At 71.5% G+C, this 96,732-nt stretch carries 95 protein-coding genes, 5 tRNA genes and 1 riboswitch; of the genes, 72 read left to right on the forward strand and 28 right to left on the reverse strand.

Going from position 1 to position 96,732, the window contains the following annotated elements:
• Positions 1-123, forward strand: a 123-nt coding sequence (locus ACIF8S_RS29750; protein WP_400003379.1) for a carboxyl transferase domain-containing protein, incomplete at its 5' end; no start/stop codon positions are given.
• Between the two features lie 15 nt (positions 124-138).
• Positions 139-330 carry an acyl-CoA carboxylase subunit epsilon gene (locus ACIF8S_RS29755; protein ID WP_400003253.1) on the forward strand — a complete coding sequence of 64 codons (192 nt, stop codon included), beginning with the start codon at positions 139-141 and terminating at the stop codon, positions 328-330.
• A 356-nt stretch (positions 331-686) separates the two neighbouring features.
• Here ACIF8S_RS29755 and ACIF8S_RS29760 read toward each other — a convergent pair whose 3' ends face one another.
• From ACIF8S_RS29760 to ACIF8S_RS29795, 8 genes are all read right to left on the reverse strand, one after another.
• A complete protein-coding gene (locus tag ACIF8S_RS29760; protein WP_030216560.1) occupies positions 687-1,268 on the reverse strand; it encodes an ATP/GTP-binding protein in 582 nt (193 codons plus the stop codon).
• On the reverse strand, positions 1,249-1,821 hold the full coding sequence (locus tag ACIF8S_RS29765; protein ID WP_024888674.1) for a DUF742 domain-containing protein: 573 nt from the start codon (positions 1,819-1,821) through the stop codon (positions 1,249-1,251). The genes ACIF8S_RS29760 and ACIF8S_RS29765 overlap by 20 nt, the downstream gene beginning before the upstream one ends.
• Positions 1,822-1,915: 94 nt before the next feature.
• Positions 1,916-2,329, reverse strand: a complete 414-nt coding sequence (locus ACIF8S_RS29770) for a roadblock/LC7 domain-containing protein (protein WP_004983065.1) — start codon at positions 2,327-2,329, stop codon at positions 1,916-1,918.
• A 10-nt stretch (positions 2,330-2,339) separates the two neighbouring features.
• Positions 2,340-5,621: a nitrate- and nitrite sensing domain-containing protein gene (locus ACIF8S_RS29775; RefSeq protein WP_400003255.1), complete on the reverse strand. Its 3,282-nt coding sequence runs from the start codon at positions 5,619-5,621 to the stop codon at positions 2,340-2,342.
• A gap of 376 nt (positions 5,622-5,997) precedes the next feature.
• Entirely contained in the window at positions 5,998-6,588 is a 591-nt protein-coding gene (locus tag ACIF8S_RS29780; protein ID WP_145829948.1) for an ATP/GTP-binding protein, read from the reverse strand.
• Complete coding sequence (locus ACIF8S_RS29785) at positions 6,569-6,964, reverse strand: DUF742 domain-containing protein (RefSeq protein ID WP_004924977.1); 396 nt, start codon at positions 6,962-6,964, stop codon at positions 6,569-6,571. The genes ACIF8S_RS29780 and ACIF8S_RS29785 overlap by 20 nt, the downstream gene beginning before the upstream one ends.
• A 111-nt stretch (positions 6,965-7,075) precedes the next feature.
• Positions 7,076-7,489: a roadblock/LC7 domain-containing protein gene (locus ACIF8S_RS29790; RefSeq protein ID WP_004983056.1), complete on the reverse strand. Its 414-nt coding sequence runs from the start codon at positions 7,487-7,489 to the stop codon at positions 7,076-7,078.
• Positions 7,490-7,498: 9 nt separating this feature from the next.
• Positions 7,499-11,272, reverse strand: coding sequence for a nitrate- and nitrite sensing domain-containing protein (locus ACIF8S_RS29795; protein WP_400003258.1), 3,774 nt, complete (start codon positions 11,270-11,272; stop codon positions 7,499-7,501).
• A gap of 604 nt (positions 11,273-11,876) precedes the next feature.
• Here ACIF8S_RS29795 and ACIF8S_RS29800 point away from each other — a divergent pair.
• The 9 genes from ACIF8S_RS29800 to ACIF8S_RS29840 all read left to right on the forward strand — a co-directional run bounded on the left by ACIF8S_RS29800 (position 11,877) and on the right by ACIF8S_RS29840 (position 15,923).
• Positions 11,877-12,065, forward strand: a complete 189-nt coding sequence (locus tag ACIF8S_RS29800) for a hypothetical protein (protein ID WP_400003399.1) — start codon at positions 11,877-11,879, stop codon at positions 12,063-12,065.
• A gap of 173 nt (positions 12,066-12,238) precedes the next feature.
• A complete protein-coding gene (locus tag ACIF8S_RS29805) occupies positions 12,239-13,015 on the forward strand; it encodes a fumarylacetoacetate hydrolase family protein (RefSeq protein WP_349791934.1) in 777 nt (258 codons plus the stop codon).
• Positions 13,008-14,492: a glutamate--tRNA ligase gene (gltX, locus tag ACIF8S_RS29810; RefSeq protein ID WP_400003260.1), complete on the forward strand. Its 1,485-nt coding sequence runs from the start codon at positions 13,008-13,010 to the stop codon at positions 14,490-14,492. Before ACIF8S_RS29805 ends, gltX begins: the two co-directional genes overlap by 8 nt.
• 96 nt (positions 14,493-14,588) lie before the next feature.
• Positions 14,589-15,320, forward strand: a complete 732-nt coding sequence (locus tag ACIF8S_RS29815) for an HAD family hydrolase (protein ID WP_400003380.1) — start codon at positions 14,589-14,591, stop codon at positions 15,318-15,320.
• Positions 15,321-15,411: 91 nt separating this feature from the next.
• Positions 15,412-15,483, forward strand: a tRNA-Gln gene (locus ACIF8S_RS29820).
• A 39-nt stretch (positions 15,484-15,522) separates the two neighbouring features.
• A tRNA-Glu gene (locus tag ACIF8S_RS29825) sits at positions 15,523-15,595 on the forward strand.
• A gap of 62 nt (positions 15,596-15,657) precedes the next feature.
• A tRNA-Glu gene (locus tag ACIF8S_RS29830) sits at positions 15,658-15,730 on the forward strand.
• Between the two features lie 21 nt (positions 15,731-15,751).
• Positions 15,752-15,823, forward strand: a tRNA-Gln gene (locus ACIF8S_RS29835).
• A gap of 27 nt (positions 15,824-15,850) precedes the next feature.
• A tRNA-Glu gene (locus tag ACIF8S_RS29840) sits at positions 15,851-15,923 on the forward strand.
• A gap of 47 nt (positions 15,924-15,970) precedes the next feature.
• On the opposite strand, the gene ACIF8S_RS29845 is transcribed toward ACIF8S_RS29840, so the two are convergent.
• Entirely contained in the window at positions 15,971-16,615 is a 645-nt protein-coding gene (locus ACIF8S_RS29845; RefSeq protein WP_400003262.1) for a MerR family transcriptional regulator, read from the reverse strand.
• Between the two features lie 87 nt (positions 16,616-16,702).
• Between ACIF8S_RS29845 and ACIF8S_RS29850 the strand changes: the two genes are divergently transcribed.
• A complete protein-coding gene (locus ACIF8S_RS29850) occupies positions 16,703-17,263 on the forward strand; it encodes a DUF4188 domain-containing protein (protein ID WP_400003382.1) in 561 nt (186 codons plus the stop codon).
• Between the two features lie 69 nt (positions 17,264-17,332).
• Here ACIF8S_RS29850 and ndgR read toward each other — a convergent pair whose 3' ends face one another.
• On the reverse strand, positions 17,333-18,046 hold the full coding sequence (ndgR, locus tag ACIF8S_RS29855; RefSeq protein WP_004924944.1) for an IclR family transcriptional regulator NdgR: 714 nt from the start codon (positions 18,044-18,046) through the stop codon (positions 17,333-17,335).
• A 193-nt stretch (positions 18,047-18,239) separates the two neighbouring features.
• On the opposite strand from ndgR, the gene leuC reads away from it, so the two are divergent.
• The 4 genes from leuC (at position 18,240) to ACIF8S_RS29875 (ending at position 21,539) form a co-directional block, all read left to right on the forward strand.
• Positions 18,240-19,670, forward strand: coding sequence for a 3-isopropylmalate dehydratase large subunit (gene leuC / locus ACIF8S_RS29860; RefSeq protein ID WP_400003264.1), 1,431 nt, complete (start codon positions 18,240-18,242; stop codon positions 19,668-19,670).
• 6 nt (positions 19,671-19,676) lie between these two features.
• Positions 19,677-20,270 carry a 3-isopropylmalate dehydratase small subunit gene (leuD, locus tag ACIF8S_RS29865; protein WP_400003266.1) on the forward strand — a complete coding sequence of 198 codons (594 nt, stop codon included), beginning with the start codon at positions 19,677-19,679 and terminating at the stop codon, positions 20,268-20,270.
• A gap of 278 nt (positions 20,271-20,548) precedes the next feature.
• The gene (locus ACIF8S_RS29870; protein WP_400003268.1) at positions 20,549-20,779 is read left to right on the forward strand and encodes a hypothetical protein; all 231 of its coding nucleotides are present in this window, start codon (positions 20,549-20,551) and stop codon (positions 20,777-20,779) included.
• 136 nt (positions 20,780-20,915) lie between these two features.
• A complete protein-coding gene (locus ACIF8S_RS29875; RefSeq protein WP_400003270.1) occupies positions 20,916-21,539 on the forward strand; it encodes an HU family DNA-binding protein in 624 nt (207 codons plus the stop codon).
• Between the two features lie 99 nt (positions 21,540-21,638).
• On the opposite strand, the gene ACIF8S_RS29880 is transcribed toward ACIF8S_RS29875, so the two are convergent.
• Together ACIF8S_RS29880 and cofC are read right to left on the reverse strand one after the other, a co-directional pair.
• Complete coding sequence (locus tag ACIF8S_RS29880) at positions 21,639-21,842, reverse strand: hypothetical protein (RefSeq protein WP_400003271.1); 204 nt, start codon at positions 21,840-21,842, stop codon at positions 21,639-21,641.
• A 9-nt stretch (positions 21,843-21,851) separates the two neighbouring features.
• Entirely contained in the window at positions 21,852-22,490 is a 639-nt protein-coding gene (gene cofC / locus ACIF8S_RS29885) for a 2-phospho-L-lactate guanylyltransferase (RefSeq protein ID WP_400003273.1), read from the reverse strand.
• A gap of 174 nt (positions 22,491-22,664) precedes the next feature.
• Between cofC and ACIF8S_RS29890 the strand changes: the two genes are divergently transcribed.
• From ACIF8S_RS29890 to ACIF8S_RS29900, 3 genes are all read left to right on the forward strand, one after another.
• Positions 22,665-23,480, forward strand: coding sequence for a lysophospholipid acyltransferase family protein (locus ACIF8S_RS29890; protein ID WP_400003275.1), 816 nt, complete (start codon positions 22,665-22,667; stop codon positions 23,478-23,480).
• Complete coding sequence (locus ACIF8S_RS29895; protein WP_400003277.1) at positions 23,477-24,487, forward strand: NAD(P)H-dependent glycerol-3-phosphate dehydrogenase; 1,011 nt, start codon at positions 23,477-23,479, stop codon at positions 24,485-24,487. The genes ACIF8S_RS29890 and ACIF8S_RS29895 overlap by 4 nt, the downstream gene beginning before the upstream one ends.
• A gap of 115 nt (positions 24,488-24,602) precedes the next feature.
• Positions 24,603-25,760: a D-alanine--D-alanine ligase family protein gene (locus ACIF8S_RS29900; RefSeq protein WP_400003278.1), complete on the forward strand. Its 1,158-nt coding sequence runs from the start codon at positions 24,603-24,605 to the stop codon at positions 25,758-25,760.
• A 16-nt stretch (positions 25,761-25,776) separates the two neighbouring features.
• Here the strand turns inward: ACIF8S_RS29900 and ACIF8S_RS29905 are convergent, their stop codons facing one another.
• Positions 25,777-26,277, reverse strand: a complete 501-nt coding sequence (locus ACIF8S_RS29905; RefSeq protein WP_349791916.1) for a DUF3515 domain-containing protein — start codon at positions 26,275-26,277, stop codon at positions 25,777-25,779.
• A 20-nt stretch (positions 26,278-26,297) separates the two neighbouring features.
• Positions 26,298-26,531 carry an Lrp/AsnC family transcriptional regulator gene (locus ACIF8S_RS29910; RefSeq protein ID WP_004983019.1) on the reverse strand — a complete coding sequence of 78 codons (234 nt, stop codon included), beginning with the start codon at positions 26,529-26,531 and terminating at the stop codon, positions 26,298-26,300.
• Positions 26,532-26,737: 206 nt separating this feature from the next.
• On the opposite strand from ACIF8S_RS29910, the gene ACIF8S_RS29915 reads away from it, so the two are divergent.
• Positions 26,738-27,703: a thiamine-phosphate kinase gene (locus ACIF8S_RS29915; RefSeq protein WP_024887931.1), complete on the forward strand. Its 966-nt coding sequence runs from the start codon at positions 26,738-26,740 to the stop codon at positions 27,701-27,703.
• Positions 27,700-28,503 carry a bifunctional hydroxymethylpyrimidine kinase/phosphomethylpyrimidine kinase gene (gene thiD / locus ACIF8S_RS29920; RefSeq protein WP_400003280.1) on the forward strand — a complete coding sequence of 268 codons (804 nt, stop codon included), beginning with the start codon at positions 27,700-27,702 and terminating at the stop codon, positions 28,501-28,503. The genes ACIF8S_RS29915 and thiD overlap by 4 nt, the downstream gene beginning before the upstream one ends.
• A 417-nt stretch (positions 28,504-28,920) precedes the next feature.
• Here thiD and rpmB read toward each other — a convergent pair whose 3' ends face one another.
• Positions 28,921-29,106: a 50S ribosomal protein L28 gene (gene rpmB / locus ACIF8S_RS29925; RefSeq protein ID WP_003993230.1), complete on the reverse strand. Its 186-nt coding sequence runs from the start codon at positions 29,104-29,106 to the stop codon at positions 28,921-28,923.
• A gap of 269 nt (positions 29,107-29,375) precedes the next feature.
• Here rpmB and ACIF8S_RS29930 point away from each other — a divergent pair, with 269 nt between their 5' ends.
• From ACIF8S_RS29930 to mutM, 9 genes are all read left to right on the forward strand, one after another.
• Positions 29,376-31,094 (forward strand): DAK2 domain-containing protein, encoded by a 1,719-nt coding sequence (locus tag ACIF8S_RS29930; protein ID WP_400003281.1) that lies wholly within the window; start codon positions 29,376-29,378, stop codon positions 31,092-31,094.
• Between the two features lie 86 nt (positions 31,095-31,180).
• Positions 31,181-33,382: an ATP-dependent DNA helicase RecG gene (recG, locus tag ACIF8S_RS29935; protein ID WP_400003283.1), complete on the forward strand. Its 2,202-nt coding sequence runs from the start codon at positions 31,181-31,183 to the stop codon at positions 33,380-33,382.
• Positions 33,383-33,446: 64 nt separating this feature from the next.
• On the forward strand, positions 33,447-34,034 hold the full coding sequence (gene rsmD, locus ACIF8S_RS29940; RefSeq protein WP_400003285.1) for a 16S rRNA (guanine(966)-N(2))-methyltransferase RsmD: 588 nt from the start codon (positions 33,447-33,449) through the stop codon (positions 34,032-34,034).
• 26 nt (positions 34,035-34,060) lie between these two features.
• Positions 34,061-34,540: a pantetheine-phosphate adenylyltransferase gene (gene coaD / locus ACIF8S_RS29945; RefSeq protein WP_400003384.1), complete on the forward strand. Its 480-nt coding sequence runs from the start codon at positions 34,061-34,063 to the stop codon at positions 34,538-34,540.
• 113 nt (positions 34,541-34,653) lie between these two features.
• A complete protein-coding gene (locus ACIF8S_RS29950; RefSeq protein WP_400003287.1) occupies positions 34,654-35,757 on the forward strand; it encodes an ATP synthase F0 subunit B in 1,104 nt (367 codons plus the stop codon).
• Between the two features lie 130 nt (positions 35,758-35,887).
• The gene (locus ACIF8S_RS29955; protein ID WP_400003289.1) at positions 35,888-36,532 is read left to right on the forward strand and encodes a YceD family protein; all 645 of its coding nucleotides are present in this window, start codon (positions 35,888-35,890) and stop codon (positions 36,530-36,532) included.
• A 2-nt stretch (positions 36,533-36,534) separates the two neighbouring features.
• Positions 36,535-36,708: a 50S ribosomal protein L32 gene (rpmF, locus tag ACIF8S_RS29960; protein ID WP_003951102.1), complete on the forward strand. Its 174-nt coding sequence runs from the start codon at positions 36,535-36,537 to the stop codon at positions 36,706-36,708.
• 19 nt (positions 36,709-36,727) lie between these two features.
• Positions 36,728-37,546, forward strand: a complete 819-nt coding sequence (gene rnc / locus ACIF8S_RS29965; protein ID WP_400003385.1) for a ribonuclease III — start codon at positions 36,728-36,730, stop codon at positions 37,544-37,546.
• An 86-nt stretch (positions 37,547-37,632) separates the two neighbouring features.
• Positions 37,633-38,517, forward strand: a complete 885-nt coding sequence (gene mutM / locus ACIF8S_RS29970) for a bifunctional DNA-formamidopyrimidine glycosylase/DNA-(apurinic or apyrimidinic site) lyase (RefSeq protein ID WP_400003291.1) — start codon at positions 37,633-37,635, stop codon at positions 38,515-38,517.
• Here the strand turns inward: mutM and ACIF8S_RS29975 are convergent.
• Together ACIF8S_RS29975 and ACIF8S_RS29980 are read right to left on the reverse strand one after the other, a co-directional pair.
• Positions 38,490-38,891 (reverse strand): winged helix-turn-helix transcriptional regulator, encoded by a 402-nt coding sequence (locus tag ACIF8S_RS29975; protein WP_400003293.1) that lies wholly within the window; start codon positions 38,889-38,891, stop codon positions 38,490-38,492. The two genes, mutM and ACIF8S_RS29975, sit on opposite strands and share 28 nt — an antisense overlap.
• Before the next feature lie 259 nt (positions 38,892-39,150).
• Positions 39,151-40,506 (reverse strand): CAP domain-containing protein, encoded by a 1,356-nt coding sequence (locus ACIF8S_RS29980; RefSeq protein WP_400003294.1) that lies wholly within the window; start codon positions 40,504-40,506, stop codon positions 39,151-39,153.
• Between the two features lie 175 nt (positions 40,507-40,681).
• Here ACIF8S_RS29980 and ACIF8S_RS29985 point away from each other — a divergent pair, with 175 nt between their 5' ends.
• The 5 genes from ACIF8S_RS29985 to ftsY all read left to right on the forward strand — a co-directional run bounded on the left by ACIF8S_RS29985 (position 40,682) and on the right by ftsY (position 48,697).
• Positions 40,682-40,963 (forward strand): acylphosphatase, encoded by a 282-nt coding sequence (locus ACIF8S_RS29985; protein WP_349791891.1) that lies wholly within the window; start codon positions 40,682-40,684, stop codon positions 40,961-40,963.
• A 378-nt stretch (positions 40,964-41,341) separates the two neighbouring features.
• On the forward strand, positions 41,342-41,545 hold the full coding sequence (locus ACIF8S_RS29990; protein ID WP_006130460.1) for a hypothetical protein: 204 nt from the start codon (positions 41,342-41,344) through the stop codon (positions 41,543-41,545).
• A gap of 297 nt (positions 41,546-41,842) precedes the next feature.
• Positions 41,843-45,454, forward strand: a complete 3,612-nt coding sequence (gene smc / locus ACIF8S_RS29995; protein WP_400003297.1) for a chromosome segregation protein SMC — start codon at positions 41,843-41,845, stop codon at positions 45,452-45,454.
• 215 nt (positions 45,455-45,669) lie between these two features.
• Positions 45,670-47,088 (forward strand): sugar porter family MFS transporter, encoded by a 1,419-nt coding sequence (locus tag ACIF8S_RS30000; RefSeq protein WP_400003299.1) that lies wholly within the window; start codon positions 45,670-45,672, stop codon positions 47,086-47,088.
• A gap of 406 nt (positions 47,089-47,494) precedes the next feature.
• A complete protein-coding gene (gene ftsY, locus ACIF8S_RS30005) occupies positions 47,495-48,697 on the forward strand; it encodes a signal recognition particle-docking protein FtsY (protein ID WP_400003387.1) in 1,203 nt (400 codons plus the stop codon).
• A gap of 92 nt (positions 48,698-48,789) precedes the next feature.
• Here ftsY and ACIF8S_RS30010 read toward each other — a convergent pair whose 3' ends face one another.
• On the reverse strand, positions 48,790-49,455 hold the full coding sequence (locus ACIF8S_RS30010) for a bifunctional DNA primase/polymerase (RefSeq protein WP_400003301.1): 666 nt from the start codon (positions 49,453-49,455) through the stop codon (positions 48,790-48,792).
• Between the two features lie 447 nt (positions 49,456-49,902).
• On the opposite strand from ACIF8S_RS30010, the gene ACIF8S_RS30015 reads away from it, so the two are divergent.
• From ACIF8S_RS30015 to ffh, 5 genes are all read left to right on the forward strand, one after another.
• Positions 49,903-51,399, forward strand: coding sequence for a hypothetical protein (locus ACIF8S_RS30015; RefSeq protein ID WP_400003302.1), 1,497 nt, complete (start codon positions 49,903-49,905; stop codon positions 51,397-51,399).
• A gap of 346 nt (positions 51,400-51,745) precedes the next feature.
• Complete coding sequence (locus ACIF8S_RS30020; RefSeq protein ID WP_400003304.1) at positions 51,746-53,086, forward strand: ammonium transporter; 1,341 nt, start codon at positions 51,746-51,748, stop codon at positions 53,084-53,086.
• Positions 53,083-53,421 (forward strand): P-II family nitrogen regulator, encoded by a 339-nt coding sequence (locus ACIF8S_RS30025; RefSeq protein WP_024887951.1) that lies wholly within the window; start codon positions 53,083-53,085, stop codon positions 53,419-53,421. Before ACIF8S_RS30020 ends, ACIF8S_RS30025 begins: the two co-directional genes overlap by 4 nt.
• 29 nt (positions 53,422-53,450) lie before the next feature.
• Positions 53,451-55,946 carry a [protein-PII] uridylyltransferase gene (locus tag ACIF8S_RS30030; protein WP_400003306.1) on the forward strand — a complete coding sequence of 832 codons (2,496 nt, stop codon included), beginning with the start codon at positions 53,451-53,453 and terminating at the stop codon, positions 55,944-55,946.
• Between the two features lie 159 nt (positions 55,947-56,105).
• On the forward strand, positions 56,106-57,656 hold the full coding sequence (gene ffh / locus ACIF8S_RS30035) for a signal recognition particle protein (protein ID WP_349791879.1): 1,551 nt from the start codon (positions 56,106-56,108) through the stop codon (positions 57,654-57,656).
• Positions 57,657-57,745: 89 nt separating this feature from the next.
• Here ffh and ACIF8S_RS30040 read toward each other — a convergent pair whose 3' ends face one another.
• Positions 57,746-58,600 (reverse strand): methyltransferase domain-containing protein, encoded by an 855-nt coding sequence (locus ACIF8S_RS30040; RefSeq protein ID WP_400003308.1) that lies wholly within the window; start codon positions 58,598-58,600, stop codon positions 57,746-57,748.
• Between the two features lie 588 nt (positions 58,601-59,188).
• Here ACIF8S_RS30040 and ACIF8S_RS30045 point away from each other — a divergent pair.
• The 17 genes from ACIF8S_RS30045 to ACIF8S_RS30125 all read left to right on the forward strand — a co-directional run bounded on the left by ACIF8S_RS30045 (position 59,189) and on the right by ACIF8S_RS30125 (position 72,420).
• The gene (locus tag ACIF8S_RS30045; protein WP_163086623.1) at positions 59,189-59,785 is read left to right on the forward strand and encodes a hypothetical protein; all 597 of its coding nucleotides are present in this window, start codon (positions 59,189-59,191) and stop codon (positions 59,783-59,785) included.
• 281 nt (positions 59,786-60,066) lie between these two features.
• Positions 60,067-60,486 carry a 30S ribosomal protein S16 gene (rpsP, locus tag ACIF8S_RS30050; protein WP_024887956.1) on the forward strand — a complete coding sequence of 140 codons (420 nt, stop codon included), beginning with the start codon at positions 60,067-60,069 and terminating at the stop codon, positions 60,484-60,486.
• Positions 60,487-60,488: 2 nt separating this feature from the next.
• Entirely contained in the window at positions 60,489-60,728 is a 240-nt protein-coding gene (locus ACIF8S_RS30055; RefSeq protein WP_005479813.1) for an RNA-binding protein, read from the forward strand.
• A gap of 83 nt (positions 60,729-60,811) precedes the next feature.
• Positions 60,812-61,372, forward strand: coding sequence for a ribosome maturation factor RimM (gene rimM, locus ACIF8S_RS30060; protein WP_145829906.1), 561 nt, complete (start codon positions 60,812-60,814; stop codon positions 61,370-61,372).
• Complete coding sequence (gene trmD / locus ACIF8S_RS30065; RefSeq protein ID WP_400003310.1) at positions 61,372-62,205, forward strand: tRNA (guanosine(37)-N1)-methyltransferase TrmD; 834 nt, start codon at positions 61,372-61,374, stop codon at positions 62,203-62,205. Before rimM ends, trmD begins: the two co-directional genes overlap by 1 nt.
• 129 nt (positions 62,206-62,334) lie before the next feature.
• Positions 62,335-62,685, forward strand: coding sequence for a 50S ribosomal protein L19 (gene rplS, locus ACIF8S_RS30070; protein ID WP_006130445.1), 351 nt, complete (start codon positions 62,335-62,337; stop codon positions 62,683-62,685).
• A 45-nt stretch (positions 62,686-62,730) separates the two neighbouring features.
• Complete coding sequence (gene lepB / locus ACIF8S_RS30075; RefSeq protein ID WP_400003312.1) at positions 62,731-63,459, forward strand: signal peptidase I; 729 nt, start codon at positions 62,731-62,733, stop codon at positions 63,457-63,459.
• Positions 63,452-64,552: a signal peptidase I gene (lepB, locus tag ACIF8S_RS30080; protein WP_400003314.1), complete on the forward strand. Its 1,101-nt coding sequence runs from the start codon at positions 63,452-63,454 to the stop codon at positions 64,550-64,552. Before lepB (ACIF8S_RS30075) ends, lepB (ACIF8S_RS30080) begins: the two co-directional genes overlap by 8 nt.
• Positions 64,440-65,426 carry a signal peptidase I gene (gene lepB, locus ACIF8S_RS30085; RefSeq protein ID WP_400003315.1) on the forward strand — a complete coding sequence of 329 codons (987 nt, stop codon included), beginning with the start codon at positions 64,440-64,442 and terminating at the stop codon, positions 65,424-65,426. Before lepB (ACIF8S_RS30080) ends, lepB (ACIF8S_RS30085) begins: the two co-directional genes overlap by 113 nt.
• A 33-nt stretch (positions 65,427-65,459) precedes the next feature.
• Entirely contained in the window at positions 65,460-66,239 is a 780-nt protein-coding gene (gene lepB, locus ACIF8S_RS30090) for a signal peptidase I (RefSeq protein WP_400003316.1), read from the forward strand.
• Entirely contained in the window at positions 66,229-66,756 is a 528-nt protein-coding gene (locus tag ACIF8S_RS30095) for an NUDIX hydrolase (RefSeq protein ID WP_400003318.1), read from the forward strand. The genes lepB (ACIF8S_RS30090) and ACIF8S_RS30095 overlap by 11 nt, the downstream gene beginning before the upstream one ends.
• A 53-nt stretch (positions 66,757-66,809) precedes the next feature.
• Entirely contained in the window at positions 66,810-67,118 is a 309-nt protein-coding gene (locus tag ACIF8S_RS30100) for a DUF2469 domain-containing protein (protein ID WP_003993268.1), read from the forward strand.
• Positions 67,119-67,555: 437 nt separating this feature from the next.
• Positions 67,556-67,879 (forward strand): YraN family protein, encoded by a 324-nt coding sequence (locus ACIF8S_RS30105; protein WP_400003389.1) that lies wholly within the window; start codon positions 67,556-67,558, stop codon positions 67,877-67,879.
• Between the two features lies 1 nt (position 67,880).
• A complete protein-coding gene (locus ACIF8S_RS30110) occupies positions 67,881-69,503 on the forward strand; it encodes a YifB family Mg chelatase-like AAA ATPase (RefSeq protein ID WP_400003319.1) in 1,623 nt (540 codons plus the stop codon).
• Positions 69,500-70,657, forward strand: coding sequence for a DNA-processing protein DprA (gene dprA, locus ACIF8S_RS30115; protein ID WP_400003321.1), 1,158 nt, complete (start codon positions 69,500-69,502; stop codon positions 70,655-70,657). The genes ACIF8S_RS30110 and dprA overlap by 4 nt, the downstream gene beginning before the upstream one ends.
• A gap of 275 nt (positions 70,658-70,932) precedes the next feature.
• Positions 70,933-71,772, forward strand: coding sequence for an RNA polymerase sigma factor WhiG (gene whiG / locus ACIF8S_RS30120; RefSeq protein WP_400003323.1), 840 nt, complete (start codon positions 70,933-70,935; stop codon positions 71,770-71,772).
• A gap of 90 nt (positions 71,773-71,862) precedes the next feature.
• Positions 71,863-72,420, forward strand: coding sequence for a TetR/AcrR family transcriptional regulator (locus tag ACIF8S_RS30125; protein WP_400003391.1), 558 nt, complete (start codon positions 71,863-71,865; stop codon positions 72,418-72,420).
• Between the two features lie 39 nt (positions 72,421-72,459).
• Here ACIF8S_RS30125 and ACIF8S_RS30130 read toward each other — a convergent pair whose 3' ends face one another.
• Positions 72,460-72,921, reverse strand: coding sequence for a M23 family metallopeptidase (locus ACIF8S_RS30130; RefSeq protein ID WP_400003325.1), 462 nt, complete (start codon positions 72,919-72,921; stop codon positions 72,460-72,462).
• 728 nt (positions 72,922-73,649) lie between these two features.
• Here ACIF8S_RS30130 and rpsB point away from each other — a divergent pair.
• The 11 genes from rpsB (at position 73,650) to ACIF8S_RS30185 (ending at position 84,690) form a co-directional block, all read left to right on the forward strand.
• Positions 73,650-74,540: a 30S ribosomal protein S2 gene (gene rpsB / locus ACIF8S_RS30135; protein WP_349791853.1), complete on the forward strand. Its 891-nt coding sequence runs from the start codon at positions 73,650-73,652 to the stop codon at positions 74,538-74,540.
• A 154-nt stretch (positions 74,541-74,694) separates the two neighbouring features.
• Positions 74,695-75,531 (forward strand): translation elongation factor Ts, encoded by an 837-nt coding sequence (gene tsf, locus ACIF8S_RS30140; RefSeq protein ID WP_024887970.1) that lies wholly within the window; start codon positions 74,695-74,697, stop codon positions 75,529-75,531.
• Positions 75,532-75,722: 191 nt separating this feature from the next.
• Positions 75,723-76,481, forward strand: coding sequence for a UMP kinase (gene pyrH, locus ACIF8S_RS30145; RefSeq protein WP_349791850.1), 759 nt, complete (start codon positions 75,723-75,725; stop codon positions 76,479-76,481).
• Positions 76,482-76,601: 120 nt separating this feature from the next.
• Positions 76,602-77,159, forward strand: a complete 558-nt coding sequence (frr, locus tag ACIF8S_RS30150; protein ID WP_024887972.1) for a ribosome recycling factor — start codon at positions 76,602-76,604, stop codon at positions 77,157-77,159.
• On the forward strand, positions 77,159-78,283 hold the full coding sequence (locus ACIF8S_RS30155; protein WP_400003327.1) for a phosphatidate cytidylyltransferase: 1,125 nt from the start codon (positions 77,159-77,161) through the stop codon (positions 78,281-78,283). The genes frr and ACIF8S_RS30155 overlap by 1 nt, the downstream gene beginning before the upstream one ends.
• A 135-nt stretch (positions 78,284-78,418) precedes the next feature.
• The gene (locus ACIF8S_RS30160; RefSeq protein ID WP_400003329.1) at positions 78,419-78,610 is read left to right on the forward strand and encodes a hypothetical protein; all 192 of its coding nucleotides are present in this window, start codon (positions 78,419-78,421) and stop codon (positions 78,608-78,610) included.
• A 198-nt stretch (positions 78,611-78,808) separates the two neighbouring features.
• Positions 78,809-79,915, forward strand: coding sequence for a 23S rRNA (adenine(2503)-C(2))-methyltransferase RlmN (gene rlmN, locus ACIF8S_RS30165; protein WP_349791846.1), 1,107 nt, complete (start codon positions 78,809-78,811; stop codon positions 79,913-79,915).
• Positions 79,916-79,939: 24 nt separating this feature from the next.
• A riboswitch (TPP riboswitch) is annotated at positions 79,940-80,045 on the forward strand.
• A gap of 80 nt (positions 80,046-80,125) precedes the next feature.
• On the forward strand, positions 80,126-81,208 hold the full coding sequence (locus tag ACIF8S_RS30170) for a thiamine ABC transporter substrate binding subunit (protein WP_400003331.1): 1,083 nt from the start codon (positions 80,126-80,128) through the stop codon (positions 81,206-81,208).
• Positions 81,205-82,860 (forward strand): ABC transporter permease, encoded by a 1,656-nt coding sequence (locus tag ACIF8S_RS30175; RefSeq protein WP_400003333.1) that lies wholly within the window; start codon positions 81,205-81,207, stop codon positions 82,858-82,860. Before ACIF8S_RS30170 ends, ACIF8S_RS30175 begins: the two co-directional genes overlap by 4 nt.
• The gene (locus ACIF8S_RS30180) at positions 82,861-83,880 is read left to right on the forward strand and encodes an ABC transporter ATP-binding protein (RefSeq protein WP_400003334.1); all 1,020 of its coding nucleotides are present in this window, start codon (positions 82,861-82,863) and stop codon (positions 83,878-83,880) included. It begins immediately after the preceding gene.
• 24 nt (positions 83,881-83,904) lie between these two features.
• Positions 83,905-84,690, forward strand: coding sequence for a maleylpyruvate isomerase family mycothiol-dependent enzyme (locus ACIF8S_RS30185; protein ID WP_400003336.1), 786 nt, complete (start codon positions 83,905-83,907; stop codon positions 84,688-84,690).
• 65 nt (positions 84,691-84,755) lie between these two features.
• Here ACIF8S_RS30185 and ACIF8S_RS30190 read toward each other — a convergent pair whose 3' ends face one another.
• The 6 genes from ACIF8S_RS30190 to ACIF8S_RS30215 form a co-directional block, all read right to left on the reverse strand.
• A complete protein-coding gene (locus ACIF8S_RS30190; RefSeq protein ID WP_400003338.1) occupies positions 84,756-85,454 on the reverse strand; it encodes an LAETG motif-containing sortase-dependent surface protein in 699 nt (232 codons plus the stop codon).
• Positions 85,455-85,808: 354 nt separating this feature from the next.
• Positions 85,809-86,216 (reverse strand): VOC family protein, encoded by a 408-nt coding sequence (locus ACIF8S_RS30195; protein ID WP_349791837.1) that lies wholly within the window; start codon positions 86,214-86,216, stop codon positions 85,809-85,811.
• A gap of 98 nt (positions 86,217-86,314) precedes the next feature.
• Positions 86,315-87,631 carry a hypothetical protein gene (locus ACIF8S_RS30200; RefSeq protein WP_400003340.1) on the reverse strand — a complete coding sequence of 439 codons (1,317 nt, stop codon included), beginning with the start codon at positions 87,629-87,631 and terminating at the stop codon, positions 86,315-86,317.
• Complete coding sequence (locus tag ACIF8S_RS30205) at positions 87,613-88,362, reverse strand: ABC transporter ATP-binding protein (RefSeq protein WP_145829884.1); 750 nt, start codon at positions 88,360-88,362, stop codon at positions 87,613-87,615. The genes ACIF8S_RS30200 and ACIF8S_RS30205 overlap by 19 nt, the downstream gene beginning before the upstream one ends.
• A gap of 242 nt (positions 88,363-88,604) precedes the next feature.
• Positions 88,605-89,978 (reverse strand): aspartate aminotransferase family protein, encoded by a 1,374-nt coding sequence (locus tag ACIF8S_RS30210; RefSeq protein WP_400003342.1) that lies wholly within the window; start codon positions 89,976-89,978, stop codon positions 88,605-88,607.
• Positions 89,979-89,980: 2 nt separating this feature from the next.
• On the reverse strand, positions 89,981-90,499 hold the full coding sequence (locus ACIF8S_RS30215; RefSeq protein ID WP_400003344.1) for an Lrp/AsnC family transcriptional regulator: 519 nt from the start codon (positions 90,497-90,499) through the stop codon (positions 89,981-89,983).
• Between the two features lie 203 nt (positions 90,500-90,702).
• On the opposite strand from ACIF8S_RS30215, the gene ACIF8S_RS30220 reads away from it, so the two are divergent.
• The 3 genes from ACIF8S_RS30220 (at position 90,703) to ACIF8S_RS30230 (ending at position 93,340) form a co-directional block, all read left to right on the forward strand.
• The gene (locus ACIF8S_RS30220; protein WP_400003345.1) at positions 90,703-92,142 is read left to right on the forward strand and encodes a gamma-aminobutyraldehyde dehydrogenase; all 1,440 of its coding nucleotides are present in this window, start codon (positions 90,703-90,705) and stop codon (positions 92,140-92,142) included.
• Between the two features lie 109 nt (positions 92,143-92,251).
• Positions 92,252-92,785, forward strand: a complete 534-nt coding sequence (locus ACIF8S_RS30225; RefSeq protein WP_400003347.1) for a hypothetical protein — start codon at positions 92,252-92,254, stop codon at positions 92,783-92,785.
• A gap of 24 nt (positions 92,786-92,809) precedes the next feature.
• Positions 92,810-93,340, forward strand: a complete 531-nt coding sequence (locus tag ACIF8S_RS30230; RefSeq protein ID WP_400003393.1) for an HXXEE domain-containing protein — start codon at positions 92,810-92,812, stop codon at positions 93,338-93,340.
• Here the strand turns inward: ACIF8S_RS30230 and ACIF8S_RS30235 are convergent.
• Positions 93,335-94,027, reverse strand: a complete 693-nt coding sequence (locus ACIF8S_RS30235; protein WP_400003349.1) for a glycerophosphodiester phosphodiesterase — start codon at positions 94,025-94,027, stop codon at positions 93,335-93,337. The genes ACIF8S_RS30230 and ACIF8S_RS30235 overlap by 6 nt on opposite strands.
• Positions 94,028-94,046: 19 nt before the next feature.
• Positions 94,047-95,171 (reverse strand): adenosine deaminase, encoded by a 1,125-nt coding sequence (locus ACIF8S_RS30240; protein WP_400003394.1) that lies wholly within the window; start codon positions 95,169-95,171, stop codon positions 94,047-94,049.
• A 536-nt stretch (positions 95,172-95,707) separates the two neighbouring features.
• Between ACIF8S_RS30240 and ACIF8S_RS30245 the strand changes: the two genes are divergently transcribed.
• Positions 95,708-96,235, forward strand: a complete 528-nt coding sequence (locus tag ACIF8S_RS30245) for a DUF4190 domain-containing protein (RefSeq protein WP_400003351.1) — start codon at positions 95,708-95,710, stop codon at positions 96,233-96,235.
• Positions 96,236-96,732: the final 497 nt, after the last annotated feature.

Below are 96,732 nucleotides of genomic sequence, written 5' to 3' on the forward strand. Positions count from 1 at the left end.
GGTCTGGTCGACGACGTGATCGACCCGGCCGAGACCCGCGAGGTGCTGATCCGTTCGCTGGCGATGCTGCAGACCAAGCACGCCGACCTGCCGTCGCGCAAGCACGGCAACCCGCCCCAGTAACTGGGAGAACAGACGATGACGACACCTGACATCCGCGTCGAGAAGGGGCACGCCGAGCCGGAGGAGGTCGCCGCGATCGCGGCGATCCTCATGGCCCGTGCGGTCACCCCGCCGCCGGCCGAGCCGGCCCACCGGGGCCGGCCCCGGGCGGGCTGGCGCCGCCTGGAACGCGAACCAGGCTTCCGAGCCCCCCACAGCTGGCGCTAGCCAGAAGGGCCCCTCCCCACCCGGGAGGGGCCCTTCTGCAACCCCCAAAGGGGCGCGGGGAACTGCGCGACCAGCCCCATGCGACCCGCACCCGGCGTGCGAGAGGTCCCGGCACCCCGGTGGCCGCAAGGCCCGCCGCGCGACCCGGCGCTGCGAGGCACCGCCTGCGCCCACCCGTGCCGCCTCACCGGCACGACTGCCCGCAGGCGGGGCGCCCCAAAGGGGCGCGGGGAACTGCGCGACCAGCCCCATGCGACCCGCACCCGGCATACAACAGTCCCCGGCACCCCGGACGACCGCACGCAACAGCCCCCCGCGGCAGCGCGCCGTGGGGGGCTGGTGTGAGTGGGGGAGGGCTAGCGCAGGCGGGCCATCAGGGCGTGCTCCACGAGCGTGATCAGCGCGGACTTCGCATCGGCCCGATGCCGCGCGTCCGTCGTGATGATCGGGGTGTCAGGCCCGATCTGCAGCGCCTCCCGCACCTCGTCCGGCTGGTACGGCTGCTGTCCGTCGAAGCCGTTGAGAGCGATGACGAACGGCAGACCGGAGTTCTCGAAGTAGTCGACCGCCGGGAAGCAGTCGGCCAGACGCCGCGTGTCGACCAGCACGATCGCGCCGATGGCGCCGCGGACGAGGTCGTCCCACATGAACCAGAAACGGTCCTGGCCGGGTGTACCGAAGAGGTACAGGATCAGGTCCTGGTCCAGGGTGATGCGGCCGAAGTCCATGGCCACCGTGGTGGTGGTCTTGTCCCCGGTGTGGGTGAGGTCGTCGATGCCTGCCGAAGCAGACGTCATGACGGCCTCCGTGCGCAGCGGGTTGATCTCCGAAACGGCCCCGACGAACGTGGTCTTGCCCACGCCGAAGCCACCCGCCACCACGATCTTCGCCGAGGTGGTGGAGCGGGAAGGACCGCCGCTAGAGCTTGCGAAGTCCACTGAGCACCCTTTCGAGCAGTGTCACGTCTGGCTGGCCGCCGGCGCTCTCGTCGCCGCCGGGCTGATGGATGGCGACCAGTCCCGCCTCCGCCAAGTCGGCGACGAGGATCCTGGCCACGCCGAGAGGGATGGTCAGCAGGGCCGAGATCTCGGCCACCGACTTGATTTCCCGGCAGAGGTTGCAGATCCGCTGATGCTCGGGCAGCTGGCCCTGCATCTGGTGCGGCTGCGCGGTGGTGTGCACCAGCGCCTCGATGGCGAGCTGGTACCGCGGCCTGGTACGACCGCCCGTCATGGCGTACGGGCGCACCAGGGGATTGTTCGACGCCCCGGCGGGCGTCGGCTCGGGTGCCCGGCGCTGCGGCTGCACGGGCTGGATGCGCGGAGCCTGCGGCTGGTCGTACGGCGAAGGGCCGGGGCCCTGTGGCGCGTACGGCTGCCGGTGCTGTGGCGCGGAGGGGTAACCGTACCGGTTCTGGGAACCGTCGTTCTGACCCTGGGCAGGGCCGTACGACCAGTTACCCGCTGATGAACCGTCTGGGGGTGTTGCCACTTTCTCCTCCTCCGACTGTGCCTGGCACCCGTCACTGTGGAGCCGCGTCCCGAAACCTTACGGCCCCGGGACGCCATCACGCACCGTCCGCTTGTCAGTTGAGAAGGCTCCCCTGGAGCTCCGCTCGAAGGTCCGGCGTGAGGACCGTACCCGCTCGGTCGACCAGAAGGGCCATCTCGTAACCAATGAGACCGATGTCCGCCTCGGGATGTGCGAGAACGGCGAGGGACGAACCGTCGGAAATGGACATGATGAAGAGGAATCCCCGCTCCATCTCCACAACCGTCTGGTTCACGCTGCCGCCCTCGAAGATGCGGGAGGCGCCTGCCGTCAGAGACGTCAGACCGGAGGCGACGGCCGCGAGCTGATCGGCGCGGTCGCGGGGAAAGCCTTCGGACATCGCCAGAAGGAGTCCGTCGGCGGAGACCACCACCGTGTGGGACACCCCCGGGGTGTTGTCCACGAAGTTGGTGATCAACCAGTTCAGGTTCTGTGCCGCCTGGCTCATCGGGCTCACACTAACGCTCCTGGTTGTAGGTGCTGTCAGGACCGAAGCCCTGGCCGTTCGTTTCACTGCCTGCCGTGCGGCCCCGTTGGACACCGCGCCGCAGGTTGCTCAGCCTGCCCCGGACGTCCTCCGGGGCGCGGGAGACCTGCGGGCCTCCCTGGGGGGTGGTTTCGGCGGCTCCCTGGACCAGGTTGGCCTTCGGGACCCTCCGCGGCAGACCGGAGGAGGTCACTCCGCCTGCCTTGGGCTTCCGGAGCTGCGAGGCCTGCTGCCAGCGCTCGTCGTTCGCCGAGCGCCAGCCGCTGTCGCCGTTGCTCTCCGGGGTGGTGGCCGGCGGCTCCTGGTTCCCCTGGCCCGCGCCGCCCGGACCGCCCGCGCCGCTCGCGGTGGACCCGCGACGCGGAAGTCCGGCGTCGGTCAGCTCGTGGGCCTCGGAAGGAGCCGGTCCCGGACGGTCGAAGCCTACGCCGTCCTGCTCACGTACGTCAGCGGCCTGCGCGGATTCACCCTCCGGGGTCTGAGCAGGGTACTGGTCCGGGTAGCCGTTGCGGTAGCCGTCGTTCTGCGGCCAGTCGTCGTTCTGACGCCGGTCGCCGAAGCCCTGGAAGGAGCCGGTGGCGTCCGCGGGTGCCTGACCGCCCCGGTCCGGCTCGGCGTACGTGCCGTTCTGGTAGCCGCCGTTCGACGGGAAACCGTCGTTCTGCGGCAGGCCGCCGTTCGGCGCGTAGTAACCCTCGCCGTACGTCTGCTGCTGCTGTTCGCCGTACCCGGCCTGCTGTCCGTCGCCGTACGCCTGCTGGTCGTACCCGGCGCTCTGCTGGTCCTGGTAGCCGTTGTCGTAGCCCTGGCCGTCGTAGCCCTGGCCCTCGTCGTAACCCTGTGGGGCGGCGAACTCGTCCTGGTAGCCGGACGTCTCGGCGTCCTGCTGCTCGTTGCCGGCGGTCAACTCCCCCTGCTCCGGCTGCGGCTGTGACTCGAGGGCAGCCCGGCGCTCCTCGCGCATCAGGGAACGGCCGACCGGGTCCAGGTCGCGGATGTCGTCCGGGACCTCCGCGTAACGGCTGTCGTCGAAACCCAGCTCCGCGGCGGTGCGCATCGGCTCTTGGCCGAAGTTCTCACCGGGGTAGTTCTGCTCCGGAATGATCTGCGAGACGGTGAACTCGTCGCGGTCCACCGCCTGCTCGCCGCCACCACCGTGGGTGATCGCGTCCGGCAGCATGACCAGCGAGGTGGTCCCGGCCTGCTCGCCCGAGGGGCGCAGCTGGACGCGGATGCCGTGCCGGTCCGACAGCCGGCCGACCACGAACAGGCCCATGCGCTGCGAGATCGCGGCGTCCACGGTCGGCGGGTTGGCCAGCTTGTGGTTGATGTCCGCGAAGTCCTCGGCGGTGAGGCCGATGCCCTTGTCGTGGATCTCGATCATCACGCGGCCGTCGGGCAGACGGGTCGCGGTGACGCGCACCTTGGTCTGCGGCGAGGAGAACGTCGTGGCGTTCTCCAGGAGCTCGGCGAGCAGGTGCACGAGGTCGGTGACCGCGCGGCCGTGGATCTCGGCGTCCGGGACGCCGGACAGCTCGATGCGCTCGTACTGCTCCACCTCGGAGGAGGCGGCGCGCAGCACGTCGACCAGCGGGACCGGCTGGTCCCAGCGGCGGCCCGGCTCCTCGCCGGCGAGGACCAGGAGGTTCTCGCCGTTGCGGCGCATACGGGTCGCGAGGTGGTCCAGCCGGAAGAGGTTCTCCAGCTGGTCCGGGTCGGCCTCGTTGTTCTCCAGGTCGGTGATCAGGGTCAGCTGGCCCTCGATCAGCGACTGGTTGCGGCGCGACAGGTTGGTGAAGATCGCGTTGATGTTGCCCCGCAGCAGGGCCTGCTCGGCGGCGAGCCGGACGGCTTCGCGGTGGACCTGGTCGAAGGCGCGGGCGACCTCGCCGATCTCGTCCGTGGAGGTGATCGGGATCGGCGCGACCCTGGTGTCCACCCGGCCCGGGTCGGTACGGGAGAGCTGGTCGACCAGCATCGGCAGGCGCTGCTCGGCGATGCCGAAGGCGGCGTTGCGCAGCTGGCGCATGGACTTGCTCATCTGGCGGGCCACCATGCCGGCCAGGATGAACGCGGCGAGCAGCGCGAGCACGACAGCGGCGCCGGTGATGAGCGCGTCCCGCTGCGCGTCGTCGGCGATCCGCGAAGCCTCACTCACCGCGGCGTCGGCCAGACCCGATTCGATCTCGCGGTAGCCGTCGAACCTGAGGGTGTTCACCGCCCACCAGTTCTCGGGGGTGATGCCCTTCTCGGCGAGGTCGGCGCGCGCGGACTCGTCCGTGGTGGACAGGCGGCCGATCTCGGAGATCATCGTCTCCGGCTTGGCGGGCGGCGGGACGTAGTCCGGGTCCCGCTGGGCGGCGTCCTTGGACATCGCGACGCCTTCGGCCTGGAGGCGCGCGGTGACCTCCTCCAGCTTGGCGTTGTCCGCCTCGGTGCCGCCGCCCTTGTACTCGTCGAGAGCGATGTTCTCGAGGTAGGCGTACGACAGGAAGGCCACGCGCTGGCTGGCGAGCTGGCTGTCGGTCGGGCCCGGCTTCACCAGGAGGTGCATGCCGATGGAGCGCTCCAGCGACAGCGCGGACTTGGTCAGCGAGATCGCGTAGACCGTACGGCCGTAGCTGGTGACGTTGCCGGCGCCGAGGCTGAGTTCGTTGGCGAACTCCATCAGGGGGTGGGCGACGACGACGTAGCCCTCCTCCGTCTCCACGCCCTTGAGCTTGGAGGTGTAGGCGGCGGCACGCAGGTCGGCCAGCTTGGGTTCGGCATCGCGGAAGAGCTTGAGGCGGCGCTCCAGGCCGGGCTTGGCCGGCATGCTCTGCACGGCCTCGTCGAAGGCGTCGGCGGCCCGGTCGGTCGCGGCCCGCACCTTGGTGACGTCCGCGTCGTCCTGGCCCTTGCCGGTCAGCAGCGGCACCGCGCTGACGTCGCGCTCGTTGTAGAGGGCGTTGGCGTAGGTCAGGGACGCCTGCACCAGACGTGCGGTGTTCTCGGCGTCCTGGGCCTCGTTCCAGGTGTCGATCGAGCTCTTCACCTGGAAGCCGCCCATGACCAGGCCGACCAGCACGGGTATGAGCAGGATCGCGTTGAGCTTGGTGGTCACCCGCCAGTTCCGCGGGGACATGCGTCCCCCGCTCGACGCGGGCGCGGCCTTCGGCTCAGGACCGGGCACGGGGGCGGGCGCCGCTGTGCGCGGCGGCGGCGTGAAGTTGCCCCGGGCCGACGGCTCGGGACTGTTCTTGCTTCGCCTCACTCGACCAACAACCTCTCGGCGGTCGGCACCTTCGTCGTGCCGCAATGTCTCAGAGCCCGGCATGCCATCGACTACTGAGTACGTCTTTGACCCATGGGCAGTTCAGGCATTCCAGCATGCCGACCAGCGCTCTTCCAAACATGGAAAGGCGACGGTTCCGAGTGAGGTAAGCCCCAGATAAAACGGTCATAAAGAGCGAGCACCGCCAAATGACGGGGCCTCCATGCGCACAGCGGTACCGCGCGAACGCGTCGCGTGTCGGCCTCACCCGATTCCTCTGCCGAAACGTTATGAACACCGGGGCCGGCGGTGTCAAAGGACACAGCCGGCACCGGTACATCTACGACAACCGCAGTATGTCGCCTTCCGCGGGGCTCTACCTGAGTCGCGCCATGAGGGCGTGTTCGACCAGGGTGATCAGCGCACTCTTGGCGTCCGCGCGGTGGCGGGCGTCCGTGGTGATGATCGGGGCGTCCGGTCCGATCTGCAGCGCCTCGCGCACTTCCTCCGGCTGGTACGGCTGCTGTCCGTCGAAGCCGTTGAGGGCGACGACGAACGGCAGTCCGCTGTTCTCGAAGTAGTCGACCGCGGGGAAGCAGTCGGCGAGGCGGCGGGTGTCGACGAGGACGACGGCGCCGATGGCGCCGCGGACGAGGTCGTCCCACATGAACCAGAAGCGGTCCTGGCCGGGTGTACCGAAGAGGTACAGGATCAGGTCCTGGTCCAGGGTGATGCGGCCGAAGTCCATGGCCACCGTGGTGGTGGTCTTGTCCCCGGTGTGGGTGAGGTCGTCGATGCCTGCCGAAGCAGACGTCATGACGGCCTCCGTGCGCAGCGGGTTGATCTCCGAAACGGCCCCGACGAACGTGGTCTTGCCCACGCCGAAGCCACCCGCCACCACGATCTTCGCCGAGGTGGTGGAGCGGCTTTCGGAGACCGCCCCGCCGCTAGAGCTTGCGAAGTCCACTGAGCACCCTTTCGAGCAGTGTCACGTCCGGGGCGCCGGTCGTCTCGTCGCCGCCCGGCTGATGCACGGCGACGAGACCCGCCTCCGCCAAGTCGGCCACCAGGATCCGGGCGACACCCAGTGGCATGTTGAGCAGCGCCGATACCTCGGCGACCGACTTCACCTCACGGCACAGATGGCAGATGCGCTGGTGCTCGGGAAGGAGCCCCATGAGCGCTGCCGGATCGGCCGTCGTACTGATCAGAGCCTCGATGGCCAGTTGGTAGCGCGGCCTGGTCCGGCCGCCGGTCATCGCATACGGACGAACCAGCGGCTGGTCGCCCTCGTCCTCGTACGGCTCCGCGTACGGATCATGAGAGGCGGTGGGCGGGGTCATGAATCCTCCGGGCGGGACAGCAAGCGGTCAGTCAAGCCGTCTGAAGGGGCCGGTGGGGGGAATTGTGGCGGCCGGACGGTGATTTGGTGAGACGGGTGGTGCCGGGGCCGTTCAGTGGAGCAGACTTCCCTGTAGCTCGGCGCGCAGGTCCGGGGTGAGGACCGCCCCCGCGCGGTCGACCAGGAGCGCCATCTCGTAGCCGACGAGGCCGATGTCGCACTCGGGGTGCGCGAGCACCGCGAGGGACGAGCCGTCGGAGACGGACATGAGGAAGAGGAATCCCCGCTCCATCTCGACGACCGTCTGAGCGACGTTGCCGCCCTCGAAGATCCGCGAGGCGCCGGCCGTCAGGGAGGTCAGCCCCGAGGCGACGGCCGCGAGCTGGTCCGCGCGGTCGCGCGGGAAGCCCTCGGAAAGCGCCAGGAGGAGACCGTCGGCGGACACGACGACGGTGTGGGACACCCCAGGGGTGTTGTCCACGAAGTTGGTGATCAACCAGTTGAGGTTCTGTGCCGCCTGGCTCATCGGGCTCAACTAACGCTCCTGCTGGTGAGTGGGGTGCGGGAAGCTGCCGGTCTGTGAGGTCCCGGCCTGACGACCCTGTGCGATACCCCGACGGAGATTGGTCAGCCGGCCGCGCACGTCATCGGGGGCGCGCGAGACCTGAGGACCGCTCTGGTGGGACTGCTGCTGAGCTGTGCCCGGGACGAGGTTCGCCTTGGGCACCCGGCGCGGCAGGCCGGAGGTGGTGACGCCGCCCGCGGCCGGCTTGCGGACGCGTTCGGCCTGCTTGACGAGCTCGTCGTTGGGCGAGCTGCGCCAGGCGGCGTTGGACCGCTGCGGGCCGGTCGGGCCCTGCGGCTGCTGAGGGGACTGCTGGGGCTGCTGCAGGTGCTGTTGGTGCTGCTGTGGGGGCTGGTGGTGCTGGGGCGCCGCCGGAGCCGCGCCGCCCGCCTGTTCCTGGGCGCCGCCCTGGCCGCCCCGGAACCAGTTGGTCTCCAGCGTGTCGTACAACGGCGTACGGCCGTCGCCCGGGCCGGTCGCCGGCGGCAGGGCCCAGGCGTCGGACGCCTGGCGCTGCTCCTCGGGGCGCTGCTGCGGGGCCTGCGGGGCCTGCGGGGCCTGCGGGCGCGGGGCGCCGAAACCGCCGTCGGGCCGGCCGTTCGTCCCCGGGCGCTCGAACTGGCCCGTGGAGGACGGGTCACCGGCGTTGCCGCGGTCCGGCAGGGCGTACTGGCCGGTCGAGCCGTTGTCCTGGCCCGGAGCCTGGTACTGGCCGGCGGCACCGTTGTCGTAGCCCTGCACGGCGGGGAACTGACCCGTGGCGGACGGGTTCTGGGCGCCGGGACGGCCCTGCTGGCCGCCACCGAAGATGTCACCGCGGACGAACTGGCCCGTGGCGTGGGCGCCGTTCGGGCCCGGCTGGGCGTACTGGCCCGGGTTCTGGCCGTTCGCCGGACCGTGCGCGGGAGCCGGGGGGTTGTGCTGCTGCTCGTCGAACCGGGGGATCTCCGCCGTCGCGCCGGGACCCTGGTGGTCGTCGAAGCGAGGCATCGAGGCGGTGCGGGAGACGTCCGGCTCCTCGTGGCCGCGCGGGGCGTCCATCGAGGCGCGCGGCACCGGCGGCTGGGCGTTCTCGTCGCTCCAGCTGGGCACGCGCTGCTGCTGGTCACCGCCGGGCAGTTCCGGACGGGCACCGCCGCGCGGCGGGAGCTGGGGACGACGGCCGCGCTCGGCGGGGGCGTTGCCCCGTTGCGGGGGCACCTGGCCCCGGGCGCCGCCGAAGGCGTCCTGGCCCTGGTTACCGCCCTGGCCCGAGGCCTGCGGGGCACCGGGACCCTGGGCGCCGAAGGCACCCGCGCCGGCCGGCGCGGGACGTCCCTGCGGCGGGGCGGAGGGAGCGCCCTGGTCGAACAGCGAGGGCGTCTGGTTGCCCGGACCCTGCGGTCCCCGGGCACCGGGCCGGCCTCCGCCGTCCCGCCCCGGCAGCGCGGCCCGCGGGCCCTGTCCGGATCCGAGGCGGCCGCCGGGCGCACCGGCGCCGAGGGCACCGCCGCCGGACTGACCGGCTCCGGCGGAGCGCCGGGCCGCGGCGGCACCGGCGGCGGCCTGCGCGGCGGCCGGACCGCCGGCGCCGGGCTGACCGGGCTTGCCCTGAGGCTTCTTGCCGCCCTGGGCGACGTCGACGGGCAGCATGACCAGCGCGGTCGTACCACCGGAGTCGGACGGGCGGAGCTGGATGCGGATGCCGTGGCGCTGGGACAGCCGGCCGACCACGAACAGACCCATGCGGCGGGAGACGGAGACGTCCACGGTGGGCGGCGAGGCGAGCCGCTCGTTGATCGCCGCGAGGTCCTCGGGGGAGAGGCCGATACCGGTGTCGTGGATCTCGATCAGCACCCGGCCGTCGGGCAGGGCGTGACCGGTGACCTTGACCTTGGTCTGCGGGGAGGAGAACGAGGTCGCGTTCTCCAGCAGCTCGGCGAGCAGGTGCACGAGGTCGTTGACGACCCGGCCGGCCACTTCGGTGCTCGGCACCGCGGCCAGCTCGATGCGCTCGTACTGCTCCACCTCGGACGCGGCGGCACGGAGCACGTCGACCAGCGGGACCGGACGGGTCCACCGGCGGCCGGGCTCCTCACCCGCGAGGACGAGGAGGTTCTCACCGTTACGGCGCATACGCGTGGCGAGGTGGTCCAGCTTGAACAGCGAGGACAGCTGGTCCGGGTCGGCCTCGCGGGACTCCAGCTCGGAGATCAGCGACAGCTGACGCTGGATGAGACCCTGCGACCGGCGCGAGAGGTTGGTGAACATCGCGTTGACGTTGCCCCGCAGCAGGGCCTGCTCGGCGGCGAGGCGGACCGCCTCGCGGTGCACGTCGTCGAACGCCGCGGCCACACGGCCGATCTCGTCCCGGGAGTGCACACCGACCGACTCCACGGACGTGTCGACGTCCTGCGGGTCGGACTCGGAGAGCTGCTTGACCAGGTCGGGCAGGCGTTCCTGGGCGACCCGGGTGGCGGTGTCCTCCAGGCGGCGCAGCGAGCGGATCATGGAGCGGGCCACGACGAAGGCGCCGACCAGGGACACACCGAGCACGATGAGGATCAGGGCACCGGAGACGATCGCGTCGCGCTCGGTGGCGCTGCGCAGCTCACGGGCCTTCTGCTCCATGTCCTCGAGCAGCTGGTGCTCGATGTTCTTCATCTGCTGGATCTTGGTGGAGCTGTCGTCCAGCCAGTCACGGTAGGAGCGCGCGCCGACCGACGCGAGGCCGTACTGCGAGGCCAGCGCGCGGCCTGCGTACTCGTCGGTCGACTTGATCGTGGGGTTGCCCTCTTCGATGGGCAGCAGCAGCTCGGCGGCCAGTTCCTCGCCGTAGATGCTCTTGAAGCTGCGGAGCTCGGACTTCTGGCTCGTCAGGGCCGATTCCGCGTACAGCCGGTCGTTCTCGTTCAGCTTGCCCTTGGTGGTGTTGCTGGCGGGCAGCGCCGCGGCGAGGACGGCGCGCTGGACCGACGCGTACTCCTTGGCGGAGGAGAAGGACGCCAGGGCACGCGTGCGCTGGATCATGTCGGGGTTGCTGGTCGCCTCCGCCATGTCCTGCGAGAGGTCGATCAGGTTCTCGATCAGGCGGTGGTAGCCCTCGACGGTCTGGGTCGAGTTGTTCTCCGTCTTGAAGGCCGTGTTGCGGATCTTCTCGAGCTCGCCGAGGTCACCGGCGATCTGCACCAGGTTGTCGCGGACGCCCTTGAGGTTGCCGTCCTTGCTCGCGGCGTCGATCTCCTCGGAGCTGTCGAGGAAGTTCGACTTGGCGCGGTCGGTCTTCTCCCGGTAGCCCTTGACCGAGAAGTCCGTGCCCTTGCCGCCGTGCGCGAGCGGACCGGCCGACTGGTCGCGCTCCTCCTGGAGCGCGTGCGCCAGTTCGGTGGCCTGCTTGGTCATGTCCGTCAGCAGCTTCATGTTGTCGAGCTGCTGGATGTCGTCCATCGACTGCTGGATACGCAGCGCGCCGAGCGAGGTGGCCGCGACCACCGGCAGCGCGAGCAGCGACACCAGACGGGTCGAGATGCGCCAGTTGCGCAGGGCTATTCGCGAACCCGGGCCGGTCGACTCGGCGGGGGCGGCCGGCGGAGTCGGCGGTGCGGGCGGCGCGCCCGCGCCGGGGCGCTCGCCGCCGTTGCCGGGCGTGGTCGAACCCTGGCTCTGGGCGTGCTGGGGCGAGGAGCTGACGGCCTTGGGGCCAGTCCCGCCCTGCGGCTCCGGCTCCGCCGAAGCGCTGCCATCCCTCTTGAAACGTCCCTGCACTAGCGTCGCAACCTCTGAACCAGGCGCCCCTCCGCGTGAACGGCGAGGCACGGTGTCGGCGTCATAGGGGCGCCCTGAATACGCCCCCGTGGTGGTCGTGATGATCCGGCGCCGGTCCCCCATCTCGCCGCCACTCGGCGCGTGGTCGCGCCCCCTGTGCGCCGGCTCGATCCCTGCGGCGGTCCGTGAGATTCCAGCACAGTGCAGGATCTCCAACAAGGCCCGTGGGCTTACCCGTGACATACGTGACACCCGGTGAGTGACGGATCACCGGGGGTAGAAAAGGATCTTGTCCATATCGGGCGAAACGGCGCGGATCGGCGGGGCGGTGCGGGTGTCCCAGTCGGCATGATCAGGAGCGGAATGGTCGCTTCAGGGGGTCAATGTCCGATTCCGGTCAGCCCGGGACGGGTCCGCATTGCCTGAATTGTTCCTCACTTCGTGAGGAAACTCACATCGAGATCACGGGATCCGCACCCGGGTCGCCGGGAATTCAATGTTTAGCCTGACGCTTTACAGGGATGGCAGAACTGACAACCCGCACCCGCGCGAGATCCTCCGGACCCCGCCGGGCGCCCGTGCACAGGACAGGGTCAAGTAAACAGTGAAGACGACGACGATGTTCCACAAGATCGCCAACCCGCGGCGCACGACGCTGGCGCACCTCGGCGGTGCCGACGAACTGCAGACGCCGGAACAGCGGGAGCATTCCGTCGAACTCCCCACCCAGACTGCCAACCCCAAGCGCACCGTCCTCATGGAGATCCCGGTCGCGGCCGACGCCGCGCACTGACACCGGTCCATACGCGCGACGGCCGCGAAACGCTCAACGCGCACCGCGCGACCACGAGGGGCGCCCCACCACGGACGGTGGGGCGCCCCTCGTCGGTGCGTCGGGCCGGGACCCCTGCGCGTTAGCCTGGAGCGTCAGACTCCAGCCGCTTCAGTCAAGGGGACCAGCATCCCGTGCGCATCGCCAGATTCTCCATCGACGGGAACGTCGCCTTCGGCGCGGTCGAGGGCGAGAAGCAGGACGAGCTCGTCCTGGACATCATCAAGGGCATCCCGTTCGCGGACTTCGAGCTCTCCGGCACCAAGGTCCCGGTGAGCAAGGTCAGGCTGCTGCCCCCGGTGCTCCCGAACAAGGTGGTGGCCTTCGGCCGCAACTACGCCGAGCACGCGAAGGAGATGGGCAACGAGGTGCCCGACGCCCCCTTCGCCTTCTTCAAGCCCGCCACCTCGGTCATCGGCCCCGGCGACGAGATCCAGTACCCCTCCTTCTCCCAGGACGTGCACCACGAGGCCGAGCTCGCCGTGGTCATCGGCCGGCTGTGCCGCGAGGTCCCGCGCGAGCGCGTCAAGGACGTGATCTTCGGCTACACCTGCGCCAACGACATCACCGCGCGCGACGTCCAGAAGCGTGAGAAGCAGTGGGCCCGGGCCAAGGGCTTCGACACCTCCTGCCCGCTCGGCCCCTGGGTGGAGACCGAACTGGACCCGAACGACCTGACGATCCAGCTCACGGTCAACGGCGGCCAGCGCCAGCTCGGCCGCACCAGCGAGATGATCCACTCCATCGAGGACCTGATCGTCAACATCTCCGAGGCCATGACGCTGCTCCCGGGCGACGTCATCCTCACGGGCACCCCGGCTGGGGTCGGCCCCCTGCACGTCGGCGACGAGGTCGCCGTCACCATCGAAGGCATCGGCACTCTCACCAACAAGGTTGTCAAGCGTGGCTAGCGCATCCGGCTCCTCCGTACGCGTCCGTTTCTGCCCGTCGCCCACCGGTAACCCCCACGTGGGCCTGGTCCGCACCGCCCTGTTCAACTGGGCGTTCGCCAAGCACCACGGCGGCACCCTGGTCTTCCGCATCGAGGACACCGACGCGGCCCGCGACTCCGAGGAGTCCTACAACCAGCTGCTCGACTCCATGCGCTGGCTGGGCTTCGACTGGGACGAGGGCCCCGAGGTCGGCGGCCCGCATGCGCCGTACCGCCAGTCGCAGCGGATGGACATCTACCAGGACGTCGCGGCCAAGCTCCTCGACGCCGGCCACGCCTACCACTGCTACTGCTCCCAGGAGGAGCTGGACACCCGCCGCGAGGCCGCCCGCGCCGCCGGCAAGCCGTCCGGCTATGACGGCCACTGCCGCGAGCTCGCGCCCGCGCAGGTCGAGGAGTACAAGGCGCAGGGCCGCGAGCCGATCGTCCGCTTCCGGATGCCCGACGAGCCGATCACCTTCACCGACCTGGTCCGCGGCGAGATCACCTACCAGCCGGAGAACGTCCCGGACTACGGCATCGTGCGCGCCAACGGCGCCCCGCTGTACACCCTGGTCAACCCGGTCGACGACGCCCTGATGGAGATCACCCACGTCCTGCGCGGCGAGGACCTGCTCTCCTCCACCCCGCGCCAGATCGCCCTGTACCGGGCGCTGATCGAGCTGGGCGTCGCCAAGGAGATCCCCGCCTTCGGCCACCTCCCGTACGTGATGGGCGAGGGCAACAAGAAGCTCTCCAAGCGCGACCCGCAGTCCTCGCTCAACCTCTACCGCGAGCGCGGCTTCCTGCCCGAGGGCCTGCTCAACTACCTCTCGCTGCTGGGCTGGTCGCTCTCCGCCGACCAGGACGTCTTCTCGGTCGAGGAGATGGTCGCGGCCTTCGACGTCAGCGACGTCAACCCCAACCCGGCGCGCTTCGACCTGAAGAAGTGCGAGGCGATCAACGCCGACCACATCCGCATGCTCGACGTGAAGGACTTCACCGAGCGCTGCGCCCCGTGGCTGAAGGCCCCGTTCGCGCCCTGGGCGCCCGAGGCCTTCGACGAGGCCAAGTGGCAGGCGATCGCCCCGCACGCGCAGACGCGCCTCAAGGTCCTCTCCGAGATCACGGACAACGTCGACTTCCTGTTCCTGTCCGAGCCGGTCTCCGACGAGGCGTCCTGGAACAAGGCGATGAAGGAGGGCTCCGACGCCCTGCTGCGCACCGCGCGGGAGAAGCTGGAGGCCGCCGACTGGACCTCCGCCGAGTCGCTGAAGGAGGCCGTCCTGGCCGCCGGTGAGGCCCACGGCCTCAAGCTCGGCAAGGCCCAGGCCCCGGTCCGCGTCGCGGTCACCGGCCGCACCGTCGGCCTGCCTCTCTTCGAGTCCCTCGAGGTCCTGGGCAAGGAGACGACGCTGGCCCGCATCGACGCGGCCCTGGTGAAGCTCGCCGGCTGAGGGCCGTCCGCCGCCGAGGGGCGGCGCCCGGATGCGTACGGGCGCCGCCCCTCGCCGTTGCCGGGTACCGTCGGTGCCATGGACATCGTCGGTGCCATGGACATCCGAGCGGTCGTCTGGGACGTCGACGACACGCTGTTCGACTACACCTCCGCGGACCGGGAGGGCATGCGCGCCCATCTGGTGACCGAGGGGCTGCTCGCGGGACACGGGTCCGTGGAGGAGGCGCTGGCGCGCTGGCGTGAGATCACCGATCAGCAGTGGGCGCGGTTCGCCGCCGGCGAGGTGGACTTCGAGACCCAGCGGCGCGACCGCACCCGGGCGTTCCTGGGGCGCGAGCTGACCGACGCCGAGGCGGACGCCTGGTTCGACCGCTACCTGGTCCACTACGAGTCCGCCTGGAGCCTCTTCCCGGACGTGCTGCCCGTGCTGGACGCCCTCGCGGAGAGCCACCGGCACGCCGTGCTCTCCAACTCCAGCCTGCACGTGCAGGACCGCAAGCTGCGCGTGCTCGGGGTGCACGACCGCTTCGAGGCCGTCCTGTGCGCCGCCGAGCTGGGCGTCTCCAAGCCGGAGCCCGCCGCCTTCCTGGCCGCCTGCGAGGCGCTCGCGCTGCCCCCGCGGCACGTCGCGTACGTCGGGGACCACCCGGAGATCGACGGCCGGGGTGCCGCCGAGGCCGGGCTGCTGTCGGTGTGGATCGACCGCGCCGACGCCCACGCGACGGTGGAACCGCCCGTGGGTCCGCGGCGGATCGCCTCCCTCTCCGAACTCCCGTCGCTGCTGCGCGCCGATACTCGTTTTGGAGCCCCGTCCACCTTCAGGTAATGTTCTTCCTGCGCCGCGGGGAGCGGGCCGGAAGGCCGGAGCCCCGAAGCGCAGAACTAGAACAAGATCCCCTCAGGGGCTTGCGTTCCAGTGGCCTATGGTGTAATTGGCAGCACGACTGATTCTGGTTCAGTTAGTCTTGGTTCGAGTCCAGGTAGGCCAGCTCGCAGAGCTCATCTGCACCCGCGGATCTCATCCGCAAGCCCCCGTTGTGTAGCGGCCTAGCACGCTGCCCTCTCAAGGCAGTAGCGCCGGTTCGAATCCGGTCGGGGGTACAGATCCTTCCCGCGAGGACAGTCAGGGTAGCTCCCGCTGACCTCGACGCAGGATCGCTAGGGCCCCCGTTGTGTAGCGGCCTAGCACGCCGCCCTCTCAAGGCGGTAGCGCCGGTTCGAATCCGGTCGGGGGTACTGACTGGTCTAAACCATCATTGGTCTATGGTGTAATTGGCAGCACGACTGATTCTGGTTCAGTTAGTCTTGGTTCGAGTCCAGGTAGACCAGCAGGATCTGCGGAAACGCATGATCCACGCCCCCGTTGTGTAGCGGCCTAGCACGCCGCCCTCTCAAGGCGGTAGCGCCGGTTCGAATCCGGTCGGGGGTACACCGGCGAAAGCCCTCCACCTCGGTGGGGGGCTTTCGTGCTGTCGGTCACTCGATGCCGTACCGCCGGGCCGACTCCTCCTCCTGCGCCAGCCGGTGCAGGGCGCTCAGCACCGGCTCGAACAGCACTGCCGAGGCCACGGCCACCTCCACCTGTTCCTTGAGCGTGTCGTACGTCTCCATGAAGTCGAGCTGCCGGGACGCCACCTGGTGCATCTGCCGCGCGTACGGCTCCATCAGTTCCGCGTCCCACGGGTAACCGAGCCGCCGCAGGGTGGCCACCGCCACCACCAGCGAGCGGTGCACGGGGGAGAGGGAGGCCATCTCCCGCGAGGTCTCCCAGCCCAGCGACTCCAGCAGACGGTCCACCTCGGCGCGGGCCGCCACCACGTCCGGGTCCTCCTCGTCCGGCTCCGGGTCCTGCGGCAGCGCCCACAGCGCCGCTCCCAGCCGGATCGTGCGGCCGAGGGATTCGTCGTCGACGTGGCTCAGCACCTCGCGGGCCTTGGCGACCGGGACACCTCCCACCTGGATCAGGGCGCGCACCAGCCGCAGCCGGCGCAGGTGCTCCTCGTCGTACTCCGCCGTGGTCGCGTTGACGCGGCGGCCGGACGGCAGCAGTCCTTCCCGCAGGTAGTACTTGATCGTCGCGGTGGACACACCGCTGCGTTCGCTCAGTTCAGCCAGCCGCACCTCTTGCGCCTTTCTTGGGATAGCGAGACTATCCAAGTGCTCCCCTGGGAGCACGTCCAGCCCACCCTACGGATGCGGGAGTACGTCATGGGGCGCAGGTTCGCCGTTGCCGAGCGCACGACCGCGGGGGCCGAGGGGGACGTCGTCGTCCTGCTGATCGGCATGCGGATCAACCACTTCTGGGCGGTGCACCACTGGCTGCCCGTACTCCTCTCCATGCCGCGCATGCTGCGCGAGCTCGGCAGCAGCCCGGGCAGCGGGCTGCTGAAGTACCTCCTGCTCACGGCCTCGCCGCGGACGTACTACGTCGTCCAGTACTGGGAGTCCAAGGAGAAGCTCTACGCCTACGCGCACGCCCCGGGCACGGTCCACCACAGCGCGTGGGCGTTCATCAACCGCAAGGAGCGGGCGGGGAAGGTGCGCGGGCACGTCGGGCTGTGGCACGAGACGTACGTGGTGCCGCAGGGCAACTACGAGTCGATCTACGCCGACATGCCGGCGTTCGGACTCGCCGCCGCGCACGGGCAGGTGCCGCTGGAGAAGCGCGGCCGGCGCGCCAAGGACCGGTTCGCCTACCGGCCCGAGAAGCCGGCGACGGCGGAACGGCCGGAAAGGACGGCGCCGTCGGTGACGGCCGACGGCGCGTGAGACGGGGGAGGGTCCGCCGCGGCGTTGAGGCGGACCCGTTCCCGGAGGACGTGATGGACGGGGGGAGCGTCAGGAGCGCCGCAGCGCCTCGGAGAGGCGGCCGGCGGCGTCGATGACGGCCTGGGCGTGCATCCGGCCCGGGTGGCGCGTCAGGCGCTCGATGGGGCCGGAGACCGACACGGCGGCCACCACGCGGTTCGACGGACCGCGCACCGGCGCCGAGACGGACGCCACGCCCGGCTCGCGCTCGCCGATCGACTGGGCCCAGCCGCGGCGCCGTACGCCGGAGAGGGCCGTGGCCGTGAACCGGGCGCCCTGCAGGCCGCGGTGCAGCCGCTCGGGCTCCTCCCAGGCCATGAGGATCTGCGCCGACGAACCGGCCTTCATCGTGAGCGTGGAACCCACCGGGACCGTGTCCCGCAGTCCGGACAGGCGCTCCGCCGCGGCGACGCAGATGCGCATGTCGCCCTGCCGGCGGTAGAGCTGGGCGCTCTCGCCCGTCACGTCGCGCAGGTGGGTCAGCACCGGGCCGGCCGTCGCCAGCAGCCGGTCCTCGCCCGCGGCCGCGGCCAGTTCGGCGAGCCGTGGGCCGAGAATGAAACGCCCCTGCATGTCACGCGCCACCATGCGGTGGTGCTCCAGCGCCACGGCCAGGCGGTGGGCCGTGGGTCGTGCCAGTCCGGTGGCACCGACCAGTCCCGCGAGGGTGGCCGGGCCGGACTCCAGAGCGCTCAGGACGAGTGCTGCCTTGTCCAGAACGCCGACGCCGCTACTGTTGTCCATGCAACGATACTTGCGTCTCACTCTGTGAAACGCAAGTTCAATTTTCCGTGGAACCCGCCACTCTTGAAGCACGAAGCAACGCGGCCCGTGGACCACCGGGCCTGACGGCGGACGCCCGGTGACAGGGGCGCGGGCGCCGTCTCACAGATCTCTAGTTGGGCCGGAGAGCTGCATGCCGGCCGGAGGGAAAGCGATGGGTAGGACACTCGCGGAGAAGGTCTGGGACGACCACGTCGTCCGGCGCGCCGAGGGCGAGCCCGACCTCCTCTTCATCGATCTGCACCTGCTGCACGAGGTGACCAGCCCCCAGGCCTTCGACGGCCTCCGTAAGAACGGCCGCCAGGTGCGCCGTCTCGACCTCACCATCGCGACCGAGGACCACAACACCCCCACCCTCGACATCGACAAGCCCATCGCCGACCCGGTCTCCCGGGTCCAGCTGGAGACGCTGCGCAAGAACTGCGCGGAGTTCGGCGTCCGGCTGCACCCGCTGGGCGACGTCGAGCAGGGCGTCGTGCACGTCGTCGGCCCGCAGCTGGGTCTGACCCAGCCCGGCATGACCGTGGTCTGCGGCGACTCGCACACCTCCACGCACGGCGCCTTCGGCGGACTGGCCTTCGGCATCGGAACCTCCCAGGTCGAGCACGTCCTGGCCACCCAGACGCTGCCGATGGCCCGCCCCAAGACCATGGCGATCACGGTCAACGGCGAGCTGCCCGAGGGCGTCACGGCCAAGGACCTGATCCTCGCGATCATCGCGAAGATCGGCACCGGCGGCGGCCAGGGCTACGTCCTGGAGTACCGCGGCGAGGCCGTCGAGAAGCTCTCGATGGAGGCCCGCATGACCATCTGCAACATGTCGATCGAGGCCGGCGCCCGCGCGGGCATGATCGCTCCCGACGAGACGACGTTCGCCTACCTCGAGGGCCGCCCGCACGCCCCCAAGGGCGAGGACTGGGACGCCGCCGTCGCCTACTGGAAGACGCTGAGGTCCGACGACGACGCCGAGTTCGACGCCGAGGTCGTCATCGAGGCCTCCGAACTGTCGCCGTTCGTCACCTGGGGCACCAACCCCGGCCAGGGCGCCCCGCTTTCCGCGTCGGTCCCCGACCCCGCCTCGTACGAGGACGCCTCGGAGCGGTTCGCCGCCGAAAAGGCGCTGGAGTACATGGGGTTGGAGGCCGGCCAGACGCTGCGCTCCATCAGCGTGGACACCGTCTTCGTAGGTTCCTGCACCAACGGCCGCATCGAGGACCTGCGCGCCGCCGCGGACGTCATCAAGGGCCGCAAAGTCGCCGACGGTGTACGGATGCTGGTCGTCCCCGGCTCCGCGCGGGTCGGTCTGCAGGCCGTCTCCGAAGGCCTGGACGTGGTCTTCAAGGAGGCCGGCGCCGAGTGGCGGCACGCGGGCTGCTCGATGTGCCTGGGCATGAACCCCGACCAGCTCGCCCCCGGTGAGCGCTCCGCCTCCACCTCCAACCGCAACTTCGAGGGGCGGCAGGGCAAGGGCGGCCGTACGCACCTGGTGTCCCCGCAGGTCGCCGCCGCCACCGCGGTGCTCGGGCACCTGGCCTCCCCGGCCGACCTCGCCGCCGCCGACGACCGCACGCCCGCTGGAGTCTGATCAGTCATGGAAGCATTCACCACCCACACCGGCCGGGCCGTCCCGCTGCGCCGCAGCAACGTCGACACCGACCAGATCATTCCGGCCCACTGGCTCAAGAAGGTGACCCGGGACGGCTTCGAGGACGGGCTGTTCGAGGCCTGGCGCAAGGACCCGGAGTTCGTCCTCAACCGCCCCGAGCGCGCGGGCGCCACGGTGCTGGTCGCCGGGCCCGACTTCGGCACCGGCTCGTCCCGCGAGCACGCCGTCTGGGCGCTGCAGAACTACGGCTTCAAGGCCGTGATCTCCTCCCGCTTCGCCGACATCTTCCGCGGCAACTCGCTGAAGAACGGCCTGCTGACGGTGGTCCTCGACCAGAAGACCGTGGACGCGCTGTGGGAGCTCACCGAGTCCGACCCGGCCACGGAGATCACCGTCGACCTCGAGGCGCGTGAGGTGCGCGCCGAGGGCGTCACCGCCCCCTTCGAGCTGGACGAGAACTCCCGCTGGCGGCTGCTGAACGGGCTCGACGACATCTCCATCACGCTGCGGAACGAGGCGGACATCGCCGCGTACGAGGCGAAGCGCCCGTCGTTCAAGCCGCGGACGCTCACCGCCTGACCCCGTGCGCGGCCGAAGTCCTCGCCTTCACGTCGACTTTCGGCCACCGGATCACCCCTCCCGTACCCCCGATCGGACCGATCGGGGGTACGGCCGTCTCCGCACCCGTTCGGCTCCGCGCGTCCTCTTGAGTGCCGTCAACTTGCCAAGTTAAGAAGGTTGTTGCCCGGGTACACGTGTCACGCGCCCGTGCATCCCGGGTGTGTACGGAAAGCCGTCCGGCGTGGCAGTTGCCCCCTGCGCAGGCGACAACTCGCCCCAGATGGCACAATCTGTGCATGGAACACGACGGCCAACTCCAGCTCTATACGGCGGTCGCGGTCCAGCTCAAGGAAGCGCACTCGAGGGTGCGCGCACTGCAAGTCCCGGAGGGCGTACGGATGGCGCTGACCCGGAAGCTGCTGGTCATTACGGCCGCGGCCAAACACGATCTCGCCGATGCGGCAAGGCGTCTGGAGCGGTTCACGGCGGACCTCGACGAGGGTCGAATCCCCGAAGAGGAACGCTGAACCAGCCGGGACAACCGAGTCCGTTGCGGCACAAGGGTGATTAGCCCGTTTCGTGTTTGATTTGCGGTATATATCTGCCTAACGTGCGAAAAAGCTTGAACACATACGTTCTGGCGATGTCTCCGAAGGGGAAGACGTGAACAAGGCGCAGCTCGTAGAAGCGATTGCCGACAAGGTGGGCGGCCGCCAGCAGGCCGCCGACGCCGTCGACCACGTACTGGACGCCATCGTCCGCGCGGTCGTCTCGGGGGAGCGGGTCTCGGTCACCGGCTTCGGTTCGTTCGAGAAGGTCGACCGTCCGGCCCGCTACGCCCGCAACCCCCAGACGGGCGAGCGGGTTCGGGTCAAGAAGACCTCCGTCCCCCGCTTCCGCGCGGGCCAGGGCTTCAAGGACCTGGTCAGCGGCTCGAAGAAGCTGCCGCGCGGCGGTGAGGTCTCCGTCAAGAAGGCGCCCAAGGGCAGCCTGACCGGCGGCGCTTCGGCGACGGTGAAGAAGGCCGCCGCGAAGAAGACCACGGCCAAGAAGGCCGCCACCGCGAAGAAGACCGCCGCGAAGAAGACCACCACCAAGACGGCCGCCGCCAAGACCACGGCGAAGAAGGCCCCCGCCAAGACGACGGCGACGGCCAAGACCGCCACGGCGAAGAAGACCACGGCGAAGAGCGCCCCGGCGAAGAAGGCGACGGCCAAGAAGGCCCCCGCCAAGAAGTCGACCGCGCGCAAGACCACCGCCAAGAAGACCACGGCCCGCAAGAAGTAGCGGGCGTCTCGTCCCCTTCGAGCCGAGCGGTACTCACGTGTCGGGCCGGACTCCTCCGGGAGCCCGGCCCGCGGTGTGTCCGGGGCCGCCCCGTGAGTCTCAGAACGTCTGCAGTGTCACCAGCGTGATCCGGCGGGACTCGCCCTCGCCCTCCGTCTCCAGCCGCACCCGCTGCCCCGGACGCAGCAGCCTCAGCCCGCCCGCGTCGAACGCGGCGGCGTCGAACGGCACCGGGGTGCCGTCGTCCAGGAGCACCTGACCGCTGCGGCTGTCGGGGTCGTAGGTGTACGTGGTGGCCTGCATGCCGGAAGCCTACTGCTGCCCGGCGGGCAACCGCGCGGCGACCGCGGCCGTGTGAGGACCGACGCCCAGCGCCAGCGCGGCCCGCAGATCGGCGCCGGTGTCCACGTCCTGCCGTACGGAATTGACGGCGTCGAGGGTGAGTTCCACCGCGCCGGACGCCCGGTGACGGGCACGGGAATCCGTACCGAAGAACGGACGCAATTCACGGCCCCGGCTCGCGGCGAGCAACGTGGTACCGCGTTCCGCGGAATCCGGGAGAAAGGAACGGGGGAATTCCGCCGCCGCGTCCAGGACCCGGGCCAGTTCGGCCGGGCGCAGCGCCGGCAGGTCGGCGTTCAGGGCCGCCACCGAGCCGGCCCGGTGGGCGGCGCCCACCGCCGCCGCGGCATGGGCCAGCGCCTCGTTGAGCCCGGCGCGCGGCTGGTCGGGGACCGTCCCGGCGCCCAGCGCGGCCAGCTCACGGGCGGCCAAGGCGTCGTTGGTGACGACCACCACATCCCGTACGGCGGCGCACTCCAGCGCGGCCGCCACCGTGTCCTGCGCGAAGGCGAGCGCCAGTCCCGGACGCAGACCGTCGTCCGCGGTGTCCGCCAGCCTGCTCTTGGCCTGCGGCAGGGGCTTCAGGGGTACCACCAAGGTCCACTGCACGAGTGTTGCGTCCCTCTCTTGTCACGGCCATTGTCACCCGGGGCGGCCGGGGGCCGGGGGACCGGGCGTACGGTGTTCTCGACAGACCGGCGGCCCGGGGCGACACTTGTGCGGCCCGCCGGGCCTGAGGGGGCCGGGACCTGGGCCTGACGTCCGTAAGAGGAAGGTGTACTCGTGCCGCGCCGCAGAATCGGCTTCTGGTACCGCTTCGCCGCGGTGATCTGCAAACCGCCGCTGGTGGTACTGCTCAAGCGGGACTGGCGCGGAATGGAGAACATTCCGGCCGAGGGTGGATTTATCACCGCGGTGAACCACAATTCACACATCGATCCTCTGGCCTACGCGCACTTCCAGTACAACACCGGCCGTGTTCCGCGATTCCTCGCGAAGAGTGGCCTTTTCAGCAAGGGATTCGTCGGCGCCGCGATGCGCGGCACCGGGCAGATCCCCGTGTACCGCGAGAGCACGGACGCGCTGAGCGCCTTCCGGGCCGCGATCGACGCCGTGGAGCGCGGCGAGTGCGTCGCCTTCTACCCCGAGGGCACCCTCACCCGGGACCCGGACGGCTGGCCGATGACCGGCAAGACCGGTGCCGCGCGCGTGGCGCTGCAGACCAAGTGCCCGGTGATCCCCGTCGCCCAGTGGGGCGCCAACGAACTGCTGCCGCCGTACGCCAAGAAGCCGCGCCTGTTCCCGCGCAAGACCAGCAAGGTGCTGGCCGGCCCGCCGGTGGACCTCGAGCGCTTCTACGACCGGGAGATGACCCCGGAACTCCTCAAGGAGGCGACCGGCGTGATCATGGCCGCCGTCACCCGCCAGCTGGAGCACCTCCGCGGCGAGAAGGCCCCCGAGACGCCCTACGACCCGCGCGAGGAACGGCTGGAGCAGCGGCGCAGGACGCACCGGCAGCAGCGGCAGGACCGCACGCCCCGGCAGGACCGCACCCGGGACGACCGGGCCGTCGTACGTGAGGAAGGGCTGGGCACGTGAGCAAGCCGGTCAAGGCGGCCGTCTTCGGCACCGGATCGTGGGGGACGGCCTTCGGCATGGTCCTCGCCGACGCGGGCTGCGACGTCGTGCTGTGGGGGCGGCGCCCCGAACTCGCCGAGGCGGTCAACTCCACCCGCACCAACCCCGACTACCTGCCCGGGGTCGAACTCCCCGAGAACCTGCGGGCCACCTCGGACGCCGCCGAGGCCGCGCGCGGCGCCGACTTCACCGTCCTCGCGGTGCCGTCGCAGACGCTGCGCGGCAACCTCGCCCAGTGGACCGATCTGCTCGCGCCCCGCACGGTGCTGGTGTCCCTGATGAAGGGCGTCGAACTCGGCTCCGCGATGCGGATGAGCGAGGTGATCGACGACGTCGCCAAGGTCGGCCGTGAGCGGATCGCCGTGGTCACCGGACCCAACCTGGCCCGGGAGATCGCCGCCCGGATGCCGGCCGCCGCCGTGGTCGCCTGCACCGACGAAGAGGTCGCCCGGCGGCTCCAGACCGCCTGCCACACCCCGTACTTCCGGCCGTACACCAACACCGACGTCATCGGCTGCGAGCTGGGCGGTGCGGTGAAGAACGTGATCGGTCTGGCCGTCGGCATCGCGGACGGCATGGGGCTCGGCGACAACACCAAGGGCTCGCTCATCACCCGCGGCCTCGCCGAGACCACCCGGCTCGGCGTCGCGCTCGGCGCGGACCCGCTGACCTTCTCCGGACTCGCGGGCCTGGGCGACCTGGTGGCCACCTGCTCCTCGCCGCTGTCCCGCAACCACACCTTCGGCACCAACCTCGGCAAGGGGCTGACCCTGCAGGAGACCATCGCGGTCACCAAGCAGACCGCCGAGGGCGTCAAGTCCTGCGAGTCGGTGCTGGACCTGGCCCGCCGGCACGACGTGGACATGCCGCTCACCGAGACGGTCGTCGGGATCGTGCACGAGGGCAAGCCCCCGCAGGTGGCTCTCAAGGAGCTGATGTCGCGCAGCGCGAAGCCCGAACGACGCTGAGCGACGGCCGGGCGGCGGCCGGGCGGCGACTGGGCAGTGGCCCCCTCCGTTCGGCCCACGTACGGCGTTGCGGGCGCTGTGTCCCGGCCCTGCCAACGGGTACGCTCGTCGCGATATGAGCACCGAGAACCTCCCCCAGAGCCCCGACTCGCCGTCGCGCAAGCCGCGTGTGGCCGTCGTGTTCGGCGGGCGCAGCTCCGAGCACGGGATCTCCGTGGTCACCGCCGGCGCCGTCCTCAAGGCCATCGACCGGACCAAGTACGACGTCCTGCCGATCGGCATCACCCAGGACGGCCGGTGGGCGCTCACCGCCGACGAACCGGACCGCATGGCGATCACCGAGCGCCGCACGCCCAGCGTCGACCAGCTGGCCGAGTCCGCGGAGGGCGCGGTGGTGCTCCCCGTCGACCCCGCCGACCGGGAAGTCGTGTACAGCGAACCGGGATCGGTGCCCAAGGCACTCGGTGAGGTCGACGTGGTCTTCCCCGTGCTGCACGGCCCCTACGGGGAGGACGGCACCCTGCAGGGTCTGCTCGAACTCTCCGGCATCCCCTACGTGGGCTCCGGTGTGCTCTCCTCGGCCGTCGGCCAGGACAAGGAGTACATGAAGCGGGTGTTCACCTCCTTCGGGCTGAAGGTCGGCCCGTACCTGGTGATCCGGCCGCGCGAGTGGGCGCAGGACGAGCCGGCGGCCCGCAGGCGGATCGTCGAGTTCGCCGGTGAGCACGGCTGGCCGCTGTTCGTGAAGCCGGCCCGCGCCGGTTCGTCCATCGGCATCACCAAGGTCGAGGACCTCGGCGGCCTGGACGACGCCGTCGCCGAGGCCCAGCGGCACGACCCGAAGATCCTCGTCGAGGCGACGCTGCGCGGGCGCGAGATCGAGTGCGGCGTGCTGGAGTTCGAGGACGGGCCGCGCGCCTCGCTGCCCGCCGAGATCCCGCCGCCGGACACGCACGCGTACTACGACTTCGAGGCCAAGTACATCGACTCCACGCCCGGCGTGGTGCCCGCGCCGCTGACCGACGAGGAGACGGCCGAGGTGCGCCGGCTCGCGGTCGAAGCGTTCGACGCGGCGTCCTGCGAGGGTCTGGTCCGCGCGGACTTCTTCCTCACCGAGGACGGCGAGTTCGTGATCAACGAGATCAACACCATGCCCGGCTTCACGCCCATCTCGATGTACCCGCAGATGTGGCAGGCGACCGGCGTGAGCTACCAGGAGCTCGTCGACCTCCTCATCGAGGCGGCGCTGCGCCGCTCCACCGGGCTGCGCTGAGCGCGACCCGCACGCGTCAGGAGGCGATCCCCTCGGGGATCGCCTTCTTCACGGCCGGGGCCAGATCGATCAGCACGCCCGTGCTGTCGCGCCCGTCGGACACCCTGACCTCGACATACGCCTCGCGGTTGGCGGTGGTGAAGCGGTAGACGCCGTCGTCCCGCTTCTCCATCAGCCAGTCGACGCCGTTCACGCCGCCCGGCACCGCGTCGGCGTCCTGTCCGTTGGCCACCTTGGGATCGGCCATCTTCGGGGGCCGCTCCACACCGCACCGCAGTATGATCGCCACGCCGCCCCAGCCCGCGGTCAGTTCGGACGCGGGTTCGGGATCGTCGCGACTCTCACCGTCCACCGTCGCCGGCAGGACCTCGTCCAGGTTCTGACACAGCTCGGTGACCTTCGCGTCCGGGCTGGGAACCGCCGTGGACGCGCTGTCGTCTGCTGAGGAGCAGCCCGCGGCGGTGATCAGCACCGCGAGCGCGGAGCAAACGGCGTGCCGGTGACGGAAGGAGTTCACCGACACAGGGTAGACGGGGGCTACAGATGGACGACCGGGCAGGTCAGGGTGCGGGTGATGCCGTCCACCTGCTGGACCTTGGCCACCACCATGCGGCCCAGGTCGTCGACGGTGTCGGCCTGGGCGCGCACGATGACGTCATAGGGACCCGTCACGTCCTCGGCCTGGACGACTCCAGGGATCTTGCCGATCAGATCGGCGACGGTCGACGCCTTGCCGACCTCCGTCTGGATCAGGATGTACGCCTGTACCACGGAACCTCCAGGGCGGCCACGAGGATCATGTGGGGAAAAGGAACGCCACGGTATCGCGTCGCCGCTCGTCGCGGGGAGACCTGCGGGAACCGGGGCTTGCGCGCCGGGGTACAGGCACGGGAGAAGTTGACGGTCAGTTCGACCGTAGCGAGGACTCGGACGACCCGCGACCGGGCACGGACAGTGATAGAAGGGGCGAAAGGGAAATGAAGGGCACTGTTGGTGAGCTAGGGGAGTTCGGGCTCATCAGGGAGCTCACCTCCCGTCTCACCACCACCCCGGCGGTCCGGGTCGGCCCCGGCGACGACGCCGCGGTGGTCTCCGCACCCGACCGCAGGGTCGTGGCCAGCACCGACGTCCTGGTCGAGGGCCGTCATTTCCGCCGCGACTGGTCCACGGCCTACGACGTCGGCCGCAAGGCCGCCGCCCAGAACCTCGCCGACATCGCCGCCATGGGCGCCGTGCCGACCGCCCTGCTGCTCGGCCTGGTCGTGCCCGCCGAACTGCCGGTGACCTGGCCCAGCGAACTGATGGACGGACTGCGCGACGAGTGCCAGGTGGCCGGCGCCGCGGTCGTCGGCGGGGACGTCGTGCGGGGCGACACCATCACGGTGTCCATCACCGCGCTCGGCGACCTGCGCAACCAGGAACCGGTCACGCGCGGCGGGGCGCAGCCCGGCGACATCGTCGCCGTCACCGGCTGGCTCGGCTGGTCCGCGGCCGGGCACGCGGTGCTCTCCCGCGGCTTCCGCTCCCCGCGCGCCTTCGTCGAGGCCCACCGGCGTCCCGAGCCGCCGTACCACGCGGGCCCGGCCGCCGCCGGTCTGGGCGCGACCGCCATGTGCGACGTCAGCGACGGCCTGATCGCCGACCTCGGGCACATCGCCGAGGCCAGCAAGGTCCGCATCGACATCCGCTCCGGCGCGATCGACATCCCCTCGCAGATGAACGACATCGGGCAGGCCGTCGGTGTCGACCCCATGCAGTGGGTGCTGACCGGCGGCGAGGACCACGCGATCGTGGCGACCTTCCCGCCGGACGTGAAGCTCCCCGCCCGCTGGAAGGTCATCGGTGAGGTGCTCAACCCGTCCGCGCTGCCGCAGGTCACGGTGGACGGGGCGCCCTGGACCAGCCAGGGCGGCTGGGACCACTTCGGGGACATCGAGTCATGAGCGCCCCGCCCCGGGTGCTGACGGTGGCCGGCTCCGACTCCGGCGGGGGAGCCGGCATTCAGGCCGACCTGAAGACGATGCTGGCGCTCGGCGTGCACGGGATGAGCGTGCTCACCGCGGTGACCGCGCAGAACTCCCTGGGCGTGCAGGGCGCCTGGGAGCTCCCCGTGGAGGCGGTGCGGGCCCAGTACCGCAGCGTGGTCGACGACATCGGGGTGCAGGCGGTCAAGACCGGCATGCTGGCCTCGGCCGAACTCGTGGAGGCCGTCGCCGACTTGCTCGCCGGCACCGACGCGCCGGCCGTGGTCGACCCGGTGGGGGTCTCCAAGCACGGCGACGCGCTGCTGGCGGCGTCCGCGCTGGACTCCGTCCGCACGAAGCTGCTGCCGGTGGCGCTCGTGGCCACCCCGAACCTGGACGAGGTGGGGCAACTCACGGGCGTGCGGGTGGGCTCGGAGCGGGACATGCGGCGGGCCGCCGCCGCGATGCTGGAGTTCGGGCCGCGCTGGGTGGTGATCAAGGGCGGCCATCTGTCCGGTGACGCGGTGGATCTGCTCACCGACGGGTCCGAGGAACACTGGCTGCGCGCCCCCAGGCACGACAACCGCCACACCCACGGCACGGGCTGCACGCTGGCGTCGGCGATCGCCTCGTACCTGGCCAAGGGCCACACGGTCCCCGAGGCGGTCACGGCGGCGAAGACCTACGTCACCGGAGCACTGACCTCGGGCTTCGCCCTGGGCGGAGGGATAGGCCCGGTGCACCACGGGTGGGCACTGCGCGGGGACGACGCGGGGTAGTCACACGAGGGCCTGTCCGCTACGGACCCGGGCGTTCGCATGCCGTGCCGTTGTGGTCCGGGGCACTCGGGCCGCCGAGCATGAGCGGGGCCGACAGCGGTCGCGGCGAGGTGAGCGCGCGCGGGGCGCGGGGCAGCCGCCCGAAGGGCCCTGCCGGCCACCGGCCCACGCGTCCGCCCGCCGTGCGGGGGCCGTTCCGCTGTGGCCGACGGCACTCCGGTCGGATTCCGGGCGGAGCCGACAGGTACCTCGCCGTCGGCCTTCGGCGCGCTCACCGCGAACCGGTGCTCGATCCCGCCGTCGGTCGGCCGGCCGTCAGGTCGCCGCGCCGCCGCGCACAGCAAAAAGCCGGTCCACCCCGAGGCGGACCGGCTGGTTGCGGCGATACCGGCTGTGGCCGCGCGCTCAGCGAATGCGTCAGCGCGAGACCTTGCCGGCCTTGATGCACGAGGTGCAGGCGTTCACGCGCTTCGGCGTCCCGCCGACCACGGTACGCACACGCTGGATGTTCGGGTTCCAGCGGCGGGACGTACGGCGGTGCGAGTGCGAGATGTTGTTGCCGAAGCCCGGCCCCTTGCCGCAGACGTCGCAGTTGGCAGCCACGGGTCACTCCAAAGACTTCAGATGCACTTACGGTTGATCCCGGCAGGCCGGGATCCAGATCCAGGACTCGAGGAGTCCGGCGGATCTGAGTGGCGTTGCCAGGGTGGGAGACGCCCGATCGGATCGGGCAACCGGAGCAGCATACAACGGCTGCACCCGTAGAACGAAACTAGCATGCCAGCTCACGGGCCCGCCTGCGGCCCTCTTCCGGTGGGCAGGGGCCCACGGTCTACGCTGCGTGCCACGTCCAGCAGCTCAAGGAGGCGCAGGTGCCGCAGGTGCCGCAGACATTCTTCGATGCTCTCGCGGTGCGTGCCTGGTGCGGTCTCGCGCTCGACGCGCTGGGACGGGCCCGGGAGGAGATCGACGCGATCAACGTCTATCCCGTGGCGGACGGCGACACCGGGACCAATCTCTATCTGACGCTGGAGTCGGCCGCGACGGCCGTGGAGGCGGTGTTCGCCGGTCACGAGGCCGGTGGGGGAGCGGAGCCCGGCCCGGCCATGGCCGACGCGGTACGGGCCATGGCGCACGGCGCGCTGATCGGCGCCCGCGGGAACTCCGGCACGATCCTCGCCCAGCTGCTGCGCGGGATGGCCCAGGTGCTGGCCTCCGACGACGCCCCGGCGCACGCCGACGGTCCCGGCCTGGGCCGCGCCCTGCGGCACGCGGCCGACTCCGCCCGGCAGGCGGTGGCGCACCCGGTCGAGGGCACGGTCCTCACCGTCGCGTCGGCCGCCGCCGACGCCGCCGCGACCGCGGCCGGCGCGGCGGACCGCGACTGCGGAGAGGTGGCCCGCGCCGCCTACGAGGGCGCCCGCGCGGCACTGGCCGAGACCCCGGACCGGCTGGACGTCCTGCGACGCGCGGGCGTCGTCGACGCGGGCGGACGCGGACTGGTGACGGTGCTCGCGGCGCTGGTGGAGACGCTCACCGGCCGGACGCCCCGCACGACCGCCGGACGCGCCGCCGTCCCCGGACCGCACGCGCGCGTGGAGCCCGGCGAGGCGGCCCACGGCACGTCCGCCCCCTGCGAGGACGGCGACACCGGAGCGCGCGACGGGAGCCCCGCCTTCGAGGTGATCTACCTGCTGGAGGCCGAGGACGCGGCCGTCGCGCGCCTGCGGAAACGGCTCGACGCCCTCGGCGACTCCCTCGTCGTGGTCGGCGGCGACGGCCTGTGGAACGTCCATGTGCACGTCGACGACGCCGGCGCCGCCGTGGAGGCGGGCGTCGAGGCGGGACGGCCGTACCGCATCCGGATCACCCACTTCGGCGCCGGGGACGCGCACGCCCCCCATGCCGAGCGGACACGGGGGGAGCGCGTCCAGCGGGCCGTCGTCGCCGTGGTGCCCGGCGAGGGCCTGGCCGGGCTGTACGCGGAGGCCGGCGCCACCGCCGTACTGGCACGGCCGGGCGAGCCGCCCGCGAGCGGGGAGCTCGTCCAGGCCGTACGGCGCGCCCACGCGCGCGAGGTGGTGCTGCTGCCCAACGACGCCGACCTGCGCCACACCGCCGCCGCGGCGGCCGAGCAGGTGCGGGGCGAGGGGATCCGGGTGGCCCTCATCCCCACCCGTTCCGCGGTCCAGGGCATAGCGGCGCTGGCGGTGCACGAGCCGGAGCGCCGCTTCGACGAGGACGTGGTCGCGATGACCTCGGCGGCCGGCGCCACCCGCTACGCCGAGGTCACCGTCGCCGAACGGCAGTCCTGGACCATGGCGGGCATCTGCCAGGCCGGCGACGTCCTCGGTCTGGTCGACGGTGACGTGGCCGTCATCGGCCAGGACCTCACGGCCACCGCCGAAGCGGTCCTGGACCGCATGCTGGCGGCGGGCGGGGAACTGGTCACCCTGGTGCTCGGCGACGGCGCCCCCGAGTCGGTCGCCGAACGCCTGGAGGCCCGCGTCCGCGAGGGATACCTGGCCGTCGACACGGTCGTCTACCACGGCGGCAGGCAGGGCGCCGTCCTCCTCATCGGGGTCGAGTGACGGCCGAGCGACCCGGGGGCCGCCGCCCGACGCGCCACCGGCGCCGGTGACCCGCGGTCCACGCTCTGTCAGTGCGGTGGTGTCCAATGGATGCCGTGCCCGCACTGGACGAACCACTGAAGAAAGTGCTCGGCCCCGCCACCGCCAAGGTGATGGCCGAGCACCTCGGCCTGCACACCGTCGGCGACCTCCTGCACCACTACCCGCGCCGGTACGAGGAGCGGGGCCAGCTCACGCACCTCGCCGACCTCCCCATGGACGAGCACGTCACCGTGGTCGCGCAGGTCGCCGACGCCCGGCTGCACACCTTCGCCTCCAGCCGCGCCCCGCGCGGCAAGGGGCAGCGCCTGGAGGTGACGATCACCGACGGCAGCGGCCGGCTGCAACTGGTCTTCTTCGGCGCCGGTGTCCACAAGCCGCACAAGGAACTCCTGCCGGGCACCCGCGCGATGTTCGCCGGTAAGGTCTCCGTCTTCAACCGCCGCCTCCAACTTGCCCACCCAGCCTACGAGTTGCTGCGCGGGGACGCCGAGGAGACGGTGGAGACCTGGGCGGGCGCGCTCATCCCGATCTACCCCGCCACCGCCAAGCTGGAGTCCTGGAAGATCGGCAAGGCACTGCAGACGGTGCTGCCCAGCGCCCAGGAGGCCGCCGACCCGCTGCCCGAGTCGCTGCGCGAGGGCCGCGGCCTGGTCCCGCTGCCCGAGGCGCTGCTGAAGATCCACCGCCCGCACACCAAGGCCGACATCGAGGACGCCCGCGCCCGCCTCAAGTGGGACGAGGCGTTCGTCCTCCAGGTCGCCCTCGCCCGCCGCAGGTACGCCGACGCCCAGCTCCCCGCCGTACCCCGCCGCCCACGGCCGGACGGAATCCTCGCCGCCTTCGACGACCGGCTGCCCTTCACCCTCACCGAGGGCCAGCGCAAGGTCTCCGAGGAGATCTTCGCCGACCTCGCCACCGACCACCCCATGCACCGCCTGCTCCAGGGCGAGGTCGGCTCCGGCAAGACCCTGGTCGCCCTGCGTGCCATGCTCGCCGTCGTCGACGCGGGCGGCCAGGCGGCGATGCTCGCGCCCACCGAGGTGCTCGCCCAGCAGCACCACCGCTCGATCACCGAGATGATGGGGGAGCTGGCCGAGGGCGGCATGCTCGGCGGCGCGGAGAGCGCCACCAAGGTGGCCCTGCTCACCGGCTCCATGGGGGCCGCCGCGCGCCGCCACGCCCTGCTCGACCTGGCCACCGGCGAGGCCGGCGTCGTCATCGGCACGCACGCGCTGATCGAGGACAAGGTGCAGTTCCACGACCTCGGACTGGTGGTCGTCGACGAGCAGCACCGCTTCGGCGTCGAGCAGCGCGACGCCCTGCGCGGCAAGGGCAAGCAGCCGCCGCACCTGCTGGTCATGACCGCCACCCCCATCCCGCGCACGGTCGCCATGACCGTCTTCGGCGATCTGGAGACCTCCGTCCTGGACCAGCTCCCGGCCGGGCGTTCCCCCATCGCCAGCCATGTCGTCCCGGCCGCCGACAAGCCGCACTTCCTCGCCCGCGCGTGGGAGCGGGTGCGCGAGGAGGTGGGGAAGGGCCACCAGGCCTACGTGGTCTGCCCCCGCATCGGTGACGAGGAGGACGGGGCCAAGGCGAAGAAGAGGACGCCGGAGGACGAGGCCGAGAAGCGGCCCCCGCTCGCCGTCCTGGACATCGCGGAGCAGCTCGCTCGGGGCCCGCTGGCCGGACTGCGCGTCGAGGTCCTGCACGGCAGGATGCAGCCCGACGACAAGGACGCCGTGATGCGCCGGTTCGCCGCGGGCGAGGCCGACGTGCTGGTGGCCACCACCGTCATCGAGGTAGGCGTCAACGTACCGAACGCCACCGTGATGGTGATCATGGACGCCGACCGCTTCGGCGTCTCCCAGCTGCACCAGCTGCGCGGCCGCGTCGGCCGCGGCTCGGCCCCCGGCCTGTGCCTGCTGGTGAGCGAGATGCCCGAGGCGAGCGCCGCCCGCCAGCGGCTGAACGCCGTCGCCTCCACCCTCGACGGCTTCGAGCTCTCGCGCGTCGACCTCGAACAGCGCCGCGAGGGCGACGTGCTGGGCCAGGCCCAGTCCGGCACCCGGTCCAGCCTGCGCATGCTCGCCGTCATCGAGGACGAGGAGGTCATCGCCGAGGCCCGCGAGGAGGCCACCAGGGTCGTCGCCGCCGACCCGGACCTGGAGCGCCTGCCCGCCCTGCGCACGGCCCTGGACGCGCTGCTGGACGAGGAGCGGGAGCAGTACCTGGAGAAGGGCTGACAGACTGGGACACGGCCACCGGCCCGCACACACCGACCCGTACTCACGGACAAGGACCGAGGACATGACTCGCGTGATCGCCGGCGTGGCCGGCGGACGCCGCCTGGCCGTCCCGCCGGGACAGGGCACCCGCCCCACCTCCGACCGGGCGCGCGAAGGCCTCTTCTCCACCTGGCAGTCGCTGCTCGGCGGCCCGCTCGACGGGGAACGCGTCCTCGACCTGTACGCCGGCTCCGGCGCCGTCGGCCTGGAGGCCCTGTCACGCGGCGCCGGGCACGTCCTGTTCGTCGAGGCCGACGCCCGCGCGGCGCGCACCGTCCGGGAGAACGTGAAGTCGCTCGGGCTCCCCGGCGCCGAGGTGAGATCCGGCAAAGCGGAACAGATCGTCCGTACGGCGCCCCCGGAGCAGCCGTACGACCTCGTCTTCCTGGACCCGCCCTACGCCGTCTCCGACGACGATCTCCGCGAGATCCTGCTCACACTCCGCACCGGGGGGTGGCTCACCGACGACGCCCTCGTCACCGTGGAGCGCAGCACCAGAGGCGGAGAATTCGGCTTCCCGCCGGGTTTCGAGGCCATCCGGGCCCGTCGTTACGGCGAGGGAACGTTTTGGTACGGTCGCGCCGCCTCTACGTGCGAAGACGCACGATGACCGGACCGGAGAGCGAGGGATCACCAGTGCGCCGCGCCGTATGTCCCGGGTCGTTCGACCCGATCACCAACGGACACCTCGACATCATCGCCCGGGCCTCCCGGCTGTACGACGAGGTCTACGTCGCGGTGATGATCAACAAGTCCAAGAAGGGCCTGTTCGAGATCGAGGAGCGGATCGACCTGATCCGCACCGTCACCGCCGAGTACGGCAACGTCAGGGTCGAGGCCTTCCACGGCCTGCTCGTCGACTTCTGCAAGCAGCGCGACATCCCCGCGATCGTCAAAGGACTGCGCGCGGTGAGCGACTTCGACTACGAGCTGCAGATGGCCCAGATGAACAACGGCCTCTCGGGCGTGGAGACCCTCTTCGTCCCCACCAACCCCACCTACAGCTTCCTGTCCTCCTCGCTCGTCAAGGAGGTCGCCGCCTGGGGCGGGGACGTCTCCCACCTGGTGCCCGCCGAGGTCCTGACGCGGCTCACCGAACGCCTGCGGCAGGCCTGACCCCGGCCGGAGCGCCGCGGGCGCGGGAGCCGTCCGGTGTCCACCGGACGCCCCGTGGCCGTACAGTCGTCCCGTCCGTCTCCAACACAGCTGTAGAGAGTGGCGAGCACACGGTGGACGTGCAGAAGAAGCTCGACGAGATCGTCGCCTCGGTCTCCAGTGCCCGGTCGATGCCCATGTCGGCGTCGTGCGTGGTCAACCGCGCCGAACTGCTCGCCATGCTCGACGAGGTACGCGCGGCGCTGCCCGACTCGCTGGCGCAGGCCGAGGAGTTGATCGGCGGCCAGGCGCAGATGGTCGAGCAGGCCCGCCAGGAGGCCGAGCGGATCATCTCCGAGGCGCACGCCCAGCGCGGCACGCTGGTCGCCGACACCGAGGTCGCCCGCCGCTCCCAGGCCGAGGCCGACCGGATCCTCGCCGAGGCCCGCAAGGAGGCCGAGGAGATCCGCGCGGAGGCCGACGACTACGTCGACTCCAAGCTCGCCAACTTCGAGGTCGTCCTCACCAAGACGCTCGGTTCCGTCGGCCGCGGCCGCGAGAAGCTGCTCGGCACCGGTCCCGGCCTCGACGAGCAGGGTTACGAGGACGAGGACGCCCCGGAGCGCAGCCACGACCCCGAGACCCTGCGCCGTACCGCCGACGAGTACGTCGACGTCAAGCTCGGCGCGTTCGAGGCGGTGCTCGCCAAGACCCTGGAGGCCGTCGGCCGGGGCCGGCAGAAGCTGCACGGCCGGATCGCCACCGACGACCTGGGCGCGCTCGCCGACGACACCACGACCGTCCGCCACTCCAGCGACGCCGACTACCTCGCCGACCTGGCCGCGCTGGCCGAGCAGGACGCCCCGGCCAGGCAGCCCGAGCCGCAGCAGCAGCCGCCGCAGCCGCAGACCCAGCCGTACGCCCAGCCCGAACCCGCCTACGGCTACCAGCAGCAGCCGGACCCCTACGCGGGCTACCAGCAGCAGTACGGCGGCGCCCAGGACCCGTACGCGCAGACCGCCGCCGGCTACGCCCAGGCCGACCCGTACGCCGCCTACCAGGGCTACGACGGCTCCCAGCAGGCCTACGACCACTCCCATGCCGCCCAGCAGGCGCAGCAGGCCCAGCACGGGCAGCAGACGCAGCAGGGCTACACGCTGGACGAGACGAGCCTCTTCGACACCAGCATGATCACGCCCGAACAGCTCGAGGCGTACCAGCGCGAGCGGGGCCTGTAGGCCCGGATTGGGACGAGAGCGGAAGGTCCAGTATCCTGGCTCTTCGGTCGCGCGTATGACCGCGATCCACGCTGCCCGGGAAGCACCGGACGGCAGCCCCCCACTCTGAGCTCGAAGATCGAAAGCAGGAATGGCTCTGAACGCCCGCCTCGACCACCGCAACCCCCTCGTGTTCGACACGCACGAGCTGGGGAGGCGGCCCGGTGCGCTGCAGCGCCTGACCCGTACGGTCGACGCTCCGAGGGATCTCGGGATCCAGGGAGTCGTCGGAGTGCCGGAAGGCGCCCCGGTGGAGCTCGAACTTCGGCTCGAGTCGGTCATGGAAGGTGTGCTCGTCACAGGCACCGCCCGTGCCAAGGCCAAGGGGGAGTGCGTAAGGTGTCTGGAGCCGGTCGAGCTGGAGCTCGAAGCGGACTACCAGGAGATGTTCTCGTACCCTGACGCCGACGACCGGGGCCGCGTGACCGCGGAACCGGGCGACGACGCCGAGGACGACGAGGACAGGCTCTTCCTCGAGGACGGCTTGTTCGACCTCGAGCCGGTGCTGCGTGATGCGGTGGTGCTCGCACTGCCGATGCAGCCGGTGTGCCAGGAAGACTGCCCGGGTCTGTGCTCCGAGTGCGGAGTGCGGCTGGCGGACGACCCGGACCACCACCACGACGCCGTCGACATCCGTTGGGCGGCATTGCAGGGACTCGCCGGCACCATGAAGGACGGCGAGAAGGACGAGATGAGCGGCGCCGACGCAGGCGTCGACGAGAAGCAGGAGAAGTAGCCGTGGCTGTTCCGAAGCGGAAGATGTCGCGCAGCAACACGCGCCACCGCCGGTCGCAGTGGAAGGCTGCGGTCCCCACCCTGGTTGCGTGCGAGCGCTGCCACGAGCCCAAGCAGCAGCACATCGCGTGCCCGTCTTGCGGCACTTACAACAAGCGCCAGGTCCTCGAGGTCTGAGCGGCTGGTGAGAGGCACTGTGTCCACGCCGAAGAAAAACTCTGCGGACAACCAGGCCTCGTCCCACACGCTTCTGGAAGGGCGGCTCGGCTACCAGGTCGAGTCCGCCCTTCTGGTGCGTGCGCTGACCCATCGTTCCTACGCGTACGAGAACGGCGGTCTGCCGACGAACGAGCGGCTGGAGTTCCTCGGGGACTCCGTGCTCGGCCTCGTCGTCACCGACACGCTGTACCGCACCCACCCCGACCTGCCCGAAGGCCAGCTGGCCAAGCTGCGGGCCGCGGTGGTCAACTCGCGTGCGCTGGCGGAGGTGGGCCGCGGGCTCGACCTCGGCTCCTTCATCCGGCTGGGCCGTGGTGAAGAGGGAACGGGCGGCCGGGACAAGGCGTCCATCCTCGCCGACACCCTGGAAGCGGTGATCGGTGCTGTCTACCTCGACCAGGGCCTGGAATCGGCGGCGGAGCTGGTGCACCGTCTGTTCGACCCGCTGATCGAGAAGTCTTCGAACCTGGGAGCCGGCCTGGACTGGAAGACCAGTCTCCAGGAGCTCACCGCGACCGAGGGGCTCGGTGTTCCCGAGTACCTGGTCACGGAGACCGGCCCCGACCATGAGAAGACCTTCACTGCTGCCGCCCGCGTCGGAGGCGTCTCGTACGGCACCGGCACCGGCCGCAGCAAGAAGGAGGCGGAGCAGCAAGCCGCCGAGTCCGCGTGGCGGTCCATCCGGGCCGCGGCGGACGAGCGGGCCAAGGCGGCTCAGGAGGCCGAACAGGTCGTCCAGGCCGCCGAGGCCGAAGCCTCCGGCAGGAGCGCCGACGCCCCGTCGGCCTCCGCCTGACGTAGTACACGCACGACCCGAGCGCCCGTCCCCGCACCCGGGGCGGGCGCTCGGTGCACGTTCCACCGGTCCTGGGAGGGGACGCCATGCCCGAGCTGCCCGAGGTCGAGGTCGTACGGCGCGGTCTCGAGCGGTGGGTCGCCCACCGGACCGTCGCCGACGCCGAGGTCCTGCACCCGCGCGCGGTACGCCGTCACCTCGCCGGCGCCGACGACTTCGTCCACCGGCTGAAGGGCCACCGCATCGGCGTCCCGCGCCGTCGCGGGAAGTACCTGTGGCTGCCGCTGGAGGACACCGACCAGTCGGTGCTGGCCCACCTCGGCATGAGCGGCCAGCTGCTGATGCAGCCGCACGCGGCGCCGGACGAGAAGCACCTGCGGATCCGCGTCCGCTTCACCGAGCCGCAGTCACCGGACGCCGGCCCGGCCGGGGACACCGAGCTGCGCTTCGTCGACCAGCGGACCTTCGGCGGTCTGTCGCTGCACGACAACACCCCCGACGGACTGCCCGACGTCATCGCGCACATCGCCCGGGACCCGCTCGACCCGCTGTTCGACGAGGAGGCCTTCCACCAGGCCCTGCGCCGCAAGCGGACCACCATCAAGCGGGCGCTGCTCGACCAGTCGCTGATCAGCGGCGTCGGCAACATCTACGCCGACGAGGCGCTGTGGCGGGCCCGCATCCACTACGAGCGCCCGACGGCCGGCTTCACCCGCCCCCGCACCCTGCAGCTGCTGGGCCACGTCCGGGACGTGATGAACGCGGCCCTCGTCGCCGGCGGTACCAGCTTCGACAGCCTCTACGTCAACGTCAACGGGGAGTCCGGCTACTTCGACCGGTCCCTGGACGCGTACGGCCGCGAGGGTCTGCCCTGCCGCCGCTGCGGGACACCGGTGCGCCGGCGGGCGTGGATGAACCGCTCCAGCTACTTCTGCCCGAGGTGTCAGCGGGCGCCGCGCGCCGTGTCGTAGCTCTCACGGGCCTCGAGGACGGTGTCCATGCGGTCCTCCAGGAGGTGGATGAGGACCAGCAGTTGTCCGGCCACCTCGCGGCCGAGCGGGGTCAGCTCGTAGTCCACCCGGGGCGGGTTGGTCAGCTGGGCCTCGCGGTGCACCAGGCCGTCGCGCTCCAGCGCGTGCAGGGTCTGCGACAGCATCTTCTCGCTGACGCCGTCGACCCGTCGCCGCAGCTCGTTGAAGCGCAGCGAGCCCTCGTACAGCGCGCCGAGGGTCAGCGCCCCCCAGCGCCCGGTCACATGCTCCAGCGTGACGCGGGAGGGGCAGGACTTGGCGAACACGTCGAAGGGAAGGTCCCGGTCCGCAGGGGCCGACTGCACGGTCGTCATGAAACCAGCGTACTTCAGAGCAGCGCTTACCTAGGCGCCGCGCTAACTATGGGTAAGCGTGGCACCGTGCATCCCTCCGCGCGAAGGTCAGCCGGTGGGTGGTCTTCGCGCGGCGTTCGATCCCCGTCCGGGCGCCCGTGCGCCTGAGGCGGCGACGGGTAGAAGCTCCGACACGGAGAGGGTGCCGTAGGAATGCGGTGGTCCTTAGGCGGCCCGGTCACACGCGTGTTCCCCCAGGGGCCTGCGGTGGCCGACCTTCTCAGTAGCCGAAGTTCTGGGTCCACCAAGGGCCGCCCGGGCCCATGTGGACGCCTACGCCCAGGGTCTTGAAATCGCAGTTCAGGATGTTCGCCTTGTGGCCCGGGCTGTTCATCCAGGCCTCCATGACCGCCTCGGCGTCCGCCTGGCCCCGGGCTATGTTCTCGCCGCCGAGGTTGGCTATGCCGGCCGCCTGGGCCCGGTCCCACGGGGTGTCGCCGTCGGGGTCCGTGTGGTCGAAGAAGCCGCGGTCGGCCATGTCGTCACTGAAGGCGGTGGCCAGTGCGGCGAGCGCGTTGTCCGTGGTGACCGGGCTGCAGCCCACCTTGGCCCGCTCCGCGTTGACCAGCCTCAGCACCTCCGCGCCGGCGGCGACCTCGGCCGAGACCGGGCCCTTGCCCTGGTTGCCGGCCCTCCGCTCGGGCTCCGGCGTCGCCTTGCGGGCCGGCGCCTCCTCCTCGGTCTTCTCCGGCGCGGCCGCGGACTCGGTCTTCTCCGGACCCTTCTCGGGTGCCTTCGTCGGCGCGGTCGAGGCGGACGGCGCCGACGGGGAGGGCTTCGGGGACACGGAGCGCCCGCCGTCGCGGCTCGCCGGGGTGCCGGCGTCCCGGCCGGGCGTCTCGACGGATCCGGACGTGCCGCCCTGCTCGGTCGGCAGGTTGGTCGCCACGCCGCCGGCCTGGACCTCGTCGCTGGAGGCGCGGTCGCCGCCGAGCTTGTAGTTCTCCAGCCCGGGCACCGCACCGGTGGCCACCGCGACCGTACCGAGCGCCACCGCGGCGGACACGCCCAGCAGCCCCGTGCGGACCGGCGTCGCGGCCTTCTTCTTGCGCCGGTGCCCGCTGCCGGGCCGGTCGTCGGCGGCGACGGAGGACGTCTGGGCGGTACGGGCCGGGCGGCGGCGCGGGGTCGCGTCGAGGTCGGGGAGCGGGTCGGCGGCGAACGAGTGCGCCGCGAAGTCGTACTCGGCGGTGCGGGGGCCAGGGAAGGCGCCGCCCACCGGGGGACGGCCGGCCGTTTCACCGGCGTACGCGTACGCGCCGGGACCGGGCCGGTGCTCCGGGGCGGGCGCGGGGGACGGGGCGGGGGCGGCCTCGGGGAAACCGCCCCGGGGGAAGCCGGTGCCGCCGGCCGGGGACGGGGCACCCTCCGTCGCGTACAGGTACGCCTCGCTGCGGGCGTACGTCTCCGCGTAGGCCTCGGGGTTCAGATACGGCGCGGTGCCCATCGTGGGCGGGCCGTCGGTTCCGGCGCCGAGCGGGTCCTGGCCTTCACCGAAGAAGCCGTCGTGGTGAGTGACCCCGGCGTCGCGGCTCGTGGCGGCGCGGCCGGCGTCGGAGCGTCGGTGGCGTCCCATGTCGTGGCCTTCCTCGTCCTTGCGGTCGACTCGTCTCGCGACCAGCCCGAAACTCAATGATCACGAAACTCACACGAAGGAGTGAGTTTCATATGAGATTCATGGGTGGGGACGCTACCGCATGGCGCCAGGGGGCGGAGTGCCCGGTGTGACTTTGTCCGGTTAGGTTGCAGGCATGAGCGAGGATGTGCGACTGGTCGCCTGGGTGCGCGGACATGTCCAGGGAGTGGGCTTCCGCTGGTTCACCCGGGCCAAGGCGCTGGAGATCGGCGGCCTGCGGGGCTTCGCCCTCAATCTGGGTGACGGCAGGGTGCAGGTGGTGGCCGAGGGCCCCCGTGACCACTGCGAAGGTCTGCTGGAGTGGCTCCAGGCGGGCGACACGCCCGGGCGCGTGGACGGAGTGACCGAGATCTGGGACACACCTCGCGGCGGCTACGACGGCTTTGCGATCCGCTGACGGGCCCGCCCGGCCGGTCGGCAGGCGCACTCCCTCGCCTGCTGTCGCAGCCCGTCAGCGGGGAAAAACTCCTGGTGATTGAGGAGGACGGCTTGCCACCGCGGGCGTCGCCCGCCAAGATGATCGCCACGTCCCGAGGACCCGTGAGGATCGCGACGCCGCCGCTTCCCGGCCGTGCGCACCCGGTTGTCCGCCAATACGGGGCGTGATCGTGTTGACCCTCAAACTTTTTGGTGAGACGCTGAAAGCCCCGCGCACCTTAGCTGTTTGGCATGGCTGAACGGCAGTACAACTCCAGGCCTGCCAAGCACCGCGGGTGCGAATCCCTCACGACCCACACCGCATCGGTCGGTCACTCATTGTGGAGGACCATCCATCATGGCAAAGGCGCTTCTCGGTTACGTCGGCGGCTCCGACCCGCGACTCCTCGCCGAGATGCGACGGCTCCAGCAGCGCGTCCAGGACCTGGAATCCGAGCTCGTACGGATCCAGGCCGAGAAGGACGCCCTGAAGGCTGCCGCTTCTCACGACAGGATCATGGAGAGCGTTGACGCACACCAGGCGGAGCCTGCGCTCACCTGATCACTGCATCGCTCCACGAACAGCAGCGCAGTGGTCGGGCTTGCCCGTCACCACACGCCAGGCAGTCAGAACTGCAAGGGACGCTCCGGCGTCCCTTCTTTCTTTCTCCTCCGCGTCCCGGACACCCGCACCGCACGCGCTGTGCACTCCCGCGGCCACTTCGCGACCCCCGCGCGGGGCGAAGTATCTGTCCCGCGCACCCTTTCACCGTCTTAACGTCTGGCATGCCCTGCGCGTTCACCCGCGAAACCGCGCGCTCATGGAGTGAGACATGCCCGCCGGGTAGAGTCCGACGGCGTGCACCTCAAGGCCCTGACCCTCCGCGGCTTCAAGTCGTTCGCCTCCGCGACCACGCTCCGGTTCGAGCCGGGGATCACCTGCGTCGTCGGTCCGAACGGCTCGGGCAAGTCCAACGTGGTGGACGCGCTCAGCTGGGTCATGGGCGAGCAGGGCGCCAAGTCGCTGCGCGGCGGCAAGATGGAGGACGTCATCTTCGCCGGCACCACCGGCCGCCCGCCGCTGGGCCGCGCCGAGGTGTCACTGACCATCGACAACTCCGACGGCGCCCTGCCCATCGAGTACGCCGAGGTCACCATCACGCGGATCATGTTCCGCAACGGCGGCAGCGAATACCAGATCAACGGAGACACCTGCCGCCTCCTGGACATCCAGGAACTCCTCTCCGACTCCGGCATCGGCCGTGAGATGCACGTCATCGTCGGCCAGGGCCAGCTCGACTCGGTCCTGCACGCCGACCCCATGGGCCGCCGCGCCTTCATCGAGGAGGCGGCCGGCGTCCTCAAGCACCGCAAGCGCAAGGAGAAGGCGCTGCGCAAGCTGGACGCGATGCAGGCCAACCTCGCGCGCGTGCAGGACCTCACCGACGAGCTCCGCCGGCAGCTCAAGCCCCTCGGCCGGCAGGCCGCCGTCGCCCGCCGGGCCGCCGTCATCCAGGCCGACCTGCGTGACGCGCGCCTGCGTCTCCTCGCCGACGACCTCCTGAAGCTGCGTGAGGCTCTCCAGGCCGAGATCGCCGACGAGGCCGCTCTCAAGGAGCGCAAGGAGGCCGCCGAGGCCGACCTGAGGAAGGCCCTCCAGCGCGAGGCCCTCCTGGAGGACGAGGTACGCCGGCTCACCCCGCGGCTGCAGAACGCGCAGCAGACCTGGTACGAGCTCTCCCAGCTCGCCGAACGGGTGCGCGGCACCATCTCCCTCGCCGACGCGCGCGTGAAGAGCGCCACCTCCGCGCCCCCCGAGGAACGGCGCGGCCGGGACCCCGAGGACATGGAGCGTGAGGCCGCCCGCGTCCGTGAGCAGGAGGCCGAACTGGAGGCCGCCCTGGAGGCGGCCGAACGCGCTCTGGAGGACACCGTCGCCCACCGCGCCGAACTGGAGCGCGAGCTGGCACAGGAGGAACGGCGACTGAAGGACGTCGCCCGCGCCATCGCGGACCGGCGCGAAGGGCTCGCCCGGCTCAAGGGACAGGTGGGCGCCGCCCGTTCACGGGCCGCCGCCGCCCAGGCCGAGATCGAGCGGCTGGCCGCCGCCCGGGACGAGGCCCAGCAGCGGGCCGCCGCCGCCCAGGAGGAGTACGAGACCCTCAAGGCGGAGGTCGACGGCCTCGACGCGGGGGACGCGGAACTCGCCGAGCGGCACGAGGAGGCCAAACACGGGCTCGCCGAGGCCGAGGCCGCCCTCACCGCCGCACGCGAGGTGGCCACCGCCGCGGAGCGGAAACGTGCCGCGACCCAGGCACGCCACGAGGCGCTGGCGCTCGGCCTGCGCCGCAAGGACGGCAGCGGGGCGCTGCTGGAGGCGAAGGACCGCCTGCACGGACTGCTCGGACCGGCCGCGGAACTGCTGACCGTGTCGCCCGGCCACGAGGTGGCCCTCGCCGCCGCGTTCGGCGCGGCCGCGGACGCCCTGGCGGTCACCACCCCGTCCGCGGCGGCCGACGCGATCCGGCTGCTGCGCAAACAGGACGCGGGCCGGGCCGCCCTCCTGGTGACAAGCCCGTCTTCCGAAGCCGCAGGCGAGACCACGCCCAGGGGCGAGGGGAACTGCGCGCCCAGCCCCGACGCACCCGCACCCGCCGGTCCCTCCGAAACCTCCCTCCCCGCGGAGCGCCTGGTCAGCGGCCCCGACGACCTCATGCCGGCCGTGCTTCGGCTGCTGAACGGCATCGTCGTCGTCGCCACCCTCGAGGACGCCGAGGAACTCGTCCACGCCCGCCCCTCCCTCACCGCCGTCACCGCCGAGGGAGACCTGCTCGGCGCCCACTTTGCTCAGGGCGGTTCGGCCGGCGCCCCCAGCCTGCTGGAGGTGCAGGCGTCCGTCGACGAGGCCGCCGCCGAGCTGGAGGAGCTCGCGGTGCGCTGCGAGGAGCTGGCCGGGGCACAGCAGGAGGCGGCCCACCGGCGCCGCGAGTGCGCGGCCCTCGTCGAGGAACTGGGGGAGCGGCGGCGGGCCGCCGACCGGGAGAAGTCCACCGTCGCCCAGCAGCTGGGGCGGCTCGCCGGCCAGGCCCGGGGCGCCGCGGGCGAGGCGGAGCGGGCCGGGGCCGCCGCCGCCCGGGCGCAGGAGGCCCTGGACAAGGCGCTCGCCGACGCCGAGGAACTCGCCGAGCGGCTCGAGACCGCCGAGGAGATGCCGTTCGAGGAGGAGCCCGACACCGCCGTACGTGACCGGCTCGCCGCGGACGGGGCCAACGCCCGCCAGACCGAGATGGAGGCCCGCCTCCAGGTCCGTACGCACGAGGAGCGGGTGAAGGGGCTGGCCGGACGGGCCGACTCCCTGGACCGGGCCGCCCGCGCGGAACGCGAGGCACGCGCGCGTGCGGAGCGGCGCAGGGCCCGTCTGCGCCACGAGGCGGAGGTGGCCGGCGCCGTCGCTGCGGGCGCCCGCCAGCTGCTGGCGCACGTCGAGGTGTCCCTGGCCCGCGCCGCCGAGGAGCGCGCCGCGGCGGAGGCCGCCAAGGCCCGCCGCGAGGAGGAACTCGCCCGCGCCCGTACCGAGGGACGCGATCTCAAGGCGGACCTCGACAAGTTGACGGATTCGGTTCACCGAGGCGAGGTACTAGGAGCGGAGAAGCGGCTGCGGATGGAGCAGCTGGAGGCGAAGGCGCTGGAGGAACTGGGTGTCGAACCGGCGGGGCTGGTGGCGGAGTACGGACCGCACCAGCTGGTGCCGCCCTCGCCCCCCGCCGAGGGCGAGCAGCTGCCGGAGGACCCGGAGCACCCGCGCAACAGGCCCCGCCCCTTCGTACGGGCCGAGCAGGAGAAGCGCCTGAAGGCGGCCGAGCGCGCCTACCAGCAGCTCGGCAAGGTGAACCCGCTCGCCCTGGAGGAGTTCGCGGCGCTGGAGGAACGCCACCAGTTCCTCAGCGAGCAGCTGGAGGACCTGAAGAAGACCCGCGCGGACCTGCTCCAGGTCGTCAAGGAGGTCGACGAACGCGTCGAGCAGGTCTTCACCGAGGCCTACCGGGACACCGCCCGGGAGTTCGAAGGCGTCTTCTCCCGGCTCTTCCCGGGCGGGGAGGGGCGCCTGGTGCTGACCGACCCCGACAACATGCTCACCACGGGTGTGGACGTCGAGGCGCGTCCGCCCGGCAAGAAGGTCAAGCGGCTGTCGCTGCTGTCGGGCGGCGAACGCTCCCTGACCGCCGTGGCGCTGCTCGTGTCGATCTTCAAGGCGCGCCCCAGCCCGTTCTACGTGATGGACGAGGTCGAGGCCGCGCTCGACGACACCAACCTCCAGCGGCTGATCCGGATCATGCAGGAGCTCCAGGAAGCCTCCCAGCTGATCGTGATCACTCACCAGAAGCGCACCATGGAGGTCGCCGACGCGCTCTACGGCGTCTCCATGCAGGGCGACGGCGTGTCGAAGGTCATCAGCCAGCGACTCCGCTGAAGCGGCTCAAGTTCTTCAACATGTGAACACTTTCTCGGCTCGCGTCAGGCTCCTGCCTCTCCATACGTCTCAAATCTCACAGCTGCGCATCTCTTGACTTCAATAGTTGAAGACATAGTCTCTGCAATGTTGTTTTTACCTTCAGGTGCCTATGGCTGGAACCTTGAAGGGCTGACCCCCACCCGGCGACGTTGCCGGTGGCCCGAGGAGTACACGTGACCAGCAGCGCGCAGGCACAAACGACAGGAGCCCGGACGGCTCACCCCGAACATCTCGGGCATGTCATCTTCATCGCCGCGGCCGCCGCCATGGGCGGCTTCCTCTTCGGCTACGACAGCTCCGTGATCAACGGCGCCGTCGAGGCCGTCCGCGACCGCTACGACATCGGCTCCGCCGCACTCGCCCAGGTCATCGCCATCGCGCTGATCGGCTGTGCGATCGGCGCCGCCACCGCGGGCCGGATAGCCGACCGCATCGGACGCATCCGGTGCATGCAGATCGCCGCGGTCCTGTTCACCGTCAGCGCCGTCGGCTCCGCGCTGCCCTTCGCGCTGTGGGACCTCGCCTTCTGGCGGGTCGTCGGCGGCTTCGCCATCGGCATGGCCTCCGTCATCGGCCCGGCCTACATCGCCGAGGTCGCCCCGCCCGCCTACCGCGGCCGCCTCGGCTCCTTCCAGCAGGCCGCGATCGTCGTCGGCATCGCCGTATCCCAGCTCGTCAACTGGGGCATCCTGAACGCGGCCGACGGGGACCAGCGCGGTGAGCTGATGGGCCTGGAGGCCTGGCAGGTCATGCTCGGCGTCATGGTGATCCCCGCGGTCCTCTACGGCCTGCTGTCCTTCGCCATCCCCGAGTCCCCGCGCTACCTGATCTCCGTCGGCAAGCACGAGCGCGCCAAGCAGATCCTCACCGAGGTCGAGGGCAGCGAGATCGATCTCGACGCCCGCGTCACCGAGATCGAGACCGGCATGCACCGCGAGGAGAAGTCCAGCTTCAAGGACCTGCTCGGCGGCAGCTTCTTCTTCAAGCCGATCGTCTGGGTCGGCATCGGCCTGTCGGTGTTCCAGCAGTTCGTCGGCATCAACGTCGCCTTCTACTACTCGGCCACGCTGTGGCAGTCGGTGGGCGTCGACCCGTCGGACTCGTTCTTCTACTCGTTCACCACGTCGATCATCAACATCGTCGGCACGGTGATCGCGATGATCTTCGTCGACCGCATCGGCCGCCGGCCGCTCGCCATCATCGGCTCGGTCGGCATGGTGATCGGTCTGGCGCTGGAGGCCTGGGCGTTCTCCTCGGACCTCGTCGACGGTCAGCTGCCCGCCACGCAGGGCTGGGTGGCCCTGATCGCCGCCCACGTCTTCGTCCTCTTCTTCGCCCTGTCGTGGGGTGTGGTCGTGTGGGTCATGCTCGGCGAGATGTTCCCGAACCGGATCCGCGCCGCCGCCCTCGGTGTCGCCGCGGCCGCGCAGTGGATCGCCAACTGGGCCATCACCGCGAGCTTCCCGTCGCTGGCGGACTGGAACCTGTCCGTCACCTACGTGATCTACACGGTGTTCGCGGCGCTCTCCATTCCGTTCGTGTTGAAGTTCGTGAAGGAGACGAAGGGGAAGCGGTTGGAGGAGATGGGCTGACGCCCCTCGTCCCCCCTTGGGGGCTTGCCGCCGGCGTCGCCCTCGTGTGAGGTTCACCTGCTGCCCTGGCTCGGGTCTGTCCGAGCTGGGGCGGTGGTGTGTCCGTGGGTCCGTGCGGGTGGGTGGGGGTTGGTCGCGCAGTTCCCCGCGCCCCTGGAGGGGTGGTTGCTGCTGAGTGGATCGCGTGCCGGCCGTTGTGGCTGGGTGCGTGGTTCCCCGCGTCCCTAGGGGGCGGGGTACCGGAGTGGACCGTGTGCCGGCCGTTGTGGCTGGGTGCGTGGTTCCCCGCGTCCCTGACGGGCGCGTGGCTTCTCGCGCCCTGGCGGGCTCGCGGGGTCTTGTGTCGTGAGGGGCGCGCGTCGGGTGCGGGGGTGGTGGGGGGCGCATGGCTGATACTGGACGCGTTATGGACATCGTCATCCTTGCTGTAGTCATCGCCGTGGTCGTGCTCGGCACGCTCGGCGGGCTGATCGTCGGGAGCCGGCGCAAGAAGCCGCTGCCCCCGCCGCCGCCCGCAGCGCCCGACATCACCGCCCCGCCGGCCGAGCCGCACGTCGGCGAAGAGGCCGAGACGCCGCGGGAGGAACCGCGGCGCACCATCGAGGAGGTTGATCTTCCGGCGGGCGCCGGTCCCGTCGTCATCGAGGAACCGCCCGCCGCCGAGGCTCCCGAGATCGAGATCCCGGAGCCCACCGCGGGCCGGCTGGTCCGGCTGCGGGCCCGTCTCTCCCGCTCCCAGAACGCCCTGGGCAAGGGTCTGCTCACCCTGCTGTCCCGCGAGCACCTGGACGAGGACACCTGGGAGGAGATCGAGGACACCCTGCTCACCGCCGACGTCGGCGTCCAGCCCACCCAGGAGCTGGTCGACCGGCTGCGCGAGCGGGTCAAGGTGCTGGGCACCCGCACCCCCGAGGAACTGCGCGGGCTGCTCCGCGAGGAGCTCGTCACCCTGGTCGGTCCGCAGATGGACCGCACCGTGCACACCGAGACCGAGGCCGGCGGCCCCGGCGTCGTGATGGTGGTCGGTGTCAACGGCACCGGCAAGACCACCACCACCGGCAAGCTCGCCCGGGTCCTGGTCGCCGACGGCAACACCGTCGTCCTGGGCGCCGCCGACACCTTCCGTGCCGCCGCCGCCGACCAGCTGCAGACCTGGGGCGAGCGGGTGGGCGCCCACATCGTGCGCGGCCCCGAGGGCGGCGACCCGGCCTCCGTCGCGTTCGACGCGGTCAAGGAGGGCAAGGAGATGGACGCCGACGCGGTGCTCATCGACACCGCCGGCCGGCTGCACACCAAGACGGGCCTCATGGACGAGCTCGGCAAGGTCAAGCGGGTCGTGGAGAAGCAGGCCCCGCTGGACGAGGTGCTGCTGGTGCTCGACGCCACCACCGGCCAGAACGGTCTGGTGCAGGCCCGGGTCTTCGCCGAGGTCGTCGACATCACAGGCATCGTGCTCACCAAACTCGACGGCACGGCCAAGGGCGGCATCGTCATCGCCGTCCAGCGCGAGCTGGGCGTGCCGGTCAAGCTGATCGGGCTCGGCGAGGGCGCGGACGACCTCGCGCCGTTCGAGCCGGGAGCCTTCGTGGACGCGCTCCTCGGGGAGTGACACCCCGCGCCCGACCACGGAACGCGAAAGCGCCCGCCCCCGGATCGCCGGGGGACGGGCGTTTCGCCGTGTCGGAGCCGTGTGGGGAGGGGCTACATGCCCGACCGGTGCGCCACGTACGCCAGGGTGCCGAGCAGCAGCCGGGCCTCGGGCGGCCGGGAAGCGGAGTCCAGGGCGGGGGAGCGCAGCCACCGCACCGGTCCGAGGCCGCCGCGGTCCGAGGGCGGTGCCGTGATGTGCGTACCGCGTCCGAGGCCGCGCAGGTCGAGCGAGGCCGGATCGTCCCAGCCCAAGCGGTAGAGCAGATCGGGCAGGGCCGCCGCGGCGCCCGGGGCGACGAAGAACTGGGCGCGCCCGTCCGGGGTGGCGGCGACCGGTCCGACCGGCAGGCCCATGCGCTCCAGCCGGGCCAGGGCGTGGCGCCCGGCGGGCTCGGCCACCTCGATCACGTCGAACGCCCGCCCGACCGGCAGCATCAGCGAGGCGCCCGGGAACTCGGACCACCGCGCGGTCACCTCGTCCAGCGGCGCGCCCGCGCGGATCACCGGCGCCAGGTCCAGGGGGTGGGCGCCCGGCGTCCGGCAGGTGCCGCGGCCGCAGGAGCAGGACCCGGCGACGGCGCGGACGCCCGGCACCACGTCCCAGCCCCAGAGCCCGGTGTACTCCGCGACGACCGTGCCGTCCGAGGAGCGGCCGCGGCGCCGCGAGCCGGACCGGATGTCACGGATGCCCCGACTGATACCGATCGTGAAGCCCATGCCCCCTCCAACGGGTCCGACGTACCGGTGGTTACGTAGCGGACGCAGACTGTGACTCTCTGTTTCCGGCTTCCCGGTGCGCCACGCGCCAACCAGTGCTTTGGTGCGCCCGGGGTGGTGCGAGGGGTGCTGCGCGCCCCCGAGTGCATCGCCGCATCCACTCTTGTCTGTCCTGTGTCAAGTCAATCGCGGGTCGGCGACGGTGCGTTCATTCGAAGGGGTGGCGAATGGTGGCGATTACGGTTCCGCCATGGTGAGGCCGGTGATCATAGGGTTACTGTGTGTGCACGGCTTGGATGGGGCACATGCACTCGTGGGTATGCCGGAGGCAACTCGGCTTTCCGTTCGAAGGGTGGCAACCGCCGGACGGGCGGCTCCAAAGACCGGCATTCTGATAAGGCTTGGCGCACTCAGCGACAAGTGGTCTTCAGGGATGGGGGCGTTCCAGTGAGCGGCAACGGCGGTGGCGGGACGAGTGCTGCGGGTGCGGAGAAGCGTCCGAACGAGATGCTCGCCTCGTGGTTCGTCCGCAGCGGCTGGTCCAAAGGGGAGCTCGCCCGCCAAGTCAACCGCAGAGCCCGGCAGTTGGGCGCCAACCACATCTCCACCGACACCTCCCGCGTGCGCCGCTGGCTGGACGGGGAGAACCCGCGCGAGCCGATCCCCAGAATTCTGTCGGAGCTGTTCTCCGAGCGCTTCGGCGTCGTCGTCTCCGTGGAGGACCTGGGCCTGCGCACCACTCGCCCGGCACCCTCCGCGACCGGCGTCGACCTTCCCTGGACGGGCCCGCAGACCGTGGCCCTGCTCAGCGAGTTCTCGCGCAGCGACCTGATGCTGGCGCGGCGCGGCTTCCTCGGGAGCTCGCTGGCCCTCTCCGCGGGTCCGTCCCTCATCGAGCCCATGCAGCGCTGGCTCGTCCCCTCCCCGTCCAGCCCGCTCCCCAGGCCCGAGCCGGACGTCGCGCCCTCCTCGGCGCGCGCCCGCGGCCGGCTGTCCAAGCCGGAGCTGGACCTGCTGGAGACCACCACCGTGATGTTCCGGCAGTGGGACGCCCAGTGCGGCGGCGGACTGCGCCGCAAAGCCGTCGTCGGACAGCTCCACGAGGTCACCGACCTCCTCCAGGAGCCCCAGCCGGAGGCCGCCACCAAGCGGCTGTTCAAGGTCGCCGCCGAACTGGCCGAGCTCGCGGGCTGGATGTCGTACGACGTGGGGCTGCAGCCGACCGCGCAGAAGTACTTCGTGCTCGCCCTGCACGCCGCCAAGGAGGCCGGGGACCGGCCGCTCGGCTCCTACGTGCTGTCCAACATGAGCCGGCAGATGATCCACCTGGGCCGCCCCGAGGACGCCCTGGAGCTCATCCACCTCGCGCAGTACGGCAGCCGGGACTGCGCGAGCCCCCGCATCCAGTCGATGCTGTATGCGATGGAGGCCCGCGCCTACGCCAACATGGGGCAGCCCGGCCGCTGCAAGCGCGCCGTCCGCATGGCCGAGGACACCTTCGCCGAGGCCGACGAGTGGGACGAGCCCGACCCGGACTGGATCCGCTTCTTCTCCGAGGCCGAGCTGTACGCGGAGAACAGCCACTCCTTCCGCGACCTCGCCTACGTCGCGGGCCGCAGCCCCACCTACGCCTCGCTCGCCGAGCCGCTGATGAAGCGGGCCGTGGAACTCTTCGGCCAGGAGGGCGGCGAGCACCAGCGTTCCTACGCCCTCAACCTCATCGGCATGGCCACCGTCCACCTGCTCCAGCGCGAGCCCGAGCAGAGCACGGTTCTGGCCACCGACGCCATCAAGGCCGCCAAGAAGGTCCGTTCCGAGCGCGTCAACACTCGTATCCGAAAGACCGTCGACACCGCCGTACGCGACTTCGGGGACCTCGCCGACGTCGTCGAACTCACCGAGCGGCTCGCGATCGAGCTGCCGGAGACCGCCGAAGCGGTCTGACCACAGGAGCACCCCTGGACCCCGGCCGCGGCCGGCCCTCCCGAACTGCCCGACTCGGCTCCCCCATGCCAGTCATTCGGAAGGCCGACCGCGGCCGGTCGTGTGTCTCCCCGGCCACGGCTCACGGCCGTACACCGAAGGTTGCGTCACGATAACGATCGGCGCGCCCCGGATCCGGCAGTTCATCGACCCGTAACACGTCGGGTGCCTTCGTCACGGCGGCGAAACAACGAGGGGCTTCCACCGAAACGGCGCTGCGCCAATCTCATGGCGCATAACCGGCCCACCCCTCAATCCGCTCAAGGCTTCGCCCGCACGGGGCCGTACCAACGACGAGGAGACGCCGATGGCACAAGCCATCACCCTGGCAGCAGACGCGCCCACGCTGTCCGCCGCCAACACAGGGTTCATGCTCATCTGTTCCGCCCTGGTCATGCTCATGACGCCCGGTCTGGCCTTCTTCTACGGAGGCATGGTCCGGGTCAAGAGCACGCTGAACATGCTGATGATGAGCTTCATCAGCCTGGGCATCGTCACCATCCTCTGGGTGCTCTACGGATTCTCCGTCGCGTTCGGCGACGACAAGGGCAGCCTCATCGGCTGGAACTCCGACTGGGTGGGCCTGAGCAACATCGGCCTGACGGAACTGTGGGGCAGCACCACCATCCCGCTGTTCGTCTTCGCCGCCTTCCAGCTGATGTTCGCGATCCTCACGCCCGCCCTGATCAGCGGCGCGCTCGCGGACCGCGTGAAGTTCAGCGCCTGGGCCCTGTTCATCACCCTGTGGGTCACCGTCGTCTACTTCCCGGTCGCGCACTGGGTGTGGGGCGAGGGCGGCTGGGCGTTCGACCTCGGCGTCATCGACTTCGCCGGCGGTACCGCGGTCCACATCAACGCCGGTGCGGCCGCCCTCGGTGTCATCCTCGTCATCGGCAAGCGCATCGGATTCAAGAAGGACCCGATGCGTCCGCACAGCCTCCCGCTGGTCATGCTCGGCGCCGGTCTGCTGTGGTTCGGCTGGTTCGGATTCAACGCCGGCTCCTGGCTGGGCAACGACGACGGTATCGGCGCGCTGATGTTCGTCAACACCCAGGTCGCCACCGGTGCCGCGGTCGTCGGCTGGCTCGCCTACGAGAAGATCCGCCACGGCGCGTTCACCACGCTGGGTGCCGCCTCCGGCGCCGTCTCCGGCCTGGTCGCCATCACCCCGGCCGGCGGCGCGGTCTCCCCGCTCGGCGCCATCGCGATCGGCCTCATCGCCGGTGTCCTGTGCGCCATGGCGGTCGGCCTCAAGTACAAGTTCGGCTACGACGACTCCCTCGACGTCGTCGGCGTCCACCTCGTCGGCGGCGTCATCGGCTCCCTGCTCATCGGCTTCCTCGCCACCGGCAAGGGCCAGTCCGACGTCGAGGGCCTCTTCTACGGCGGCGGCCTCGACCAGTTCTGGAAGCAGTGCGCCGGTGTCTTCGGTGTCCTCGCCTACTCCCTGATCGCCTCCGCGGTCCTGGCCCTCCTGATCCACAAGACCCTCGGTATGCGAGTCTCCGAGGACGACGAGGTCGCCGGCATCGACCAGGCCGAGCACGCCGAGACCGCATACGACTTCAGCGGCGCCGGCGGCGGCGCGGCCCGCACGCCGGCCAGCACCCCCGTCGCCCCGGCCGAGAGCAAGAAGGTGGACGCATGAAGCTCATCACCGCCGTCGTGAAGCCGCACCGGCTCGACGAGATCAAGGAAGCCCTGCAGGCCTTCGGCGTGCACGGTCTGACCGTCACCGAGGCCAGCGGCTACGGCCGCCAGCGCGGCCACACCGAGGTCTACCGCGGTGCCGAGTACACCGTCGACCTGGTGCCCAAGGTCCGCATCGAGGTCCTGGTCGAGGACGACGACGCCGAACAGCTCGTCGACGTCGTGGTCAAGGCGGCCCGCACCGGCAAGATCGGCGACGGCAAGGTCTGGATGATCCCCGTCGAGACCGCCGTACGGGTGCGGACCGGCGAACGCGGCCCGGACGCCCTCTGACAGCAGCCCCACGGAACAGGAGTCGCCGGGTGACGAGTACGGACACGCACGACCAGGCAGAGGACTCGGGACCCGACGGCTACGCGGCGGCCCGGCTGCGCCTTCTCACCGAGAAGGCGCGGTCCGGGCCGCCGCGCCGTTCCGGCCTCGCCGGCCTCACCGACGAATGGCTCGCCGGACTCTTCGCGGCCGGCGCCCCCGGAGCACGCGGGATCTCCCTGGTCGCCGTCGGCGGCTACGGACGCGCGGAGCTCTCCCCGCGCAGCGACCTCGACCTGCTGCTGCTGCACGACGGCAGCGACCCCGAGACCGTCTCGAAGCTCGCCGACCGCCTCTGGTACCCGGTCTGGGACCTCGGCCTCGCCCTCGACCACTCCGTCCGCACCCCGGCCGAGGCCCGCAGGACCGCCGGTGAGGACCTCAAGGTCCAGCTCGGCCTGCTGGACGCCCGGCACGTCGCGGGCGACCTCGGTCTCACCACCGCCCTGCGCACCACCGTGCTCGCCGACTGGCGCAACCAGGCCCCCAAGCGGCTGCCCGCCCTGCGGGAGCTGTGCGAGGAACGAGCCGAACGCCAGGGCGAACTGCAGTACCTCCTCGAACCCGACCTCAAGGAGGCCCGCGGCGGACTGCGCGACGCCACCGCCCTGCGCGCGGTGGCCGCCTCCTGGCTCGCCGACGCCCCCCGCGAGGGACTCGCCGAGGCCCGCGGCCGCCTCCTCGACGTACGGGACGCCCTGCACCTGAGCACCGGACGCGCCACCGACCGGCTCGCCCTCCAGGAACAGGACCAGGTCGCCGCCGAACTCGGCCTGCTCGACGCCGACGCCCTGCTGCGCCAGGTCTACGAGGCCGCCCGGGTCATCGCCTACGCGGGCGACGTCACCTGGCGCGAGGTCGGCCGCGTCCTGCGCTCCCGCTCCGTGCGGCCCCGGCTGCGCAAATTGGCAAGGGAGCGAAGCGACTTCATCAGAAGGGCGGTGGCGGGCGACGGGAGGGCGCTCGGCGGAGGCAAGCCCGCTCCCGAGCGGTCCCCGCTCGCCGAAGGGGTCGTGGAACAGGACGGCGAGGTGGTGCTCGCCCGCGCCGCGCGCCCCGACCGCGACCCCGTGCTCCCGCTCCGCGCCGCGGCCGCCGCCGCCCAGGCCGGCCTCCCCCTCAACCTGCACGCCGTACGCCGCATGGCCGCCGGCGCCCGCGCCCTCCCCTCGCCCTGGCCCGCCGAGGCCCGCCAGCAGCTCCTCACGCTGCTGGGCTCCGGCCGCCCCACCGTCGAGGTCTGGGAGGCGCTGGAGGCCGAGGGCCTGATCAGCCTGCTGCTGCCCGACTGGGACCGGGTGCGCTGCCGCCCGCAGCGCAACGCCGTGCACCTGTGGACCGTCGACCGGCACCTCATCGAGACCGCCGTGCGCGCCTCCGCGTTCACCCGCCGGGTCAGCCGCCCCGACCTGCTGCTCATCGCCGCCCTGCTGCACGACATCGGCAAGGGCTGGCCCGGCGACCACTCGGTGGCCGGCGAGGTCATCGCCCGGGACGTGGCCGCCCGCATCGGCTTCGACGCGGACGACGTCACCGTGATCGCCACGCTCGTACGCCACCACCTGCTGCTCGTGGAGACCGCCACCCGGCGCGACCTCGACGACCCCGCCACCGTGCGGGCCGTCGCCGAGGCCGTCGGCTCCCAGGGCACCCTCGAACTGCTGCACGCCCTCACCGAGGCGGACGCCCTCGCCACCGGACCGGCCGCCTGGTCCTCCTGGCGTGCCTCCCTCGTCGCCGACCTCGTCAAACGGGTCTCCGCCGTGCTCGCGGGCCAGGCCCCGCCCGACCCCGAGGCGGCAGCGCCCACCGCGCAGCACGAGCGGCTCGCCCTCGAAGCCGTCGCCACGGGCGCCCCCGTCCTGTCGCTGCGGGCGCAGACCGAACCGCCCGCCGAGCCCCCGGCGGACCCCGAACCGCTGGGCGTCGAGCTGATCATGGCCGTCCCCGACCAGTCGGGCGTGCTGCCCGCGGTGGCCGGCGTGCTGGCCATGCACCGGCTGACCGTGCGCACCGCCGAGCTGCGGGCGCTGGACCTCCCGGACGGCGTCGACGGTTCCGTGCTGCTGCTGGACTGGCGGGTCGCCGCCGAGTACGGCTCGCTGCCCCAGGCCGCCCGGCTCCGCGCCGACCTGGTCCGCGCCCTCGACGGCAGCCTCGACATCTCCGGCCGTCTGGCCGAGCGGGACGCCGCGTACCCGAGACGCCGCGGGGTGGTCGCCCCGCCCCCGCGCGTGACCGTCGCCCCGGCCGCCTCCCGGCACGCCACGGTGATCGAGGTCCGCGCGCAGGACGCACCGGGGCTGCTGTTCCGCATCGGGCGGGCCCTGGAGGACGCGGGCGTGCGGGTGCGCAGCGCCCACGCGAGCACTCTGGGCGCCAACGCGGTCGACGCCTTCTACGTCACCGGACCGGAGGGCCTGCCGCTGCCGGGCGAGGAGGCCGTGGCGGCGGCCCGCACACTGGAGGAGACGCTGCGGGCGTGACCGCGCGGGCGGGCCCCGCGGGCACGCGCGGGGCCGTCCTCCGGCACGGACGTCCGCCCCCGCCCACCGCCCCGCGGCGGGCGGGGGCGTTTTGCTCGCGGGGCCGGATACCCTGGAGGGCAGCCCAGTCCGCCCCCGACCTCGAGGACCGACGCCACCGTGTTCGATACCCTCTCCGACCGCCTCAGCGCGACTTTCAAAAACCTCCGCGGCAAAGGCAGGTTGTCCGAGGCGGACATCGACGCCACGGCGCGTGAGATCCGCATCGCCCTCCTCGAGGCCGACGTGGCCCTGCCGGTCGTCCGGTCGTTCATCAAGAACGTCAAGGAAAGGGCCCTGGGCGCCGAGGTCTCCAAGGCGCTCAACCCGGCCCAGCAGATCATCAAGATCGTCAACGACGAGCTGATCCAGATCCTCGGCGGCGAGACCCGCCGTCTGCGGTTCGCCAAGCAGCCACCGACCGTGATCATGCTCGCGGGTCTGCAGGGTGCCGGTAAGACCACCCTCGCGGGCAAGCTCGGCCACTGGCTGAAGGAGCAGGGCCACTCCCCGCTGCTGGTCGCCGCCGACCTCCAGCGCCCCAACGCCGTCAACCAGCTGAGCGTGGTCGCCGAGCGCGCGGGCGTCGCCGTCTACGCGCCCGAGCCGGGCAACGGCGTCGGCGACCCGGTCAAGGTCGCCAAGGACTCCATCGACTTCGCGCGGTCCAAGGTCCACGACATCGTGATCGTGGACACCGCCGGCCGCCTGGGCATCGACCAGGAGCTGATGCAGCAGGCCGCGGACATCCGGGACGCGGTCTCGCCCGACGAGATCCTCTTCGTCGTCGACGCGATGATCGGTCAGGACGCGGTCAACACGGCCGAGGCCTTCCGCGACGGCGTCGGCTTCGACGGCGTGGTGCTCTCCAAGCTCGACGGTGACGCCCGCGGTGGTGCCGCCCTGTCGATCCGGCAGGTCACCGGCAAGCCGATCATGTTCGCGTCCAACGGTGAGAAGCTCGACGACTTCGACGCCTTCCACCCGGACCGCATGGCCTCCCGCATCCTCGACATGGGTGACCTGCTCACCCTGATCGAGCAGGCTGAGAAGACGTTCAGCCAGGAAGAGGCCGAGAAGATGGCCTCCAAGCTGGCGTCCAAGAAGGGCCAGGACTTCACCCTGGACGACTTCCTGGCCCAGATGGAGCAGGTCCGCAAGATGGGCTCCATCTCCAAGCTGCTCGGCATGCTGCCGGGCATGGGCCAGATCAAGGACCAGATCAACAACCTGGACGAGCGGGACGTCGACCGCACCGCCGCGATCATCAAGTCGATGACGCCCGGCGAGCGCCAGGACCCGACGGTCATCAACGGCTCGCGCCGCGCCCGTATCGCCAAGGGTTCCGGTGTCGAGGTCAGCGCGGTGAAGAACCTCGTCGAGCGGTTCTTCGAGGCGCGCAAGATGATGTCCCGCATGGCCCAGGGCGGCGGCATGCCGGGGATGCCCGGGATGCCGGGCATGGGCGGCGGCCCCGGCCGTACGAAGAAGAAGCAGAAGCAGGCCAAGGGCAAGCAGCGCTCGGGCAACCCGATGAAGCGCAAGCAGCAGGAGCAGGAGGAGGCCGCGCGCCGGGCCGCGGCGGCCGAGGGCGGCAACGCCTTCGGGCTGCCGCAGCAGGGCGGCAAGGACTTCGAGCTTCCGGACGAGTTCAAGAAGTTCATGGGCTGAGGCCCGTACCGGTGACGCCGCTGGGGCGCCCCCTCCGAGGAGGGGGCGCCCCAGCGGCGTCGTGCGTGTGTGCGGCGGACCCGCGCCCGTCAGGGGACGCGCGCGACGAGGTACCGGAACACGTTCGGCATCCACACCGTGCCGTCCGGGCGCCGGTACGGGTGCAGCGCCTCGGCCAGCTCCTTGTCCACCTGCACCTGGTCGGTGGCGCTGATCGCCGGGTCGAACAGGCCCGTCGACTTCAGGCCCCGTACGGCGCTGTCCGGGTCGGCGTAGCCGAAGGGGCAGGCCACCCGCCCCGAGCCGTCGGGCCGCAGTCCGGCCCGCTCGGCGACCCGCTCCAGGTCGTCCCGTTCGGTGGGGCGCCAGGCATCCGCGCCGCGCAGCGGTTCCGCCAGCTTGGCGGCCACCCGCAGCACGGCCGCCGTGGCGCACCGCTCGGGCGGGCCCCAGCCGGCCAGCACCACGGCCGCCCCGCGCCCGGCGAGCGGCACTGCCTCGGCGAGCAGGTCGCCCAGTCCCTCCGCGTCGCCCGCCAGGCAGCCGATCGGCTCGAAGGCGGTCACCACGGTGTACCGCGGTACGCCGGCGGGGGCGGCCTCGGCGGGCGAGCCCCGCACGATCCGGGTGTCCGCGCCCGCGTGCGGGTCCCGCTCGTCCGGCAGCAGCCGTTCGCGGGCCAGGGCCAGCCGGTCGGACGAGGTGTCGACACCGGTGATCGTGGCGCCGCGCGAGGCCGCCATCAGCAGGGCCAGTCCGGAGCCGCAGCCGAGGCCGAGCAGCCGGGTCGAGGGGCCCACGTCCAGTCGCTCGTACACCGCTTCGTACAGCGGTACGAGCATCCGCTCCTGTATCTCGGACCAGTCACGCGCGCGTGCCCGCAGGTCGACGCGCGGGGCGGGCCCCGTGCGAGACGGGTGCTGCCGCACGAGCGTAGGTGTCATAGGTAAGCGCCCCAATCAGCCGAGAAGTTGCCGCAGTGCCCATTTCCCTGGCCCCCGTGCAGTGCGCCCGCACAGCCCCCGTATGCCAGGTAACTCCGCACTCGTCGTGTCGTCCAGTGGAAAGGGGCGGCCGTTTGGTAGTTGCTCGTGCCAGAGGCAAGAATTCACATTCCGGTAATCGGAGGCCGCCCGGTCCGCCAGGGCGCGGACGTCCGTGGGACGGTTCCGGCCACCGGTGACGGGGTGTGAACGTCCCGGGGGAGGGGCGGTGCGCGGCCTCGCGGGAGGAAGCGGTAGGTTCGTCGGTCACGGCGTTCCAGGTGAACCGGACGCCGCCCGACGCCGGGAGGGCGTCCGAAAGGCCTCTTGCGCATCCAGGGGGCTCACGCGCACCGGCGCGTGGAGACCGGATACGCGCGGGGGCGTACGTCAGCCTACGCACCACCTTGAGATGAGCTGCGAGGCTTCTCCGCAGATCAGCGCACCCGTGTTCGTCAGGACGCATCAGTGCCAACTGACTGGTACGTGCAAATTATTTGGGATGCCCCGGAATCGGAACACAGAGGCACCCCGGCTCGTTGTCATTACGTGAGCACGACACAGACACCACCTGTTCTCGCCGCAGAGCTGGCACAGGCGTGGGCCGACATTCAGCGGTACCACCCCGAATTGCCCGATCTTGCCGCGCCCGAGTCCCTGATCGGGGAGTCGTCGTCCGCGTGCGGTCACGAGCTCTCCTTCGAGCGACTGCTGCACGAGGCAGTCCACGGCATCGCCGCCGCGCGCGGCGTGCGCGACACATCCCGAGCCGGCCGGTACCACAACCGCAGGTTCCTGGCGATCGCCGAGGAGCTGGGCCTTGACCACCCCGAGGAGCCGCACCCGAGCAGCGGCTTCTCCCTGGTCACGCTCAGCCCCGAGGCGAAGCGCCGCTACCGTCCGACCACGGAGCGTCTCCAGCGGGCCCTGAAGGCCCACACGGCGGCGACCGCAGGCGACACCGCCCGCAGCTTCCGCGGTCCGGCCGCGCGGCACGGCTCGTCCGGCGGCGGCGTACGCGTCAAGGCGGTCTGCGACTGCGGCCGCAACGTACGCGTCGTTCCGTCGGTGCTGGCGCAGGCGCCCATCGTCTGCGGCGGCTGCGGAAAGCCGTTCCGTATCCCGGAAGTCGTAGCGGCGAGCTGAGGCCCCGGCACCTCGTGGGTGCCGGGGCCTCGGTCCCGCCGACACCGGGCGCACCCGACGCGTGACCATGCGGCGCCGGGTGCCGCTTCGTCGTGCCCATGTGCCCGCACCCCACGGCAGGCCGGCCCCTCGGGGTGTGGCACAATGGCTAGCTGTACTCGACAGCCGCACAGGACCCCTCTCTCCTCCGGCTGACGCGTCCGTCGGGCACTCGGGTACCGCAACCCCACGCGGCTTTCTCGCCGTGCCCAACCACGTCAAATCCAGGAGAACCCACTCCCGTGGCAGTCAAGATCAAGCTGAAGCGTCTGGGCAAGATCCGTTCGCCTCACTACCGCATCGTCGTCGCCGACTCCCGTACCCGCCGTGACGGCCGGGCCATCGAGGAGATCGGCAAGTACCACCCGACGTACAACCCGTCGGTGATCGAGGTCGACGGCGACCGCGTGGCGTACTGGCTCTCCGTCGGCGCCCAGCCGACCGAGCCCGTGCTCGCCATCCTGAAGAAGACCGGCGACTGGCAGAAGTTCAAGGGCGAGCCCGCCCCGGCGCCCCTGCTGCAGCAGCCCGAGAAGGCCGCCCGTCCGTCCTTCGAGGCGATCGGCGGCGACGACGAGGGCAAGGGTGAGGCCATCACCCAGAAGAAGAAGGCTGAGAAGAAGGACGAGGCTTCCGCCGAGTCCGCGTCGACCGAGGCCTGAGCATGCTCGAGGAGGCTCTCGAGCACCTCGTGAAGGGCATCGTCGACAACCCTGACGATGTGCAGGTCGCCTCGCGCGACCTGCGTCGCGGTCGCGTGCTCGAGGTCCGGGTCCACCCGGACGACCTCGGCAAGGTGATCGGCCGCAACGGCCGCACCGCACGCGCTCTGCGCACCGTCGTGGGCGCCATCGGCGGCCGCGGTGTCCGTGTCGACCTCGTCGACGTGGACCACGTCCGCTGACGCCGCAAGAAGCACCGGCTCGGGCCGGGGAGGGCCACTGGGCCGTCCCCGGCCCGCAGTCGTATGACAGGAGACAGAACACAGTGCAGCTGGTAGTCGCTCGTATCGGCCGCGCCCACGGCATCAAGGGCGAGGTCACCGTCGAGGTCCGTACCGACGAGCCGGAGCTGAGGCTCGGGCCCGGCGCCGTCCTGGCCACCGACCCCGCCTCCGCGGGGCCGCTGACCATCGCGACCGGCCGGGTGCACAGCGGCCGCCTCCTGCTGCGCTTCGAGGGCGTCCACGACCGCACCGGCGCCGAGGCGCTGCGCAACACCCTCCTGATCGCCGACGTCGACCCGGAGGAGATGCCCGAGGGTGAGGACGAGTACTACGACCACCAGCTGATCGACCTCGACGTCGTCACCGAGGACGGCGAGACGGTCGGCCGGATCACCGAGATCTCCCACCTGCCCACCCAGGACCTCTTCGTCGTCGAGCGCCCCGACGGCAGCGAGGTGTTCGTGCCCTTCGTCGAGGAGATCGTCGCCGAGATCGACCTCGAGGAGCAGCGCGCGGTGATCACCCCGCCACCCGGCCTGATCGACGACCGCGCCGAGGTCGCCTCGTCCCGGGACGCCTCGGAATCCGGGGACGACGCCTGATGCGGCTCGACGTCGTCACGATCTTCCCCGAGTACCTCGACCCGCTGAACGTCTCCCTCGTCGGCAAGGCACGCGCGCGCGGACAGCTCGACGTGCACGTCCACGACCTGCGCTCCTGGACCTACGACCGGCACAACACGGTCGACGACACCCCGTACGGCGGCGGCCCCGGCATGGTCATGAAGACCGACCCCTGGGGTGACGCGCTGGACTCGGTCCTGGCGGACGGCTACGAGAGCGGCTCGGGCGAGCCCGCCCTGATCGTCCCCACCCCGAGCGGCCGCCCCTTCACCCAGGAACTGGCCGTCCACCTCTCCGAGCGGCCCTGGCTGATTTTCACCCCGGCCCGCTACGAGGGCATCGACCGCCGCGTCGTGGACGAGTACGCGACCCGCATGCCGGTGTACGAGGTGTCCATCGGCGACTACGTCCTGGCCGGCGGCGAGGCCGCGGTGCTCGTCGTCACCGAGGCGGTGGCGCGGCTCCTCCCGGGCGTCCTCGGGAACGCCGAGTCGCACCGCGACGACTCCTTCGCCCCCGGCGCCATGGCCAACCTGCTGGAGGGCCCCGTCTACACCAAGCCGCCCTCCTGGCGCGGCCGCGAGATCCCGGACGTGCTGCTCAGCGGCCACCACGGGAAGATCGCACGCTGGCGGCGCGACGAGGCGCTGCGGCGGACCACCACCCACCGCCCCGACCTCATCGAGCACTGCGACCCCAAGGCCTTCGACAAGAAGGACCGGGAGATGCTGTCCATCCTCGGCTGGGCGCCGGACCCCGAGGGAGAGCCGTACGGCCGATTTTGGCGCAGGACCGACGGCGTGGAACAATAGGCCGCTGTTGTGCGCCGTCCGGCGAGCGCCCCTGCCGCAGGGGGACACGACGCCGCCCCGACCGCACAGCCCAGATCCGAAACCAAGTGCCGTTGATGACCTGCGGCATCAGCGAAGAAAGCAGACGACATGTCTCACCTGCTCGACTCCGTCGACACCGCGTCGCTCCGCAGCGACGTCCCGGACTTCCGTCCCGGTGACACCGTCAACGTCCACGTGCGCGTCATCGAGGGCAACCGCTCCCGTGTGCAGCAGTTCAAGGGCGTGGTGATCCGCCGCCAGGGTTCCGGCGTGCGCGAGACCTTCACGGTCCGCAAGGTCTCCTTCTCCGTCGGCGTCGAGCGCACCTTCCCGGTGCACACCCCGATCGTGGAGAAGATCGAGCTCGTCACCAAGGGTGACGTCCGCCGCGCCAAGCTGTACTACCTCCGTGAGCTCCGCGGCAAGGCCGCGAAGATCAAGGAGAAGCGAGAGAACTGAGCGCTTTACCGGCGTCATATCGCGGCCGGATAGCATCTGGCCCCGATGGACACCGAAGCACAGCCGACGGAGCGCGACCGCTCTCTCCCCCCGGACCCCGAGGACTCCTCGGCGAGACCGGGGCCGGAGGGGCGGTCGCGTTCCGCGTTGCTGTCGCGCGTCACGGACCAGCTGCCCGGCGGGCGGATCACCCTGACCCTGTTGCTCTGCCTGCTCTTCCTGCTGGCCGTCAACACGTTCGTGGCGCGGCCCTTCGAGATCCCGAGCGGATCGATGGAGAAGGGATTGAGGGTCGGGGACCGCGTTCTCGTAAACAAGTTGGCGTACCGCTTCGGCGACGGGCCGCACCGCGGGGACGTGATTGTGTTCGACGGCACCGGGTATTTCGGTGACGCCGACTACATCAAACGGGTTGTCGGGGTGGGCGGGGACCACATCGTCTGCTGCGACGGGGAGGGGAGGATCCGGGTGAACGGCCGGTCGGTCGACGAGTCAAGCTTCCTGTTCCCCGGCGACAGCCCCTCCACGGTGCGCTTCGACGTGGTCGTGCCCGAGGGACGGCTGTTCGTCCTCGGTGACCACCGCGGCAACTCCAGCGACTCCCGCGACCACCTCGGTTCGCCCGGCGGGGGCATGATCCCCGTGGCGGAGGTCATCGGCCGCGCCGACGCCGTCGTCTGGCCGTTCGGCCACGCCGGCCGTCTTGAGCGGCCCGACGCCTACACGCGCGTCCCGGCTGCGGACGCCTCCGCGACCGGGGGCCGCCATGGGTAACCGCGGAAGGCCCCGCGGCGTCCCCGAGAGCGCCGCCGAGAACCTGCTTCCCACCGGCTCCCGCCGTGCCGTCGTCCCCTCCTCCGGCCGCACCCGGGCCGAACGGCGCAAGCTCCAGCGCAAGGTCAAGCGCCGCCGCAGGCGCAGCGCCGTCAAGGAGATCCCACTCCTCATCGGTGTCGCCGTCCTGATCGCCCTGGTACTGAAGACGTTCCTCGTGCAGGCGTTCGTCATCCCGTCCGGCTCCATGGAGCAGACGATCCAGATCGGCGACCGGGTCCTGGTCGACAAGCTCACCCCCTGGTTCGGCTCCAAGCCGCAGCGCGGGGACGTCGTCGTGTTCAAGGACCCCGGCGGCTGGCTCCAGGGGGAGCAGACCACGCCCCAGAAGGACGACCCGGTCGGCGTCAAGCAGATCAAGGAAGGCCTCACCTTCATCGGTCTGCTGCCGTCGGAGGACGAGAAGGACCTGATCAAGCGGGTCGTCGGGGTCGGCGGCGACCGCGTCCGGTGCTGCGACACCCAGGGTCGGGTCACCGTCAACGGCGTCCCGCTGAACGAGGACTACCTCTACCCCGGCAACGCCCCCTCGCTGACCCCCTTCGACGTCACCGTGCCGGAGGGCCGGCTGTGGGTGATGGGCGACCACCGGGCGAACTCCGCGGATTCCCGCGTCCACCAGAACTCCGGCTACGGCGGCACCGTCTCCGAGGACGAGGTGGTGGGCCGCGCCATGGTCATCGCCTGGCCGCTCGGCCACTGGACCACCCTCGACGAGCCCGCTGCCTACGCCGCCGTGTCCGACTCGGTGCCCGGGTCGAACGGCGACGCCGCGCTGTCGCATAGGGTTGCCCCGGACGATCCCAGCCAACGTGAAGGAATTGTCCAGCTCCCGAGCCCTGCGGAACTCCCGCTCGTTATGGGAGTGGTGGGCCTGCGCCGGGCATGGCGTGGGCGGCGGCAGAGAGTGAGGAGTCGGCGTGGGGGATGTGGCGGTAGGCGCACGGTCCGGTCAGGGCGGCGAGGAGCACCGCGGACGCCCCGCGGAACCGGGCGACCCGGCCGCGGCCCACGCGGCGTTCTCCGGGAATGACGATCCGGCGGTCGAGGGCGGCGGAGTGAACGACGACGGGACGAGGACCGGCGACCAGGGACCGGACGACCCCCAGCCGAAGAAGCAGCAGCGTTCCTTCTGGAAGGAACTGCCGATCCTGATCGGCATCGCGCTCGTCCTGGCGCTGCTGATCAAGACGTTCCTCGTGCAGGCGTTCTCGATCCCCTCCGACTCGATGCAGAACACCCTGCAGCAGGGCGACCGGGTCCTGGTCGACAAGCTGACCCCCTGGTTCGGCTCCGAGCCCGAGCGGGGCGAGGTCGTCGTCTTCCACGACCCCGACAACTGGCTCGCGGGCGAGCCCACGCCCGACCCCAACCCGCTGCAGAAGGTCCTCAGCTGGATCGGCCTGATGCCGTCCGCGGAGGAGAAGGACCTGATCAAGCGGGTCATCGGCGTCGGCGGTGACACGATCGAGTGCAAGGGCACCGGCCCGCTGAAGGTCAACGGCAAGGCGCTCAACGAGCCGTACGTCTACCCCGGCAACACCCCGTGCAGCCAGGACGACCAGGGCGGCCAGTTCAAGGTCAAGGTGCCCGAGGGCCACATCTGGGTCATGGGCGACCACCGCCAGAACTCCCGCGACTCCCGCTACAACCAGGCCGACAAGAACCACGGCTTCGTCCCCGTCGACAAGGTCGTCGGCCGCGCTGTGGTCATCGCCTGGCCGGTCAACCGCTGGGACAACCTCCCCGTCCCGGACACCTTCGACCAGCCCGGTCTGAACACGCAGTCCCAGGACGCGGCGGCCCTCCCGGTCGCGCCGCCCGCGCTCGCGGTGGCCGGCGCGGTGCCGTTCGTGCTGTGGCGGCGTTACCGGGCCGGTGACGGAGAGGGACGCGGGGAGGGCTGACCCGCCTGGGTACCGCCGGGTAGGGTGCCGCCCATGAGTGGTCAGAGCACGACGCGTACGGTCCCGGGCAGCGGTGGTTCCAACGGTGCCCGGGCACGGAGCGGCCGGACCGGGCAGGTGCTGTCCAACGTGGCCGTCGCGCTCGGACTGGTGCTGTTCCTCGGCGGGTTCGCCTGGGGAGCGGTGGTCTACCGGCCGTACACCGTGCCGACCACCTCGATGGCCCCGACCATCGACGCTGGCGAGCGGGTGCTCGCCGAGCGCGTCGACGGCGACGAGGTCCGCCGCGGCGACGTCGTCGTCTTCAAGGACGCGACCTGGTCGAACGCCCCGATGGTCAAGCGGGTCGTCGCCGTCGGCGGCGACACCGTCGCCTGCTGCAAGGACGGCAAGCTGACGGTCAACGGCAAGGAGATCGACGAACCGTATCTCCCCGACGACCCGATGGTCCGCTCCGCGGTCTTCCCCGAGGTGACCGTGCCGAAGGGGCGCCTGTTCCTGCTCGGCGACGAGCGCTCCGGGTCGCTCGACTCCACGGCCCACCTGACCGACGCCGCCGGCGGCACCGTCGCGCGCGACGCCGTCCGGGCCCGGGTCGACGCCGTGGTCTGGCCGATGGACGGCATGCTCGCCGCACCCACCGGCTTCGAGCGGCTCGGCCCGCTCTCCACGCCCGGACCGCTGCCGACCGTGCTCGCCGCGGTGATCGGCGGCGCGGTGCTGGTGCTGGCGGGCGCCGCCTACGGACCCCTGGCCAGGCGCGCGGCCACGTCCCGCGCCCGGAGCGCCGCGGGGAGCACCGGTGGGCGCTGACCCGTCGCCCGCCGCGCCCGACACCTACCAGGGCGGCCTGCGGAGGGTCGCCCGGGTCGTCCTGCTCGACCCGCAGGACCGCATCCTGCTGCTCCACGGCCACGAACCGGACGACCCCGGCACCGACTGGTGGTTCACACCCGGCGGCGGCGTGGAGGGCGACGAGACCCGTGAACAGGCCGCGCTCAGGGAACTCGCGGAGGAGACCGGCATCACCGACGTCGAGCTCGGCCCCGTGCTGTGGCGGCGGTGCTGCTCCTTCCCGTTCGCGGGCCGCCAGTGGGACCAGGACGAGTGGTACTTCCTGGCCCGCACGACCCAGACCGCGACCGCGGCCACGGCCCTGACCGAGCTGGAGCGGCGCAGCGTCGTCGGAGCACGCTGGTGGACGTGCCCGGAACTCGTCCGGGCGCATGAGACGGTGTATCCGACCAAGCTCGCCGGGCTGCTGACGCGACTGCTCGACGAAGGCCCCCCGGCCGCGCCCGTGACCCTGGACACCGAAATCGTCCGGTGACCGACGGGACTGGCGCACAATGGTGGGATCGCACGGCTGAAGGGGAACATGCCATGAGCGCCGAGGACCTCGAGAAGTACGAGACCGAGATGGAGCTGAAGCTCTACCGGGAGTACCGCGATGTCGTCGGTCTGTTCAAATACGTGATCGAGACCGAGCGGCGCTTCTACCTCACCAACGACTACGAGATGCAGGTCCACTCGGTCCAGGGTGAGGTGTTCTTCGAAGTCTCCATGGCGGACGCCTGGGTGTGGGACATGTACCGGCCGGCCCGCTTCGTGAAGCAGGTACGGGTGCTCACGTTCAAGGACGTGAACATCGAGGAGCTGAACAAGAGCGACCTGGAGCTGCCCAGCGGGTGATCCTCACCCTCGCGGGTGGCGGAGTTGTCCACAGTCGGGGGGTTGTGCACCTGGGCCGACGGTGATCGGCGGGATGCGTGACGGTTGGCGCCGGAGGTGGTGCCGACATGGACGCACAGCAGGCACGCGACGGACAGCGGGCGCGACAGGGGAAGCCGACGGGTGCCGGGAGGCCGGTGCCCAGCGGGGCAGCGAGAGGCGGAGAGCCGGGACGCGGCGGGGAAGCAGGACGCGGCGGATGGCAGCCGGACGGCGGGAGCCGGGCGGGCGACGGGCTTCGGGCCTACGGAGGGTCTGAGGCGCGCGGTGTCGATCGGGCGGACGGGGTGCCTGAGGCGCGGGGCGTCAATCCGGCGTACGGCGGGCTTCGTGGCCACGCTGCCGGTCGGGCGGGTGGCGGGCGGGCCCGTGGGGCGCTCGGAAGGTACGGGGAGACGCTGGCCGCGCGGCGGCTCACCCAGGCCGGGATGACGGTCCTGGCACGCAACTGGCGCTGCGGCAGGACCGGCGAGATCGACATCGTGGCCAGGGACGGAGACGCCCTGGTCGTCTGCGAGGTGAAGACCCGCAGGGCCGGCTCCTTCCAGCACCCCATGGCGGCGATCACACCGGCCAAGGCGGGCCGGTTGCGGGGCCTGGCGGAGCGCTGGCTCCAGGAACACGGGGGAGCGCCGCCCGGCGGTGTCCGCATCGACCTGGTCGGTGTGCTGCTCCCGGTCCGTGGCGCGCCCGTCGTCGAGCACGTCCGGGGGGTGGCCTGACATGGGATTCGCCCGAACGTGTTCGGTGACCCTGGTCGGTGTCGAGGGCGTGGTCGTCGAGGTCCAGGCCGATCTGGAGCCGGGGGTGGCCGCGTTCACGCTGGTAGGGCTGCCCGACAAGAGCCTGACGGAGAGCCGGGACCGGGTCAGGGCCGCCGTCGTCAACTCCGGCGGCGAGTGGCCGCAGAAGAAGCTCACGGTGGGACTGAGCCCCGCCTCGGTGCCGAAGGCCGGCAGCGGCTTCGACCTGGCCGTCGCGTGTGCCGTCCTCGGCGCCGCCGAGCGGATCGACCCGCACGTCCTCACCGACATCGTGATGATCGGCGAACTGGGCCTGGACGGCCGGGTGCGGCCGGTACGGGGCATCCTGCCGGCGGTGCTCGCCGCGGCGGACGCGGGCTTCGAGCAGGTGGTGGTGCCGGAGTGCGCCGCCGCCGAGGCCGCCCTGGTGCCGGGGGTGTCCGTGCTGGGCGTCCGCAGCCTGCGCCAGCTCATCGCGGTCCTCACCGACGAGCCGGTGCCCGAGGAGACGCCGCAGGAACCGGAGCGGCCCGACCCGCTGCTGGCGGGGCTGCGCGACCTCGGCGGCGGAGCGGCCACCGGCATGAGCGGCGGCCCGGGCCGGTACGACCAGGGACACGACCTCGCGGACGTCGTCGGCCAGCACTCGGCACGCACCGCGGTCGAGGTGGCCGCGGCGGGCGGACATCACCTCTTCCTGGAGGGCCCGCCGGGTGCCGGGAAGACCATGCTCGCCGAACGGATGCCGTCCGTCCTTCCGCCCCTGGACCGCCAGGCGTCCCTGGAGGTGACGGCCGTGCACTCGGTGGCGGGTCTGCTGCCGCCGGACAGGCCGCTGATCGACACGGCCCCGTACTGCGCCCCGCACCACTCGGCCACCATGCAGGCACTGGTCGGCGGTGGCCCCGGGACGGCCAGGCCGGGAGCGGTGTCCCTGTCCCACCGGGGCGTGCTGTTCCTCGACGAGACGCCGGAGTTCAGCAGCAAGGCGCTGGACGCACTGCGTCAGCCGCTGGAGGCCGGGTACGTGGTCATCGCGCGCAGCGCGGGCGTCGTGCGCTTCCCGGCCCGCTTCCTGATGGTGCTCGCGGCCAACCCGTGCCCCTGCGGGCGCTTCTCGCGGACCGACGACCGCTGCGAGTGCCCGCCCTCGGCGATCCGCCGCTACCAGGCCAGACTCTCCGGTCCGCTGCTCGACCGGGTCGACCTGAGGGTCGAGGTCGACGCCGTCACCCGCAGCGAGCTGACGGCGGCCGGCGCCCGGGGCGAGTCCACCGCGACGGTCGCCGGCCGGGTGCGCGCGGCCAGGGAACGCGCGGGGGCCCGGTTCGGCGGCACCCCGTGGCACCTCAACAGCGAGATCCCCGGAAGGGAGCTGCGCAGCCGCTGGCAGGCCGCTCCGGGCGCCATGGACGAGGCCGAGCGAAGCCTGGAGCGGGGCCTGCTCACCGCGCGGGGCATCGACCGGGTGCTGCGGGTCGCCTGGACCGTCGCCGACCTGGCCGGCCATGACCGGCCCGACGCCACGGACGTCGCCCTCGCCCTGCAGCTGCGCACCGGTGTCCCACGCGGGGTGCCCATGGCGATCGGAGCGGCCGTATGAGCGCCGGGAACAGCCCTGCGGACCTGCTCGGCCGGGTCTTCCTCACCCGCGTCCTCGAACCCGGCGACGAGACCGGCGGGCGCTGGGTGCGCGAGCTGGGGGTGCACGCCGTGGTGCGCCGGCTGAGGCACCGCGGGGAGCCGCTGCCGGGCGCGAGCGCCAAGCGGTGGGCCGGGATGCTCGCCCGGGCGGAGCGGACCGACCCACGCCGCGACCTCGCCGTCGCACAGGACGCGGGGGTGCGGTTCGTGTGCCCCGGAGCCGCCGAATGGCCCGGGCAGCTCGACGACCTGGGCGACGCCCGGCCGCTCGGCCTGTGGGTGCGCGGCGGCGCGGACCTGCGGATGTGGGCACTGCGCTCGGTCGCCCTGGTCGGTGCGCGGGCGTGCACCGAATACGGCGCCTTCATGGCGGCGGGCCTCGCCGCCGGACTCGCCGAGAAAGGATGGATCGTCGTCTCCGGCGGCGCCTACGGAATCGACGGTGCCGCCCACCGCGGGGCGCTGGGCGCGGGCGGCGCCACCGTCGCCGTGCTCGCCTGCGGGGTCGACCGGCCCTACCCGCGCGGGCATGCCGGGCTGATCGGACGGATCGCCGAACAGGGTCTGGTGGTAGGCGAGTTGCCCCCGGGAGAGCATCCCACTCCCAGCAGGTTCGTCCTGCGCAACCGCGTGATCGCCGCGCTCACCCGGGGCACGGTCGTCGTCGAGGCCGCCCACCGCAGCGGTTCCCTGGCGACCGCCCGCGCGGCCCGCAGACTCGGACGCCACACCATGGGGGTACCGGGCCCGGCCACCAGCGGCCTCTCGGCCGGGGTGCACGAACTGCTGCGACAGGACGCCGTCCTGGTCACCGACGCCGCGGAGATCGTCGAACTGGTCGGTGACATGGGGGAGCTCGCACCGGAGCGCAGAGGACCGGTGCTGCCTCGCGACCTGCTGGACCCGGAGGTCCGCCACGTCCTCGCCGCACTGCCGGCCCGCCGGGCGGCCCGACCGGACGAGATCGCGCGCACCGCCCAGACCACCCCGGACGACGCGATCGCGAGACTGTACGAACTACGAGCACTTGGTTACGTCGAACGACACGGCGACGGCTGGAAGTTGACGCGCCACGCGGTGATCTCGGTCCGGGGCGGGACCGAGCCTCGTTGACGCAGCGTGTTCGGCCGTCCGGGGGAACCCCGACACGCCTTGGTGATTACGTCAGTTGAGGTATACGGGTGATCACGCTGAGCGACGGATGTGCCCCGCGGGGACGGCCCCCGGAACGTATCTGCGCACGGTCCGGCCCCCGTTCTTCGCACACCGCGACGCCGCAGTCACGCTACGCTCACGAGGACCCCAGACACGGACAGGCCAGAACAGACATCGGGCAGACAACGCTCACAGGCAGCACCAGCCCACGGCAGAACGGCACTAGGCAACGAATGCCCCAGCACACCTCCGGGTCCGACCGGGCGGCGATCCCCCCAGCCGCCCGCGACGGTGGCAGCGTGCGGCCGCCCGCTCCCTCGACACTCGACGAGCTGTGGCGGTCGTACAAGGCGACGGGGGACGAACGGTTGCGGGAGCAGCTGATCCTGCACTACTCGCCGCTGGTGAAGTACGTCGCCGGACGGGTCAGCGTGGGACTCCCGCCCAACGTCGAGCAGGCGGACTTCGTCTCGTCGGGGGTCTTCGGGCTGATCGACGCGATCGAGAAGTTCGACGTCGACCGCGAGATCAAGTTCGAGACGTACGCGATCACGCGCATCCGGGGCGCGATGATCGACGAACTGCGGGCGCTGGACTGGATCCCGCGCTCGGTGCGGCAGAAGGCACGCAACGTGGAGCGCGCCTACGCCACCCTCGAGGCACGGCTGCGGCGAACCCCGTCGGAGCACGAGGTCGCCGGCGAGATGGGCATCACCGTGGCCGACCTGCACGCGGTGTTCAGCCAGCTCTCGCTCGCGAACGTCGTCGCCCTCGAGGAGTTGCTGCACGTCGGCGAGGGCGGTGACCAGCTCAGTTTCATGGACACCCTGGAGGACACCGCCGCCGACAACCCGGTGGAGGTGGCCGAGGACCGGGAGCTGCGCCGGTTCCTGGCGCGGGCCATCAACACGCTGCCCGAACGCGAGAAGACCGTGGTCACCCTGTACTACTACGAGGGCCTCACGCTCGCCGAGATCGGCAACGTCCTGGGCGTGACCGAGAGCCGGGTCAGCCAGATCCACACCAAATCCGTGCTGCAGCTCCGCGCCAAGCTGGCGAGTTTCGGCCGCTGAGACCGGCCGGGACCGGCCCGCCGAACCCCTGGCCGCCACGGCCGCGGCGTCCGTAAAGTGGATGACGTGCCAAGGATTCGAGCGGCCTCCGTGGCCGAGCACCGGTCGATGCAGCGAGCCGCCCTGCTGGACGCGGCACGCTCCCTGCTGTCCGAGGGCGGTACGGAGGCGCTGACCTTCCCGGCCCTCGCCGAGCGCACCGGCCTCGCGCGGTCGTCCGTCTACGAGTACTTCCGCTCGCGGGCGGCCGTCGTCGAGGAGCTGTGCGAGGCGGACTTCCCGGTGTGGGCGGCCGAGGTCGAGGCGGCGATGGCGCGGGCCGACGGCGCCGAGGGCAGGATCGAGGCGTACGTCCGCAAGCAGCTGGAGCTGGTGGGGGACCGCAGGCACCGCGCGGTCGTCGCGATCTCCGCGAGCGAACTCGACGCCGGCGCGCGGGAGAAGATCCGCGCGGCACACGGCGGCCTCATCGCCATGATCGTCGAGGCGCTCACCGACCTCGGTCACACCGAGCCCCGGCTCACCGCCATGCTGCTCCAGGGCGTGGTCGACGCCGCTGTGCGCCGCATCGAACTGGGGGCGGCGGAGCACCCGGACGTGATCACGCGGGCGGCGGTTGCCATGGCCCTGGGCGGCGTCCGGGGCTGAAGTCGCCCGACGCCGGGTGCGGAAATCCCGTGCGGGCACTCAGTCGGGCAGTGGCACCCCGAGCACCGGGAGCAGCCGCGACGGACCCCGGTCGAGCAGCCACGGGGGCAGCAGGCCGAGCGGGTCCAGGTACGTGTCACCGCGCAGCAGGCCCCAGTGCACGCACGGGGCCGTGCAATGGGAGCCCGTGACCTCCACCGTGCCGATCACCTGGCCCGCCGTCACCTCCGTCCCCTCGGTCACCGACGCCCGGACCGGTTCGTAGGTGGTGCGCAGCGGCGGTTCACCCGTATCGGCGAGTTCCACCGAGACGACGCCCTTTCCGGCCACCCGGCCCGCGAACGACACCCGGCCGTCCGCCACGGCCCGCACCGGCGTCCCCGGCGCCGCCGCCAGGTCCACGCCCCGGTGCCCGGCGCCGTAGACGGTCGCCGGCGGCTCCCAGCCACGCAGCACCCGCGGGCGCACGCCCACCGGCCATGCACGGCCGACGACCGGCACGGAGTCGCCCCCGGCACGGTGCGGGGACGACCGGGGGCCGCCCGGGACAACGGCTGAGGGCCCGCCTCCGGCCCCTGACACCGACCCGCTGCCGATTGTCGGTGTCGGCCCCTTCCCGGCCGCGACCGTCGGCCCCGGCCCACTCCCGGACGCCGGCCCCAGCCCACTCCCGGACGTCGGCGTCATCCCGCGCCCGGGCGCCGGTGCCGGCTCGCCCCATGCCGTCGGCGTCAGCCCGAAGCCCCCGGCCTTCGCCGTGGCCCTGCCCGACGGCACCCCCACCCCAACCCCCTCGCCCCCGCCCCCCGCCGCCATCGCGAACAGCCGGGACAGGGGTGGGGCCAGCAGTGCCGTCACGGTCACGCCCACCACCAGGGCCAGCCGCAGGCACCGCCTCGTCCAGCCGCACCGCTTACTTCGTCCTCGTCGCTCACCACGTCGTCGCATGACGGAAAGCGTCCCCCGAGGACGCGGTCGACGCCGGGACCTGTGGACGACCACCCGGGTTGTGGACATCGGCGTCACCCGGCACCTCTCGGGTCCCGTACACTTCTGGTGGCGACCCGGGCCACCGGGTCGACTTCGCACGCCCCGACATCGGGACCGGTCACGGCCGTGGCCCGGTGTCAGCGCCCCTCGGTCCTTCGTGGCACGGCGCGTCGCGGGCGTCAGGCGCGGAAGCCGTCCGGTTTCCGCGGCACAACCGAGAAATTCAAGGAGATACGGCCATGGCCGTCGTCACGATGCGGGAGCTGCTGGAGAGCGGCGTCCACTTCGGTCACCAGACCCGTCGTTGGAACCCGAAGATGAAGCGCTTCATCTTCACGGAGCGCAACGGCATCTACATCATCGACCTGCTCCAGTCGCTGTCGTACATCGACCGCGCCTACGAGTTCGTCAAGGAGACCGTCGCCCACGGCGGCACGGTCATGTTCGTCGGCACGAAGAAGCAGGCGCAGGAGGCCATCGCCGAGCAGGCCACCCGCGTCGGCATGCCCTTCGTCAACCAGCGCTGGCTGGGCGGCATGCTCACCAACTTCTCGACCGTCTACAAGCGTCTGCAGCGCCTCAAGGAGCTCGAGCAGATCGACTTCGAGGACGTGGCCGCCTCCGGCCTCACCAAGAAGGAGCTGCTGGTCCTCTCCCGCGAGAAGGCGAAGCTGGAGAAGACCCTCGGCGGTATCCGCGAGATGTCCAAGGTGCCCAGCGCCGTCTGGATCGTGGACACCAAGAAGGAGCACATCGCGGTCGGCGAGGCCCGGAAGCTCAACATCCCGGTCGTCGCCATCCTCGACACCAACTGCGACCCCGACGAGGTCGACTACAAGATCCCGGGCAACGACGACGCGATCCGCTCCGTCACCCTGCTCACCCGCGTGATCGCCGACGCCGTGGCCGAGGGCCTCATCTCCCGCTCCGGTGTCGCCACCGAGGGCAAGGGCGAGAAGGCCGCCGGCGAGCCGCTGGCCGAGTGGGAGCGCGACCTGCTCGAGGGTGAGAAGAAGGGCGAGGAGGCCGCTCCGGCCGCCGCCGAGGGCGAGAAGCCGGCCGAGGCTCCCGCTGCCGAGGCCCCCGCTGCCGAGGCCCCCGCCGCGGAGACCCCGGCCGAGCAGGCCTGACCGCTCCGTCCGAGCCGATGACGGCGGGAGCGGTGACATCACGTCCGCTCCCGCCGTTCACCCGTAGGTCGGCGGAGAGCCGGTAGCCGCCCGCGCGGCGGCCCGGCCCCGCTGATCTTCGATCCTCCAGACTTCGAGAAAGATTCACAGACTCATGGCGAACTACACCGCCGCCGACGTCAAGAAGCTCCGGGAGCTCACCGGCGCCGGCATGATGGACTGCAAGAAGGCGCTGGACGAGGCCGACGGCAACGTCGACAAGGCCGTCGAGGCGCTGCGCATCAAGGGCCAGAAGGGCGTCGCCAAGCGTGAGGGCCGCTCCGCCGAGAACGGCGCCGTGGTCTCGATCATCGCCGACGACAACTCCTCCGGTGTCCTCGTCGAGCTGAAGTGCGAGACGGACTTCGTCGCCAAGGGCGAGAAGTTCCAGGGCGTCGCCACCGCCATCGCCGAGCACGTCGCCAAGACCGCCCCGGCCGACCTCGAGGCGCTGCTCGCGTCCGAGATCGAGGCCGGCAAGACGGTCCAGGCGTTCGTGGACGAGGCCAACGCCAACCTGGGCGAGAAGATCGTCCTGGACCGCTTCGCGCAGTTCGCCGACGGCTACGTCACCGCGTACATGCACCGCACGATGCCCGACCTGCCCCCGCAGATCGGTGTGCTCGTCGAGCTCGACAAGCCGAACGCCGAGATCGCCAAGGGCGTCGCCCAGCACATCGCCGCCTTCGCGCCGAAGTACCTCTCCAAGGAGGACGTGCCGGCCGAGGTCGTCGAGTCCGAGCGCCGCGTCGCCGAGGAGACCACCCGCGCCGAGGGCAAGCCCGAGGCCGCCCTGCCGAAGATCGTCGAGGGTCGCCTCAACGGCTTCTTCAAGGACGCCACGCTGCTCGGCCAGCCCTACGCGCTGGACAACAAGAAGTCCGTCCAGAAGATCCTGGACGAGGCCGGTGTCACCCTGAAGCGCTTCACGCGCATCAAGGTCGGCATCTGAGTCCGTACCGCGACGGGCGCGCGACCCCGATAGGGTCGACAGCAGTCGTTCGGACACGCGTCCACGCACGCGCGCGTGCCGGACGACAGCAGATCTGACGAGGAGGCCATTGCCGCATGGGATGCGAACCACGCCCCACCGGCAATGGCCTTCTTCGTATGTGCAACAGGTGAAAGAGGCGGGATTCGACCATGACCACCAAGGCTGACAAAAGCGACGACGGCAAAGTGCGCGGCCGGTTTCTGCTGAAGCTGTCCGGAGAGGCCTTCTCCGGCGGCGGGGGCCTGGGCGTCGATCCCGACGTGGTGCACGCCATGGCACGTGAGATCGCGGCCGTCGTACGGGACGGCGCGCAGATCGCCATCGTGATCGGCGGCGGCAACTTCTTCCGCGGAGCCGAACTCCAGGTGCGGGGCATGGACCGTGCCCGCTCCGACTACATGGGCATGCTCGGCACCGTGATGAACTGCCTCGCCCTCCAGGACTTCCTGGAGAAGGAAGGCGTCGACTGCCGTGTGCAGACCGCCATCACCATGGGCCAGGTCGCCGAGCCCTACATCCCGCTGCGCGCCGTGCGCCACCTGGAGAAGGGCCGTGTGGTCATCTTCGGCGCCGGTATGGGCATGCCGTACTTCTCCACCGACACCACCGCCGCGCAGCGCGCCCTGGAGATCGACGCCGAGGCGCTGCTCATGGGCAAGAACGGTGTCGACGGGGTCTACGACGCCGACCCGAAGACCAACCCCGACGCCGTCAAGTTCGACGCCCTCGGCTACGGGGAGGTCATCACCCGGAACCTGAAGGTCGCCGACGCCACGGCCGTCACGCTCTGCCGGGACAACAGCCTGCCGATCGTCGTCTTCGAACTCCTGAAGGAGGGCAACATCGCCCGCGCCGTCAAGGGTGAGAAGATCGGCACGCTGGTGGGCGACGACGCCGGGCACAACTGACCGGGGGATGGACAATGTCCTGCCGGTCGTGAACCGTGCAGGAAGAAGACGCGACGCAGCCGGCCGCCGCCCCGACCAGGAACCGCAGCCGGGCCTACTCAAGACACGCAGGAGCAAGTGGTGATCGAAGAGACCCTCCTCGAGGCCGAGGAGAAGATGGAGAAGGCCGTCGTGGTCGCCAAGGAGGACTTCGCCGCGATCCGTACCGGCCGTGCGCACCCGGCGATGTTCAACAAGATCGTGGCCGATTACTACGGCGCGCCGACGCCGATCAACCAGCTGGCCTCGTTCTCCGTGCCCGAGCCGCGCATGGCCGTGGTGACCCCGTTCGACAAGAGCGCGCTGCGCAACATCGAGCAGGCGATCCGCGACTCCGACCTGGGCGTCAACCCCAGCAACGACGGCAACATCATCCGGGTGGTGTTCCCCGAGCTGACGGAGGAGCGCCGGCGCGACTACATCAAGGTCGCCAAGGGCAAGGGCGAGGACGCGAAGATCTCGATTCGCTCCGTCCGCCGCAAGGCGAAGGAAGCCATCGACAAGCTGATCAAGGACGGCGAGGTCGGCGAGGACGAGGGCCGCCGTGCGGAGAAGGAACTCGACGACACCACGGCGAAGTACGTCGCCCAGGTGGACGAGCTCCTGAAGCACAAGGAAGCGGAGCTGCTCGAGGTCTGATGAACGACTCTTCCTGGGGGACGCCGCAGACCGGGTACTGGGGGCAGTCCGACCACGGACCCGGCCGGGAAGCTGTCCCGGCGGGTCCCGCGTACGATGCGCACCAAGCACAGCAGACGCGGCCCATGCCCATCGTGCCCGACGTACCCGAACACGGCGGAGACCAGGATGCGGACCGGGGGGTCGCTCGGCTGAGCGGCCCCCTGTTCCGAGACGAGCCGACGCGGGCCCGCCCCCTGCCGGGGGAGGTGCCGCAGAATCCGGAGCCCATGCCTCCCGCCCCGCAGCCGGCCCCCGCACCGCAGAAGAAGAGCGCGGGGCGGGATCTCGGCGCGGCGATAGGCGTCGGCGTCGGACTCGGCGCGGTGATCGTCGCGTCGCTGTTCGTCGTCAAGGCCGTTTTCGTCGGAGTGATCGCGGTCGCCGTGGTGGTGGGCCTGTGGGAGCTGACCACGCGGCTCGACGAACGCAAGGGGATCAAGGCGCCCCTCGTCCCCCTGGCGATCGGCGGCGCGGCGATGGTCGTCGCCGGGTACGCCCGGGGCGCGGAGGGCGCGTGGGTCGCCATGGCGCTCACCACGCTGGCGGTCCTGGTCTGGCGTATGACGGCACCGCCCGAGGGTTACCTCAAGGACGTCACGGCGGGTGTCTTCGCGACGTTCTACGTGCCGTTCCTGGCGACGTTCGTCGCGATGCTGCTGAGGGCCGACGACGGACCGTGGCGGGTGCTGACGTTCCTGCTGCTGACGGTCGTCAGCGACACCGGCGCCTACGCGGTCGGCTGGCGCTTCGGCAAGCACAAGCTGGCCCCGCGCATCAGCCCCGGCAAGACCCGCGAGGGCCTGCTGGGAGCGGTCGGCTTCTCCATGGTCGCGGGCGCGCTGTGCATGCAGTTCCTGATCGACGACGGCGTCTGGTGGCAGGGCCTCCTGCTCGGCCTCGCGGTCGCCGCCAGCGCCACGCTGGGTGACCTCGGCGAGTCCATGATCAAGCGCGACCTGGGCATCAAGGACATGGGCACCCTGCTCCCGGGCCACGGTGGCATCATGGACCGCCTGGACTCCCTGCTCCCGACGGCGCCGGTGGTCTGGCTCCTGCTGGTGATCTTCGTGGGCTCGAGCTGAGCCCCTTTCCCCGCCGACCGGAACGGGCCCTCGTCCCCTGTGGACGGGGGCCCCTTTGTTTGGCTGTGTGCATGACGATCAAGGCCTGCGATCATGATCACCAGGGACAACCGTCCACACCCTGGGGGGAACATCATGCGTGGTCTGATCGTCAATCTCTTGCTGGTCATCGCCGTCTTCGCGGCGGCGCTGCTCGCGCTGGGCGGCAGGATGGGGCCGCTGGAGATCACGGTCCTGTTCTGCGCCCAACTCGCCGCGATCATCTACGTGATCCTTCGCTACGTCCGCGGACGCCGCACGGCCCGTGCGGAGGCGACGCGGTCCTGAGCCGGGATGCCGCTGTCCTCACGGGTGCGGTGCTCGCCGCCCAGGTCGGGAAGGTGCGGGCAGCCGGCGGGTGAGCCTCGCCGGGCCGTGCCCGGGCCGCCCGAGGTGGTCCGGCAGCGATCCCGGCGAGCGCGGCCGGCCGGTGTGGTCATCGGCACCCGCAGGTCACCCATGTGGATCTGCGACACTGGTACAGCCATGCCTAAGCCCGGAGAACTTACATTCGTCGCGCCGCGCGGAGTCAAGAAGCCGCCGCGGCATCTTGCCGATCTCACGCCTGCCGAGCGCAAGGAGGCGGTTGTCGCGGTCGGTGAGAAGCCGTTCCGTGCCAAGCAGCTCTCGCAGCACTACTTCGCGCGGTACGCGCACGACCCGGAGCAGTGGACCGACATCCCCGCCGGCTCGCGCGGGAAGCTGCAGGAGGCGCTGCTTCCTGAGCTGATGACCGTCGTGCGGCATCTGTCGACCGACGCGGGGACGACCCGCAAGACGCTGTGGAAGCTGTTCGACGGGACCCTCGTCGAGTCCGTGCTGATGCGGTACCCGGACCGGGTCACCATGTGCATCAGCTCCCAGGCCGGCTGCGGCATGAACTGCCCGTTCTGCGCGACCGGGCAGGCCGGGCTCGACCGGAACCTGTCGACCGCCGAGATCGTGCACCAGATCGTGGACGGGATGCGGGCGCTGCGCGACGGCGAGGTGCCCGGCGGACCCGCGCGGCTGAGCAACATCGTGTTCATGGGCATGGGCGAGCCTCTCGCCAACTACAAGCGGGTCGTCGGCGCCATCCGCCGGCTCACCGACCCCGAGCCGGACGGGCTCGGGCTGTCGCAGCGCGGCATCACCGTGTCGACGGTCGGCCTGGTGCCGGCCATCCACCGGTTCACCGAGGAGGGCTTCAAGTGCCGCCTCGCCATCTCGCTGCACGCCCCTGACGACGAGCTGCGCGACACCCTCGTCCCCGTGAACACGCGGTGGAAGGTGCGCGAGGTGCTCGACGCCGGCTTCGAGTACGCGGCCAGGTCGGGACGCCGGCTGTCCATCGAGTACGCCCTCATCCGGGACATCAACGACCAGGCGTGGCGGGGCGACCGCCTCGGACGGCTCCTCAAGGGGCGGCCCGTGCACGTCAACCTCATCCCGCTCAACCCGACGCCGGGGTCCAAGTGGACCGCGTCCCGGCCCGAGGACGAGAAGGCGTTCGTCGAGGCGATCGCCGCGCACGGTGTGCCGGTGACGATCCGGGACACCCGTGGTCAGGAGATCGACGGGGCGTGTGGTCAGCTCGCCGCGAGCGAACGGTAGTCTGACCCGGGTACGTACATCTTCATATTCCGACAGGGGAGCGCCACAGCGCTGAGAGTGCGGCACCGGCCGCAGACCCTCCGAACCTGGCCCAGGTCATTCTGGGTAGGGAGATCGGTCATCACTCGAGCTGTTGCGCCCTGCCCGGGACCCCGCCCAGGGGTTCCGGGCAGGGCCGCGTCTCTTCCTGGTCACTCCAGGAGGAATCAAGTGGACATCACCAAGAAGGTCATGGTCCTGGCCGTCGGGCTGGGGCTCGTCACGCTGTCCGCCTGCGGGTCGTCCGGCGACGACGGCGGCAGCGGTACCGGCTCCAGGACCGTGACCCTCGTCAGTCACAACTCGTGGGCCGTGTCGAAGGACGTCGTCGCCGCCTTCGAGAAGCAGTCCGGCTACAAGCTCAAGGTCCTCGAGGACGGCGACGCGGGCCAGGCCGTGAACAAGGCGATCCTGACCAAGGACAACCCCCAGGGCGACGTCTTCTTCGGCGTCGACAACACCCTGCTGTCCCGCGCCCTCGACAACGGGCTGTTCCAGTCCTACGAGGCCAAGGGATCCGACCAGCTGCTGCCCGAGTACCGGGTGGACGAGGACGAGCACCGGGTCACCCCGGTCGACACCGGTGACGTCTGCGTCAACTACGACAAGGCCTGGTTCGAGGACAAGGGCCTGACCCCGCCGAAGTCCCTCGACGACCTGGTCAAGCCCGCCTACAAGGACCTCCTGGTCGTCGAGAACGCCGCCACCTCCTCACCCGGCCTCGGCTTCCTGCTCGGCACCGCCGCCAAGTACGGGGACGAGGGCTGGCGGGACTACTGGAAGAAGCTCAGGGCCAACGGCGTCAAGGTGGTCGACGGCTGGGAGCAGGCCTACAACGAGGAGTTCTCCGGCTCGGCCGGCGGCAAGGAGGCCAAGGCGGACCGGCCGCTCGTCGTGTCGTACGCCTCCTCGCCGCCCGCCGAGGTGATCTACGCCGACCCGAAGCCCGACACCGCGCCCACCGGCGTCGCCGAGGGCACCTGCTTCCGGCAGGTCGAGTACGCGGGGCTGCTGAGCAACGCGAAGAATTCCGAGGGCGGCAAGGCACTGCTCGACTTCCTGATCGGCAAGACCTTCCAGGACGACATGCCGCTCAACATGTTCGTCTACCCGGTGCGCGAGGGTGCGTCCGTGCCTGAGGAGTTCGTGAAGTTCGGGCCGCAGGCGAAGCAGCCGCAGACCATGGACCCGGTGAAGATCGCCGAGAACCGTGACCAGTGGGTCAAGTCGTGGACCTCGCTCGTACTGAAGTGAGCCCGCGCCGGCGCGGGTGGTGGCGCCGGAACGCGGCACGGCTCGGCCTGTTGGCCGTGCCGGCCGCGTTCTTCGCGGTCTTCTTCGCCTACCCGGTCACCGCGATCGTCGCGCGCGGGCTGAAGACCGACGGCGGCTGGCAGCCCGGGCGGATCGCGGACGTGCTGGCCCAGTCCGACATCCGCCAGGTGCTGTGGTTCACCACCTGGCAGGCGCTCGTCTCCACGGGCCTCACGCTGGTGATCGCGCTGCCCGGCGCCTACGTCCTGGCCCGTTTCGACTTCCCCGGCAAACAGATGCTGCGGGCGGTGATCACCGTGCCGTTCGTGCTGCCGACGGTCGTCGTCGGCACGGCGTTCCTCGCCCTGGTCGGACGCGGCGGACTGCTGGACGAGCTGTGGGGCGTGCGCCTCGACACCACCGTGTGGGCGATCCTCCTCGCGCACGTCTTCTTCAACTACGCCGTGGTCGTCCGCACCGTGGGCGGGCTGTGGTCCCAGCTCGACCCGCGTCAGGAGGAGGCCGCGCGGATGCTCGGCGCCTCCCGTCTCACCGCCTGGCGTACGGTCACCCTGCCGGCGCTCGCCCCCGCCGTGGCCGCCGCCGCGCTGATGGTCTTCCTGTTCACCTTCACCTCGTTCGGCGTGGTGCAGATCCTCGGCGGGCCCACCTTCTCCACCCTCGAAGTGGAGATCTACCGGCAGACCGCCGACCTCTTCGACCTGTCCACCGCCGCCGTCCTCACGATGATCCAGTTCGCCGCCGTCGGCCTGATCCTCGCGCTGCACGCCTGGACCGTGCGGCGTCGTGAGACCGCGCTGCGCCTCGTCGACCCCTCGGTGACCGCGCGCCGGCCGCGCGGCGCAGGGCAGTGGGCGCTGCTCGGCGGAGTCGTCGCCACGGTGGCCGTGCTGCTCCTGATGCCGCTCGGCGTACTGGTGCAGCGCTCCTTCGGCAGCGCCGGCCTCGGCTACTACCGGGCGCTGACCGACGGCGACGGGGGAGTGTTCCTCGTCGCGCCCATCGAGGCGGTCGGCAACTCGCTGCGCTACGCCGTCGCCGCCACCGTGATCGCTGTGGTGATCGGCGGGCTCGCCGCCGTCGCGCTCACCCGGCGGGACGCGGGGCGGCTGGTGCGCGGCTTCGACGCGCTGCTGATGCTGCCGCTCGGGGTGTCCGCGGTGACCGTGGGCTTCGGCTTCCTCATCGCGCTCGACGAGCCGCCGCTGGACCTGCGCGCCTCCTGGATGCTGGTCCCGCTGGCGCAGGCACTGGTCGGCGTCCCCTTCGTCGTACGGACCATGCTGCCGGTGCTGCGGGCGGTGGACGTACGGCTGCGGGAAGCGGCGGCGGTGCTCGGGGCGTCGCCGTGGCGGGCGTGGCGTGAGGTGGACCTGCCGCTGGTGCGGCGGGCGCTGCTGATCGCGGCCGGGTTCGCCTTCGCGGTGTCTCTCGGGGAGTTCGGGGCGACGGTGTTCATCGCGCGGCCGGACAACCCCACCCTTCCGGTGGCCGTGGCGCGGCTGCTGGGACGGCCCGGGGACCTCAATTACGGCCAGGCCATGGCCCTGTCGACCATCCTGATGATCGTGTGCGCGGTGGCGCTGCTGGTGCTGGAGCGGCTGCGGACCGACCGGAGCGGGGAGTTCTAGATGCTGCTGAGCCTTCAGGACGCGACCGTCCGCTTCGGCGGGCGGGCGGCGCTGGACGCCGTCGGCCTCGACGTCGCCGAACACGAGATCGTCTGCGTCCTCGGACCCAGCGGCAGCGGCAAGTCCACGCTGCTGCGCGTGGTGGCCGGGCTGCAGCCGTTGGACGCCGGGCGGGTGCTGCTCGGCGGGAAGGACCAGTCGGGCGTGCCCGCGCACAAGCGGGGGGTCGGGCTGATGTTCCAGGACCACCAACTGTTCCCGCAGCGGGACGTGGGCGGCAACGTGGCCTTCGGGCTGCGCATGCACGGGCTTCCGCGCGACGAACAGGCGCGGCAGGTCGGCGCGTTGCTGGAGCTGGTCGGTCTCCCCGGGGCGTCCCGGCGGGCCGTCGCCGCGCTCTCCGGAGGGGAACAGCAGCGCGTGGCACTGGCCCGCGCCCTCGCCCCCAGCCCGCGGCTGCTGATGCTCGACGAGCCGCTCGGCCAGCTCGACCGGTCGCTCAGGGAGCGGCTCGTCGTCGAACTGCGTGAGCTGTTCGGCCGGCTGGGCACCACCGTGCTCGCCGTGACGCACGACCAGGGCGAGGCGTTCGCGCTGGCCGACCGGGTGGTGGTGATGCGGGACGGCCGGATCGCCCAGTCAGGCACACCGCTGGACGTCTGGCAGCGGCCCGCCGACGCCTTCGTGGCCCGCTTCCTCGGCTTCGAGAACGTCGTCGAGGCGGCCGTCGCGGACGGTGTCGCCGTCACCCCCTGGGGCAAGGTCCCGGTGCCGCGGGACGCTCCCGGGGGCACGCGCACGCTGCTGGTCCGGCCCGCCGGTGTCCGTCTGGTCCCGGCGGACGAGGGGCTGCGCTGCACGGTGACCGCGCGCACCTTCCGCGGCACCCACGTCGCCGTGCGCCTCCAGCCCGAGGGCGCGCCCCCGCTGGAGGCGGCCTGCGCGCTCAGGGACGCCCCCGGGACGGGAGACGTGACCGGCGTGGAGTTCGACGCCGCGGAAATCGCCGTGCTCGGCTGATCGCCGTTGCCTAGGGTGAGCCGCATGACACGACTCGCCCATGAGCGCTACTGCCACGAGATCGCCCACCAGGTCGGTCAGTTGAGGGCGGTGGTGACGTCCGGCACCGACCTGTCCCGCGCGGTCCCGACGACCCCCGACTGGTCGGTGGAGGAGCTGGTACGGCACCTCGGCGGCGCCCTGCGGTGGGTGGCCCTGATGGTGCGCACCGGGGCCGTGGAGGAGACCCCCGAGGAGGACGTACCGGACTTCGACGGGCCCGAGGCCCGGGGTGACGCCGCCGCGCTGGACGCCTGGCTGGCGGAGAGCGGCGAGCTGGTCGTGGGCGCGCTGCGGGCAGCCGGACCGGACGCGCGGGTGTGGAGCTGGGCGGGGACCGACAACGCCGGTTTCTGGGCCCGCCGTATGACGCACGAGGTGACGGTGCACCGCGCCGACGCCACGCTCGCCGCCGGGCTGCCCTACGAGGTCGCGCCCGAGGTGGCCGCCGACGCGGTCGACGAGTGGCTGGAGATCGTGGAGTGGGCGCAGCGGACGCTGCCCGACGACGAGGTGCACGGGCTGCGCGGGCCGCTGCGCACCCTCCACCTGCACGCCACCGACACCGAGGCGGAGTGGCTGATACGGCTCGACGAGGACGGCGTGTCCTGGAGCCACGGCCACGAGAAGGCCACGGTCGCCCTGCGCGGGCCGCTGACCTGGGTGCTCCTCGCCTTCTACCGCCGCATCCCGCTGGACGATCCCCGCGTGGAGGTGCTCGGCGAACGCAAGGTGCTCGAACACTGGCTGGAGCTGGCCTCGTTCGGCTGAGCGTCCGGTGAACGGCGAGCGGCCCGCCCCCGGAGGGGACGGGCCGCACGTGGTTCCGTGAGGCGTCAGCGCTGGCTGTTCGCCCCGCGGCGGCGCATGCCGAAGAAGACCGCGCCGCCACCGATGGCGACCAGGGCGGCCGCCACACCGGCGATCACACCGGTGTTGGAGTTGGCACCGGTCTCGGCGAGGTTGGACTCACCGGCGGGGGAGGGCGCGTTGTCCGACGTGTCGGCCGGCGGGGCGGAGCTCTCGCTCTCCGACGGCGCCGGGCTCGGCTCCTCGCTCTCCTCGGCCGGGGCCGAGGACGTCACCGACGGCGTGGGCTCGGGGGCCGGGGGCTCCTCCTCGTCCTCCTTGCACGGCATCGACGGCGTGGTCAGGTTGGGCTTGATGTCCTCGTCGACGTAGGGCTTCGCCGAGACGTGGATGCGGTAGACGGCGTTCGGCTTCCAGTCCTCCTCGAAGGTGATGGTCGTGCCCTCCTTGGAGCCCTTGACCACCTGCTCGCCGACCTTCTCGATGTCGGCGCCGTTGTTCTGGAGGAACACGGTGACGGTGGCCGGGACGCCGGCCGGGTCGACGTCGGTGACGGTGATGACACCCTTGTCACCGTCGCACTTCGCCTCGGCCGAGAACTCGTTGATGTTGCACGCCGCGGCGTTACCGGCGACACCGAGCGCGAGCGCCGCGGACGCGGAGACGACACCGAGGGCGCGCACGGAGCGGGTGACGGAGCGGCGTGATACGGACAGAACTGCCACGTTTGTCCTTTACATGAAGCGCAAATGCGGGGGGTTGAGGGAGGGTTGATGAAAGCTCAGCACTCCCATGAGGCTCCCAGGTCTATAAGCGCCGCATAAGTAGTGTCAACGCATATGCCTACCGGTGGACCGGGCTTTGCCTTTTTGTTAACCACCCGGACGTTTCAACGCCCGCTGGACCGGCCCGATCCGGCCGACGCGGCCGGGAACGGTCACCGGCCGTGCGGGAAGCGGCAGTGTGAAGACGGTGTCCGAAGTGTTTTGGTTGCGCGCCGCACCGGCCGGTCATGACGACGGCCCGGTCGGGGGCTCTTTCGAGCGCCCGCCCGGGCCGGGTCACGCGGTGGCGGTGTGTCAGCCCTGCACGGCGGCCGGGTCCATCCACACGACCTCCCAGGTGTGGCCGTCGAGGTCGTCGAAGGAGCGGCCGTACATAAAGCCGAGGTCCTGGGTCTCGCCGGCGGTCGTGCCGCCCGCCGCGAGGGCGTTGTCCACCAGCTCGTCGACCTTCTCGCGGCTCTCGGCGCTCAGCGCGACCAGCACCTCGCTGCTGGTGCGGGCGTCCACGATCTCCTTCTTCGTGAACTGCGCGTACTTGTCCTTGGTCAGCAGCATCGCGACGATCGTGTCGCTGATCACGACGGACGCCGTGGACTCGTCGCTGAACTGCGGGTTGATCTCGTAGCCGAGCGCCGTGAAGAACTTCTTCGAGGCGTCGATGTCCTCGACGGGCAGGTTCACGAAGATCATCTGCTGGTACATGGCGGGGCCTCTCCCGTTCATCCGGTGTCGTTCGAGGGGGTAGACCGGCCGCCCGCGCGGAACTCATCGCGAGCGGGGAAAGTTTCTTCGACTTCTTCTCAGCCGCCCAGCGGCCAGGCCGACAGCTCGGCCACGGCCACCGTCAGCGGGCCGAACAGGGCGAGCAGCGCGCCCGCGCGCACGGCCGCGGCCCGGCGCAGGGTCGCCGCGGGCGCCCCGAGGCGGCGCAGCGACTCGGTGGTGCCGGAGTGCGCCTGCTTCGCCTCGACGGCCGCCGTGAGCAGTGTCGCCACCGTGCAGCCCGCCACCAGCAGCACGCCGAGCACCACCAGCGGACCGGCGGACGGGTCCTCGCGGTCGTGCAGCGACGCCATGGCGTACGCGGCCGCCACCACCGCGCAGACCACGCCGAGCGGGCGGCCGATGCGCGTGGCCTCCGTCATCAGCACCCGTCCGGCCAGCAGCCGCAGCGCGCCCGGGCGGACCGCCTGCAGCAGCCTGCCGCACAGATGGGCGAGCCCGGGGCCGACGAGGGCCAGGCCGAGGCACGTCAGGGCGAGACCGAGGAACGCCGCCGGGCCCTCCCCGGAGCCGGTACGGCTCGTCAGCGCCTCCACCGCCAGACCTACCGCGAGCACCGCGACGCCCCACGGCAGTCCGGACGGCGCCGCGGTCGGGACGACGGGCGGCACGACGGCCCCGGACCCGTCGGCGGGCTCCGGGCCGGGCCCCGCCGCGGACTCGGCGTCTGGACCCTGCTGCTCCCCGGCCGTGCGCCGGCCGCGCGCGGCGGCCCCCAGCTGGCGGCCGAACCGCCCGTAGGCGCCGAAGGATTCGAGCATCGCCGTGCGCCGGTACGCACCGAACCTGCCGTACACCCGGCCCGCCCGGCCGGCTCCCGTGACCGGTTCGCGCGGCCGCAGGGCCACCGCCACGGCCGCCGCCGCGCTCAGCGGCACCAGGGCCAGCAGCGTCAGCGTGGCCGGCATCGGCAGAGGCCGGCCGGCGGCCAGGAACTCCCGCGCGCCCCCGCCCAGCGGCATGCCCGTCAGGTCGCCGCGGAGCTGGAGAAAGACGAGCAGCGCCAGCGCGGAACCCAGCAGGCAGGACAGCGCCGTGGTCGCGGCGGAGATCGCCGTCAGCTTGACCGGACCCAGACCGACCGCGGACAGACCGGGCCGGGGCCGGGTGGCCGGGTCGGTGCGGGCCACCGCGACCGCGAGGTACACCGTGGCCGCCAGCGGGGCGGCGCACCAGGCCAGCCGCAGCGCGGAGGCGGACGGGTCCGGGTGGGTCAGCGCGTGGCCCAGGGCGCTCAGCAGCAGGAAGCCCGTGCCGGCCGAGGCGCCGGCGACCAGGAGCCTCCGCACCTGGACGGCGGGCCGGGCCCCGAGGCTCAGACGGAGAGCGAGCACGCCGCCCGGCCTTCCGACTCGGCCGGTCCGGAGACCGGGGGGAGGTGGACGGTGCGCACGCACCGCCCGTCGAGCAGCGACACCGTGCGGTCGGCCAGCGCGGCGGTCTGGCTGTCGTGGGTCGCGAGGACCACGGTGATGCCGTGCGAGCGGGCCGCGGTGGTGAGCGTGCGCAGTACGTGGGCGCGGTCGACGCGGTGCAGCGGGGCCGTCGGCTCGTCGGCGAACAGCACCGAGGGCGCCGGGGCGAGCGCGCGGGCGATGCAGGCGCGCTGGCGCTCGGCGTGCGTCAGCTCCGTGGGGTGCTTGCGCGCCCGGTCACCGATGTCGAGGCGTTCCAGCCACTCCAGGGCGGCGACCTTGGCGCGCCGGCGTCCGGTGCCGCGCAGCATCAGCGGGAGGGCGGCGTTCTCCCAGACGTTCAGCTCCGGCACCAGGACCGGCGCCGGGTCGATCCAGCCGAAGCGGTCGCGGCGCAGCCGTTCCCGGGCCGCCGGGCCCATGGTGTGCACCGGCACGCTGTTGAACCAGACCTCGCCGTCGTTCGCGGGCACCAGGCCGGACAGACAGCGCAGCAACGTCGACTTGCCGCTGCCGCGCGGGCCTGAGACCGCGAGGATCTCGCCCTCCCGGACGCCGAGCGAGACCCCGCTCAGGCCGGGTGAGCCGTCGTCGTGCCGGAAGTGCAGGGCACGCGCCCAGAGCACGTCGTTGTCCGGTGGGGCCACCATGGCGTACACCTCGGTTCGGATCGGAAATGCCGTGCGCTCTTCGGGTTTATCCCCCGTCCGGGGGAACGAAGGGCGGGCCGATCGGTCACTGGGCACGCTAGGCAGGCGGTGGCGGGCGGCCGGACAGCACGCGGCCCCGGGACGCCGTTTCTCACTCCAACGGCGGCACCGGGGCCGGTGTTGATCATTCAAAGGGAAGATCGGTACCTCGGACGGCCTACGTCCGCGATCAGCTCGTCGGCCTACAGCTTGGTCCACGCCTCCGTGAGCGTCGCGCGCAGGATCTGTTCGATCTCGTCGAACGTCTCCTGGTTGGAGATCAGCGGCGGGGCGAGCTGGATGACCGGGTCGCCACGGTCGTCGGCACGGCAGTACAGGCCGTTCTCGAACAGCTTCTTGGAGAGGAAGCCGTACAGCACGCGCTCGGTCTCGTCGGCGTCGAAGGACTCCTTGGTCGCCTTGTCCTTGACCAGCTCGATGCCGTAGAAGAAGCCGTTGCCGCGGACGTCGCCGACGATCGGCAGGTCGTGCAGCTTCTCCAGGGTCGAGCGGAACGCGCCCTCGTTGTCCAGCACGTGCTGGTTGAGGCCCTCGCGCTCGAACAGGTCGAGGTTGGCGACGCCGACCGCCGCCGACACCGGGTGGCCGCCGAAGGTGTAGCCGTGCAGGAAGGTGTTGTCGCCCTTGTAGAACGGCTCGGCGAGCCGGTCCGAGACGATGCACGCGCCGATGGGGGAGTAGCCCGAGGTCATGCCCTTGGCGCAGGTGATCATGTCCGGCACGTAGCCGAACTTGTCGCAGGCGAAGGTGGTGCCGAGCCGGCCGAAGGCGCAGATGACCTCGTCGGAGACGAGCAGCACGTCGTACTGGTCGCAGATCTCGCGCACCCGCTGGAAGTAGCCGGGCGGGGGCGGGAAGCAGCCGCCCGCGTTCTGCACGGGCTCCAGGAAGACCGCGGCGACCGTGTCCGGGCCCTCGAAGAGGATCTGCTGCTCGATCTGGTCGGCGGCCCAGCGGCCGAACGCCTCGGGGTCGTCGCCGTGGATCGGCGCCCGGTAGATGTTGGTGTTCGGCACCTTGTGCGCGCCCGGGACGAGCGGCTCGAAGGGGGCCTTGAGGGCCGGCAGGCCGGTGATGGACAGGGCGCCCTGCGGGGTGCCGTGGTAGGCGACCGCGCGGGAGATGACCTTGTACTTGGTCGGCTTGCCGGTCAGCTTGAAGTACTGCTTGGCGAGCTTCCAGGCGGTCTCCACCGCCTCGCCGCCGCCGGTGGTGAAGAAGACCTTGTTCAGGTCGCCGGGCGCCTCGTGCGCGAGCCGCTCCGCGAGTTCCACGGCCTTGGGGTGGGCGTAGGACCACACCGGGAAGAACGCCAGTTCCTGCGCCTGCTTGGCGGCGGTCTCGGCGAGCTCCTGGCGGCCGTGTCCGGCCTGCACCACGAACAGGCCCGCCAGGCCGTCGAGGTAGCGCTTGCCCTTGTCGTCCCAGATGTGGGTGCCCTCACCGCGGACGATGGTGGGGACGGGCGCGTTCTCGTACGAGGACATGCGGGTGAAGTGCATCCACAGGTGGTCGTACGCGGACTTGCTGAGGTCCTTGGGGCTGTCGGTGCTCACGATTATCGGGTTCCCCACATGTAGGTCTGCTTCTTGAGCTTGAGGTAGACGAAACTCTCGGTGGAGCGCACGCCGGGCACGGCCCGGATGCGTTTGTTGATGACCTCCAGGAGGTGGTCGTCGTCCTCGCAGACGATCTCGACCATCAGGTCGAAGGAGCCGGCGGTCATCACCACGTACTCGCATTCGGCCATCGCGGCCAGCGCGTCGGCGACGGCCTCCACGTCCCCCTCGACGTTGACGCCGACCATCGCCTGCCGGCGGAAGCCCACGGTGAGCGGGTCCGTGACGGCGACGATCTGCATCACGCCCTGGTCGAGCAGCTTCTGCACCCGCTGGCGCACGGCCGCCTCCGACAGGCCCACGGCCTTGCCGATGGCGGCGTACGGCCGACGGCCGTCCTCCTGGAGCTGCTCGATGATGGCGAGGGAGACGGCGTCCAACTGCGGTCCGCCGCCGTTCTTGGACTCGCGGGAGTCCCTCGGGTCTGCGCTTCGACTGGCCACGGGGTCACTGTGCACGACGTATCGACAGTTTCGCAAGGCTCGATCGATGAAATCCGTTGTTAACGAAGGCGATGCTTGCGGATTTCGCAGATGCGGGGGAGGTGGGGGTGTTGAAAACGTCAGCGGTCCGTCTAGGGTGGGTGTCTCAGAGGTTGGACACCTCTCTTCGTTCGACCCGACACCTCGGGCACCCACAAGGAACACCAGGAGGGCCTGCAGTGAGCACCGAGCTGCGTCGTCTGCGCAACTACATCGGCGGTGAGTTCCGGGACGCCGCCGACGGACGGACCACCGAGGTGGTCAACCCCGCGACCGGCGAGGCGTACGCGACGGCTCCGCTGTCCGGTGCCGCGGACGTCGACGCCGCGATGGCGGCCGCCGCCGAGGCCTTCCCCGGCTGGCGCGACACCACCCCGGCCGAGCGGCAGAAGGCGCTGCTGAAGATCGCGGACGCCTTCGAGGAGCGGGCCGAGGAACTCATCGCCGCCGAGGTGGAGAACACGGGCAAGCCGGTCGGGCTGACCCGCACCGAGGAGATCCCGCCGATGGTGGACCAGATCCGCTTCTTCGCGGGTGCGGCGCGGATGCTGGAGGGCAAGGGCGCCGGCGAGTACATGGAGGGCCTGACGTCCTTCGTGCGCCGCGAGCCGGTCGGCGTCTGCGCCCAGGTGGCGCCCTGGAACTACCCGATGATGATGGCCGTGTGGAAGTTCGCCCCGGCCATCGCCGCGGGCAACACGGTCGTCCTCAAGCCCTCGGACACCACCCCCGCCTCCACGGTCCTGCTCGCCGAGATCCTCGGTTCGATCCTGCCCAAGGGCGTCTTCAACGTCGTCTGCGGCGACCGTGACACCGGCCGCCTGATGGTCGAGCACCCCACCCCGGCGATGGCCTCCATCACCGGTTCGGTGCGCGCGGGCATGTCGGTCGCGGAGTCCGCGTCCAAGGACCTCAAGCGGGTCCACCTGGAGCTGGGTGGCAAGGCCCCGGTCGTGGTCTTCGAGGACGTCGACATCGCCAAGGCGGTGGCGGGCATCTCCGAGGCCGGCTACTTCAACGCCGGCCAGGACTGCACGGCCGCCACGCGCGTGCTGGTGCACGAGTCCGTGCATGACGAGTTCGTCTCCGCGCTCGCCAAGGCCGCCTCCGACATCAAGACGGGCATGCCCGACGACGAGGACGTCCTCTACGGCCCGCTCAACAACCCCAACCAGCTCCAGCAGGTGGAGGGCTTCATCGAGCGGCTGCCCGCGCACGCGCGCGTCGAGGCGGGCGGCAAGCGGGTCGGCGACAAGGGCTACTTCTACGCGCCGACCGTCGTCTCGGGCCTCAAGCAGGACGACGAGATCGTCCAGAAGGAGGTCTTCGGCCCGGTCATCACCGTGCAGTCCTTCACCGACGAGGACCAGGCCGTCCAGTACGCCAACGGCGTGGAGTACGCGCTCGCCTCCTCGGTGTGGACCAAGGACCACGCCCGGGCGATGCGGATGTCCAAGGCGCTCGACTTCGGCTGCGTGTGGATCAACACCCACATCCCGCTGGTGGCGGAGATGCCGCACGGCGGCTTCAAGCGGTCCGGCTACGGCAAGGACCTCTCGGCGTACGGCTTCGAGGACTACACGCGGGTCAAGCACGTGATGACCTCGCTCGAGGGCTAGCGCGCGACACGTCGGCCCCGGACGGTGCACCCGCACCGTCCGGGGCCGACGTGCGTCCGGCGGCGGAATGCTTTTTGAACATGTTCAACTCTCGGCGTACGCTCCTGCCATGAGCGACAGAGCCGCCCTGCTCAAGGGCATCCGCGTGTGGCTGGTCTTCTTCGTCGTCTGCCTGGTGCTCAGTGGCGCCACGGCCTTCCCCCTGGTGCACGAACTGCGCTGGACCGAGGAGGTCTTGCGGTCCCTCGGCGCGCCGGAGCACCTCCCCGGCCTGATGGAGTGGATCGAGCGCGTACGGGACGGACTCGACGCCGCCGACGCCGACCACCCCTTCCTCCTCTACGGCACCGACTGGCTGGCCTTCGCCCACCTCGTCATCGCGGTCGCGTTCCTCGGCCCCTACCGCGATCCCGTACGCAACATCTGGGTCGTGGAGTTCGGCATGATCGCCTGCGCCGGCGTCATCCCCCTCGCGCTGATCTGCGGACCGGTCCGCGGCATCCCCTTCTGGTGGAGCGTCATCGACATGGCGTTCGGGGTCTTCGGGGTGATCCCGCTGTACGTCGTCAGGAACAGGATCAAGCGGCTGGAGGCGCTCACGGCGGGGGCCGCTTCCGAAGCAACGCCCGTACCCGCGCGATAGGTTGGGGCCGTGACGGGTGAACAGGTGGGCGGGGCCGTCACATGGGGGCTCCTGGGTGCGTGGGTCGTGCATGATCTCGAGGAACTGGCCACGGTGCCGGGCTGGTTGCGACGCCATGTGCCCCAGCTGAGGAAGCGGTTCCCGCAGGTGCCGGAGCGGGTGTGGCGGCGGGCCGAGAGCATGGGCGCGGCCGAGTTCACCGCGGCGGTGGGCGTGATGGGAGCGGTCGTCGGGACCGCGGCGGCCGCCGGACGGCTCACCGGAGGACGTTCCGGCTTCTACCAGTCCGCGCTGACCGGGTTCGGGCTGCACGGGGTGGTCCACCTGGCCCAGGCCGCCGCCGTACGCGGCTACACCCCCGGCTCCGTGACCTCGCCGCTGGTCGTCCTGCCGTTCACGCTGTGGGCGCGTGGCCGGCTGAAGCAGGCCGGTGTGCTGCGCCCCACGCGGCCCCGCGAGGTGGTGGCCGGCCTCGCGACCGCCGGTGCGGCGACGGCCGCGTCGCACCTGGTGGCGCGCAGGCTGCTCGCAGCGGCCCGGCGCCGGTCGTCATGACGTGACGCGGTCGCGCAGCGCGCACAGGACGTCGACGCGGTTGGTGGTGATCGAGTCCACCCCCGCGGCCACCAGGCGGCGCATGGAGCGGCGGGTGTCCGGGGTCCACACGGACAGCAGGTACCCGTCGCGGTGGACGCGGTCCGCGAGCGCCCGGTCCACCAGGCTGAAGCGGTAGTTGAGCCAGCGCGGCCGGACCGCCTCCAGCACTCCGGCGCGCACCGGCGCGTGGGAGGTGTGGGTGAGCGCGATCTCCGCGTCCTTGTCCACCTCCCGTACGGCGAGCATGGCGGGGGCGCCCGCGCAGTAGTACACGCGGTCCTGGGCGCCCTGCTGCCGGACGACGTCCACGATCCGGCGCACCGCGCGGGGACCCGGTGCGCCGGGCAGGTCGATCATCACCCGGCCGTCGGCGGTCACCTCCAGCGCGTCCGCGAGCGTGGGGACACCGCCGTCCGTCATCCCGCGCACCTCGTCGTAGGAGAGCAGCGACAGGGGACGGTCGTGGTCCCACAGGCGCTCCAGCGTCGCGTCGTGGAGCAGCACCGGCACGCCGTCGCGGGTGAGGCGCACGTCGATCTCGACCGCGTCCGCGCCCCGCCGCAGGGCGGAGCGCAGGGACGCGAGGGTGTTCTCGCGGACGCGGTAGGGGTCGCCGCGGTGGGCCACGGCGGTCACGTTCTGCATGGTGGCCCTTCGCGGGGGATCAGGAGGCGAGCCAGTCGGTGGTGTAGGTGTCGATCTCGGCGGCGATCCGGGCCTTGCCGGCCGGGTCGAGGAACGACGCCTCGACCGCGTTCTTGGCGAGGTCCGCCAGGCCCCGCTCGTCGAGGTCCAGCAGCCGGGCGGCGACCGCGTACTCGTTGGCGAGGTCGGTACCGAACATCGGCGGGTCGTCGGAGTTGATCGTCACCAGGACGCCGGCCCGGGTGAACTCCTTGATCGGGTGCTCGTCCAGGGTGGCGACCGCGCGGGTGGCGATGTTGGACGTCGGGCACACCTCCAGCGGGATGCGCCGCTCGGCGAGATGCCGGAGCAGCTTCGGGTCCCGCGCGGCGCTGGTGCCGTGGCCGATGCGCTCGGCGCCCAACTCGTTCAGCGCGTCCCAGATCGTCTCCGGGCCCGTGGTCTCGCCCGCGTGCGGAACCGAGCGCAGGCCGGCGGCGATCGCGCGGTCGAAGTACGGCTTGAACTGCGGGCGCGGCACGCCGATCTCCGGGCCGCCCAGACCGAAGGAGACCAGGCCCTCCGGGCGCAGCCGGTCGTCCGTCGCGAGCCGCGTCGTCTCCTCGGCGGCCTCGAGGCCGGCCTCGCCGGGGATGTCGAAACACCAGCGCAGGACGGTGCCGAGCTCGCGCTCGGCCGCCTTGCGGGCGTCCTCGATGGCGTCCATGAAGGCGCGCTCGTCGATTCCGCGGCGGGTGGAGGAGAACGGGGTGATGGTCAGCTCGGCGTACCGCACCTGCTGCCGGGCCAGCTCACGGGCCACCTCGTACGTCAGCAGGCGGACGTCCTCGGGGGTGCGGACCAGGTCGACGACGGACAGGTACACCTCGATGAAGTGCGCGAAGTCCGTGAAGGTGAAGTAGTCGGCCAGGGCCTCGGGGTCGGAGGGGACCTTCGAGTCGGGGTGGCGGGCGGCCAACTCCGAGACGATACGGGGGGAGGCGGAGCCGACGTGGTGCACGTGCAGTTCGGCCTTGGGCAGCCCCGCGATGAAGGGGTGCAGGTCGCGGACCTGCTCGGCGGTGGCCGCGGTGTCCAGGTGGTCGGTCAAGGTTCCTCCCCGGGAACGGCGTCCTCGGCCGGGTCGCGGCGGGACGCGGGTGATCGGCTGATCGGTGGTGCGGGGATCATCGTAGGCCGGGCACGCGCGGTCGTGGCGCGGGCCGTAGCATGACGGTTCGTCCGAGGGAGGGGTCGCAGCGCATGTCCGACGACGCACCGGCACCGGGGGCCGGGGACCACACGGGGGACGGGACGCCGCCGGCGGGTTCGTCCGCCCCTGGCGTGTGGCCGGCACCGGCCGACGGCGGGGCGGAGCACGTGGCTCCGCAGGACGGCTCGCTGGTGGACGCGCGGACCACCCAGACGCGGGGTGCGGCGCCGGGGGCCGGGGCCGCCGACGCGTCCTCGCCTGCGCCTGCGCCTGCGCCTGCGCCTGCGGCCGCGGTCGATCCGTGGGCGCTGCCGGAGGACCGTCCGTCGACGCCCGGTACGGCAGCCGGCCGTCCGGCGGCCGGAGGGCCGGGGGAGACCGTGGTGGCGGGGGAGACCTCGCCGTGGTCGGCACCTACGGCACCTACGGCACCCACGGCGTCCTCGGGAGGCACGGCCCACGACCGTCCGGCGCCCGCCGCACCCCCCGTGCACGATCAGCAGACGGTGACGTCCTTCCCGACGGCGGGAAACCCTGCCCCGCCCCCGCAGTACGGCACTCCGTGGGCCGGTCCCTCGGCGGCGCCCACCGCCGTGCCGCCCTCCGCGCACCCGCCGGCCGCCAACCCGTTCGCGCCGCCGGCCGCAGGGCCGCCCGTCCCGCCGCCCATGGGCCCCGAGGGGCCGGGGCAGGTGCCCTACGGCTACCCGGGCACGGGGTGGGCCGGCGCGCCGGGCGCCCACGCGTACGCCGGCTGGGCGGGCGGGGCACCCCTGCCGAACAACGGCCTGGGCGTCACCGCGATGGTGCTCGGGATCATTTCGGCGGCAGGCTTCTGCCTGTGGCCGGTGGCCATCGTGCTGGGCGTCCTGGCGGTGATCTTCGGGGCGATCGGGCGCGGCAGGGCGAATCGGGGCGAGGCGATGAACGGGGGGCAGGCTTTGGCGGGGGTGATCTGCGGGGCCGTGGGGAGCGCGTTGGCGCTTGCGTTCGGCGTGATCGTGCTGGTCACCTGAACCCGAGGGGCTCGGCGTACCGTCCGCCGTTGATCGTCCCGGTGCTCGCAAGGTGCCGCCTGCGCCCGCCCTCCCCCCTCTCGGCTTCGCTCGAGCGGGAGGCACCCCCATCGCCCCAGTGGCACGACTGCCCGCAGCCGGCGGTGGGGCCCTTCCAGCGGTCTCGCCGAAACCACCCTTGAGGGGTCGCGGGGAACTGCGCGCCCAGCCACGGACTGCCCGCACCGGGCGCTGAAGTGGTGCGGCCTGCGCCCGGACGGTGGGGACGCTTTCGGCAGCTGTGACGGAAGCACCCTCGAGGGTCGCGGGGAACTGCGCGCCCAGCCACGGACTGCCCGCACCGGGCGCTGAAGTGGTGCTGCCCGCGCCGGGGCGGTGGCGGGCGCTTTCCGCGGCCGTGGCGGAAGCACCCTCGAGGGTCGCGGGGAACTGCGCGCCCAGCCACGGACTGCCCGCACCGGGCGCTGAAGTGGTGCTGCCCGCGCCGGGGCGGTGGC

It is taken from the genome of Streptomyces sp. NPDC085937 (assembly GCF_044540535.1).
Taxonomy (GTDB): Bacteria; Actinomycetota; Actinomycetes; order Streptomycetales; family Streptomycetaceae; genus Streptomyces.

Coding starts and splice junctions, on each gene's coding strand:
- ACIF8S_RS29755 (WP_400003253.1), top strand. CDS start 139: ATGACGACACCTGACATCCGCGTCGAGAAGGGGCACGCCGAGCCGGAG.
- ACIF8S_RS29770 (WP_004983065.1), bottom strand. CDS start 2,329: ATGAGCCAGGCGGCACAGAACCTGAACTGGTTGATCACCAACTTCGTG.
- ACIF8S_RS29785 (WP_004924977.1), bottom strand. CDS start 6,964: ATGACCCCGCCCACCGCCTCTCATGATCCGTACGCGGAGCCGTACGAG.
- ACIF8S_RS29790 (WP_004983056.1), bottom strand. CDS start 7,489: ATGAGCCAGGCGGCACAGAACCTCAACTGGTTGATCACCAACTTCGTG.
- ACIF8S_RS29815 (WP_400003380.1), top strand. CDS start 14,589: ATGGACATCCGAGCGGTCGTCTGGGACGTCGACGACACGCTGTTCGAC.
- ACIF8S_RS29850 (WP_400003382.1), top strand. CDS start 16,703: ATGGGGCGCAGGTTCGCCGTTGCCGAGCGCACGACCGCGGGGGCCGAG.
- ndgR (WP_004924944.1), bottom strand. CDS start 18,046: ATGGACAACAGTAGCGGCGTCGGCGTTCTGGACAAGGCAGCACTCGTC.
- leuC (WP_400003264.1), top strand. CDS start 18,240: ATGGGTAGGACACTCGCGGAGAAGGTCTGGGACGACCACGTCGTCCGG.
- leuD (WP_400003266.1), top strand. CDS start 19,677: ATGGAAGCATTCACCACCCACACCGGCCGGGCCGTCCCGCTGCGCCGC.
- ACIF8S_RS29870 (WP_400003268.1), top strand. CDS start 20,549: ATGGAACACGACGGCCAACTCCAGCTCTATACGGCGGTCGCGGTCCAG.
- ACIF8S_RS29880 (WP_400003271.1), bottom strand. CDS start 21,842: ATGCAGGCCACCACGTACACCTACGACCCCGACAGCCGCAGCGGTCAG.
- ACIF8S_RS29900 (WP_400003278.1), top strand. CDS start 24,603: ATGAGCACCGAGAACCTCCCCCAGAGCCCCGACTCGCCGTCGCGCAAG.
- ACIF8S_RS29915 (WP_024887931.1), top strand. CDS start 26,738: ATGAAGGGCACTGTTGGTGAGCTAGGGGAGTTCGGGCTCATCAGGGAG.
- thiD (WP_400003280.1), top strand. CDS start 27,700: ATGAGCGCCCCGCCCCGGGTGCTGACGGTGGCCGGCTCCGACTCCGGC.
- recG (WP_400003283.1), top strand. CDS start 31,181: ATGGATGCCGTGCCCGCACTGGACGAACCACTGAAGAAAGTGCTCGGC.
- rsmD (WP_400003285.1), top strand. CDS start 33,447: ATGACTCGCGTGATCGCCGGCGTGGCCGGCGGACGCCGCCTGGCCGTC.
- ACIF8S_RS29955 (WP_400003289.1), top strand. CDS start 35,888: ATGGCTCTGAACGCCCGCCTCGACCACCGCAACCCCCTCGTGTTCGAC.
- mutM (WP_400003291.1), top strand. CDS start 37,633: ATGCCCGAGCTGCCCGAGGTCGAGGTCGTACGGCGCGGTCTCGAGCGG.
- ACIF8S_RS29975 (WP_400003293.1), bottom strand. CDS start 38,891: ATGACGACCGTGCAGTCGGCCCCTGCGGACCGGGACCTTCCCTTCGAC.
- ACIF8S_RS29980 (WP_400003294.1), bottom strand. CDS start 40,506: ATGGGACGCCACCGACGCTCCGACGCCGGCCGCGCCGCCACGAGCCGC.
- ACIF8S_RS29985 (WP_349791891.1), top strand. CDS start 40,682: ATGAGCGAGGATGTGCGACTGGTCGCCTGGGTGCGCGGACATGTCCAG.
- ACIF8S_RS29990 (WP_006130460.1), top strand. CDS start 41,342: ATGGCAAAGGCGCTTCTCGGTTACGTCGGCGGCTCCGACCCGCGACTC.
- ftsY (WP_400003387.1), top strand. CDS start 47,495: ATGGACATCGTCATCCTTGCTGTAGTCATCGCCGTGGTCGTGCTCGGC.
- ACIF8S_RS30010 (WP_400003301.1), bottom strand. CDS start 49,455: ATGGGCTTCACGATCGGTATCAGTCGGGGCATCCGTGACATCCGGTCC.
- ACIF8S_RS30020 (WP_400003304.1), top strand. CDS start 51,746: ATGGCACAAGCCATCACCCTGGCAGCAGACGCGCCCACGCTGTCCGCC.
- ACIF8S_RS30025 (WP_024887951.1), top strand. CDS start 53,083: ATGAAGCTCATCACCGCCGTCGTGAAGCCGCACCGGCTCGACGAGATC.
- ACIF8S_RS30040 (WP_400003308.1), bottom strand. CDS start 58,600: ATGACACCTACGCTCGTGCGGCAGCACCCGTCTCGCACGGGGCCCGCC.
- ACIF8S_RS30055 (WP_005479813.1), top strand. CDS start 60,489: ATGCTCGAGGAGGCTCTCGAGCACCTCGTGAAGGGCATCGTCGACAAC.
- trmD (WP_400003310.1), top strand. CDS start 61,372: ATGCGGCTCGACGTCGTCACGATCTTCCCCGAGTACCTCGACCCGCTG.
- rplS (WP_006130445.1), top strand. CDS start 62,335: ATGTCTCACCTGCTCGACTCCGTCGACACCGCGTCGCTCCGCAGCGAC.
- lepB (WP_400003312.1), top strand. CDS start 62,731: ATGGACACCGAAGCACAGCCGACGGAGCGCGACCGCTCTCTCCCCCCG.
- lepB (WP_400003314.1), top strand. CDS start 63,452: ATGGGTAACCGCGGAAGGCCCCGCGGCGTCCCCGAGAGCGCCGCCGAG.
- lepB (WP_400003316.1), top strand. CDS start 65,460: ATGAGTGGTCAGAGCACGACGCGTACGGTCCCGGGCAGCGGTGGTTCC.
- ACIF8S_RS30100 (WP_003993268.1), top strand. CDS start 66,810: ATGAGCGCCGAGGACCTCGAGAAGTACGAGACCGAGATGGAGCTGAAG.
- ACIF8S_RS30110 (WP_400003319.1), top strand. CDS start 67,881: ATGGGATTCGCCCGAACGTGTTCGGTGACCCTGGTCGGTGTCGAGGGC.
- dprA (WP_400003321.1), top strand. CDS start 69,500: ATGAGCGCCGGGAACAGCCCTGCGGACCTGCTCGGCCGGGTCTTCCTC.
- whiG (WP_400003323.1), top strand. CDS start 70,933: ATGCCCCAGCACACCTCCGGGTCCGACCGGGCGGCGATCCCCCCAGCC.
- rpsB (WP_349791853.1), top strand. CDS start 73,650: ATGGCCGTCGTCACGATGCGGGAGCTGCTGGAGAGCGGCGTCCACTTC.
- tsf (WP_024887970.1), top strand. CDS start 74,695: ATGGCGAACTACACCGCCGCCGACGTCAAGAAGCTCCGGGAGCTCACC.
- pyrH (WP_349791850.1), top strand. CDS start 75,723: ATGACCACCAAGGCTGACAAAAGCGACGACGGCAAAGTGCGCGGCCGG.
- ACIF8S_RS30155 (WP_400003327.1), top strand. CDS start 77,159: ATGAACGACTCTTCCTGGGGGACGCCGCAGACCGGGTACTGGGGGCAG.
- ACIF8S_RS30160 (WP_400003329.1), top strand. CDS start 78,419: ATGCGTGGTCTGATCGTCAATCTCTTGCTGGTCATCGCCGTCTTCGCG.
- rlmN (WP_349791846.1), top strand. CDS start 78,809: ATGCCTAAGCCCGGAGAACTTACATTCGTCGCGCCGCGCGGAGTCAAG.
- ACIF8S_RS30180 (WP_400003334.1), top strand. CDS start 82,861: ATGCTGCTGAGCCTTCAGGACGCGACCGTCCGCTTCGGCGGGCGGGCG.
- ACIF8S_RS30185 (WP_400003336.1), top strand. CDS start 83,905: ATGACACGACTCGCCCATGAGCGCTACTGCCACGAGATCGCCCACCAG.
- ACIF8S_RS30195 (WP_349791837.1), bottom strand. CDS start 86,216: ATGTACCAGCAGATGATCTTCGTGAACCTGCCCGTCGAGGACATCGAC.
- ACIF8S_RS30205 (WP_145829884.1), bottom strand. CDS start 88,362: ATGGTGGCCCCACCGGACAACGACGTGCTCTGGGCGCGTGCCCTGCAC.
- ACIF8S_RS30225 (WP_400003347.1), top strand. CDS start 92,252: ATGAGCGACAGAGCCGCCCTGCTCAAGGGCATCCGCGTGTGGCTGGTC.
- ACIF8S_RS30235 (WP_400003349.1), bottom strand. CDS start 94,027: ATGCAGAACGTGACCGCCGTGGCCCACCGCGGCGACCCCTACCGCGTC.